93 protein-coding genes and 1 tRNA gene (2 of these 94 cut by a window edge) are annotated in these 115,343 nt (G+C 63.4%); 58 read left to right on the forward strand and 36 right to left on the reverse strand.

Going from position 1 to position 115,343, the window contains the following annotated elements:
* Both HNQ40_RS05175 and HNQ40_RS05180 read left to right on the forward strand, forming a co-directional pair.
* A protein-coding gene (locus HNQ40_RS05175; RefSeq protein ID WP_184676813.1) for a hypothetical protein crosses the window boundary here: on the forward strand, positions 1–38 show its 3' end. Its footprint begins 1,000 nt before the window's first position; the window shows 38 of its 1,038 coding nt (coding positions 1,001–1,038); the start codon falls outside the window, past its left edge; the stop codon is at positions 36–38.
* Positions 35–793, forward strand: a complete 759-nt coding sequence (locus tag HNQ40_RS05180; protein ID WP_184676814.1) for a hypothetical protein — start codon at positions 35–37, stop codon at positions 791–793. The genes HNQ40_RS05175 and HNQ40_RS05180 overlap by 4 nt, the downstream gene beginning before the upstream one ends.
* Here HNQ40_RS05180 and HNQ40_RS05185 read toward each other — a convergent pair.
* Positions 769–1,689, reverse strand: coding sequence for a DUF4886 domain-containing protein (locus tag HNQ40_RS05185; RefSeq protein WP_184676815.1), 921 nt, complete (start codon positions 1,687–1,689; stop codon positions 769–771). The two genes, HNQ40_RS05180 and HNQ40_RS05185, sit on opposite strands and share 25 nt — an antisense overlap.
* 78 nt (positions 1,690–1,767) lie before the next feature.
* Here HNQ40_RS05185 and HNQ40_RS05190 point away from each other — a divergent pair, with 78 nt between their 5' ends.
* The 5 genes from HNQ40_RS05190 to HNQ40_RS05210 are packed head-to-tail and all read left to right on the forward strand — an operon-like array spanning position 1,768 to position 5,705.
* Entirely contained in the window at positions 1,768–3,054 is a 1,287-nt protein-coding gene (locus HNQ40_RS05190) for an SGNH/GDSL hydrolase family protein (protein ID WP_184676816.1), read from the forward strand.
* On the forward strand, positions 3,054–3,515 hold the full coding sequence (locus HNQ40_RS05195; RefSeq protein ID WP_184676817.1) for a hypothetical protein: 462 nt from the start codon (positions 3,054–3,056) through the stop codon (positions 3,513–3,515). The genes HNQ40_RS05190 and HNQ40_RS05195 overlap by 1 nt, the downstream gene beginning before the upstream one ends.
* 2 nt (positions 3,516–3,517) lie before the next feature.
* Positions 3,518–4,162: a hypothetical protein gene (locus HNQ40_RS05200; RefSeq protein WP_184676818.1), complete on the forward strand. Its 645-nt coding sequence runs from the start codon at positions 3,518–3,520 to the stop codon at positions 4,160–4,162.
* Complete coding sequence (locus HNQ40_RS05205; protein WP_184676819.1) at positions 4,159–4,554, forward strand: hypothetical protein; 396 nt, start codon at positions 4,159–4,161, stop codon at positions 4,552–4,554. The genes HNQ40_RS05200 and HNQ40_RS05205 overlap by 4 nt, the downstream gene beginning before the upstream one ends.
* Positions 4,554–5,705, forward strand: coding sequence for a hypothetical protein (locus HNQ40_RS05210; RefSeq protein ID WP_184676820.1), 1,152 nt, complete (start codon positions 4,554–4,556; stop codon positions 5,703–5,705). Before HNQ40_RS05205 ends, HNQ40_RS05210 begins: the two co-directional genes overlap by 1 nt.
* Before the next feature lie 740 nt (positions 5,706–6,445).
* Here HNQ40_RS05210 and HNQ40_RS05215 read toward each other — a convergent pair.
* Positions 6,446–7,654 carry an AraC family transcriptional regulator gene (locus HNQ40_RS05215; protein ID WP_184676821.1) on the reverse strand — a complete coding sequence of 403 codons (1,209 nt, stop codon included), beginning with the start codon at positions 7,652–7,654 and terminating at the stop codon, positions 6,446–6,448.
* 232 nt (positions 7,655–7,886) lie between these two features.
* On the opposite strand from HNQ40_RS05215, the gene HNQ40_RS05220 reads away from it, so the two are divergent.
* Positions 7,887–8,909, forward strand: a complete 1,023-nt coding sequence (locus tag HNQ40_RS05220; protein ID WP_184676822.1) for a sigma-70 family RNA polymerase sigma factor — start codon at positions 7,887–7,889, stop codon at positions 8,907–8,909.
* Between the two features lie 110 nt (positions 8,910–9,019).
* On the opposite strand, the gene HNQ40_RS05225 is transcribed toward HNQ40_RS05220, so the two are convergent.
* On the reverse strand, positions 9,020–11,461 hold the full coding sequence (locus tag HNQ40_RS05225; RefSeq protein WP_184676823.1) for a glycoside hydrolase family 88 protein: 2,442 nt from the start codon (positions 11,459–11,461) through the stop codon (positions 9,020–9,022).
* Positions 11,462–11,781: 320 nt separating this feature from the next.
* Here HNQ40_RS05225 and HNQ40_RS05230 point away from each other — a divergent pair, with 320 nt between their 5' ends.
* Complete coding sequence (locus HNQ40_RS05230) at positions 11,782–12,267, forward strand: thermonuclease family protein (protein WP_184676824.1); 486 nt, start codon at positions 11,782–11,784, stop codon at positions 12,265–12,267.
* 10 nt (positions 12,268–12,277) lie between these two features.
* Here the strand turns inward: HNQ40_RS05230 and HNQ40_RS05235 are convergent, their stop codons facing one another.
* Complete coding sequence (locus HNQ40_RS05235) at positions 12,278–12,877, reverse strand: hypothetical protein (RefSeq protein WP_184676825.1); 600 nt, start codon at positions 12,875–12,877, stop codon at positions 12,278–12,280.
* A gap of 240 nt (positions 12,878–13,117) precedes the next feature.
* Between HNQ40_RS05235 and HNQ40_RS05240 the strand changes: the two genes are divergently transcribed.
* The 3 genes from HNQ40_RS05240 (at position 13,118) to HNQ40_RS05250 (ending at position 24,423) form a co-directional block, all read left to right on the forward strand.
* Complete coding sequence (locus HNQ40_RS05240; RefSeq protein ID WP_184676826.1) at positions 13,118–14,464, forward strand: excinuclease ABC subunit UvrC; 1,347 nt, start codon at positions 13,118–13,120, stop codon at positions 14,462–14,464.
* Between the two features lie 4 nt (positions 14,465–14,468).
* Complete coding sequence (locus HNQ40_RS05245; protein WP_184676827.1) at positions 14,469–15,446, forward strand: N-acetylmuramoyl-L-alanine amidase; 978 nt, start codon at positions 14,469–14,471, stop codon at positions 15,444–15,446.
* 433 nt (positions 15,447–15,879) lie between these two features.
* Positions 15,880–24,423 carry a Kelch repeat-containing protein gene (locus HNQ40_RS05250; RefSeq protein WP_184676828.1) on the forward strand — a complete coding sequence of 2,848 codons (8,544 nt, stop codon included), beginning with the start codon at positions 15,880–15,882 and terminating at the stop codon, positions 24,421–24,423.
* A gap of 76 nt (positions 24,424–24,499) precedes the next feature.
* Here the strand turns inward: HNQ40_RS05250 and HNQ40_RS05255 are convergent, their stop codons facing one another.
* The 5 genes from HNQ40_RS05255 to HNQ40_RS05275 form a co-directional block, all read right to left on the reverse strand.
* Positions 24,500–25,138 carry an inorganic pyrophosphatase gene (locus HNQ40_RS05255; protein WP_184676829.1) on the reverse strand — a complete coding sequence of 213 codons (639 nt, stop codon included), beginning with the start codon at positions 25,136–25,138 and terminating at the stop codon, positions 24,500–24,502.
* A 315-nt stretch (positions 25,139–25,453) separates the two neighbouring features.
* Positions 25,454–25,527 (reverse strand) — tRNA-Pro (locus tag HNQ40_RS05260).
* Between the two features lie 200 nt (positions 25,528–25,727).
* Positions 25,728–26,789 (reverse strand): M42 family metallopeptidase, encoded by a 1,062-nt coding sequence (locus HNQ40_RS05265; protein WP_184676830.1) that lies wholly within the window; start codon positions 26,787–26,789, stop codon positions 25,728–25,730.
* A gap of 29 nt (positions 26,790–26,818) precedes the next feature.
* Positions 26,819–27,103: a 4a-hydroxytetrahydrobiopterin dehydratase gene (locus HNQ40_RS05270; protein WP_184676831.1), complete on the reverse strand. Its 285-nt coding sequence runs from the start codon at positions 27,101–27,103 to the stop codon at positions 26,819–26,821.
* A 171-nt stretch (positions 27,104–27,274) separates the two neighbouring features.
* Positions 27,275–27,850 (reverse strand): NADPH-dependent FMN reductase, encoded by a 576-nt coding sequence (locus HNQ40_RS05275; protein ID WP_184676832.1) that lies wholly within the window; start codon positions 27,848–27,850, stop codon positions 27,275–27,277.
* Between the two features lie 110 nt (positions 27,851–27,960).
* Between HNQ40_RS05275 and HNQ40_RS05280 the strand changes: the two genes are divergently transcribed.
* The 16 genes from HNQ40_RS05280 to HNQ40_RS05355 all read left to right on the forward strand — a co-directional run bounded on the left by HNQ40_RS05280 (position 27,961) and on the right by HNQ40_RS05355 (position 42,506).
* On the forward strand, positions 27,961–29,043 hold the full coding sequence (locus tag HNQ40_RS05280; protein WP_184676833.1) for a Gfo/Idh/MocA family protein: 1,083 nt from the start codon (positions 27,961–27,963) through the stop codon (positions 29,041–29,043).
* Between the two features lie 147 nt (positions 29,044–29,190).
* Positions 29,191–30,684 (forward strand): PAS domain-containing sensor histidine kinase, encoded by a 1,494-nt coding sequence (locus HNQ40_RS05285; RefSeq protein WP_184676834.1) that lies wholly within the window; start codon positions 29,191–29,193, stop codon positions 30,682–30,684.
* 21 nt (positions 30,685–30,705) lie between these two features.
* Positions 30,706–31,041, forward strand: coding sequence for an STAS domain-containing protein (locus tag HNQ40_RS05290; RefSeq protein ID WP_184676835.1), 336 nt, complete (start codon positions 30,706–30,708; stop codon positions 31,039–31,041).
* Positions 31,038–32,852, forward strand: a complete 1,815-nt coding sequence (locus HNQ40_RS05295) for a GspE/PulE family protein (RefSeq protein WP_184676836.1) — start codon at positions 31,038–31,040, stop codon at positions 32,850–32,852. Before HNQ40_RS05290 ends, HNQ40_RS05295 begins: the two co-directional genes overlap by 4 nt.
* A 5-nt stretch (positions 32,853–32,857) precedes the next feature.
* On the forward strand, positions 32,858–33,994 hold the full coding sequence (locus HNQ40_RS05300; RefSeq protein ID WP_184676837.1) for a type II secretion system F family protein: 1,137 nt from the start codon (positions 32,858–32,860) through the stop codon (positions 33,992–33,994).
* Positions 33,991–35,013 (forward strand): pilus assembly protein PilM, encoded by a 1,023-nt coding sequence (pilM, locus tag HNQ40_RS05305; protein ID WP_184676838.1) that lies wholly within the window; start codon positions 33,991–33,993, stop codon positions 35,011–35,013. Before HNQ40_RS05300 ends, pilM begins: the two co-directional genes overlap by 4 nt.
* Positions 34,998–35,588 carry a PilN domain-containing protein gene (locus HNQ40_RS05310; protein ID WP_184676839.1) on the forward strand — a complete coding sequence of 197 codons (591 nt, stop codon included), beginning with the start codon at positions 34,998–35,000 and terminating at the stop codon, positions 35,586–35,588. The genes pilM and HNQ40_RS05310 overlap by 16 nt, the downstream gene beginning before the upstream one ends.
* On the forward strand, positions 35,588–36,178 hold the full coding sequence (locus tag HNQ40_RS05315; RefSeq protein ID WP_184676840.1) for a hypothetical protein: 591 nt from the start codon (positions 35,588–35,590) through the stop codon (positions 36,176–36,178). Before HNQ40_RS05310 ends, HNQ40_RS05315 begins: the two co-directional genes overlap by 1 nt.
* 68 nt (positions 36,179–36,246) lie before the next feature.
* Positions 36,247–36,807, forward strand: coding sequence for a hypothetical protein (locus HNQ40_RS05320; RefSeq protein ID WP_184676841.1), 561 nt, complete (start codon positions 36,247–36,249; stop codon positions 36,805–36,807).
* Positions 36,808–36,986: 179 nt separating this feature from the next.
* Entirely contained in the window at positions 36,987–37,454 is a 468-nt protein-coding gene (locus HNQ40_RS05325) for a prepilin-type N-terminal cleavage/methylation domain-containing protein (protein WP_184676842.1), read from the forward strand.
* Between the two features lie 113 nt (positions 37,455–37,567).
* Positions 37,568–38,056 (forward strand): GspH/FimT family pseudopilin, encoded by a 489-nt coding sequence (locus HNQ40_RS05330; protein ID WP_184676843.1) that lies wholly within the window; start codon positions 37,568–37,570, stop codon positions 38,054–38,056.
* Complete coding sequence (locus tag HNQ40_RS05335; protein WP_184676844.1) at positions 38,053–39,696, forward strand: prepilin-type N-terminal cleavage/methylation domain-containing protein; 1,644 nt, start codon at positions 38,053–38,055, stop codon at positions 39,694–39,696. The genes HNQ40_RS05330 and HNQ40_RS05335 overlap by 4 nt, the downstream gene beginning before the upstream one ends.
* Before the next feature lie 38 nt (positions 39,697–39,734).
* Positions 39,735–40,274, forward strand: coding sequence for a type IV pilus modification PilV family protein (locus tag HNQ40_RS05340; RefSeq protein WP_184676845.1), 540 nt, complete (start codon positions 39,735–39,737; stop codon positions 40,272–40,274).
* Positions 40,271–40,744, forward strand: a complete 474-nt coding sequence (locus HNQ40_RS05345) for a hypothetical protein (protein WP_184676846.1) — start codon at positions 40,271–40,273, stop codon at positions 40,742–40,744. The genes HNQ40_RS05340 and HNQ40_RS05345 overlap by 4 nt, the downstream gene beginning before the upstream one ends.
* 66 nt (positions 40,745–40,810) lie before the next feature.
* Positions 40,811–41,197, forward strand: a complete 387-nt coding sequence (locus tag HNQ40_RS05350) for a response regulator (RefSeq protein WP_184676847.1) — start codon at positions 40,811–40,813, stop codon at positions 41,195–41,197.
* A gap of 163 nt (positions 41,198–41,360) precedes the next feature.
* Positions 41,361–42,506, forward strand: a complete 1,146-nt coding sequence (locus tag HNQ40_RS05355) for an ABC transporter ATP-binding protein (protein ID WP_184676848.1) — start codon at positions 41,361–41,363, stop codon at positions 42,504–42,506.
* A gap of 63 nt (positions 42,507–42,569) precedes the next feature.
* On the opposite strand, the gene HNQ40_RS05360 is transcribed toward HNQ40_RS05355, so the two are convergent.
* Positions 42,570–44,027 (reverse strand): radical SAM/SPASM domain-containing protein, encoded by a 1,458-nt coding sequence (locus HNQ40_RS05360; protein ID WP_184676849.1) that lies wholly within the window; start codon positions 44,025–44,027, stop codon positions 42,570–42,572.
* A gap of 225 nt (positions 44,028–44,252) precedes the next feature.
* On the opposite strand from HNQ40_RS05360, the gene HNQ40_RS05365 reads away from it, so the two are divergent.
* Positions 44,253–45,158, forward strand: coding sequence for a family 16 glycosylhydrolase (locus HNQ40_RS05365; protein ID WP_184676850.1), 906 nt, complete (start codon positions 44,253–44,255; stop codon positions 45,156–45,158).
* Positions 45,159–45,200: 42 nt separating this feature from the next.
* On the opposite strand, the gene HNQ40_RS05370 is transcribed toward HNQ40_RS05365, so the two are convergent.
* Together HNQ40_RS05370 and lpdA are read right to left on the reverse strand one after the other, a co-directional pair.
* Complete coding sequence (locus HNQ40_RS05370) at positions 45,201–45,590, reverse strand: hypothetical protein (protein WP_184676851.1); 390 nt, start codon at positions 45,588–45,590, stop codon at positions 45,201–45,203.
* 18 nt (positions 45,591–45,608) lie between these two features.
* On the reverse strand, positions 45,609–47,006 hold the full coding sequence (gene lpdA / locus HNQ40_RS05375) for a dihydrolipoyl dehydrogenase (RefSeq protein WP_184676852.1): 1,398 nt from the start codon (positions 47,004–47,006) through the stop codon (positions 45,609–45,611).
* Positions 47,007–47,205: 199 nt separating this feature from the next.
* Between lpdA and HNQ40_RS05380 the strand changes: the two genes are divergently transcribed.
* Both HNQ40_RS05380 and HNQ40_RS05385 read left to right on the forward strand, forming a co-directional pair.
* Positions 47,206–48,129 carry a VPGUxxT family thioredoxin-like (seleno)protein, type 2 gene (locus tag HNQ40_RS05380; protein WP_184676853.1) on the forward strand — a complete coding sequence of 308 codons (924 nt, stop codon included), beginning with the start codon at positions 47,206–47,208 and terminating at the stop codon, positions 48,127–48,129.
* A gap of 288 nt (positions 48,130–48,417) precedes the next feature.
* Positions 48,418–48,969 (forward strand): hypothetical protein, encoded by a 552-nt coding sequence (locus tag HNQ40_RS05385; protein WP_184676854.1) that lies wholly within the window; start codon positions 48,418–48,420, stop codon positions 48,967–48,969.
* A gap of 9 nt (positions 48,970–48,978) precedes the next feature.
* Here the strand turns inward: HNQ40_RS05385 and odhB are convergent, their stop codons facing one another.
* Together odhB and HNQ40_RS05395 are read right to left on the reverse strand one after the other, a co-directional pair.
* Complete coding sequence (odhB, locus tag HNQ40_RS05390) at positions 48,979–50,244, reverse strand: 2-oxoglutarate dehydrogenase complex dihydrolipoyllysine-residue succinyltransferase (RefSeq protein ID WP_184676855.1); 1,266 nt, start codon at positions 50,242–50,244, stop codon at positions 48,979–48,981.
* A gap of 83 nt (positions 50,245–50,327) precedes the next feature.
* Positions 50,328–53,201 (reverse strand): 2-oxoglutarate dehydrogenase E1 component, encoded by a 2,874-nt coding sequence (locus HNQ40_RS05395; RefSeq protein ID WP_184676856.1) that lies wholly within the window; start codon positions 53,199–53,201, stop codon positions 50,328–50,330.
* 273 nt (positions 53,202–53,474) lie between these two features.
* Here HNQ40_RS05395 and HNQ40_RS05400 point away from each other — a divergent pair, with 273 nt between their 5' ends.
* Positions 53,475–54,326, forward strand: a complete 852-nt coding sequence (locus tag HNQ40_RS05400; protein ID WP_184676857.1) for a sulfite exporter TauE/SafE family protein — start codon at positions 53,475–53,477, stop codon at positions 54,324–54,326.
* Positions 54,327–54,379: 53 nt separating this feature from the next.
* On the opposite strand, the gene HNQ40_RS05405 is transcribed toward HNQ40_RS05400, so the two are convergent.
* The 6 genes from HNQ40_RS05405 to HNQ40_RS05430 form a co-directional block, all read right to left on the reverse strand.
* Entirely contained in the window at positions 54,380–55,855 is a 1,476-nt protein-coding gene (locus tag HNQ40_RS05405) for a Mur ligase family protein (RefSeq protein WP_184676858.1), read from the reverse strand.
* A 91-nt stretch (positions 55,856–55,946) separates the two neighbouring features.
* Positions 55,947–57,644 (reverse strand): CvpA family protein, encoded by a 1,698-nt coding sequence (locus HNQ40_RS05410; protein WP_184676859.1) that lies wholly within the window; start codon positions 57,642–57,644, stop codon positions 55,947–55,949.
* Between the two features lie 60 nt (positions 57,645–57,704).
* Entirely contained in the window at positions 57,705–59,291 is a 1,587-nt protein-coding gene (locus tag HNQ40_RS05415; RefSeq protein ID WP_184676860.1) for a GspE/PulE family protein, read from the reverse strand.
* Between the two features lie 157 nt (positions 59,292–59,448).
* Entirely contained in the window at positions 59,449–60,603 is a 1,155-nt protein-coding gene (locus HNQ40_RS05420) for a type IV pilus twitching motility protein PilT (RefSeq protein WP_184676861.1), read from the reverse strand.
* Between the two features lie 165 nt (positions 60,604–60,768).
* Positions 60,769–61,596 carry an imidazole glycerol phosphate synthase subunit HisF gene (gene hisF / locus HNQ40_RS05425; RefSeq protein ID WP_184676862.1) on the reverse strand — a complete coding sequence of 276 codons (828 nt, stop codon included), beginning with the start codon at positions 61,594–61,596 and terminating at the stop codon, positions 60,769–60,771.
* A 20-nt stretch (positions 61,597–61,616) separates the two neighbouring features.
* On the reverse strand, positions 61,617–62,327 hold the full coding sequence (locus HNQ40_RS05430) for a PEP-CTERM sorting domain-containing protein (RefSeq protein ID WP_184676863.1): 711 nt from the start codon (positions 62,325–62,327) through the stop codon (positions 61,617–61,619).
* A gap of 99 nt (positions 62,328–62,426) precedes the next feature.
* Here HNQ40_RS05430 and HNQ40_RS05435 point away from each other — a divergent pair, with 99 nt between their 5' ends.
* The 5 genes from HNQ40_RS05435 to HNQ40_RS05455 all read left to right on the forward strand — a co-directional run bounded on the left by HNQ40_RS05435 (position 62,427) and on the right by HNQ40_RS05455 (position 68,177).
* Positions 62,427–63,749 carry a beta-ketoacyl-[acyl-carrier-protein] synthase family protein gene (locus HNQ40_RS05435; protein WP_184676864.1) on the forward strand — a complete coding sequence of 441 codons (1,323 nt, stop codon included), beginning with the start codon at positions 62,427–62,429 and terminating at the stop codon, positions 63,747–63,749.
* Positions 63,750–63,765: 16 nt separating this feature from the next.
* On the forward strand, positions 63,766–65,076 hold the full coding sequence (locus HNQ40_RS05440; protein WP_184676865.1) for a beta-ketoacyl-[acyl-carrier-protein] synthase family protein: 1,311 nt from the start codon (positions 63,766–63,768) through the stop codon (positions 65,074–65,076).
* 134 nt (positions 65,077–65,210) lie between these two features.
* Complete coding sequence (locus tag HNQ40_RS05445) at positions 65,211–66,464, forward strand: hypothetical protein (RefSeq protein ID WP_184676866.1); 1,254 nt, start codon at positions 65,211–65,213, stop codon at positions 66,462–66,464.
* Positions 66,461–67,642 carry a hypothetical protein gene (locus HNQ40_RS05450; protein ID WP_184676867.1) on the forward strand — a complete coding sequence of 394 codons (1,182 nt, stop codon included), beginning with the start codon at positions 66,461–66,463 and terminating at the stop codon, positions 67,640–67,642. Before HNQ40_RS05445 ends, HNQ40_RS05450 begins: the two co-directional genes overlap by 4 nt.
* A 52-nt stretch (positions 67,643–67,694) precedes the next feature.
* Entirely contained in the window at positions 67,695–68,177 is a 483-nt protein-coding gene (locus HNQ40_RS05455; protein ID WP_184676868.1) for a hypothetical protein, read from the forward strand.
* Between the two features lie 199 nt (positions 68,178–68,376).
* Here the strand turns inward: HNQ40_RS05455 and HNQ40_RS05460 are convergent, their stop codons facing one another.
* From HNQ40_RS05460 to HNQ40_RS05495, 8 genes are all read right to left on the reverse strand, one after another.
* Entirely contained in the window at positions 68,377–69,225 is an 849-nt protein-coding gene (locus HNQ40_RS05460) for a fibro-slime domain-containing protein (RefSeq protein WP_184676869.1), read from the reverse strand.
* A 291-nt stretch (positions 69,226–69,516) separates the two neighbouring features.
* Positions 69,517–70,131, reverse strand: coding sequence for a PulJ/GspJ family protein (locus tag HNQ40_RS05465; RefSeq protein ID WP_184676870.1), 615 nt, complete (start codon positions 70,129–70,131; stop codon positions 69,517–69,519).
* 72 nt (positions 70,132–70,203) lie between these two features.
* Positions 70,204–72,783 (reverse strand): hypothetical protein, encoded by a 2,580-nt coding sequence (locus tag HNQ40_RS05470; RefSeq protein ID WP_184676871.1) that lies wholly within the window; start codon positions 72,781–72,783, stop codon positions 70,204–70,206.
* A gap of 85 nt (positions 72,784–72,868) precedes the next feature.
* Positions 72,869–73,480, reverse strand: a complete 612-nt coding sequence (locus HNQ40_RS05475; protein WP_184676872.1) for a type IV pilus modification PilV family protein — start codon at positions 73,478–73,480, stop codon at positions 72,869–72,871.
* Between the two features lie 109 nt (positions 73,481–73,589).
* The gene (locus HNQ40_RS05480) at positions 73,590–74,798 is read right to left on the reverse strand and encodes a type II secretion system F family protein (RefSeq protein ID WP_184676873.1); all 1,209 of its coding nucleotides are present in this window, start codon (positions 74,796–74,798) and stop codon (positions 73,590–73,592) included.
* Between the two features lie 117 nt (positions 74,799–74,915).
* The gene (locus HNQ40_RS05485; protein WP_184676874.1) at positions 74,916–75,971 is read right to left on the reverse strand and encodes a type IV pilus twitching motility protein PilT; all 1,056 of its coding nucleotides are present in this window, start codon (positions 75,969–75,971) and stop codon (positions 74,916–74,918) included.
* A gap of 299 nt (positions 75,972–76,270) precedes the next feature.
* Positions 76,271–76,798 (reverse strand): PilZ domain-containing protein, encoded by a 528-nt coding sequence (locus HNQ40_RS18240; RefSeq protein ID WP_184676875.1) that lies wholly within the window; start codon positions 76,796–76,798, stop codon positions 76,271–76,273.
* Positions 76,799–77,174: 376 nt separating this feature from the next.
* Positions 77,175–77,696 carry a hypothetical protein gene (locus tag HNQ40_RS05495; RefSeq protein WP_184676876.1) on the reverse strand — a complete coding sequence of 174 codons (522 nt, stop codon included), beginning with the start codon at positions 77,694–77,696 and terminating at the stop codon, positions 77,175–77,177.
* A gap of 135 nt (positions 77,697–77,831) precedes the next feature.
* On the opposite strand from HNQ40_RS05495, the gene HNQ40_RS05500 reads away from it, so the two are divergent.
* Together HNQ40_RS05500 and HNQ40_RS05505 are read left to right on the forward strand one after the other, a co-directional pair.
* Positions 77,832–78,152, forward strand: a complete 321-nt coding sequence (locus HNQ40_RS05500; protein ID WP_184676877.1) for a hypothetical protein — start codon at positions 77,832–77,834, stop codon at positions 78,150–78,152.
* A 9-nt stretch (positions 78,153–78,161) separates the two neighbouring features.
* A complete protein-coding gene (locus tag HNQ40_RS05505; protein WP_184676878.1) occupies positions 78,162–78,605 on the forward strand; it encodes a DUF2784 domain-containing protein in 444 nt (147 codons plus the stop codon).
* Here the strand turns inward: HNQ40_RS05505 and HNQ40_RS05510 are convergent.
* From HNQ40_RS05510 to HNQ40_RS05530, 5 genes are all read right to left on the reverse strand, one after another.
* Entirely contained in the window at positions 78,582–80,108 is a 1,527-nt protein-coding gene (locus tag HNQ40_RS05510; protein WP_184676879.1) for a PQQ-dependent sugar dehydrogenase, read from the reverse strand. The two genes, HNQ40_RS05505 and HNQ40_RS05510, sit on opposite strands and share 24 nt — an antisense overlap.
* A 136-nt stretch (positions 80,109–80,244) precedes the next feature.
* Entirely contained in the window at positions 80,245–81,618 is a 1,374-nt protein-coding gene (locus HNQ40_RS05515; RefSeq protein ID WP_184676880.1) for a PEP-CTERM sorting domain-containing protein, read from the reverse strand.
* A gap of 42 nt (positions 81,619–81,660) precedes the next feature.
* Complete coding sequence (locus HNQ40_RS05520) at positions 81,661–82,710, reverse strand: hypothetical protein (protein ID WP_184676881.1); 1,050 nt, start codon at positions 82,708–82,710, stop codon at positions 81,661–81,663.
* A gap of 249 nt (positions 82,711–82,959) precedes the next feature.
* Positions 82,960–83,937, reverse strand: coding sequence for a PEP-CTERM sorting domain-containing protein (locus tag HNQ40_RS05525; protein WP_184676882.1), 978 nt, complete (start codon positions 83,935–83,937; stop codon positions 82,960–82,962).
* A 98-nt stretch (positions 83,938–84,035) separates the two neighbouring features.
* Positions 84,036–85,136, reverse strand: coding sequence for an NAD(P)H-dependent glycerol-3-phosphate dehydrogenase (locus tag HNQ40_RS05530; RefSeq protein ID WP_184676883.1), 1,101 nt, complete (start codon positions 85,134–85,136; stop codon positions 84,036–84,038).
* Between the two features lie 477 nt (positions 85,137–85,613).
* On the opposite strand from HNQ40_RS05530, the gene HNQ40_RS05535 reads away from it, so the two are divergent.
* From HNQ40_RS05535 to HNQ40_RS05575, 9 genes are all read left to right on the forward strand, one after another.
* Positions 85,614–87,032, forward strand: a complete 1,419-nt coding sequence (locus tag HNQ40_RS05535) for a polysaccharide biosynthesis/export family protein (protein ID WP_184676884.1) — start codon at positions 85,614–85,616, stop codon at positions 87,030–87,032.
* A gap of 560 nt (positions 87,033–87,592) precedes the next feature.
* Complete coding sequence (locus HNQ40_RS05540; protein ID WP_184676885.1) at positions 87,593–89,653, forward strand: exosortase/archaeosortase family protein; 2,061 nt, start codon at positions 87,593–87,595, stop codon at positions 89,651–89,653.
* A 107-nt stretch (positions 89,654–89,760) separates the two neighbouring features.
* A complete protein-coding gene (locus tag HNQ40_RS05545; RefSeq protein WP_184676886.1) occupies positions 89,761–94,422 on the forward strand; it encodes a tetratricopeptide repeat protein in 4,662 nt (1,553 codons plus the stop codon).
* A 153-nt stretch (positions 94,423–94,575) separates the two neighbouring features.
* The gene (locus HNQ40_RS05550) at positions 94,576–96,897 is read left to right on the forward strand and encodes a polysaccharide biosynthesis tyrosine autokinase (protein WP_184676887.1); all 2,322 of its coding nucleotides are present in this window, start codon (positions 94,576–94,578) and stop codon (positions 96,895–96,897) included.
* Between the two features lie 170 nt (positions 96,898–97,067).
* Entirely contained in the window at positions 97,068–98,084 is a 1,017-nt protein-coding gene (locus tag HNQ40_RS05555) for an NAD-dependent epimerase/dehydratase family protein (RefSeq protein WP_184676888.1), read from the forward strand.
* A complete protein-coding gene (locus HNQ40_RS05560; protein WP_184676889.1) occupies positions 98,081–99,418 on the forward strand; it encodes a glycosyltransferase family 4 protein in 1,338 nt (445 codons plus the stop codon). Before HNQ40_RS05555 ends, HNQ40_RS05560 begins: the two co-directional genes overlap by 4 nt.
* 391 nt (positions 99,419–99,809) lie before the next feature.
* Positions 99,810–100,640, forward strand: a complete 831-nt coding sequence (gene rpsB / locus HNQ40_RS05565) for a 30S ribosomal protein S2 (protein WP_184676890.1) — start codon at positions 99,810–99,812, stop codon at positions 100,638–100,640.
* A gap of 171 nt (positions 100,641–100,811) precedes the next feature.
* Positions 100,812–101,618, forward strand: a complete 807-nt coding sequence (tsf, locus tag HNQ40_RS05570) for a translation elongation factor Ts (protein WP_184676891.1) — start codon at positions 100,812–100,814, stop codon at positions 101,616–101,618.
* 180 nt (positions 101,619–101,798) lie between these two features.
* Positions 101,799–103,160, forward strand: a complete 1,362-nt coding sequence (locus HNQ40_RS05575; RefSeq protein WP_184676892.1) for an HD domain-containing phosphohydrolase — start codon at positions 101,799–101,801, stop codon at positions 103,158–103,160.
* Positions 103,161–103,228: 68 nt separating this feature from the next.
* On the opposite strand, the gene HNQ40_RS05580 is transcribed toward HNQ40_RS05575, so the two are convergent.
* Both HNQ40_RS05580 and HNQ40_RS05585 read right to left on the reverse strand, forming a co-directional pair.
* Positions 103,229–103,933, reverse strand: coding sequence for a hypothetical protein (locus HNQ40_RS05580; RefSeq protein WP_184676893.1), 705 nt, complete (start codon positions 103,931–103,933; stop codon positions 103,229–103,231).
* Positions 103,934–104,035: 102 nt separating this feature from the next.
* Positions 104,036–105,205 carry a hypothetical protein gene (locus HNQ40_RS05585; protein ID WP_184676894.1) on the reverse strand — a complete coding sequence of 390 codons (1,170 nt, stop codon included), beginning with the start codon at positions 105,203–105,205 and terminating at the stop codon, positions 104,036–104,038.
* A 145-nt stretch (positions 105,206–105,350) separates the two neighbouring features.
* On the opposite strand from HNQ40_RS05585, the gene ilvE reads away from it, so the two are divergent.
* The 9 genes from ilvE to HNQ40_RS05630 all read left to right on the forward strand — a co-directional run bounded on the left by ilvE (position 105,351) and on the right by HNQ40_RS05630 (position 113,921).
* Entirely contained in the window at positions 105,351–106,316 is a 966-nt protein-coding gene (gene ilvE / locus HNQ40_RS05590) for a branched-chain-amino-acid transaminase (protein ID WP_315852762.1), read from the forward strand.
* 30 nt (positions 106,317–106,346) lie between these two features.
* The gene (truD, locus tag HNQ40_RS05595; protein ID WP_184676895.1) at positions 106,347–107,615 is read left to right on the forward strand and encodes a tRNA pseudouridine(13) synthase TruD; all 1,269 of its coding nucleotides are present in this window, start codon (positions 106,347–106,349) and stop codon (positions 107,613–107,615) included.
* Between the two features lie 180 nt (positions 107,616–107,795).
* Positions 107,796–108,356, forward strand: a complete 561-nt coding sequence (gene efp, locus HNQ40_RS05600) for an elongation factor P (RefSeq protein WP_184676896.1) — start codon at positions 107,796–107,798, stop codon at positions 108,354–108,356.
* A 15-nt stretch (positions 108,357–108,371) separates the two neighbouring features.
* The gene (locus HNQ40_RS05605) at positions 108,372–109,289 is read left to right on the forward strand and encodes an ADP-ribosylglycohydrolase family protein (protein ID WP_184676897.1); all 918 of its coding nucleotides are present in this window, start codon (positions 108,372–108,374) and stop codon (positions 109,287–109,289) included.
* Between the two features lie 72 nt (positions 109,290–109,361).
* Positions 109,362–110,405: an NAD(P)/FAD-dependent oxidoreductase gene (locus HNQ40_RS05610; RefSeq protein ID WP_184676898.1), complete on the forward strand. Its 1,044-nt coding sequence runs from the start codon at positions 109,362–109,364 to the stop codon at positions 110,403–110,405.
* 45 nt (positions 110,406–110,450) lie between these two features.
* Positions 110,451–111,227: a class I SAM-dependent methyltransferase gene (locus HNQ40_RS05615; RefSeq protein WP_184676899.1), complete on the forward strand. Its 777-nt coding sequence runs from the start codon at positions 110,451–110,453 to the stop codon at positions 111,225–111,227.
* Positions 111,228–111,610: 383 nt separating this feature from the next.
* Entirely contained in the window at positions 111,611–112,378 is a 768-nt protein-coding gene (locus tag HNQ40_RS05620; RefSeq protein WP_184676900.1) for a helix-turn-helix domain-containing protein, read from the forward strand.
* A gap of 132 nt (positions 112,379–112,510) precedes the next feature.
* Entirely contained in the window at positions 112,511–112,915 is a 405-nt protein-coding gene (locus HNQ40_RS05625; protein WP_184676901.1) for a MarR family winged helix-turn-helix transcriptional regulator, read from the forward strand.
* Between the two features lie 97 nt (positions 112,916–113,012).
* Positions 113,013–113,921 (forward strand): alpha/beta fold hydrolase, encoded by a 909-nt coding sequence (locus HNQ40_RS05630; protein ID WP_184676902.1) that lies wholly within the window; start codon positions 113,013–113,015, stop codon positions 113,919–113,921.
* 122 nt (positions 113,922–114,043) lie between these two features.
* On the opposite strand, the gene arsS is transcribed toward HNQ40_RS05630, so the two are convergent.
* Positions 114,044–115,054 carry an arsenosugar biosynthesis radical SAM (seleno)protein ArsS gene (gene arsS, locus HNQ40_RS05635; protein WP_184676903.1) on the reverse strand — a complete coding sequence of 337 codons (1,011 nt, stop codon included), beginning with the start codon at positions 115,052–115,054 and terminating at the stop codon, positions 114,044–114,046.
* A 172-nt stretch (positions 115,055–115,226) separates the two neighbouring features.
* On the opposite strand from arsS, the gene HNQ40_RS05640 reads away from it, so the two are divergent.
* A protein-coding gene (locus HNQ40_RS05640; protein ID WP_184676904.1) for a DUF547 domain-containing protein crosses the window boundary here: on the forward strand, positions 115,227–115,343 show its start. Its footprint extends 741 nt past the window's final position; only the first 117 of its 858 coding nucleotides appear in the window; its start codon is at positions 115,227–115,229; its stop codon lies beyond the right edge, outside the window.

Genomic DNA, 115,343 nt, shown 5'->3' on the forward strand with positions numbered 1-115,343 from the left:
CCGATCGCTGGCCCGCAGCAAGGGGGATGTTGGATTGATCGCCCCTACCCAAGCCTATCTCCTTCAGTGTGCCAGCCACGGCAGCGGCCCCGAAACGCTGTTCGCCTCGTGGAGCATCCACCATGGATGGCAGCGTCAGATCGATCGGATGCAAGCGATCGTCGATCAATACGGCCCGCGTGTGATCGATTGGCATCTCCCCTTCGGCCACACGGGCGACTGGCCCTATCTATTCTCGCAGGCTCGCTCTAACCGCTACACCAAGACTGCGCCCGAATCGATGAAACCCAAGGCCGTCGAGGCGGTCTTATCCTCGTGGCACAAACGCAACCCCGACTCGCCGATCCGCGTCTACATCGGCGATATGGAACACGACCCTGCCTTGCGCGACGCGAATAACCCCGACCAACGCAACACGGTGATCACCGACTCCCTCAAGCCGCTGTATGACAGCGGCGTGCGGATGATTGGTCTGGACCGATCAGCGACTTACGCGGCTGGCACATGGATGGCTGAGACGATCCAGGCCCAGGCTGCCAACGGGGCAAACATCTACCTTGAGGCCTGGCCCGAGCACGAGTGGCAGTCCGGTTACAACGTCATCGGTGCGGCCTCCACGCTGGCGCGGATGGACCCCTCTGTACATGCCGACTCAGCGGCATTGGGCCGATTGCAACCCGACAAACTGGGGGAGGTGGTCGCCTACTGTTTTGATACGAGGCACGTTGAGGCTGCGGTTACACGGGGCTGGATTCCATCGGCAAACATTTATGTTTGGCAGGGGGGTGCGTGATGTTGCTTGTTGCGACGAAGGGCAAGCAAACTGCAGCTGCCAAGGATAATTGCCGCCGAGGTGGGCTCTGGAACACCGTGCCTCGCCATATCGGCGTACAGGGTATCGAGCACAATTTCGTTGACTATCGCGGAGGTCGAGGCCCCGAGGGCTTCGGAGTAGACCCCGTCGAGGTCGTCACCGTACAGCGTGGCGAACGTCGTGACCGAAGCAGCGTATCGGCCGAGACCATAGCTGGCGTGGATGTGGTCGCGGAAAAGATCGGTGTGGGAGGTGTAGCCGGGAAGGTCACCGGCAGTGATCGCCAGCGCCAGCTCATACATGACCTCGCCGACGGGAATCACGAAGACCTCGGCGTCGGTGGAGGCTGCAACACGCTCGTAAACCAGTTGGGAGTGCCCGAGCCCGTAGCCAAACGCCGTGTCGTCATCGTCGACCACCGGGCTGTTCCAGTGGCTGAACACTTGGTACCGCAGACCCCATGCGGAGTAGATGTAGAACCGCGTGTCTGCGTTCGCGGAGTTCGACCTGGCGTCAGCGATCAGGCCCAAGGCGGCGTCGGCCTCACTGCCGAGCGTAGCGCCACCGGCCGCAAAGGGTTGGAGCGTAACCGCGTCCCATTCATGCCCGGACAAAGCGGAATCGTACTTGCCAAAGCTCGTCGGGCCGACGCAGGTTGTGATCGGGTCGGCCACGATCTGGCCCAGCGAAGAGTTGCATCGGATGTGATGGCCAAAATTGTGGTCGTAGCCCTGGCTGGTGGCGAGCGAATCGATGGATTCAGGCTGCGAGTCCCACGTCAGGCTGTTGCCGACATGGTAGACCGAGATGGCATGCGCGCTGGTCGCGCACAAGCACAACCCCAATATTCCGCCGAAGCGGGTGGAACGGTTCATGGTTTTTCTTCCCAGAAGGCCCGGAATTGGGGTACTTCTGAGATGAACCTACCTCACAAATTCACGGAAGGCAAGTAAATGGCAGCTCCACGCACCTACAAACTTGGGGACGCGGCCCGGCATATTGCCAGTGGCGAGCGATGTGATCTTCTGTGGTTGGGAGACAGCCAAAGCGCTCCGTCTAACTCGCCCCGCTGGGCGCAGGGGATCATGAAGCAGTGGGATGTGGACTGGCGTGAGCGCGTACTCGCCAGTGCTGCCCCCATCAGCGCTGGTGTAGAAGGCTGGCAGAGTTTTAAAACGCCGGGTATCGCTACATCTTCAGGGGACTTGTTGCCCGATGGCGTAACGGTATGCCCCCCTGGATTTAACGCAAACACGAGATGGGACACAGGAAGTCCTAGTGCCTTCACGCAGGTTGCTAGGTACGCGTCGTCATTCCTTGGCACTTACCTCAACGGAGACTGGACGGTCAACAACGCCATCAACTGGCGTTTTGCAATGACCAAGCTTTCGGGCAATAGCCCGTGTCGCTTTTTACGTCGCCGTGCGAACGGGAACTTGGCAACGACAGCGGTCGATTTTGAAACCACCCTCGTCCCGTCAAGCGATTGGCAGGCGGTGGATTTCTCTGGCGCTGCGAGCGGCGTAGTCGCATCGGGCGTTAACGGTGAGGAGTGGTTCCTCGATCTTAACTTCGGCGACAAGACCAACAAAGGTGTCTGCCTGGGCGGTTACGCAATATCGATTGACGGAAAGGCCGATGGCTTTGGCCTTCGCTTCAGTGCGGCGGGTGGCTGGACGGCTCTCGACCACCTTCCCGTATCCTTGGGTGGAACGAATACTCTCGTCGATCTAGATGATTTGCAAGCGAGAAACGGGGTCTTTGGCTGGCCAACCGCCATCTTCATCCAGCTTGGTCAGAACGATGCCGGACTCACCGATGGGACCACGCCGACAGGTATAGCAAACTACAAATCGCGCTTGCTGCAGCTCATCGATCACTACAACATCGCTTACGCCGCGTCGGCGCAGCCCACGCCGATGTTCGTCCTGGTGTGCAACTGGGAGACCTCGGGGCTCGGCGCTTACTGGCCCAGCATTGCGACTTCCCTTCAGGAGATTTGCGACGAGCGATCGAACTGCGGCCTTCTCAATCTGTATCAGATCGTCAATGAAGAGCACGGAAGCTTCGCATCTTGGCAAGGCACTTACCTTGCCGACGGAGTGCATCAGAATACGGCTGGGGCTAGCGAGTTTGCTCGTCTGGCGTGGAATGAATTACAAGTCGCAGCCGTTACGGGGATTGTGGTGTTGACTAATGGAATCGGATCATTTGGATACACCAAGAGCTGGGGATATTGATGATGTTGCAATTTCAACAGAACGACACCACGCAGCCGCACCGCTTCCGGCTTCTGGATACCAGCGGCGATGTGGTCACCGGCGCGACTCCAGCCGTGGAGATCATGAAACCCGGGCAAAGTGCCTACTCGGCTGCGTCTGGGGCGGTGACCGAGTTGAGCGAGGGCAACTACAGCTTTGCGGGTCACGCGGGCGACCGTGACACTCTGGGTGTGATGCTCGTTCGAATCACGGCCGCCGGTGCCGAAACGCTGGAGGGGCCGGTCACCATAGTTGGGCATGACCCACAGCAGGCTCTCGCTTTAGTGGCCGCGGTACTCACGGGCGTTCGCACCGTTACGGACAACGGAGATGCCACCAAGACTGTGCGATGTATGGCCTCGGATGGCGTCACACCCAAGGTAGACCTTACCCACAACGCCAATGGAGAGCTGACCGCCGTCGTGATTGACCCCACGTGATCATGCTGTTCTTTCCTCACCAGTTCTGGCCTGCTGGGTTGATGCCCCGCGGATTCTTCCCCGACGATGCGAGCCGGTACGAGGTCATGCGCCGGGTGTCCGGCGGCGACGATGTCGTTTCGGCGGTCTTGGAGCCCGGCACCATCCAGGCCAGTTTGACCGGCGTGGATAATTCGGACGAGGACTACTACGTCCGCGTCTACAACCGCTGCAACCTGCCAGACCAGGACCCGATCGAACTGGATCTCAAGCGAGTGGCGTTCGACAACGACGGGGATCTGATCCTGCCCGTTCCCCCGGCACCTACGGGCCTCAGCCTGGTCGCGGGTCCCGGCGGCCTGGTCACGGCCAAGTGGGTCAAGCTCAACCGCCGCGGGCGAACCAACGCCCAGAGCTTCAACGTCTACTTCGCAACAGGAGCGACCCCGATCGACTTCACCACCGTCTCGGCCACTTCTTCCGGGGGCGGCCGTCCGGTCAGCCAGGCCCTGGGCACGTTCGCCCACGGCACCACGGTCCGGGTGGTGGTCCGCGCCGTGTCGGCCGACGGGACCGAGGAAACCAACACGATCGAGGCCAGCGTAGTCGCCGATGCTCAGGCCCCTGATGCCGTCGCGTCGCTTAGCGTAGAGGTGACCGCGCAATGAACCGCCGCCCCGATCCATTTGGTGACTCGTTGATGCGTGAGGTCGAGAACCGCCGCCTGGTGGATAGCCAGGCACGCCACGAAGGCAGCGACCCACCCCCTCCGCCCGGCGTGGCCGTCGAGCTGTTCGAGGTCGTGAGCCAAACCGCGGGCGACAAGGTCGTGGGCAAGCAGATCATCGACGGCGAGGTGCCCGAGGGTGCGGCCGAGGTGGATCTGCTCGCTCCGTTCACGGCCTGGAAAGTCAACCAGGGCGACACGGTGGCGGCGTACTCGTTGGCGGACGGGACCTGGCGTTTGCTGAGCGAACCGCCCACCGGTGCCGCTGAGTACCAGGTGCCGATGGCGGATGCGGACGGGCTTTTGATCTTCAGCTACCCGAGGGCCCACTAATGCCGTGGAGCGGTTTCCCATTACAGGTCAATGATGAGTGGGCCTCGCTGGTCTACCTCGATCAGATCTCGGCCGCGTTCGCGGAGCGGGTCACCGCGATGGACCCGCCCGGTTTCACCGTGAGCCCGCTCGTCGCGTTTGCTGCCGGGGATGTACTGGCAGATCGACTGGCCGACTACCAGACCGGAGTCGAGGGGCTGGTCTTCTTCTACGGCCGATGGCTGGACCACATTGCTCACAGCGTCCAGGATGTCACCACCTACGTGGAAGCCATGACAGACCTGCCCGGCACGTTCCGGCGGTTCATGCCTCGGACCATCTCCGACGTGGGAGATTCGGGCACGTCGGGCGAGCGAGCCTACCTGGGCGTCTACAACTCGGAAGACAACGGGCGGGCGGATTCCGCATCGAGCGACATCTATGAACACGACGGCGTGAGCTGGACACTGTCGGCCGACCAGGTGTCGCCGGTCTCACAAACCGAGGCGGCGGGCAAGATCCAGGCGGGTGACCGCCTCGGCTATTGGCTGGTTAACGACCTCTACACGATGCTCAACCTGGTGCACACCTGCCGGATTCAGCTACGCCTGGCCACCGTCGAGCGGTACACCGGCCAGGCCAACGGCGAGGCGAGCGAAGCGGCGGCGATCGCAGCGGCCGAGGAGGATTACGCCCAGGTGATCGCCCCAACCTACGTCGGGACCGGTGGTGTGGACGCGCTCGCATTCGCCAGCCTCACCCGCTCGGGCTCGTCCTACGACGCTTTGATCTCCAGGGTCACGCGACTGGTTCGTGAGACTTTCGGCCCGAGCGTGATGCTCAACAGCTCGCTGAGCCACATCGTCGAGTTCTTTGGGGTCGCCGACGAAGCCAACAACGACCGCCAGGGGAGCACCGCGGGCCAGGTCCGGCTCGACGGTGAGGACATCTACACACCGCGCTGGCGGCCGAGCCTGCCCCTGGACATGACCAACGGCGAACCGGTGGGCGGCATCGCGGATACATCGAGCACGCCCCCCAACTGGCCGACCCTGCCCGCCAGTGGCAACGCCAGTGATATCCTGCAATGGACCGGAGGTGATGAGCTTGATGGGCTGATCACCTTTTCGTTTGAGTACAACGACGGCCTGCCGGGAGGCGGCCTGACATGACAGATTCATCCTGTGGAGATTGCCCGCCGTTAATGGAACGCGGCGGGTCTTCGAAGCAGGATGACCGGCCGTTCGACGGCTGTGTAAACGATCTTTGAAAACCAAATAAACCCACCTCAAACCTACGGCCAGGCCCCGAGTCTGGACCCTGCCAATCCCCGTCGGTAGTCCCCTCGATCCGAGGGGCGGGTGAGACGCTCCCCCTGGAGTCCTTACAAGCGTGGTGGCGGCCACGCTTATCTAGTGCGCATGGCGGCGTTGCCATTTAGTGTTGCAAATTGCCATTTCGATTGACCCTCTACAAGGGTGCCGAAAAATCTCCTCTCCATACAGGTGCGACAAGTCACCAGCGCGCGCACATACGCGACCCCGGAATCCCAAAACCCATGTAGGTGCAATGGATAGATCGCAAAAATTTTTTTGATCGGCGATGTTCGGGCGTGATCAGTCGTGCGCACCGAAGTGTCGTCGATGCCGGGTGGCGGGGAAGAGCAAAGTGATGCCCCGGCCAGCCATCGGAATTTATGCTCCACCTTTTCTGCCGCCGGTGAGCAATGTCGTGACAAAAGTTTGCCAAGCCACAACATCACCCGTTCAATATTTAGTCACTAATTGACTTCATCGTGATGCTTTTGAATTACGTCTTTGCGTGAAGCAATGCAATAAAAACCCGCGGAAGGCTTTGCCATCCGCGGGCTTTAGTTTGTAGTTCGATTTATTCCTACTCCCGACTCCCTGCCTCATACATCCCGCATGCGCTTGCGATACCCCGCGGGGGTTTCGTCGAGCATCTTGCGGAAGACCTGGCTGAGGTAGGCGTAGGAGTTGAGGCCCGACGCTTTGGCCACGTCTTCGAGGTCCATGTTGGTCTCGGCGAGCAGCTTCCGGGCCTGGTGCACACGGCGCCAACGGATTTCCTCGGCAGGGGTCTTGCCGAACGCGTCTTTGAAGTGACGCTCGAGCGTACGGCGAGACATCGGGACCTGTTCGAGCACATCTTCCATCTGGATCGGCTCGAAGGCGTTGCGCTCGATGAACTGCATCGCGGTGATCAGGTTCTTGTCCTTCACCGCGTAGGTGTTGGTCGACGGATTGCTGTGGATGTTCACGGGGGCCAAGACGGTTTTGCGCGCCTCGACTTCTTCGCCTTGCATCATCCGGCTCAGTACTTCGGCCGCCTCGTACCCGATGCGTTGGCTGGCGGTCACCACCGCAGACATCGGCGGGTCGCAGGCCTCGCAGAGCACGTCGTCGTAATCACCGCCGAGCACCGCGACCTCGTGGGGCACCACCACATCGGCCATCCGGCAGGCCTCGAGCAGATCGACGCCGCGCTGCGTACCAAACGAGAACACCGCGCAGGGCTTGGGCAGAGCCTTGACCCATTCGACCAGGTGCTGCATCAGCTCGGCGTAGTTGGCTGCGGGGTCGTGAGAGACGGGATCGGGATCGGTGATCACCTCGAAGCCGTGCTTGCGGACCTCGGCCTCGAAGTCTTCACGCTGGGCTTTGACGTAAGGAAGGTCGTCTTCGCCGGAGTAGGCGAAGTGGCTGAAGCCGCGCTCGAGGAAGTGCTGGGTAGCGATCTCGGCGATGGCTCGTTTGTCCGAGGTGATCATGGGGGCGCGTTTGTCGGACGCGATGCTGGAGACGTTGACGTAGGGGACGCCGAAGGACTTGACGTGCTCGACGATTTCCGGGGTCGCCAGCCGGGCGATGATGCCGTCGCCGGTCCAGCCCTCGGGGATGCGGACCTCGCCCTGAGGGTAGCGGGCCCGGACGTCGAGGTGCCAGCGGCCGTGGCGGTGGCCGTATTGAAAGACGCCTTGGATCAGCCGTCGGCCCCAACCCGTCGCGGTGTCGACCAGAACCGCCACCCGGGGGGCACCGGACGCGGTCGATAAGTCTTTCTTTGACTGCGAGTTGGAATCAGATTGCGGATCGGTCATGTCGAAATTGGGCCGGGAGCAGGCGAAAGGACAAGCAGTTTAGCGTATCGCGGTGGCCGCGCTCCCTCCGAGGGGCGGATTTAGAGGGTGAAATGGCTGGTGACGGGCCCGGGAGGAACTGAGTTCAAAAAATCTTTCTTGAAGTATTGACATGGGGCTGGACGATCTTATGATCGATATGAACGTTTTGAACGATTTGATCGTTTTTTGAATCCGAGAGAAGGATGACGCCATGACCATGATCGATACGCCGGAAATCCCCGATACCCCCTCATCCGCCGCGGAAACCGAGATCAAATGGCCCAAAGCCCTCAAACGGCACGAGCGTCGCGAGCTCGCCCCCCTTCTTCTCGACCCGATCGACTTCATTGACGATGAACGTTTTTACGAGCCCCAAGCCTGGCGGACGATCCTCGATCCCAAGGAAGACATCCCCCGGGCGAGCGTCGGCTGGTACACCCGCCTCGCCCACGAACGGGCCAACGACCCCCGCCTGAAGAACGCCAAGCTGCCCCTGCTGACCGCCGCTCAGGAGCGGGTGATCTTCCTGCGTTTCAACTACGCCCGCTTCCGGGCCGAGCAGGTCCGCGAATCGATCAACCCCAAACGCTTCGGCGTCACCAAGGCCCGCGAGCTGCTCAAGTGGCACCGCATGGCCATGCAGCTCCGCGAGCAGATCGCCGAGTACAACCTCGCCCTCGTCCTGGCGATGGCCAAGCGTCTGCCCCCCGGCAGCGTCGACTTCCCCGAAATGATCAGCGAGGGCAACATGGCCCTCTTGCGCGGCATCGACAAGTTCAACGTGTCGAAGGGCTTCAAGTTCTCTACCTACGCCTGCCGGGCGATCCTCAAGGCGTTCAGCCGGCTGGGCATGAAGACCACGCGTTACCGCTCGCTGTTCCCCGTGGGCTTCGAGCCGGACCTGGAGCGGTCCAACTACTCGGCCGAGAAGGCGGCGTTCGAAGAAGAAGGCTGCGTCGAACAGGTCAGCATGATCTTCCACGAGAACCGATCCAACCTGACCGACCTTGAGCTCGACATCATCAACAAGCGCTTCGCCTTCGATAACCCCGACGGCGGCAAGGGCATGACCCTCCAGGAAGTTGGCAAGCTCGTGGGCCTGACCAAAGAACGCGTCCGCCAGATCCAGATCCACGCGTTAGCGAAGATGCGAAGCACCCTGGAAACCTCGTACCTCAACGGCCCGTCGCTGGGCCAAGCGCTCGAAGACTCCGACGTCGCCGTCGGGGCCTGAGCTTCATCCTCCTGACCATTACCCCCTAGAGCCCGACCGGCATTCTGCTGGCCGGGTTCTTTTTTATATGCGTGTCACGGTCATGTCACGCCAACACCGGCGGCATTGCATCAGTATCCGAAGCTGGCCATCACCTTGCAGCGGTAATCGGCGTAGGTGGCGTACTCGCCCGCAAACCACACCAGCGTCTCCGGGCGGTCGCGGACCAGAACCGGACGGAGCTGGTGGTTGACCGGGTCGAAGGTGAGCTGCTCCCAATCCCAATCACCGTTTTCCGACTTGGTGCCTTTGAAGAGTTGATACACCCGGCCGGGCAGGGGCTCGTTGGTGGCGGGGTGCACGTCGGCGGACACCACGACCCGCTGATCGTCGTGCGGGTCCAGCGCGATCCCGCCGGCGTAGTGTTGTTCCTTGGGGTAGAGGTTGCTGCCGGCAAAGGCGATTTCTTCGGTCTGCCATTCGCCGTCGATCAGCCGAGCGGTCCAGTACCGCATGTCGGTGCCGATGTCGCCGCTGGGCGAAGAGATGAACGCCCCGTAGGGTTGGCCGGCCCGATCGTATTCCAGATCCCAGACCCATCCGCGTCCGCTGGCGCCGCTGCCGTCGAACACCAGCGTCCCTTCCTCGGCCGCCAGTGAATCCCCGGCCACGATCTGATCCATCGTGCGGATCACCGTGCCGTCGCTGCGGCGGAAGGCCCCGTCGAAGTAGTACAGGTGGTAGACGTTGTTGGCTTTGAGGTCGCGCGGGTGGCCGTCGGTGTAGAGCAGGTCGAAGCGGTCCTTGCCGTTGTGGACGTACTTCACGTAGGGCCGTTGGTTGCTGTTCTCCCCGGCCGAGACCAGCAGGTGCGGGTCGCTCCAGGTCTCACCCAGGTCGTCGGAGGTGACGAAGTTGGGGTTGAAGTTGTTGCCGCGGAAAAAGTTGTAGATGCGTCCGCCCTCGTCGGAGAGCGGGAAGAGGTTCTGATAGGTCAGGCCCCGCTTAGTCTTGGTGACCTCAAACGCGCGCTCGTCCGAGACCACGGGCGGGTTCCACCACTTGGGCGTGATATATCGCTGGTAGAACGATTTGCTGGTTCCGTGCTTGGCGTAGGTCGCCAGCAGCCGGCCGTCGGGCAGGGGCAGCAGCGAACCGTTGTTGTGGTCGTCTTTTTCGGTCCACGTACTCAGCAAGACCTCCCGCTTCGCGTTGGGGGCCGGAGGTTTCTCAATGTCGGTACTCACCGCAAAGGACGACAGCGCCGTCATGCCGTCCCGCTTGACGTAGTTGACATAGAGCAGGTTGCCCATCACCACCGCACGCTCGTCGTTGTACCAAGTGAACGCGCCGTCCTCGGCAACGACGCGGGGCAGGAACTCCCCGGGCGGCGGGTTGGTCGGCAAACCGTCCTCACGCCACCCGGCCACGGCCGCCGCCGCCAGCAACAACGCACCGGCGCCATAGTCCATCGTGTCCCACGGCCGGACCGCCGTGGGCGCATAACCCACCATCTGGGCGTGGGTCACCCGCCCCTCGGGGGTCACACAACTCAACAGCCCCGTCCAGCCGCGGAGGATCGCCGACTCGTAATACCCCTGCGGCAGCCAGCCCTCGCTCACGCCCTTCGCCAAGCCGTATACGAAAAACGCCGAACCCGTCGACTCCTTCGTCGGGTGTTGCGCGGGGTTGTTCATCCACGAACGCCACAACCCGTCGTCCTGCTGCAGCGACACGATCCGCATCGCCATGTCGCGGAACAGTTCGAGGTAACGCTGCCGCTGCGGGTCGTCTTCGGGCAGGTGTTCGAGTATCCGCACCAGCCCGGCGAACACCCATCCGTTGCCCCGGCTCCAGAAGACCTTCTCGGCCTGCTCATCGGTGCCGTCGCCCTTGGGCAGGTATCGGCCGTCGCGGTAGAACAGGTGCTCATTCGGGTCATACAGATAGTCGGCCGTGTCCCAGAACAGCTCGTGCATCGCTTCGTGATAGGCACGATCACCCGTCGCGGTGCCCAGCCGGGCGTACACCGGCGGGGCCATGTACAACGCATCGCACCACCACCACAGGTTCCGCCCGGTCCACGGCTTGGCCTCTTTCTGCCACGCATTCAATTCGCCCGGCTCAATCGTCTCGCGCTCCAACAACGGCTCCATCGCCTCGACCAGCGGCGTCAACATCGCCGGGTCTTCGTCGATGAAGTACAGCTCGAGATACGTCTGACCCGGGCACACGTCGTCGGCGTGGACCGGGTTGTTGATCCCCCAGCCCGACCGCTCGCCCCACGCGCGCGACTCTTCGAGATACCACGCGTCGCCCGTGGCGTGATACGCCTCGATCATCCCGGTGAAGAACGTGCCGACGAGCCAGTTCCGCGTGGGCGGCTCGGGGCCGTAGCGATCGAGTTGGTACTCGGCCACACGTCGCATCGTGTCTCGGACCGCTTCGGGCGACGCCGACTGCACCTGCAACTGACTCACCATACCGGGCTGAGCCTCGGCCGGGCGATCCGCCAAGCACACGACACCGCCCCACGTCGCGGCCAACAAAACCACAGCAGCAAACTTCGCCATCATTCAACCTCGTTTTGAACCTCGGAGCGGACCAGAATCCACCGAAGCATGAGTCAATCCACACGAAACAGGAGAATCACAAAAACAATCACAAACCAAAATGATCATAACCCCGAACAGTTATCTTTTCAGGACGAACCCCCAGCTCACAAATCAGACGTTTTAACTTTTATTTGTTTGATAATCACAGAATCTCGCCTGCCTGCCAGCCCGAACCGTCCCCAACCCCCCGGCCAAACACCATTTGACGTTAACGACCACACAACGAGTCCCACGGAATCCGGATGCAGCCCGACTGCCGCCCTATCCGATAGATGGGCATGTCGAAGCATTTCATCCTGACCGGATTGTTGATCGCCGCGCTCTTCCTGGGCGTGGCACTGGGCCGATGGACCGCCCCGCCAACCGCCGATGCGGTGGCTCCGGCACCGACCGCAGCGCCCGTCTTGACCGAAACCGAAGACACCCGCGTCATCACCGCACGCTCGTACGAAGTCGTCCGGGTGATCGATGGCGACACTTTCAAAGTGCTCTACGACGGCGACCTCACCTCGGTCCGCCTGCTGGACATCAACGCCCCCGAACGAGGCGACCCGAAGGCCGACGCCGCAACGAATGAACTACGCCGCATGATCGATGGGCAGACCGTTGAATTAGAATTTGCCGCTGCGCGCCGCCGGGACAACTTCGGCCGACTGCTCTGCCGGGTCACCGTGGATGGCGTAGACGTCGGGCAGCACCTGCTGGATGCAGGCCTGGTGAGCGTGTATCAGCCCGGGCCGCGACGCAGCAACGCTTCGCAGTGAGTGACTCGCTTTAGCCTTGGGGCTCAGAGTGTTTGCCGGGCCTTGCGGGATAAATCAGCGCCGCAACGACCGCGCCCAGGAGGGCCATCGCGATCAGGCGGTCGACGGCCATGGCGATGGCGTAGTCGGTGGGGATGCGCATCCAGTTCCAGCCCATGACGTCGGTGGCCAAGACGGTCACGACGCCCAGGCCCACCACGAACACCCAGCGTTTGAAGAAGCCCTTGAGTTTCGACATCGCGACGAGGAGGCAGGCGGCGAGCGCGATGGCGAGGTTGGTGACGCCGGCGATGGCCATCATGCTCGGGGGCATGGGTTCCTGGCCGGCGGGGGCGACGATGAGGTGGCCGATGGGCATCGAGGCGTGGCGTTCTTCGTAGGCGGCCATCGCCTCGGCGTCGCCCCAGTCCTCGGGCATCGCCGGCCAGTAGTACCAGCCCGAGTCTTTCAGGTCGGCCTTCTCGATGAGCGCCGCCAGCGCGTCTTCCGTTGCCGGGTCGCCCAGGTCGTTGAAGGTCGCGTCGTGCATCCCCAGCACCATCCACGACGCGAAGCCCCAGGCCTGCAGCACGACCCCGCCCAACACCACCGCGATCACCACACGCAACATGTCCAACCCTTTCGGAAAGATTCGAGATGCGTTCATTGTCCGCCGGTCCCGGCTGTGCGGCAAGCCCAGCGATACCCCTAGCTCGCGGATCAGCCTGGATTGGGTGCCGTGGTCAAACGATCGCAGCGAGTGCCGGCCACGCGGAGCCACAGTTATCGTGGCCGGCGCTTCGCTTGACCACGGCACCCGCGATGTATTTCACACGGATCGGGCACAGAGCGTGGCGTACAATCCGTTCTGATGCCCGAACGACGCGAGAAACTCGATGAGCTGCTGAAAAAAGCGCGGCAGCTCCCCAAAGTGCCGGGCGTCTATCTCATGAAAGATGCCGCGGGCGTTGTGGTGTACGTCGGCAAGGCGTCGAAGCTGCCCGACCGGGTGTCTTCGTACTTCGTGCCGTCTGCTGACCTCGGCCCCAAGAAGCAGCCCATGCTCGACATCGTCGACGACTTCGACACCATCGAGTGCGAAGGCGAGTGGGAAGCGTTGCTCACCGAGAACCGGCTGATCAAGGACATCCACCCCAAGTTCAACGCCCGGCTGATCGACGACAAGACGTTTCCGTATCTCGCGATCACCCTGAAGGACGACTTCCCGGGGGTGTTCATCACACGCAACCCGCAGGGCGAGGAGTTCAAAGGCGCGAAAATTTTTGGGCCGTTCACAAGCGTGTATGCGTTGCGGGAGTCGGTGCAGATCTTGCAGAAGGTGTTCAAGTTCCGGACGTGTCACCTGGACATCCGCGAGGACGATGATCAGCGGAAGCACTTTCGGCCGTGCCTGCTGTATCCGATCAAGCAGTGCACCGCGCCGTGCGGCGCGAAGATCGACCAGGCCGAGTACCGGGCGGACATCGACCGGTTTGTGCGGTTCCTCGGGTCGAAGCGATCGGTGATGCTGCGCGAACTCAAGCGCGACATGGAACGCGCCAGCGAAGACCAGCGCTACGAGCAGGCGGCGACGATCCGCGACCAGATCAAGGCCATCGAAAAGCTCGACGAGCGCGGCACGACCAAACAGAACTGGCAGCCCGAGAGCGAATCGTTCTACGTCGATCCAGAAAAGGGCTTGGAGTCGCTGCGTAAAACGCTGGGCCTGGAAGAACCGATCCGCTGCATCGAGTGCATCGATATCGCCCACCTCCAGGGAGGGGAGACCGTGGGCAGCAAGGTGTGTTTCGTCGACGGTCGGCCACTCAAGAACGAATACCGCCGATACAAGATCCAGACCGTGAAGGGTGGCAACGACGACTACGCCAGCATCCGCGAGGTCGTGTCGCGCCGGTATCGCGAGGCGGGTCAGGGCCACGAGCTGTACCCGGATGTGATCATCATCGACGGCGGGCTGGGTCAGTTGCACGCGGCGCAGGAGGTCTTTGAGGAATTGGATGTGAAGCCGCCGATGGTGATTTCGCTGGCGAAGAAGGAAGAATTGATCTATGTCCAGGCGAAGAAGGAGCCGATCCGGCTCAGCCGACAGAACCTGGGTTTAAAACTCTGCCAGGCGGCGCGGGACGAAGCGCACCGCTTTGCCCAGCACTACCACCACATCCTTCGTCGTAAGAAGGTGCTCGGCGAAAAGGGGTGAGGCGATGCAGGTCGGGTTGCTGCTGCTGGTTTTGGTTGTGTTGGTCACGGGTTGCCGGATGTCTCCGGGGACGCCGGTGGCGCGGCACTTCGACGAGATCGTGGTGGCCGGGGAGCGGTTCCGCACGGGCACGCCGGTGGTGCTGTGGACCGACCCGGGCGGGTACGACGCCTACCGCGTGGACAAACGCTTCGGCAGTTTTGATCACCGCGAACCCGAACACTGGCCCGCGCCCAAGGGTGATGCGCAGCGTTACGGCCTGCGCGACCACAACCTGACCGAGGAACAACTGCACGCGGTGCGCGGCGGCGGGTGGACGCTCGAGCAGCTCCAGCAAGTCGTCGACCAGTTCGTCATCCACTACGACGCCTGCGGCACCTCGCGGCGGTGCTTCGAGGTGTTGCACGACCACCGCCACCTCTCGGCCCACTTCCTGCTCGACCTGGACGGCACCATCTACCAGACGCTAGACGTGAAGGAACGCGCCTGGCATGCGGCCCACGCTAACTCGCGGTCGGTCGGGATCGAGATCGCCCACATCGGGGCGTACGCCCGGGATGAAGCCAATCCGTTTGACCGCTGGTACGCGACCGATGCGGATGGGCGGACGCGCATCACGATCCCCGACGCCACCGAGCGCCAGAGCATCCGCACGCCGGGTTTCGTGGGTCGGCCGAGCCGTGACGCGGTGGTGGTGGGCAACCTCCAGGGCCGGGACCTCGAACAGTACGACTTCACGGACGAGCAGTACGACGCGTTGATCAAGCTGACCGCGGCGCTCCACCGCGTGCTGCCGAAGATCGAGCTCGACGCCCCGCGAGGCGCCGACGGCGGGGTCGTCCCCCACCTGCTCACGCCTGACGCCCAGGACCAACACCAGGGCCTGATCGGGCACTACCACCTGTCCGAGGTCAAGGTCGACCCCGGCCCGGCGTTCGACTGGGGCCGGGTGATCCAAGGCGCACGGGACCTGGTGCCCTAGCCCTTCTCCCGCCCCATTTCTAGGGGTTTACGCGTGCCCATCCAAGTGCCTCCCCCGGGCTCCCCGGCGATCCCCGAGCCGTGGTGTGTGCAGAACACATAAATTCGCAAGTGAATGGCATTCTTGTCTTTACTCACGTTTGATCGGTGATATATTCCAGCGAGAGAGGGTGAGTGATCGCTTGGCCACGACGGCCGGGCATCCCTATGAAATTGAGGCGGCCCACTCCTCGTCGCAGCACGGAGGCTGGAATCGGTCAGCGACACCTGTCGTAAGTCGTTTGTCTGATTGAGATTGCCCGCAACCGACCGAGACTGCCTCGGCATTGTCGGGCGAGCGATCCCTGGTCCCGGCTGCGTTTCACCGGGACATGGCCATTTTTACCCAAAGCAGTCAGGGGGCGGGCGGAGTGCCGCAGCAGGAATCGAGAGATATGAGCGGAGAACGAGACACCCCCCGGCCGACCACGCCCGCGCCCCACGCGGCGCTGGACCCCGCGCTGGGCGGGCTGACCCGCCGGCGGATGCGGCGTGATCAGCGGCAAGCCAAACCCTCGCCCGCCTCGACCCTGCAGTCGCTCGAGCCCCGGCTGCTGTTGGCGGGTGATGTGGTGTACGCACTCAACGCCGGCGGGATCGCCTTCACCGACGCCAACGGCGTGGCCTGGGTCAACGACACGACCTTCACCAACGAGGCGGCCGCGGACAGCCAGCCGTACACCTCGACCGACACCATCAACCTCACCGACGCTTCGGTGCCGGCCAATACCGACGAGCAGATCTTCCAGAGCGAGCGGTGGGACAACGACGCCGGCGCGGAGATGCTCTACAGCCTCGCAGTGGACAACGGCGAGTACGAGATCGGGCTCTACTTCGCCGACATCTACTCGGGCACACAGGGCGTGGGGCAGCGCGTGTTCGACGTGCAGCTCGAAGGCAACACGGTCCTGGACGACTACGACATCTTTGCCGACGTCGGGGGATATACCGGCGTCGTGAAGACCTTCAATGTCGAGGTGCTCGACGGCACGCTCAACATCGAGTTTATCCACGAAGTCGAGAACCCCGCGGTCAAGGCGATCCTGGTCCGCACCGTGGGCGATCCCACACCCGACCCGATCGCGCCGGTGCTCGACCTGAACGGTGCGGAGGCCGGGACCGAGGCGTCCGCCACGTTCACGGGCGGGTTGCCGGTGAATGCCACCGCGGCCGACGCGCTGCTGACCGACGCCGACTCGGCCACGCTCACGTCGCTCACCGTTACGCTGGGCAACACGCCCGACGGCGGCGCGGAGTTTCTGCTGGCCAGCACGGTCGGCACGGGCCTGACCTCGACCTACGACTTCGGCAGCCGCACCCTGTCTATCGCCGGCTCGGGCAGCGTGGCCGACTACCAGACGGCGCTGCGCACCGTCGCCTACTTCAACACCGCGACCAACCCCGACACAACCCCGCGCACGCTCACGTTCGTCGCTAACGACGGCGCGGTGTCCAGCACTCCCGCGACGGCGACCATCGACTTCGACCTGCCCGCGCCCGACCCGGTAGCGCCCGAGCTCGACCTCAACGGCAGCGACTCGGGGGTCAACACCACGGCCACGTTTAGTGTGGGCCAGGGCCCGGTTTCGATCGTGCCCGCCGAGGCGACGCTGACCGACGCCGACTCGTCCACGCTTTCTTCGCTGACCGTCACCCTGGACAGCATCCCCGACGGCGCGGACGAATCGCTCGCCGCCGATACCACCGGGACCGCCCTTTCGGCGACGTACACGGCCGGCACCGGTGTGCTGAGCATCACGGGCACGGCGTCCGTGGCCGACTACCAGGCGGTATTGCGCACGGTCACCTACGACAACGCCGCAGCAGAGCCCAACCCGTTGACGCGGACGGCGGTGTTCGTCGCCAACGACGGCGTCATGACCAGCAGCTCCGCCAGCTCGATCGTCCTGATCCAGCCCCCCGACGGCGAGCCCGGCCAACTCGTCTACGCGATCAACGCCGGCGGCTCCGCCCTGACCGACCCGAACGGCATCGATTGGTCCACCGACCAAGGCTTCACCAACGACCTCGCCGCGATCAGCTACGGCTACATCACCGGCAGCAGCATCGACCTGTCCGACCCCTCGGTCCCCACCAACACCACCGATCAGATCTTCAAGTCCGAACGCTGGGACTTCATCGGCGGCGACGAGATGTCGTTCGACCTGAACGTCGACAACGGCAGCTACCAAGTCGACCTGTACTTCGCCGACATCTATTCCGGTACGCAGGGCGTGGGTCTGCGCGTGTTCGACGTGCAGCTTGAAGGCGTCACCGTACTCGACGACTACGACATCTTTGCCGACGTCGGCGGGTATGCCGGGGTGGTCAAGAGCTTCGACATCGCGGTGGTGGATGGCGTGATCGACATCGACTTCCTCCGCGGCGTGGAGAACCCCGCGATCAAGGGCATCGTGGTGCGGACGGCCGAGCCGATCGTGCCCGACCCGATCGCGCCGGTGCTCGATCTCGACGCGGTCGCGGGCGGCACGGGATATACCGCCGAGTTCCTCGCGGGTGACGGCCCGGTGAATATCGCGGCGGCCGATGCCACGCTGAGCGACGCCGACTCGGCGGTGATCGAATCAATCACGGTCGTCCTGGCCAGCACGCCCGATGGCGCTTCGGAACGCCTCGATGCCGACGTAACCGGCACGGGGATCAGCAAGGCGTTTGCGGGCGGCACGCTGAGCCTGACCGGCGTGGCGACCGTGGCCGAGTACCAGGCCGTGCTCCGCACCGTGACCTACGACAACCTCGCGTCCGAACCCGACCTGACGCCGCGGACGGTCAACTTCGTCGCCAACGACGGGCAGCTCGACAGCAATACCGCCAGCGCGACGGTCAACCTCACGCCCAACAACCAGCCCCAGCCCGGCACGCTGGTGTCGAACGTGATCAGCACGCTGGACTTCAACAACGCCCAGACCGGCGTGGTCGAACGCATCACCGTCACCCTCACCCACCCGGGCGATGCGATCGACGACCCCGTCGTCGTCACCGGCACCAACATCACCGGGATCAACGCCGCCGACTTCGGCGACCTGTTCGCCAGCACCTACGGCAGCTCGGTCACCATGAACCCCGGCGAGAGCATCGACCTGACCTTCTACGTCCTGCCCGGCAGCACGGGCGCGAAGTTCGCCAGCGTCGAGATCCTGCACTCGGGCACCAACACGCTGAGCTTCGGCCTCGAGGCCAACGCGGTTGATCCCGTCGCGGTCGGCTTCGGGACGACGACCGTGAACGGGCTCGACGCGACCTCGCCCACCACCCTGCAGTGGGGCCCGGACAACCGCCTCTACGTCGGCACGCTCGACGGGCTGATCCACGCCTACACCATCACCCGCAACGGCGCGAACGACTACGCCGTCACCGACAGCGAGACGATCACCCTCGTCCAAGAGATACCCAACCACGAAGACGACGGCACGCTCAACCCCAGCGTGGACACCCGCCTGATCACCGGCATCAAAGTCGTCGGCACCGCGAGCGACCCGGTGATCTACGTCACCTCCAGCGACCCGCGCCTGACCAACGGCACCAACTCCAGCATCGATACCAACTCCGGCATCGTCAGCAAACTCACGCAGAATCCGGATGACTCGTGGAGCAAGGTCGACCTGGTCCGCGGGCTGCCGCGCTCCACCGTGGACCACGCGCCCCACGGCCTGCAGCTGATCGAAGACTCCAACACGCTGCTCGTCGCCGTCGGCGGCCTGACCAATGCCGGCGCACCTGCGGAGTTCTTCGGCAACCTGCCCGAGTACGCCCTGTCCGCTGCGATCCTCAGCCTCGACCTCGACGCGATCGAAGCCCTGCCCACGCAGACCGACGCCAACGGCCAGCAGTTCAAACACAACCTGCCCACGCTCGACGACGAAGACCGCGCCACCAATAACGACGCGAACGACCCCTTCGGCGGCAACGCGGGCAAGAACCAGGCGATCCTCGAAGAGAACGGCCTGGTCGACATCTTCGCCTCGGGTCTGCGCAACCCCTACGACTTTGTGTTCACTCAGTTCGGACAGGTGTACGTCGCCGATAACGGGCCGAACTCTTCGATCGGCGACGTCCCGATTCTCGACCCCAACGGCCTGCCCACCAACCAGCCCAACCCCGGCGGCACCACCGCCATGGACGCGCTGCACCTGGTGACCGAGGGCTCGTACTCCGGCCACCCCAACCCGACCCGGGCCAACACCAACAACACCTTCAACCCCACCAACCCCCAGTCGCCGGTCTACAACGGCTACACCGAGGCCTTCGACTATCAGGAGAACGGCTCGGACGGCGCGCTGGCCCTCTTCGACACCTCGACCAACGGCATCGTCGAGTACACCGCCAGCGGCTTCGACGGCGCACTCAACGGCGACCTGCTCACCGTCTCCATCGACGGCAAGCTGACCCGACTCAAGCTCTCGCCCGACGGCACCACCGTGATCAGCAGCGAGGTGCTGTTCAACAGCGTGGGCAACTACCCCCTCGACGTGACCGCGGTGGGTGACGGCCACCCGTTTGCCGGAACCATCTGGGTCGCCGACCTCTTCGGCGGAACCCAGGAAACCATCCGCGTCTACGAACCCGACGCTGGCAGCGGCCAGGGCACCCCCGACGACCTCGACGGCGACGGCTACTCCAACGACGACGAGATCGACAACGGCACCAACCCCAACTCCGCCGGCGACACCCCGCCGGACAACGACACCGACTTCGTCTCCGACCTCAACGACCCCGACGACGACAACGACACCATCGACGACGTCAACGACCCGTTCCAGGTCGACGACACCAACGGCAACAACACCGACGCGCCCTACCTCCTGAGCTTCGACAACGACGACCTCAACCGCGGCGGCCTGCTCGACCTGGGCTTCACCGGCGTGATGGCCAACGGCTCGACCAGCTACCTCGACCAGTTCGACTTCGCCAACCTCACCGCAGGCTCGGCCGCGGGCGTGCTGACCATCGACGCCGTCGACGCCGGTACCGCCCTGGGCAACGCCAACACGCAGAACAACGCGTTCCAGTTCGGCATCAACCTCAACGCCGACTCGTCCCCCGTCACCATCCAGACCAACATCAACTCGGTCTTCGACAACGCCACGCCCGTTGCCGGTCAGCGCGCCGGGCTCTACTTCGGCACCGGCGATCAGGACAACTACATCGCGGTGTTCATCGAGGGCGACGGCACCATCAACACCGTCACCGAGGTCAACGGCGTCGCCACCCTCGGCACGCCCGTCAACGTCGGCAACAACTTCACCAACCTCAACCTGTACCTCACCGTCGACCCCGACACGCTGACCGTCCAGGCCGCGTACTCCTACGGCACCGGCGCGATCACCGACATCCCCGGCACGCTCGCCTTCCCCGCGAGTTGGCTGACCGCCACCACCGCCCCGGCCGTGGGCGTCATCGCGACCACCGGCGGAGCCGAGGCCTACTCGGTCACCTACGACTTCATCCGCGTCGACCCCGCCACGATCGACGACGGCCAGGCCCCGTTCAACAACACGCCCCACCTCGCCAACCAGCGTGTCGAGGCCGAGCACTTCGACCTCGGCGGCAACGGCATCGCCTACCTCGACCTCACCGCGTTCAACGAAGGTCCGGCAAACACCCGGCCCGGCGAGTTCGTGGATATCGAACCCACCACCGACACCGACGGCGGCGTGAACGTCGGCTGGATCGAAGCGGGCGAATGGCTCGAGTACACCTTCGACCTCGAAAACGCCGGCACCTACAGCGCCGACTTCCGCGTCGCCATGGAGAGCGGCACCGGCAGCACGTTCCACCTGGAGATCAACGGCCAGAACATCTCCGGCCCGATCGACCTGCCCGTCACCGGCGGCTGGCAGAACTGGCAGACCGTGACCGCCAACGACCTGCAGCTCGAAGCCGGCCCGATGGTCCTGCGGGTCGTGTTCGACACGCCCAGCCTCGGCCGATTCGTGGGCAACCTCAACTGGCTGCAACTGAACTACGAAGCTCCTTCGGAAGGCAACCCGCCGACGGTGAACGCCGGCGTCGATGCCGCTTTCGCCGGCCCCAGTGGCACCGCCGCCCTGGACGGCACCGTCACCGACGACAGCACCAACAACGTGCCGCTCCGCACCTACTGGAACCTGGTCACCGGGCCCGCGGCCGTCACCTTCGACGACCCCTACGCCGTGGACACCAACGCCAACTTCACCGCGCCGGGCGTGTACATCCTGCGCCTCTCGGCGGACAACGGCATCGGCGGCGTGATCAGCGACGACATTCGCGTCACGGTCAACCCGCAGAACAGCGGCATCGTCTACGAACTCGATGTGCTCAACGAAGCCGACAGCAGCACCCTCGGCACCCTCGCGACCAATCCGCTCGACCCCGGCGACATCGTGTGGAACACCATCCTCATCGACGAGTCGCAGATCAAGAACTTCATGGGCAACCCCGATGGCTCGACCGACAGCCCCGCCACCGGCAGCGCCACGTTCTCATACGACGCCTCGACCAACGAGCTGTCTTACGAGATCACCTATTCCGGCCTCACTGCCGACCTGACCAACATCCACATCCACGGCCCCGCCAACGCCGGCACCAGCAACATGGCCCACATCTTCGATGTGTTCTCCGGCGAGCAGGACGTGATCGACTCGGGTGTCGACCGACGCAACGCCACCGTCACCGGCGTGGTCAACCTCACCAGCCACACCCACGGCGGCAACAACCCCACGCCCACGCTGGCCGAGGCGCTCGAAGCGCTCACCACCGGCCAGGCCTACGTCAACGTCCACACCACCGCCTTCCCCATGGGCGAGATCCGCGGCAACGTGCCCGTGGCGGTGCCCGCCGAGGACCCGTTCTTCGATCTGGGTGTGATCAACGCCACGACGCTCCGCTTCTCGCCGACCACGACCAGCGGTGTGGACACGGTCCGCTACTTCCTCAACGGCGTCGAGCTCACCGACGGCAACGGGCCCGGCCGTGAGGTGACCTGGCAGGCCACCACCGGCGACCACACGCTGGTGGCCATCCCGAGCGACGGGCAGAACGACGGCCCGGCGATGACCTTCAAGTTCTCGGTCCGTGCCGACCCCGGCGAGACGCGTCTCGCCGAATGGCAACAACTCGCCAACTCGCCCTACGCCCAGTTTGAAGGCCAGGGCATCGACGCGGGTGGCAAGCTGTATCTCTTCGGCGGCTTCATCAATGGCGGGCTTCAGGTCACCGATCGTTTCGCGGTCTACGACCCCGCCACCGATACGTGGACCGACCTCGCCGACGTGCCGCTGCAGCTGACCCACGCCAACCACGTCGTGGACGGCGACAACATCTACGTGCTTGGCGGCTACGTCGGCACGCACCCGGGCGGCAGCACCGATGCGGTCTGGGTCTACAACATCCCGACCGACACCTGGTCCGCCGGGCCGTCGCTGCCCGAAGACCGCGCCGGCGCCGGCGCCGCCATCCTTGGCCGCACGCTCTACTACTTCGGCGGGGCCACCCGCACCCAGGGCAGCGTCGCCAGCACCGTCGACCACGGCGACGTCTGGACGCTCGACCTCGGCGCCACCGACAGCACCGGCGACGACGCGGCGAGCTGGACCACCGGCACCGTCGCCGACATGCCCGAGCCGCGCAACCACATGGCCGGCGTCTCGCTCAACGGCTTCCTCTACGCCATCGGCGGCCAGATCGGCGAAGACGAGTTCAACGGCAACTCCGAAAGCGTCCACCGCTACGACCCGAACACCGACACGTGGACCAGCGTGGCCGACCTTCCGATCAAGATCGGACACATCACCGCCTCGACCTTCACCGCCAACGGCCGCATCTTCGTGGTCACCGGCGTGACGCAGAACTCGGTGTCCACCGACACATTCTTCATGTACGACCCGACGACCGACACGTGGACCTCGCTGCCGCCCGCCCCGGTCGCCTCGCAGTCGCCGATCGTCGCGCACATCGACGGCAAGATCTACCTCACCGGCGGCGACGACTCGCCCGGCGGCATCTCCAACAAGACCTACGTCCTGGACCTCAACGAGTCCTGGTTCAACCTACCGTCCATGCCCGCCGCCATGGGTGAAGTCGCCGCTGGCATCATCGGCGACACGCTCTACATTGTCGGCGAAAGCAACAATTCCACGCTGGCCTACAACATCGCCACCGGCACATGGTCCGGGCTCAACGACCTGGCCCAGCGTCCGTTCATCGGCCACCACCACGCCGCCGAGGTGATCGACGGCAAGCTCTACCTCTTCGGCGGGCTCGGCGGCGGCAGCAACGGCAAGGTCCAGATCTACGACCCCGTCGCCGACTCATGGACCACCGGCACCGACATCCCGTTTGCCACCGGCTCGGCCTCGTCCGCGCTGATCGACGGCAAGGTCTACCTCGCCAGCGGCATCATCGGCAGCTCGACCACCCAGCAGGCCGCGGTCTACGACCCCGTGCTGGATTCGTGGACGTCGATCGCCAACATCCCCGACGACGCCAACCACGCCGCCGCCGCGACCGACGGCAGCAAGTTCTACGTCTTCGGCGGCCGCACCGGCGGCAACGTCGTGGGCGACGGCTTCAACACCGTCCAGGTCTACGACCCCAACACCAACACCTGGGAGTCCAGCAGCAACCCCGGCTCGTTCCTGACGCCGATGCCCGAAGCCCGCGGCGGCACGGGCAAGGCCGTGTTCCTCAACGGCGAGTTCTACGTCTTCGGCGGCGAGACCCTCACCAGCGCCGCTGCCGACGCCAACGGCGTCTACGACCGTGTGGATATCTACAACCCCGTCACCAACACCTGGCGCAGCGGCACGCCGATCCCCACCGCCCGCCACGGCATCTTCCCGCTCGAACACGCCGGGGTGATCTACCTCGCCGGCGGCGGCACCCAGGCGGGCTTCTCCGCCTCGAACCTGCTCGAGGCGTACTACGTAGACGTGCTCTGATCAGGGCCCGCCCTTCTGAATCGCCGCTTGCGGCTTAGCGTGGAGTACACAGCGCTAAGCCGCAAGCGGCAAACGTTTATTGACCGAACGCTTCCTGGTAATCGGCCAACGACGCCTCGATCACCTTCATCGCGTGTTCGTGGCCATAGGTCATCTCGACCGACATCTCCGACTCGCCGCCGGGCACCATCTTGTAGGTGCCGAAGTAGTGACGCAGCCGTTCGATGAGCACCGAAGGCAGGTCGTTGATGTCGTCCACGTCGGCGTACATGTTGTCGTTTTCGATGACCGCGACGATCTTGTCGTCCGCCTCGTCGCCATCGACACACTGCAGCCCGCCGATGACGTGGGTGTTCACGAGGATGTCGGCCCGGTTGATCGGGCGTTCGCTGATGACGCAGACGTCCAGCGGGTCGCCGTCGCCGACCTTGGCTTTGGGCGAGAGCGAGGTGACGCGGTCGCCGCAGTAGGTGCGCGGGATGAAGCCGTACAGCGCGGGCGGCTGGGAGCTGCTGCGCTGCGGGCGGTCGACGCGGAGGTAGCCGGTGGTCTTGCTGCTCTCGTACTTCACGAGGTCGAACGGCGTGATCTCGATGTAGGCCTGCATGTACTCGGGGGGGTTACGCCCGGGTTCGAGGCCGTGCCAGGGGTGGGGCCGCCAGCGGTAGAACGGCGGGGGGAAGGCGTTGGGGGGATGGTTGCCGCGGTGAGCCATGAGATCAATTTCGTTAGGAGGAATCTTGGCGGGGCCCCGCGGACGCGCTGCCCGCAGGGGCCGATAGGTTAATCGAATCCCTGGGCTCTGGTGTTTGAAGCGGGTAAAAACAAAACGCCCCGCGAGAGAGGATCGCGGGGCACGATTTTCAGATGAATGGGTAGCTTTTGCCTTTACCCCTCCCCCTTGAGGGGGAGGCCGGGTGGGGGTGCCCGCTGGTGACGAGCCTCGGGTCCTCGGCACCCTCCCCTAACCCCTCCCTCAAGGAAGGGGGATAAAGAAAAAACCCGCGGCGGTAAGTCGCGGGAGAATTAATCGGGGTGACAGGATTTGAACCTGCGGCCTTTCGGTCCCAAACCGAACGCTCTACCAAGCTGAGCTACACCCCGAGGTGTGCCGAGCGGGACAGTGTACCCGAAGTCGCCGATACGCAAAGGGATCATGCGCACCCGCTCCCCCGCCGGGGGAGCTGTCGCCGAAGGCGGCTGAGGGGGAATGCGAGTCCTCTGCCACAGGTTTATGGGCTTGTGCCCCCTGCGACCCGCTGCGCGGGCCACCTCCCCCGATGGGGGAGGGGTTTCGCAGACGATTACTTCACATCCGCCAGATACGCCGCCATCAGGTCCCGGCAGGCGTGCAGGTCGTCGATGTGGACCATCTCGACCACGGTGTGGATGTACCGCGTCGGGCAGGACAGCGTGAACGCCCGGGTGCCGCCCGCCGCCCGCTGGATGCCGGCCGTGTCCGTGCCGCCGCGGGACAGGATCGAGCGCTGGGTCTTGATCGACTTCTGCTCAGCGACCCGTTCCATGTCTTCGAGGATGCCCACGTCGCCGATGGATGCGCCGTCCATCACGGTGAGCGCTGCACCCTCGCCCTGCACGGTGCACCGCTGGTCTTCGGGGCTGCCGGGGGTATCGACGCAGAGGGTGACGTCGATGCCGATGCCGATGTCGGGCTGGACGGTGTAGGACGAGGTGATCGCGCCGCGGAGGCCGACCTCTTCCTGGACGGTGAAGACGCAGTGGATCTCGCAGGCGTGTTTGGTGTCGTCCGCGACGAGCTTGCGCATCGCCTCGATCGCGACCCAGCAGGCAACGCGGTTGTCCATGCATTGGCTGACGATCGTGTTGCCGACCATGGTGTAGGGCGACTTGAGCGTGACCATGTCGCCGATCTTCACGCGCTCTTTGACCTGTTCCTTGGGCAGGCCCAGGTCGATGAGCAGGTCGTGCACCTCGGGGATCTTTTTGCGTTCTTCGGGCGTGGCGGTGTGGACGGGTTTGCCGCCGGGGTTGAGCACGCCGGGCAGATCGCCGTCGGCCGTGGCGACCGTGACGAGTCGGGCGAAGAGGTTGCGGGTATCGAACCCGCCGACGTTTTGCACGCGCAGGAAACCGTCTTCGCCGACGTGGCGGACGAGGAAGCCGATCTGGTCCATGTGGGCCGCGAGCATGACGCGGGTCGGCACCCCGGAATCTGCTTCATCCGCCCCACTCGCCGTGGGCTTACGCACCGCGATAATCGAGCCCATCGGGTCGATGCTGATGTCGTCGAACAGCCCTTCGATCTCCGAAATAATCAAGTCACGCACCCGGCCCTCACGGCCCGGCACGCCCGGCGTCTGCGTCAGTTTTTCAAGGAGTTCCATGTGCGGATGATAGCGTCCAGGCGTCAAACTTACGCAAGCTGTTCAATCGCACCCGCAAGCTGTACATCCTTCTCCGTCACCCGGCCGTCGGCGTCGTGGGTGTTGAGCTTGATCTCCACGGTGTTGTACACGTTGAAGATCTCGGGGTGGTGGTTGGCCGACTCGGCCGCATCGCCGACGCGGTTGATGAACGCAAGCGCTGCTTTGAAGTCGGCGAAGCCGAAGCGTTTGCCGAGCTTGTCGTCGGCGTAGGACCAGCCGGGCAGGGTTTGGAGGGCGGTTTCGATGGCTTGCAAACTCAGGGGCTCGGACATGGGATATTTCCTCTTTGGTTGAACTTCGAAGCACTCGGGGCGATCGGTTATTCGTTTCTTACCCCTCCCCCTTGAGGGGGAGGCTGGGTGGGGGTGCCCGCCTGTCGCAGGCTTACAAATGCTCGGCACCCTCCCCTAACCCCTCCCTCAAGGGAGGGGGATCAAGCCAAATCAGCCGACGTGTTTGGCGAGGAACGCCGCGAGGCTGCTGCCCAGGTCGGCCACGCGGGCCGCGGTCTTCTCGTCCTTCAGCTTGCCCTCGTCGTCAAACGCCTCGAACGCTTTGGACAGCGCGAACTGCTGAGGCAAAACCGTCACTTGGATATTGCCCAGGATCGCCTTGAGGTGCACCAGGCCACGCAACCCACCGAGCGCACCCGGGGAGGCGGCCATCAGCACCGCGGCCTTGCCCGCAAACGCCGCGAGCATCGGCTCGCCCTCGGCCGGACGCGACGCCCAGTCGATCGCGTTCTTCAGCGCCGCCGACACCGACGAGTTGTACTCCGGCGAAGCGATCAGGAAGCCGTCCGCTTCCCGCATCAACGCCTTGAGCTTCGTGGCGTTCTCCGGCGTGCCCTCTTTCTCCAGGTCTTCATCAAACACCGGCAACGCGTAATCATCCAGGTTGATGATCGTCACCTTGGTCCCGGCAGCCTCAGCCGCGCTCGCGGCGCAGCGGACCAGCTTCTTGTTGAACGAACCCGCCCGGAGGCTGCCAGCGAACGCAAGGATGTGTGGTGTACTCATGTGCGTAATGTAGGTCTCGCCCGGGCGGGCTTCCACGTGAGTTTGCGGTGAATCGGGTATACTCCCCCACCCTCGGTTTACGTTTTCGCTCATCCTCAAGGATCCCCGCCATGGCCAGCAACGACGGCATGAACTACGCCCCCACCGGCAAACCCGACCCCGTGGTCGAGCCCGGCGAATTCTGTTTTGCCGTCACCGCCATGGATCACGGCCACATCATCGGCCAGGCCAACGGGCTCACCGAGGCCGGGGCGACGCTCAAATACGTCTTCGACCCCAACCACCCCGAAGCCGCACAATCGCTCGCCGAGCAGCACAACGCCACCGTCCCCGACAGCCTGCAAACCATCCTCGACGACCCCGAGGTCCAGCTCGTCGCCGCCGCCGCGATCCCCAACGAGCGCGCCCCGCTGGGCATCAAGTGCATGGACGCGGGCAAGCACTACTTCACCGACAAGACGCCGCTGGTCAGCCTCGAGCAGCTCGAACACGTCAAGGCCGCCGTCGCCCGCACCGGCAAAAAGTACATGGTGTATTTCTCCGAACGGCTGCACGTCGAGTGCGCCATGCACGCCACCACGCTCGTCGAGCAAGGCGCCATCGGCAAGGTCATCCAGGTCACCGGCTTCGGCCCCCACCGCCTCGGCCCGCCCGAGAACCGCCCCGACTGGTTCTACAAACACGAGCAGTACGGCGGCATCCTCTGCGACATCGGCTCACACCAGATCGAGCAGTTCCTCACCTACGCCGGCTGCAAAGACGCCACCATCCAGGCATCCAAGGTCGCCAACTACAACCACCCGGGTTATCCGGAACTCGAAGACTTCGGCGACTGCACTCTCATCGGGGACAACGGCGCGACCATGTACTTCCGCGTCGACTGGTTCACCCCCGACAAGCTCCGCACCTGGGGCGACGGCCGGACGTTTATTACCGGAACCGAGGGCACCATCGAGTTGCGCAAATACGTCGACGTCGCCCAGCCCGATCACATCAGCGACGTGCTCATCCTGGTCAACAGCGACGGCGAGCAACGCATGGAACTCTCCGGCAAGGTCGGCTTCAAGTTCTTCGGCCAGCTCATCCGCGACCTGCTGGACGGCACGGAAAACGCGATGACCCAGGAACACGCCCTCAAAGCCGCCGAGCTCTGCGTGCGGGCACAGATGCAGGCCCAGCACCTGACCGCCTGATCCGCTGCTCCTTGGAGCAACCCCAAACAAGCGACCGATAACCGCGCGTCTCGGCGGAATCCCCGCCACGCAGGCGGTGTTGCGCTTGAATCCGGCCTCTTTCCTGTCGATAGCCCCGATGAACAGGGAGAACTCGGAGGCCAATCCATGGGACCCAACACGTCCCCACCGACATCAAACCCCGGGCGACCGCCTAGGGCATCGCTGCGCCTGCTCGCCGGCGCCACGGCGGCCCTTGCGCTCGTCTCTTGTGGCGTCCTGGTCGCGGCCTGGCTGCCCGACGCGCTGAGCCACGGCTTCCTCCAGGACAAACACCTCTTCGCCGGCGGGTTGTGCGTGGTTCTGCTGGGCCTTCAGGGCCTCACGCTGCGGTCCATGCTCAAGCGCAGCCGCACCCTCGAACATGTCGGCGGTGCGCTGTCCGCCTGGTCGCACGGCGAGCCGGACCTGCACACCATGCGCATCACCGCCACGCCCGACGCGATCAGCCAGCAATGGAACCGGCTGATCGACGAACTCGAAGAAGCCCGCCAAGCCACGCGAGACGCCGAGGCGTTGCAAGAGCTGACCCTGTCGGCGACCGGCAGCCAGGACCACAGCGATACGTTCGACGCATTGCCCCACGGCGTGGTCCTGATCAACCCCGACGCCACGATCGCCGCCGCGAACGGCGCCGCGTCCCGTGTGCTCATGCGCAGCCGCGACCGACTCGTCGGCGCCCCGATGGACAAGGTCCTGCCCAAAGCCCAGCCGCTCATGGAGCGGGTGCAGCTCGTGCTGGATCAAACCGACAGTCGCGGCGGCTCGGTCGAGATTGAGGTCGCGGCCGACGAAGAAGAAACGACCATCATGCGCGCGACCATCCGCCCCGTCGGCAAGCCCGGCCAGCTGCGCAGCGCCCTGGTCTTCTTCGAAGACGTCACCCAGCAACGCACCGCCGACCAATCGCGCAACCTGTTCGTCGCACAGGCCACGCACGAGCTGCGGACCCCGCTGACCAACATCGGGCTGTACCTCGAACGCGCGATCGACCTCGACGACGACGAAACCGCCGACCGCGCCGAGTGCCTCAACGTCATCAACCAGGAAGTCCTCCGGCTCGGCCGGGTGGTCGAGGAAGTGCTGTCGGTCTCGGAGATCGAAGCCGGCTCGCTGAAGGTGCGCCACGACGACGTGCGTGTCGACCAGATCATGCAGAGCCTCGAACACGAATACCAGCCGCAGGCTAGGGAAAAAGACATCGACTTGCTGTTCGATCTGCCGCCGAAGCTTTCGGTGGTGCAGGGCGACCGCGAGAAGATCACCCTCGCACTGCACAACCTGCTGGGCAATGCGATCAAGTACACGCCCGCCGAGGGCAAGGTCCGCGTGCAGCTGCTGGAAGTCGACAACGACATCACCGTCAGCGTCACCGACACCGGCATCGGGATCAACGAAGACGAGCTCAGCAAGGTCTTCGAGAAGTTCTACCGCGCACAGGACGACCGCTTGCAAGGCATCGGCGGCAGCGGGCTCGGGCTCGCGCTGGCACGCGACGTCATCCGCCTGCACGGCGGGGACATCACCGTCGAATCCGAACTCAACAAAGGCAGCACCTTCACGCTGCGTCTGCCGATCAACGCCGCCGTCAGTTCGACCTAACCCCGAGGAAGCCGCCACGCGATGCGTATCGACACGCAAAAAGTCGGGGCCGTCACGGTGTTTGAACCCCACGGCCCGATCATCCAGGACGACGCCGAAGTCTTCGGCGGCCGCCTCGACCAGACCCTGCGCTCCAGCATGGGCCGGCTGGTCTTGGACGTCTCGGGCGTGCCGTACCTGGACAGCGCCGGCCTGGAGATCCTCGCCGACGCCGCCAAGTCGCTGCAGCAGACCGGCCAGTCGCTGCGTCTTTCGGGCGCTAACGAAACCCTCCGCACCGTGTTCGACCTCACCGAACTCGCGGGCATGTTCGACCACTACCAGGACGTCAACACGGCGGTGAGGAGCTTCCTGTGAGCACCCCACCGACCCCACCGAGTTCTGAAACCTCGCGTTCACCGCGAAACGCCGCGGCCCGTGCCCGCATCGGGGACCTGCTGCTGCGCGACGGTGCCGTGACGCAGGAACAGCTGCAGGAAGCGCTGGGCAAACAGAAATCCAGCGGCAAGCTGCTGGGCGAGGTGATGGTCGAGGCGGGCCTGATCAACTCCGGCCAGCTCGTGCACACCCTCGCCGAATCGCTCGGCGTCAAGGGCGTGCAACTCCGCCACGGCCTGATGGACCCGGCGCTGCTGAAAGTCATCGGGCAAGACGAAGCCGAGCGTCTGCGCGTGATGCCGCTGTTCAAGGTGCACGGCACGATGACGGTCGCGATGGCCGAGCCGCAGTCGCTGCCGACGATCGACCGCCTCCGTCAGCTCACGGGTTGCCGGGTGCGTCCGGTGCTCGCGCTCGAGGCCGAGATCCGCGACTTCATCAAGCGTTACGCCGGGGACGATGTGGACGTCGATGCGTTTCTGACTTCGTTGGCCGAGACGGACGTCGAGGTCGTCGAACGCGAACAGATCGACGAAGACCCCGACGCCAGCCTGGACCGCATGGTCGAGGGCAGCCCGATCGTGAACCTGGTCAACGTGGCGATGCTCACCGCGATCAAGGACGGCGCGAGCGACCTGCACATCGAGCCCGACAAGAAATCGACGCGCATCCGCTACCGCGTGGACGGCGTGCTGCGAGACCTGATGTCGCCCCCGCCGGGCATGCACAGCGCGATCGTCTCGCGGGTGAAGGTCATCGGGAAGATGGACATCGCCGAGAAACGCCTGCCGCAGGAAGGCCGGGTGCGCCTCGTCGCCGACGGGCAGGACATCGACCTGCGTGTGTCGAGCATGCCCACGCTGCTGGGCGAAAAGCTCGTCGTCCGCGTGCTGGACAAGCGCAACCTCCGCGTGCGCATGGAAGACCTGGGCTTCCGCACCGAAGCGCTCGAATCCTTCAAGACCATGCTGCACCAGCCGCACGGCCTGGTCCTGGTCACCGGTCCGACCGGCAGCGGCAAAACCACCACGCTCTACTCCGGCCTGGACCTGCTGCGTTCACCCGAACACAACATCGTCACCGTTGAAGACCCCGTGGAATATCAGCTCGACCTGATCAACCAGATCCAGGTCAACGAACAGGTCGGCCTCAGCTTCGCCAAGGCGCTGCGTTCGATCCTGCGCCAGGACCCCGACGTGATCATGATCGGCGAGATCCGCGACCACGAGACCGCCCGCGTCGCCGTGCAGGCTGCGCTCACCGGCCACCTCGTCCTCGCCACGCTGCACACCAACGACGCGCCGGGCGCGGTCGCCCGTCTCCTGGACATGGGCATCGAGCCCTACCTGCTCAGCGGCGCGCTCAACGGCGTCGTCGCCCAGCGGCTAGCGCGGACCGTCTGCCCGCACTGCAAGACCAAGTACTACCCGACGGAAGACGCGCTCGCCGACGCCGAGATCCCCGACATGAGCGGCAAGCCGTTCGCGCGCGGCACGGGCTGTGCCAAGTGCCACAACTCGGGCATGCTCGGGCGATGCGGCCTGTACGAAGTCATGGAAATCTCTCCCGCGCTGCGTCGCTTCGTGCACCGCGGCGCAGCGTCGCACGAGATCCGAGAAGCCTGGCAGAAAGAAGGCGGCCGAACGCTGCGGCAGGAAGGCGTGGAGATCGCGCAGCGTGGCGACTGCAGCCTCGAAGAAATCCTGCGTGTGACCCACAACGACGACCTGAGCGAGCCCGAGGAAGGCACGGACCCTCCGTCCGCTGAACAACGGAGGGCCGCGGGTTGAGCACGATGCCCACGACCATCTCGACCGCCCGCCGGGCCAAGCCGACGGCCAAGCCGAGTAAGGCCGACCGAGGCCCGCGCTTGTCGCTGAGCGCCCGCTACCACCGCCAGCGGAACCTGCTGTTCGTCGCCCGGCAGATGCAGGTGTTGCTCGCCTCAGGCACGCCGGTGGTGTCGGTGCTCGAAGGGATCGAACGTCAGACGAAGGACGAGCTGTGGCGGGACGCGATCGCGGGTGTGCGGCGCAGCGTGGAAGAAGGCGCAAACCTCTCAGCCGCGATGGCGCAGTACCCGCACCTGTTCGACCGCGTGTTCCGCAGCCTGATCGAAGCGGGCGAGACCGCCGGCAAGCTGCCGGAGATGCTCGATCGGCTCGTCAAGCTGACGCAGAAAGATATCCAGATGCGCAGCGGCATCCTCGGCGCGCTGCTCTACCCCGCGATCCTGCTGACGGTGGTGGTCGTGGTGTTGTGCATCACGCTGATCGTGGTGGTGCCACGCTTCACGCTGCTGTTTGAATCGCTGAGTGTGCCCATCCCCCCGACCACGCAGGCGACGGTGTTCGCCAGCGAGGTGTTGCGCGGCTACTGGTGGGCGGTGCTTACCGTCCTGATTGGCGGGGGCGTGGGTCTGTTCTTCTGGCTGCGGACCGACGGCGGCCAACAGGCGCTGCACACCTTGGCGATCCGCATGCCGATCATCGGCAAGCTGACCCAGAGCTTTGTCACCGCCCGCATCGTGCGCCTGCTGGGCGTGCTCATGAACAGCCACCTGCCGCTGCTGCAGACGCTGGAGCTGGTGAAAGCCTCGGCCGGCAACCGGCACTACGCCGCACTGATCACCCGCGCCGAGCAGGCCGTGGGCCAGGGCGAGCCGGTAAGCAGCGCGTTCAACAACCCCGAGCTGATCACCCCTTCGGTGTACGAAGCGTTCCGCAGCGGCGAAGCCAGCGGGCGGATCGCACCGTCGCTGATCACCGTGGCCGACTTCCTCGAAGAAGAGAACGACGTGATCGTGCGTTCGCTGACCAAGATCCTCGAGCCGTTGATCCTCATCGTGCTCGGCGGGATGGTCGGGCTGCTGGCGGTGAGTATGTTCATGCCGCTGTTCGACCTGACCGCGATGGCGGGAGGTGGCCAATGATCGGACGCACCCCCACCACCCCGATCGGCCTGGACCTGGGCGACACCGTGCTGCGCGCGGTGCAACTGGAACAGCGCAACTGCCGTTGGGAAGCGCGCGACGCGATCGAGATGTCGCGGCTATATCCCGGCCAACCGTTCAATGAAGACGAAGCGCGACGCCTCGCCGCGGTGTTGTCGCGCCGCTCGTTCGTAGGACAGTCGCTGGTGGTCTCGCTGCCCAACGGCGAGCTGATCCGCGGGCTGGTCGAAGTCAACGGCAAGACCGAAGACGGCCCGATGTTCGAAGCGGCTCTCGAGATCGAACGCACCCACGCGCTGGAACCCGGCACGTATGAACTCGCGGCGTGGCTGCCCCCCGCCTCGGGCAACCGCCGGCAGACCGCGGTGTGCGTCAACGGCTGCAAGCACGCCACCTCCACCGCGCTGCTCGACGCGTTTGAGTCGGCGGGGTTGACGGTCCTGGCGTTGGATAGCCGGGCGTGCGCGATCGGCCGGGTGCTCGAACCGCCGCGCCAAGGCCAACCGCAGCTGACCGCCGTGCTGGACATCGAGGCCGAGAACACCGAACTCACGCTAATCCACGACGGCAACGTGGTCTACCAACGCGCGCTGCTCGACTCCGGCTTGAATCAAGCCGCGAAACGCCTGGCAGACCACGGCCTTTCGGAAACGTCGGCCCGGTACAGCCTGTCCACGTTCGGGTTGGCCCACGTCGAACACGACTACGCCGAGCCGGTCCGCAAAGCTTTGGCTGGATTTGTCCGCGGGCTGGTGCAGGAAGCCGAGCCCGCGCTCGACTACGCTGCGCGGATCTACACCGATCTACCGATCGAACGGCTCGCCGTGGTTGGCTGCGGCGCCGCCGTGCCCGCGCTGGGGTATGAGCTGCAGCAACAGCTGCGCTTGGCCACGCCAGCCAAGCCGATCGAAGTGGCGTCGCTGGACCAGGCCGCGGCTTTCGCGGTCGCTTTGGGGATGGCTCTGCATCCCGAGGAGGTCGCATGGGCAGCGGCGTAAACCTCATCCCCGCACCGATCCTCGCCCGCCGCAAAGAACGGCGCCGCGTCGGCCATGGCCTGACCGCCACCGCGGTCTACCTGTCGCTGCTGTTCGTCGCGACCACGGGCTATCTCACGCTCAACCCGCCCCGCTCGACCGAGGCCGCCACGCAGACGCTGGCGGTCGACACCGAGCATGTCGCGGTCTTGCGCAAGCAGGTCGATACGCTCAAGCGTGACCTGGTCGAGGCCAACCACCAACTCGCGGGCAGTCGTGTGTTGTCCGAGCGTCCCGACTGGAGCACGCTGCTACGGCTGATCGCACAGGCCGCCGGGCCGGACGTGGTGCTGCATGATTTCTCGCTGGGCACCACCGGCCCCACGATCGAAGCGGGCGCGTGGGTCACCCTCGGCGGCATCGCCGCAGACCCGTGGACCGTCTCGTCGTTTGCCCTGCGTCTGGAAGACGCCAAGTTGTTTGACGTCGTGAAGATCGAATCGTCGCGGCGCGAGCCCTTCCGCGATCGCACCGCCACGGCGTTTGTCCTGCGTTGCGAACTGCACGAATCCGGCCAAGCCGAGGGGGGACCGTGATGCCGATTAGCCTGAAACAACAGCCCGCGTGGTTGATCTCGAGCGGCGGCGTGATCGCGGCCGTGGCGTTGACGTGGATGGCCTACGCCTGGGTCGTCGCGCCCAACCACGAGCGTGCCAGCGAAGCCCAAGCCATCAACGCCGCCGCGGAGAACGAGCGTCGGACCGCCGAGCAGCTCGAGGCCCAACTCAACGTGTTGGTGGAGAAGATGGCCCAGCGCCGCGAAGCCCTCGACTCGATGCCCGTGAAGCTCGGCGATCGGCGTCAGCTGAACCGACAGATCGCGTCGCTGATCGAGCTGGCGCAGGCCCAGGGCGTGGAAGTCTTGCAGCTCCAGCCGGGCGTGACCACGCCGGGCGAGAACTACGACCTGACCGCCCTGCGACTCGAAGCGCAGGCCGGGTTCCCCGCGTACCTGGCCTACCTCGATGCGCTGCACGAGTCGTTCCCCGACATCAGCGTGGTGGGTATGCGGCTCAAGAGCAACCCCCGCGATGCGAACCCGTTGCCGCGTGCGGATCTGAACCTGGTGTGGTTCACGGCGGTGGATGAAGCGATGCTGAGCCTCCAGGCGGCCGGGGACCGATAAAAGAATTTGCACCGCAGGGAGCGAAATCGACTTGCCTCGGGGTGAGCTGTATCGATTTCTTGGGTGTTATGGCACTCACCAAAGAGCGCAAAATCCTGATCACCGTCGCGGGCGTGGCCTGCGGCATCTTACTGCTGGACAGGGTCATGCTCGGCGGATCGATGGGCGGCCCCACCCCGGCCCAGGCCGCGGGCCCGAGCGTCGCGGTCGTTGCGCCGGCGGCTCCCGCAGCCGTGACGCCCGCCGCGACGGACGTGGTGGCCCTGGACCTCACCGGCTCGCCGCAGGACACCACCTCGCTGGCTCAGCGCCTCTCGCGTGCCGGCAAGCACCTGCCCGAGGCGACCCCCGATGCGTTCCGCCCGTCGGCCCGGTGGCACAACCCCGCCCCGGCTTCGCCCGGTGCTGCGCCGGCCCGGCCGGATTTTGACCCCCGCGCCTTTGCCGACCGCAACCCGCTCGACGCGGTGTACGCCAGCCCCCAAGGGGCCTACGCCATGATCGACGGCCAGGCCACCCGCCTGGGCGAGGTCCGCGACGGCATGACCCTCACCGACATCGGCGACCGCTGGGTCGTCTGGTCCGGCGGCGGGGTGAAGGTCAAAGTCCATCTCGATCCGGTTCGCTGAAGTTTTCCTATTTTTCGTAGCCGATTTTTCTATTCCGGCCTACGTCCGAATCCAAGTTATTGCGTGCAGTTCCGGTCAAGCAATAACAGGTTATCCCCGATGACTCTATCAGCACCTGGGGGTTGGACGACTTTCGATGAAGACGTCCGTTCAATGCTCAGCAACACTTGGAGAATGAAATGTACGCCAACCCGAACGCCCGTGGATTCAGCCTGGTCGAACTCGTGATCGTTGTGGTCATCGTGGGCCTGCTGGCCGCCATCGCCATCCCCCGCTTCAGCCGCGGCGCTGCGGGTGCCACCGACTCGGCCCTGAGCGGTGACCTGGCCGTCCTGCGTAACGCCATCGAGATGTACGGCGCCGAGCACAACGGCACCTACCCCCTCGCCGCGACGTTTGAAGCCCAACTGACTCAATACACCAAGCTCGACGGCTCGACCAGCGCCACCAAGGACGCCGACTTCCCATACGGCCCCTACCTCCACGCGGTCCCCGCGCTGAAGGTCGGCGCGGCTGCGGGCGGCACCGGCATCAAGGCCGTCACCGCTGCACCCACCCTCGAAGACGCAGACACCTCCGTCGGCTGGCTCTACAACCAGACAACGGGCCAGATCTACGCCAACGACACCACCAACATCGCACGATAACGCACCCGGGCCACTTCACGCCCGAGTCATCAGCCGTATCACGGCGACACGGCCCACCGCCGTGTCGCCGTTTTCGTTTCCCGCACCGCCGCGCGTTGGCCACGAGGAACCCCGTGCACACATCCGCGAAGCCTCCCATCCCGTGCCGCGTCGCCCGCCCCGGTTTCAGCCTGGTCGAGCTGGTACTCACGCTGATCATCATCGGCCTCGTCGCGGCGATGGCGGTACCCCGCTACGGCGAAGCGCAGGCCCGCTACCGCGCCGACGCCGCGGCCCAGCGTGTGGTCGCCAACCTGGAAAACGCCCAGACGCAGGCCGCCAGCTCGAGCGGCGACATCACCGTGTGGTTCCGCGTCTACCTGGACATCTTCGAGATCACCGCCAACGCCTCGGCCGACAACGCGGAGCTGATCTATCAGACCCACCTGTCAGAAGACCCCTACTTCTGCGACATCACCGAGGCCGACTTCGGCGGGAACCACTTCGTGGTCTTCGACGGGTTCGGCAAGCCCAACACCGGCGGCACCGCCACGCTGGAGGTCGGCGGGCTGACGCGGACCATCACGCTCGACCCCGACACCGGAAAGGCGACGATCCAATGAACGCGCTGCGTCCGGTTCAACCGCGGGGGTTCTCGCTGCTGGAGATGGTGATCAGCCTCGCGGTGATCGCGGTGCTGTTGGTGGGGATGTCCTCGGCGATCGTGCTGGCGTCTCGTGCGCTGCCGGGCCAGGGCACTGCGGCAGGGGCCACCGTCCAAACCACGCGTGCCCTGCACCAGCTCCGCGACGATCTGCACGCCGCCACCGAACTGCTCAACCGCACCGCGACCTCGGTCACCCTCAACCTGCCCGACCGCGACGGCGATGGCCGACCCGAGGTCATCACCTACGCCTGGGCGAACAGCTCCGGCCAGCCGCTGACCCGCACCGTGAACCAAGGCTCGGCGGTGACGCTCCTCGACAACGTCCACAGCTTCAACCTGGCCTACACCACGACCAGCCAGGACCAGGTGTACCCGGGCATCGTGACGCGCTCCGCGGAAGTCGAATTTTCGAGCTACGACAAAGACAGCGCCGACACCCGACAACTCAACGACAACAATCCGATCGGGTTCCGCTTCACCCCCACGCTCCCCGCCTCGACCGTGAACTGGTACGTCACGAGGGTGCTGATGCGGACTTCGGCCCACGGCAACGACAACGGCCAGGCCACCTTTACCCTGAGCGGATGGGATACCGGCGTTGGGCCCGACGGCAACATCCGCGAGGCGTTGGATATCCCCGAAACCCAGCTCGACCAATCCGGCAACTGGGCCCAGATCGAGTTTGCCGGCACCAACAGCTACACCCCCGGCGAAACCGCAGCGCTCACGTTGACCAACTCGGGCTCCGCCACCGCCGCCAACATCACCTGGGACAACATGGGCATCCCCGCCAACGCCCACCGGTCCAGCGACGGGGGATCGACCTGGGAGATCAGCCTCGTCACGGGGGCGGTCGAGCATTTTGTCTACGGCACCTACGACTCCGCCGGCGACGATTGGACCTACACCCGCAGCTTCGTCACCGATCTGCAGATCACACTGTCTCACGCGGATCACCCGACCACCTCACACGATTTGCATCTGCCCTTGCCCAATGCGCCCGAAGCCGTGGATGAGCTCTGGGAGGCCGACTTCAACGCCGACCCGACCACGCTCGATTTGGACGACGACGGCTCCGCGGACTGGCAAGGCAATCCCACCTTCGATACCGCCGGGCTAAGTGGCGGGGCGTGGACCGTGAGCGAGACGCTCAAGCTGGTCAACCAGCAGACACCCTCGGCACCCGTACGCCTTGAGGCCTGGCTGCAAGACACCACCGACAACAGCCTCGGTGGCGGACTCGAATTCCGACTTAGCGACGGGGTACGTGAAGCCGCGTTGATTGTCGGCATCTCACTGACCGGCAGCCAGCAGTTGGTTTCGCTCTACAGCAAAGACGCAGACAACCAACTAACCACCCTGGGCAAGCACACCCTTGCGTCCAGCGAACCCGCGAGAGTCCGGCTCACCACCAACCCCAACACGAATACCGTGGCCTTCGAGGTCGATGACCAAATCATCGGCAGCTACCTCTACGTCGCCGACGGGAACCTGACCCACAACATGCTCCAGCCGTACCTCGCTTCAGGCGAAACCGGCATCCGCTACCAGCACCTCCGCGTGAACATCGGCGGCAGCGCCACCTTGCCCAAGTAAACCCCGCCCTCGCCACCTTGTACCAGCCAAGCCGAAACATGAAACCGTATCGCACCCACTCCCAACAACCCGCGTTCTCGCTCGTCGAGACCGCCATCGCGACCCTTTTGGTCGGCGGGTTGTTTGTCGTGGCGATGAACATGGTCGGGGCTTCGCGGATCACCCAATCGCGATACGCCGATCGGGAACAAGCGATCATCCTCGCCGAGGACATGCTCAATGAAATCCTGGCGCTGCCGTACGAAGACCCCGAGGGCGGGATCGTGTTCGGCATCGAGCTGGGCGAGCTGCTTGGCCTGCGGTCGTCCCTCGACGACATCGACGACTACCACCAGTTTTCACAGTCCCCACCCGCCGACGCCCAGGGCAAAGCCATACCCGGGGCGGACCGGTTCACCCGCGAGGTATTGGTGTATTGGGTTGAGGCGGATTCACCCGCGGTGCCCCATCCTTCAGAAACCGGCGTGAAACGCGTGGTCGTGCAGGTCTCCATCGGCGAAAAGAAACTCGCACAACTCGCGGGCCTCGCCACCTCGGCCTGGCCCGAAGTCACCGCGATGACCGAGGGCACGCCATGAACCCAACACGCGCACAACATGCAACCGCAAATGCGCGGCAACGCGGCTCGGCCCTGGTCCTGGTCCTGGCGGTCAGCTCGATCGTGGGCGTGATCGGGTTGTCTGCGCTGATGGCGGTCCGGCTGCAGAACACGGACATCGAGACCCGTGCCGACGCGGTGCAGGCTCAGCAATTCGCCGACAGCATGCTCCGGGTGATCCACACCCGCCTCACCAACAACAGCAGCTGGCGTACGACGCACACCCACGACACCTGGACCTCCAACGAGGTGATCGCCCAGGGCGGCTTCATGCGGTACGTGATCCGGGACGAGGGCGACAGCGATCTCGCCGACGCCGACACCGACCCCGCTCGGCTGGTGGTCCGGGTGAAGTACGGCGACGCCGTGCGTCTGGCCAGCCTGCAGATCAGCGGGGTAACACCTACAGAAGTCATCCGCGGCAGCTACCGGCGAGAACTCGATCAATAATCCGGGTTTGTGCTGAATCCGTTGCCGCCCCTGGCCGATCTTGCATATCGGAGTGTGTATTTAATGATGAGCGATAAGCCCACCATCCTGATCGCCGACGACGAGACCCACATTGTCTACATCGTCGAGGCCAAGCTACTCAAAGCCGGCTACGACGTCGTCGTTGCACGCAACGGTGAAGAAGCACTTAAGCGTGCCCTTGAGCACCGCCCGGCGTTGGCGATTACCGATCTGAACATGCCGGTGATGGATGGCTTGCAGTTCAGCGTTGCGCTGCGTGCCGAGGCCAAAACCGCTGAAATCCCCGTGATTATGCTCACCGGCCGGGGCCACACCGTGCCAGAGCAAGACCTGGCACAGACCAACATCTGCCATCTCGAATCCAAGCCGTTCAGCGCCAAGCACCTGCTTTCACTGGTGCAAGACGTCCTGGCTCAGCGTCAGGCCGCCTGACCCCATTTCTCACTTTCGCCAACTTATCTTCTGCCGGTTATCCCCTGCGCATCCCTTGGCCCAGCCGAGCTCGCGTGGTAGACTTTTCTGCTCAATAACAGTTCCGATTTGTTCTTGAGTCGGCCGCTCACCGCCGACTTTTCCTCGACGCAGGACCCCTACCTTGGCTCAAGTCACGATCAAAGATGTCGTCAAGACCTACCCCGGCAACGTCACCGCCGTGAAGGGCATCAACCTCGAAATCGCCGACGGCGAATTCATGGTGCTCGTCGGCCCGTCGGGTTGCGGTAAGTCGACCACGCTCCGCATGACCGCGGGTCTCGAAGAGATCACCGGCGGCACCATCAGCATCGGCGACCGCGTCGTCAACGACGTGCCCCCCAAAGACCGCGACATCGCCATGGTCTTCCAGAACTACGCGCTCTACCCGCACATGACCGTGTACAAGAACATGGCCTTCGGCCTGAAGCTGCGCAAGTTCCCCAAGGCCGAGATCGACAAGCGCGTCCGCGAGGCCGCCGAGATCTTGGGCATCACCCAACTGCTCGACCGCAAACCCAAAGCGTTGTCGGGCGGTCAGCGTCAACGTGTCGCGCTCGGCCGGGCGATCGTCCGTGACCCCGCGGTGTTCCTCTTCGACGAGCCGCTGTCCAACCTCGACGCCAAGCTGCGTGTCGAGACGCGTGCGGAGATCAAACGCCTGCACAAGCGCCTGACCACCACCACAATCTACGTGACCCACGACCAGGAAGAGGCGATGACGCTGGGCGACCGCGTCTGCGTTATGTCCGAAGGTTTGATCCAGCAGTGCGACACGCCGATCACCGTGTACGACCGCCCGGTCAACCGCTTCGTCGCGGCGTTCCTCGGCACCCCGCCGATGAACTTCTTTGATGGCCAACTCGTCGCTGAGAACGGCGGCACCTGGTTCAAGTCCAACCACGGCGTTAGCGTCGAACTCACCGGCCACCACGCCGAATTGGCCGCGGGCAAGGTCGGCAGCGAAGTCGTCATGGGCGTCCGCCCCGAAGGCATGTTCCTCCGCCCCACCGAGTTCGCCAGCACCGAGTCGCAAACGGTCAACATGACCGTCGACGTCACCGAGCCGCTGGGCAACACCATGGACGTGTTCCTCTCCAACGCGACCAACGGCGAAGGCGACCGCGCCACCGCCCGCGTCAAGGCCGAGCCGCTCGAAGAAAACGCGTCGGTCAAGGTCTACCTCGACCAATCGAAGATCCACTACTTCGAGCCCGGTAAGTTCGGCGTCAACCTCACGCTGCCCGAACTGGCCGGCGTCGGGGCGTAAGCCTGGTTCCAACTGATCTCATCAAAGCCCGCGTTTCCCGACGCGGGCTTTTTCTTGCGCCGCTCACCGCCGTTTTTTGCGGGTTTTCACCCGCGGCTTGCGCGAATTCCGCGGCATGATCGACGAAGGCGCCTCGGCGGGCGGGATGTCGCCGCGCTGGATATATCCCGCGAGCCACTCCAGCCGCGGCATCGCGTGGGCGAAGAACATGCGGTACCCCGAGCAGAGCGCACTGGGCGCCGGCCGACTCCCGCGCACCGGGCGGTGCTTCGGGCATCCGCCGTTGCACACCCGGCGGAAATCGCACGAACGACACATCGCGCCGTGCTCCTGCTTCCGGCGGGCGAACGTCTCGAAACGCGGCGAATCCAGCCGACTCATCCAGTCGGTGTCGAGCGGCGCAGCGTCCCCGGGCTCAGACGGGTCGAGCTTTTGTCCGTTGCAGGTCAACGACACGGGCGGCGAGACCTGTCCGAGCCCCCAGTTGGGTTCCACGAAGTGGTCGCAGCCGTAGACGCTGCCGTCGTGTTCGAGGGTGACTTGGCCCGCACAGGTGTTGCCGAGGGTGCACTCGGTCGAGTACCCGCGGGCCAGGATGCTGAGCACCGCGTCGAACATGCGGACCGACACGCGGTGTCGGTGATGGGCGAACCAGTCGTCGAACACGTGGATGAGGAACCGGCCGTACGCCTCGCCGGGTGGGGAGAAGTCAGCGGTCTTCCAAGCGTGGTCTCCCGTGGCGTCGGGATCATGCACCCACTCGACCGCGGGGATGAACTGGATCCAATCGGTCCGCAGCGCCATGAGCTGACGCCAAACCTCGCGCGGCCGAGTGACGTTGCGGTCGTTGAGCACGACCAAGAGGTTGTGCTCCACCTTGTGCTTCTGCAGGATCGCCCGGCCGTCGAGCACACGCTGATACGTGCCGCGCTGCTGACGGTCTTTGCGGTAGTGGTCGTGGTCGCGCAAGAGCCCGTCGAGCGACAAGCCGACGAGGAACTGGTGCTGATGGAGGAACGCGCCCCAGTCGTCGTTGAGCCGCGTGCCGTTGGTCTGCAGCGCGTGGTTGACGGTTTGGCCGGGGCGTCGATGCTTCTCGACCAACTCGATCATCTTCTTGAACCACGGCAAACCCGCGAGCGTAGGCTCACCGCCCTGCCAGGCGATCGAGACCTCCGCCGCCGCCTCGGGCAGGTAGCCCGCCAACACACTCTCCAACACGTCGAGCGACATCCGCTTGGCCGGGGCCTCGTAGCCCTGGGCCACCGGCAGGTAGTAGCAGTAGTCACACGCCAGGTTGCACGTCGCCCCGACGGGCTTGAGCATGATCGTGGTCCGCCGAGGGGAGAGGCCCTGGGAGACCCCGGGCGTGGCGGAGAAGTTGAACGGCCCGCCCCCCAAGGCGTCTTCATCGAACCGTGCCCCGCGGTCACCGGGTGCGGCGTTCATCTCCATCCCGGAGAACCCGGGGGTTTCGGAGTCGGGCGTGAAAGTCACTTCGTCAGAAAAAGTCCAAGCCATTTCGTAAGCGTAACGCAGAAAAACAACGCAACAAGCGGTAGTTTTTTTGTGCGGTTTGCGGGGTCAGCCCGAATTGTCGCGGTTCAAGGACCGCAGTCGCGGTCGTCCCACAACCGTGAAAACCGCTGCTCCGAGCGATCAAAACGGCCCAAAGCGGCGTAGGATGCTGGAGAATCGACCAGAAAACCCTAGCTTGATCTTGCGCCAATTTGTATATTGTTGACAATGAAACGCCTGCCCCTCCTTACCGTTCTGGCCGTCCTGACTTTCCCCGCTACTGCCCAAGACTGGAAAGATGTGCCCATCCCCGTTGATCCGGGCGAAGGCATGGTCTGGGAGCTGCAGGAAAACGTCTCGGACGACTTCAACTACGACGCCCCGGCCGACAACAAGGGGCCGAAGTTCACCCAACGCTGGGACGACTGGTACCACAACCAGTGGACCGGCCCGGGCCTGACCCTGTGGCAGCGTGACCACGTCGAAGTGAAGGACGGCATGCTCACCTTCTCCGCCAGCCGGGCGAAAGACGGCAAGAGCGTGCACCTGGGCTGCGTGTCGTCCAACGAGCAGGTGATCTACCCGCTGTACATCGAAGGCCGGGCGCGGGTGCACGACTCCGTGCTCGCCTGTGCACTCTGGCTGCTGAGCGCCGACGACACCCGCGAGATCGACTTCATGGAAGCCTACGGTGCCGACACCGCATCCGGGGCCAAGAAAGACAAGAGGGACCAGACCTGGTTCTCCCACCGCATGCACGTCAGCCACCACATGTTCATCCGCCAGCCGTTCCAGGACTACCAGCCCAAGGACGCCGGCTCGTGGATCTACAAAGACACGCCGTGGCGCGAAGAGTTCCACACCTACGGCGTGTACTGGCGCGACCCCTGGCACCTCGAGTACTACATCGACGGCGAACTCGTCCGCACCGTCTCGGGCCCCGACATCATCGACCCCCACGGCTACACCAACGGCGGAGGCCTCAACCTTCCGATGGACATCATCATCGACAACGAAGACCACGACTGGCGCTCGAACAACGGCGTCACCCCCACCGACAAAGAACTCGCCAAGTACGACGATCACCCCTTCCAGGTCGATTGGATCCGGGCGTATAAGCCGGTGAAGAAATAAACTGACAGCAAGCCGATTATTTAAAACCTATAACACCGAAACCTATTTGGTTTCGGTGTTTTTACTTGTGCCGACAAAACCTTCGCAGAAAAACTCGTAACACGGACCATCATCAAAACAGGTGAGCAAGTGTTTCAGCTCAACCGACTGATTATGGGCGTTATGCCATTTGTCTGATCGCATTTGGATGGCTGTCAATTCTTCGGTCTTGCCAAGATCGACAATAGAGTCGTAAGCCAAGTGAACCATTTCTGCGGTTAAGGACGGCGTATAGAAACACCGGTACGCAACAACACCTTGAAATCGAAGTTTTGCGGATTGACCATCCTCACCCGTCAGGCTCAATTCGATTTCACGCCTTAGGAGCGTCCGAAATTGCGCACCCGATCCACTGCTTGAAGGAAAATCCAACTTAAACAGCTTCTCCGGCATGGCAGCTTCGCAAGGAAATTAAATGTGGATGGCCCGACCCGCGACACCGAGGGCGGCTTCTTTGACCGCTTCGTTTAGCGTCGGGTGGGCGTGACATGCTCTTGCGATGTCTTCGCTGCTCGCGCCGAAGGCCATGGCGGTGGCGCATTCGGCGATGAGGTCACCGGCCGATTGGCCGAGGATGTGGACGCCCAGGACGCGGTCGGTTTCCTTGTCGGCGAGGACCTTGACGAAGCCATTGACCTCTTCGATCGCGCGGGCCCGGCCGTTGGCCATGAAGGGGAACTTGCCCTTGTTGTAGGCGATGCCCTCGGCCTTAAGTTCTTCTTCGCTCTTGCCGACGCTGGCGATCTCGGGGTGGGTGTAGACCACGCCGGGGACGGTGTTGTAGTCGATGTGGCCGTGGCCGGTGGCGATGATCTCGACACAGGCGACGCCTTCTTCCTCGGCCTTGTGCGCGAGCATCGGGCCGGGCACGACATCGCCCACGGCATACACGCCGGGCACGCTGGTCTTGAAGGTGCCGGGCTCGATCTCGATCTGGCCGCGGGCGTTGGGCGTGATGCCGATGTTTTCCAGGCCCAGGCCTTCGGTGTTGGGCTTGCGACCCACGGCCACGAGCACGCGGTCGGCCTCGACCGGGTCGGCCCCGTCGCGCTCGATGACCACGCCCTTCTTGGTGGTCTTCACGCCGGTGACTTTGCTGCCCAGCTCAAACTTGAGGCCCTGTTTCTTGAAGATCTTCAGGGCTTCCTTGGCGAGCTCGTCGTCCATGCCGGGGAAGATGCGGTCGAGGTATTCGAGGACGACGACTTCGCTGCCCAGGCGGCGCCAGACGCTGCCGAGCTCGAGGCCGATGACACCCGCGCCGATGACCACGAGCTTCTTGGGCACCTTTTGGTAATCGATCGCATCGGTCGAGGTGTCGACGAGGTCTTGCGACAGGTCGATGCCCGGGAGCGAGGCGGGAACCGAACCCGTGGCGATGAGCACGTGCTCGGCGGTGATCGTGTCGTCGCCGACGGTCACGGTTTTGTCGGCGTTGAAGGACGCGCTGCCGTGGTAGGCTTTGACCTTGTTTTTCTTGAACAGGGCGCTGATCCCGCCGGTGAGGGCTTTGACGACGCCGTCTTTGCGTTCGAGCATTTTTTCGAGGTCGAGTTTGACCGAGCCGACCTCGATGCCGTGGTCGGCGAAGTGGTGCATGGCGTCTTCGTACTTCTCGGAGGACTCGAGCAGCGCCTTGGACGGGATGCACCCAACACGGAGGCAGGTCCCGCCCATCGCGGCCTTGCCCGCCACCTGGCCCTTGTCGACGCAGGCGACGTCGAGCCCGAGTTGAGCGGCACGGATCGCGGCGACGTAGCCCGCGGGCCCGGCACCGATGACAAGAAGATCGTGGGTATGTTCAGCCATGCCCGGAGTATATCCCCGGGCCCGTCGGGGTGGGCCCGTCAACGGGATGAAGTTATTTATCGGCCGCGGGAAGATTTCGCCTCCGCCGGGGGTTGTGTCTCCATCACCCCGATTCATGCAGGGACCGTCGCTCAGCCGGGCGGCGCGCCCCTTTCTTGTTGCGGTCTGTCCCCTTGGTCATTTTCGAAAGCGAACTCAGATGAGCCGATTGCTTGTGTTGTGCGGTTTGGGTGTGGCGGTGGTTGCGTTGGTGGTGTCGAGCAACCGGGCCCGAGCGGGCGGGGAAGCCACGGGGGCCGGTGTCGTCAATCCCATCGAGATCGGCACCGTGGCGTGGGGTCGAGACTTCGACGAAGCCTTGAAGCAGAGCGGCGAGACCGGAAAGCCCGTCCTCGTGCTGTTTCAGGAAGTGCCCGGCTGCCAGGGCTGTCAGGACTTCGGCAAGACGGTGCTGACCCAGCCGTTGCTGGTCGAGGCCATCGAAGACGAGTTCGTCCCCGTAGTGGTCTATAACAACCAAGGCGGGCAGGACCGCGAGATCCTGGAGCGCTATCAGGAACCGGCGTGGAACTACCAGGTGATCCGCTACCTCGACGCCCAGGGCAAAGACATCATCCCGCGTGAAGACCGCATCTGGACCGTGGGCGGCACAGCCGAGCGGATGATCGAGGCGTTGACCGCCGCCGAGCGTCCGGTGCCGAAATACCTCCAGGCCGTGGCCGCCGAGGGTCAGAGCCACCAGCACGCCGACAGCGCGTTTGCGATGTTCTGCTACTGGACCGGCGAGACAGAAATCGGCAAGCTCGACGGCGTGGTCGCCACCGAGGCCGGCTGGCTCGACGGCCACGAGGTCACCCGTGTGAAGTACGACCCCGACCAGATCAGCCTGCTCGCCTTGTCCGAGTACGCCCGAGACGCACGTTTCCACGCGACCAAAGTCTACGCTCCGGACGGCGAGGCCAATACGCTCGAGGGCTTCCGCACCGGCCAACTCGACCACACCTACCGCAAGGCCCGTGCATCCGACCAAAACAAACAGATGACCGGCTTCAAAACCATCATGGGCCTACCGAACCTGAACGAGATGCAAAAGACCAAGCTCAACGCGTTCATCCGCAGCTAGCCCGAGAAGGCGCTAGCGTGGTTGAGCCCGCGGCAACTACAGGCTCTAGCACCTCAAGTCGATTCCAGCCAATGATGAATCCTTAGAGCCAAAAAGTGATGAGATGGAATTAGCAATAGATCGGATCGATCACACTAGCTTTGGCGTTTGGCAATTGTCTCGCGCTAATTGATCAACCCTAGCAATTTGAGCCGACATTAATTGCTTGCGCTGCGTATGTTGCCCCGAAGTGATCAAACTTGGCATCCCAAACTCTACCTTTGGGGTGGCACAAGATAAGCTAATGCCATGAAAGCATTAGCTCTCCTCATTTCATTCATGGTTTGTGTCTCGGCACACGCCGCCGAATCACGTGTCTTTAATTGGAGCCACCCCGACTACGGCATCGAGCTGACCCTGGAGGGCCCTTACCTCATTGTCCTCGACAACGTTGTGACCGAATCAGATATGGGCGGCTTGATGTTCGTGCGGGAAACCAAGGACAAAAGCGGAACAGCCCAATTCACCCGCATCGACGAGAACACCACGCCTCACCATGAGTTTGGCATCGAAGACTTCCCGCTATTTGAAACCCTGCCCGAAGCTAAAATTTTTCAAACCGAAGCGATCAAGGTCGGCGATACTCCAGCGACATTGCATCACTTTTCGTACCGAGAAAACGACCGCCATCAATCTCCGGGCACAGGCTACATGCTTGTCAGCGACCTCAATGGTTTCCAATACATCGTCATTGCCATGAAACTTGGCGTGGGCGATGCCACCCGGGACGCCGAATTCGAGGCGATGCTGAAAACCCTGCGGATTTTTCCCGTCGAGGACGAGTCCAAAGCTGAGGACTAAGCGCTCGGATCAAACCTCCATCAACATCCGCGCGGGGTCTTCGATGGTTTCTTTGATGCGTTTGAGGCAGGTCACGGCTTCGCGGCCGTCGACGATGCGGTGGTCGTAGGTGAGGGCGATGTACATCATCGGGCGGACTTCGACGCGCTCTTTCGGCGTGCCGGGGTCGACGGCGATGGGGCGGCGGACGATGCCGTGCATGCCCAGGACGCCGGACTGGGGCGGGTTGACGATGGGGGTGGACAGGAGGCTGCCGTAGATGCCGCCGTTGGTGATGGTGAAGGTGCCGCCGGTGAGGTCGCTGATGGCGAGCTTGTTGGCCTTGGCTTTCACGGCGTAGTCGCCGATGGCTTTCTCGATGCCGGCGAAGGACATGCGTTCGGCGTTGCGGAGGATGGGGACCACGAGGCCCTTGCCGCCGCCGATGGCGATGCCGATGTCGTAGTAGTTCTTGTAGACGATGTCGGTGCCGCGGACCTCGGCGTTGATCGCGGGGCACTGCTTGAGGGCGTCGATCGAGGCGCGGACGAAGAAGGACATGAAGCCGAGCTTCACGTCGTGGGACTTGAGGAACTGGTCTTTGTATTGGCTGCGTAGGGCCATGACGTTGGTCATGTCGACCTCGTTGAAGGTCGTGAGCAGCGCGGCGGTCTGCTGGGCGTCGACGAGGTTGGCGGCGATGCGCTTACGCAGCGAAGTCATGGGGACGACTTCTTCGGAGCGGTCGCCTTGGGGCGTTGCGGGGGTAGGGGTATCCGGGGCTTTGTCGCTGCGCTCCGCAGCCGCCGGCTTGGGTGGGCTCTTGAGGAAGTTTTGGACGTCTTCCTTGAGGAGGCGGCCGCCGGGACCGGTGGCAGGGATGGCGGCGGCGTCGAGCTTGTTCTCGTCGATGAGGCGCTGGGCGGCGGGCATGATGACCGACGCGCCGGGCGTGCCGTTGGAGGCGGCAGGTGCAGGCGGCGTGGCGGCTTCGAGTTTCTCGGCCATCTGCGGCGCGGTTTCGGTCGGGGCCGCAGGAGCGGGTGCGCTGCCCGCGGCGCCTTCTTCGAAGGTGCCGATGACGTCGCCGACGTTGGCGGGGGTGCCCTGGGGGTGGGTGATCTTGACGATCGCGCCGTCGGCAGGGGCGGGGAGTTCGAGGGTGACCTTGTCGGTCTCGATCTCAACGAGCGGGTCGTCTTTGGAGACGGCGTCGCCCTCGGCTTTGAGCCATTGGCCGATCTCAACTTCGGTGATGGATTCGCCGACTTCGGGGACGATCAATTCGGTGGGCATGGTGGAGTCGCTTGCGTGGGGGGAGGGTGGATATCGGGGTGGGCATGCGGGCTGAAGCCCGCACGCCGGGCAGGTTGGTTGGGTTAGAGTTTGAACGCCTCTTGGAGGATTTCTTCCTGTTCGACGGCGTGGGCGGCTTTGCTGCCGGTGGCGGGGCTGGCGGACGGCGGGCGGGTAATGCGTTCCATGTGCCAGCGGTGCAGCAGCTCGTGGCCGTAGCCGCCCTTGAGGAACTGCCAGGCGCCCATGTTGCGGGGCTCTTCCTGGACCCAGTGCACGACCATGTCGTCGCCGTAGGGTTCGAGCGCCGCGGTGAGTTCGGTCACGGGGAACGGGTAGTACTGTTCGAGGCGGAGGATGGCCACGTCGTCACGCTCGAGCTTCTCGCGGCGGGCGATCAGGTCGTAGTAGATCTTGCCGGAGCAGAGCAGGAGCTTCTTGGCCTTGTCGGGGCCGACGTCGGGGTCGCCGATGACGCGTTGGTAGACGTTGGGCTTGTCGTCGGTGCCGGGGGCGAGGTCTTCCCAGGCCGAGACGCAGCGCGGGTTACGCAGCAGGCTCTTGGGGGTCATCACGATCAGCGGCTTGCGCCACTTGCGGACGACCTGGCGACGCAGCAGGCGGAACATCTGGGCGGGCGTCGAGGGCTCGGCGACCTGGATGTTGTCCTCGGCACACTGGTTGAGGAAGCGTTCGAGGCGGGCCGAGGAGTGCTCGGGGCCTTGGCCTTCCATGCCGTGGGGCAGCAGCATGACGATGCCGCTGAGGCGTTTCCACTTGTCCTCGGCACTGGAGATGAACTGGTCGATGATGACCTGGGCGCAGTTGACGAAGTCGCCGAACTGAGCTTCCCAGATGGTCAGGCCGCAGGGGTAGTCGAGCGAGTAGCCGTAGTCGAACCCGAGCACGCCCGCCTCGGAGAGCGGGGAGTTGATGATGTCGATCGGGGCCTGGTCTTCGCTGAGGTGTTGCAGCGGCGTGTAGGTGGTGCCGTCGTCTTTCACGTCGTGCAGCACGGCGTGGCGGTGGCTGAAGGTGCCGCGCTGCGAGTCCTGGCCGGAGATGCGGACGCGGTGCCCTTGCACGCAGAGGCTGGCAAACGCCAGCGACTCCGCGGCGGCCCAGTCGAGCGGGCGCTTGCCGTCGACGATCTCGTTCTTGAGCCGCAGGAGCCGCTTGAGCTTGGGGTGGAGGTTGAAGTCTTCGGGGAGCTGGGTCTGCTTGTGCAGCATCTCCTTGAGCGACACCAAATCGACGCCGAGATCCGGGTCGTGGGCGTCTTTTTCCAGGCCGCCGGTGTAGCCCTGCCACAGACCTTTGGGCTTGGCGGTGGGCTGCTTGAAGTCGTCCGACCGGGCCGCGGTCAGCTCTTTCTCAAGCAGCTCGGTGCGTCGAGTGGCGATGCGTTTGGCGTCGTCGTCGCTGACGCCGCCGAGCTGTTTCAGGCGTTCGAGGTAGGCCAGGCGGACGGTCTGGCGTTGGTCGATCTGCTTGTACATCTTCGGCTGGGTGTAGCTGGGCTCGTCGCCTTCGTTGTGGCCCCGGCGGCGGTAGCAGTACATGTCGATGATGACATCGCGTTTGAATTCGAATCGGAACTCCATCGCGAGCTGGACCACCTGGGCCACGGCCTCGGGGTCTTCGCCGTTGACGTGGAAGATCGGGACCTGCAGCATCTTGCCGATGTCGGTGCAGTAGCGCATCGAGCGGGAGTCGCGTGGCGCGGTGGTGAAGCCGATCTGGTTGTTGACGATGACGTGGACGGTACCGCCGGTGTGGTAGCCCTCGAGCTGGGAGAGGTTGAGCGTTTCCTGGACCACGCCTTCGCCGGCAAACGCGGCGTCGCCATGGATGAGCAGGCCCAGGCCGACCTCGCCGCGGGTGGGGGCTTGGGCGCGGTCCTGCTTAGCGCGAAGCCGGCCGAGCGCGACCGGGCCGACGTATTCGAGGTGCGACGGGTTGAAGCACAGCGACAGGTGGATGTTCTTGCCGCCGCGGGTGCGCCAGTCGCCGGAATAGCCCATGTGGTACTTCACGTCCCCCCCGCCGATGTGCAGCATGGGGTCGGCGTCTTCGAACTCGCGGAAGATGCGCTGCGGACTCTTGCCCAGGATGTTGGCGAGCACATTCAGCCGGCCGCGGTGGGCCATGCCGATGACGATCTCTTTGGTGCCCTGTTCGCCGGCTTTCTCGAACGCGAGGTCGAGCAGCGGGATCAGCGATTCACCGCCCTCCAGTGAGAACGACTTGGCCCCGATGAACTTGCGCTGGATGAACTCCTCGAAGATCACCGCGTCGGTCAGGCGGGTGAGGATGCGGATCTGTTCTTTGCGGGTGAGCTTGACCGTGTTCTCGGTCGACTCCATGCGACGCTGCAGCCACTGGCGTACTTCGAGGTCATCGATGTGCATGAACTGGGCCGCGACGCTGCCACAGTAGGTGTGGGTCATCTGATCGATGATGTCGCGGAGGGTGCGGACCTTGTCGCCGGGCACGGTGCTGGTGAACGAGAACGGGCGGTCGTAGTCGGCCTCGGTGAAGCCGTAGTAGCCGGGCTGGAGTTCGTCGGGGACCTCGGTGCTGGCGGCCAGCGGGTTGAGGTGGGCGGCGATGTGGCCGCGGACGCGGTAGTTGCGGACGAGCATGTCCACGCGGTGCTGCAGGGACGAGGCGTCGCCCGCGGCGGGGTGTTGAGACGGGGTCGGGGCCTTGCCGTTGGTGTGGGCATGGCCGTTGGTGGTCGCGTGGCCGTTGGTGGCCGGGGCCCCGCCGACGTCGAAGAGGCCGCGGGGTTTGAGCGAGGTGCCGACGCGTCGGCCGGTGTTCATGCCCCACTGCGAGAAGAGCTGGTGCCACGACGCGTCGACACTGGTCGGGTCGTCGAGGTAGTCGTTGTACATCGCCTCGACGTAGGCGAGGTTGGCGCTATCGGGAAAAGAGTGATCGGGCTCTACCATGATTGCCTTTCGCCCCTGAATTTGCGTGCCGGGGCAAGTGGGGGCACGGCCGTGGACGGCAACACATCTCAACAACAACCAGAACTGCAGGCCTACTCGTAGCATATCACCAAGCCCGAGCTACACCCACCGGATGATACGTCCTGAGCAAGGAAAAAATCGATCCACGAGTTATCGGTATCCTTGACCCCGTCGCTTCGCATGGCCGGACCCGGATTCGACCGTGATTTGGCCACGTCTTTGCCCCGCCTCTCCCCGAAACCCCCTACGCACATGTTCGATGCTTACAGCCTTTACGAACTCGTCCTGGTCGCCCTCCTGGGCCTGGGCGCGGGGACCCTGGGCGGGATGCTCGGCGTGGGCGGCAGCGTCGTTATGATCCCCGGGCTGGTCTTCATCCTCGGCCGGGCCACGGGCACCGAGCAGCACCTCTATCAGGCCAGCGCGATGATCGCCAATGTTGCGGTGTCGGTCCCCGCGGCGCTGCGTCACCGCCGGGCCGGGGCGATGGACCGGCGGGTGCTGCGGTGGATGCTGCCCGCGGCGCTGGTCTGCATCGTCATCGGCGTCACCCTGAGCAACCTCCCGGTGTTCCACGGACAGGAAGGCGGCATCTGGCTGGGCCGTGTGCTCGCTCTGTTTCTGCTGTACGTGATCTATGTGAACGTCCGGAAGCTCATGACCCCGAAAGCGTCCGCCACGCCGCAGGACGAAAGCGCCACCGATGAACACGTGACCCCGGGGCGGAGCACGCTGGTCGGGACGATCATGGGCACGACCGCCGGGCTCATGGGCGTGGGCGGCGGCGGGCTGGCGGTGCCGTTGCAGCAGACGCTGATGAAGCTGCCGCTGCGGACGTGCATCGCCAACAGCTCGGCGGTGATCTGCTTCAGCGCGACCCTCGGGGCGATCTGCAAAAACGCCACCCTCGCCGAGCACGCCACGGCGGGCAACACCTCGCTGTCCTGGCAGACCGGCCTGACCCTCGGCCTCCTGCTCGCCCCCACCGCCTGGCTCGGCGGCCGCCTCGGCGCCACGCTCACCCACCGCCTGCCGCTCCGCACGATCCGCATCGCGTTCATCGCGCTGATGGTGGTGGCGTGCTGGAAGATGGCGGCGATCTAAGCCCCAAACCGCATCTCTGTATCTAAAGCCCGGGGGGGGGGCGCCCCCGGACTTTACCCCGCGCCGTACTGCTTCACCAACTCAATAAACCGTTCCCCTCGCTCCTCGTAATTCGCAAACTGATCCCACGACGCACACCCCGGCGAGAGCACCACCACCTGTCCTTGCACCGCTCGGGACACAGCTTCGCGAACTGCACTTTCGATGCTTCTACAACTGCGTGCTATCGATACATGCTCTGCTTCAAATACCGAAGAGTTCGTAGTGGCAATAGGCAATTTATGCTTTTGGCCATCCCAGCTGGCGGCCTCGATTGCTCCATGGAAAATCACATCACCCGTGTCCCCAATGGTATAGATGCAAGCACATTGGGTAGATGCATGCTGTGCAAGCTGAGAGAGATCACTCCCTTTGTCATAGCCGCCAAGAATGATATGAACCGTACCCGTCTCGAAGGAATCAATGGCCAGCATCGAAGCTTCAGGAGTTGTAGATTTAGAATCGTTGTAGAAACGAACACCTTTAGATTCCGCAACATATTCCAGACGATGAGGCAGTCCAGGAAAATCGCCGAGGTCCAACAAAGCTGTTTTGGCGGTAGAAACAACCTTTGCTTCCCGCACCGCGTAAGCAGCCTGCCAGCCATTTCGAACGTTATGACGACCAGGAAGCAATAAGCGTGTATTCGGAGGAAGAGTATCTTCGACGACTGTTACGGTGTTTCCAGGCCTATCCTCTAGTGAGTCCCCTGCCACCAAACAATCACCAGTCTCTTGGTATTGAAATATTGCCTGCTTCGCCGAGACGTAGCTCTCCATCGACCCGTGCCAATCGAGGTGATTGGGGCTGATGTTGGTAATCACCGCGACATGGGGCGACCACTCGTCTTCGCGCAAGCCTTCGAGCATAAAACTCGACAACTCCAACACGACCCAATCGTCATCACGGATCGACTCGACGAACGGCAACAGCGACCCGCCGATGTTCCCGCCCATCCACACGCCGGGGCTTTCCAAGCTTCTGCTTGGCGTCTTGGCGTCTTGGCGTTTTGGCGTTAAATCGCCCCAGTCCCCGCAAGGCGTCTCGCCGTCCTGCCCCAGCACCTTCCGCAGGATGTGGGCGGTCATCGCGGTGGTCGTGGACTTGCCCGCACTACCCGTCACGCCGATGGTGCGCAGGCGATTCGGTAAGTGCTTGACCAGCAGCCGGATCTCGCTGGTGATGGGAGCACCCGCCGCCCGGGCGGCACTTACAAACCGGTTGTCCGGCTTCACCGCCGGGTTCACCACGAGCAGGTCACACGCCGTGAAGTCGCTCTCGTCGTGCTCGCCCAGCCGATACCGCACCGCCCCGCTCGCTTCGAGGTCGGCCAGCTGCGCGACCGAGTCTTTCAACTCGTCCGCGGGCAACATGTCGGTGATCAGTACATCCGCGCCGCGCTCGGCGAGGAAGCGTGTCACGCCCACCCCGCCGCCGAAACGGCCCAGGCCCATAACGGTGATCTGTTTGCCCTGATACTCGGTGATCATGCCCCGCATGATACTTCGACAAGCACCGCCGCCACGGCGATCAGCGATCGCCCGCTAAACGGCCCAGCGGATGGGGAAATCAATGCAGAGGTTAGGGTGCGGTGTAATCGATCGACTGGATGGCGTTGCCGATCTGGTACGACTCGATGGTGACCCCGCGTTCGAGACGCCAGTAGACGTACAACTCGTCGCCGTCCTTCATTTCGTTGAGCGGCAGATCGGTGTTGCTGGTCAGGGCGTCGGTTTTCTCCACGCGGATGCGTTGCCGACCATCGGACATCTTCAGGACGTAAGCGAAGGGGAAATACTCGTCGCCACTGACCGTGACCAAGCGGATAGGCTGGACGGTACTCTGCGCGGCGCCAATGCTCGTAGGCGTGAATTTGGTGATCTGGGCCCGCAAGGCGCTAAGGCTTTCGTTCACCGCTACGCGATCAACGGAGTTCCCCCTGCCGCCTGCACCGCTACCGACAACGGTGTTTCCACCAAGCACCTCGGCGTCGCCATCTTCTTTGGAATAGGTCAGGCCTTGGGCTTTATTCTTAGAGACTTTCGCGGGCAACGCGGAGGTGGATTCGATGGCCACGATTTTGTGGGTCGCGTAGCCGACAGGATCGGTGGTGATCGCGGTGCTGCCCTTGGGGGCAGGTGTGGCTGCACCGACGTTGACGCTGGAGGGGTCGGCCAGGGCGCCAACCAGCGGTCCGAAATCGCCGCCATCGAGCAGCTTGGCTTCGGGCAGTTCGAAGCGTGTGTTTCGGAGCATGGCATACGCGGGCTTATCGCGGTCACCGAGGCTGAAGACCCAGTTGATATCCAGCGACGGCTTACCCGCCGCGGAGGCAAAGATGCTACTGTTGTTGATGGCGTAGAACTGCATGACGCCGTTGGGGTCGGGGCGGGAGAAGCCGATCGGGGCGACCGATTCCCAGGGCCCCTGGCCGCTGTCGACCAACAAGCGGACCTGCGTAGGGGGAACGCGGAGGATGCTGTCGCTGTCGTAGGTCGCGGCGCCGTCGCCCTTGGTCCAGGTTGTTTGGATCATGACCAGCTTGTCTCCGGCCGCGACGTTGCGTCGGCCTTCGAGATAGGCGTTGGCTTCCGTGCCGATGCCTGGCACACGGTCGTCGGTGAACAGGGCTAAGCCCTCTTCTTTGATCGAGACGGTATCGGGCGAGATGACCAGTGATTGGTTGGGGTCGTACCACTTGGCCAGGCGGTGGACGACCGCGGCCTTGGCGATATCCGGCTGGTAGTAGGCCAACGGCGTTGAGGTGCCGAACGCGCCAACCGAGAGACGGTTGTAGAAGTTAGCCGTCATCGAGTCCACCTTGAGCCAGAGCTTGCCGCCCTCGGCGGTCGGCACGACCTCGCCGACGGTGTTGACTTCGAAGGGCGCCCATCCCGCGATGTTGCTGGGCAGCGGCAGGAAGCTGATGCCGATCAGGGTGATGCCCGCGGTGAGGATGCCGCTGCAAGCGCCGACCGCTGCGCCGACGATCTGGTTCACCAACCGAGGGAACTGCATGTTCCCCCCGATCAGATTGTCCAGCGCCTGACGAAGCACGATCAGGAACACCGCGAACGGCAACACCAGCCCCACGCCCCACGCGTATGCGGGCAGGAACCCGATGAACACATTGCTCACGAAGATCTCCCAGAACGCAAAGGCCAACGCGCCTGAGGCGATGACCACCAAGAGGTGGAGCAACGCGGAGAACAGCCCGTAGGTCGACCACATGACGGCCATGGCGATCACGAAGACGATGATGATGAGGTTGATGATCATATTTGGTGCTGGATTGAGGGGATGCGTGTAGGAATCGTCTCGCCGGACGAGCCGTGATGTTTACTTCCCGGCCATGACGCGGGTGACTTCCTTGATGTCGGTGGTGCCGTCGACGACTTTGGTGAGCGCGGCTTCTTGCAGGTAGAGCATCTTCTGCTTGCGGAGGTGCAGGCGGAGGCTGTCGAGCTCGTTGGCGGCGATGTAGCGGGCTGCCTGATCGTCGATGAGCATGACTTCGAAGATGCCGATCCGACCACGGTAACCCAGGCCGTGGCAGTCGGGGCAGAGGATCTCTTTGTCCTTGACCATGACCTTGCCCGAGCTGCGGAACAGCTCGGTGACCTTGTCGGCCGGGAGGTTGAGTTTCTTGAGCGCCTCGGGATCGGGGTTGTAGGGCACACGGCAGGTGTGGCACAGCCGACGCATGAGGCGTTGAGCAACGATTGCCCCGAGATTCTCGCCTACGAGACGTGGGTCGCCGACCTGCTTGATCCAGGACCGCAGAGCCCGGAGCGTGTCGGGCTGATCCATCGGGATGTAGCAGCGGCTGTCTTCGGCGCTGGTGGCGAGCATCTTGGCGCTCTGCTCGTCGGCCAGCTTGGAGACCATCATCACGCTCGGGTCGCTGCGGAGCAGGACGCCGAGCTTCTCGTTGAACTCACTGACCGCCTTGCCGGCGGGGATGATGTTGTGGTCCACGCCTTCGAGCTCGTAGAGGCTTTCCTCTTCCAGCGTCACAACCATCGAGGTGTACGGGTCGTGTTCCTGAAGCAGGCTGTACATCGTGGTGCTTGTGCCTGACTTTGGCGCGCCCGTCACGAGGATGGCCTTGCCGGGCTTGGCGATCAGTTCCTTGACCGCGGCGTACTGGTTCGGGGCGAAGCCCAGGTGTTCGAGCGGGATGTTGCTGGTGCGCTCGCCGTCGATGTTGATCTGCATCTGCAGGCCACGGGTCGAGCCAGCGGAGATGATCTCGAGCTGGTGGCTGCCCGAACCCTCCACACGGATGGCCATCTTGGCTTCCTGCTTGCGTCGGCGGTCTTCGGTGTCCATGCCCGACACCGCCTTGATGTAGTCGATGAGCTTGACCGCCTCGGCCGGCTCGGGCGCTTCCTGCGGGTAGCGGACGCCATCGATGTGGACGCGGTACTTGGCCTGCTCGGTATCGACCACCAGATCGACCTGATTGGCGTTGCGTGGTAAGGCAAAAGCCATGAGCTCGTCCAGCACCATGTAGGGGCCCAGGTCCGGCTCGCCCGGGCCGGGGATGGGCACAGCCTTGCCGTCGCCATCGGTCATGGTCAGCGTGGCCCGGCTCTGCATCTTGGCTTCGGCCTTCGCGGCACGCTTCTGACGGAACGAATCGAGGTCGGCGGTCCACTTCTCGTTCTCGGGCACCTGGCCGTTGCGGTAGACCACGTAGCCCGCGACGCCGCCCGCCAGCAGGATCAGACCCAGCGGGAAGCCCAGCCAGAAAATCGGGATCAGCAGCATCGCCCCAAACCCCAACACGCCCGCAGCGAGCTGGATGAGGTTGAATTCGTTGCGTTTGAGGTAGTAGAAGCCTGCGTCTTTATCGAGTTGTGACACGACCCATGCCCACCCGCCAACGGCGATGAGGAAGAGCACCGGCTTGATGAAACTCATCAGGAAAACGCTTTGAGCAAGGGTTTCGGTCATAGCTAATGGCGAATGGTGGATTGCAAATGGATGAATCAATCGGAGGGGTCAGACAGTCGGAAGATACACGGCGGCGGAATGAACGAGTCGATATCCGCCACCACCCATCCGCCATCGCGAGGCATCAGCCCGTGCTGATCCCGCGGAGCCGCATCTTGATCTCTTCGGGCGACGGGGCGTTGGCCTGGGCAACCTTGGGGTGGATGTAGTTGGTCTCGACCAGTTCGACGAGGCTGTCCACGTAGGTCCGCATACCTTCCTCCCGGCCGTCTTTGATCACCTTCTCCAACTCGTCTTCGCGACCCTCAAGGATGAGCTTCCGGGTCGGCGGGCTCTGCAGGAGCACCTCGACGGCGGGCACACGGGGCAGTTCTTCGCGGATCGTTGGCAGCAGCTTCTGGTACACAAACGCCTGCATCTGGTACGCCAGGATGTTGCGGATGGGGTCACGCTCTTCGGGTTCGAACAGGTCGTAGATCCGGTTGAACGCCTGGGAGGCGGACGACGCGTGGATCGTGCCGAACACCAGGTGGCCGGTCTCCGACGCCTGGAGGGCCGCTTCGAAGGTTTCCTTGTCCCGCATCTCGCCGATGAGCACGACGTCGGGGTTTTCGCGGACCATGCCCCGCAGCGCGGTGGGGAAGTCGGGCACGTCCAGCCCGATCTCGCGCTGGTTGATCATCGCCTTCTTGTCTTCGAACAAGTATTCGATGGGGTCTTCGATGGTCAGGATGTGGCAGGCGCGGGTCTGGTTGATGTAGTCCAGCATCGCCGCGATGGTGGTCGACTTACCCGAACCGGTGACGCCGCAGAGCAAGACCAGACCTTGGCGGACCTGGACGATATTGTTCATCACCTCGGGCAGGTGCAGCTGGCTGAAGTCCAGGATCTCGTTGCTCACCCGGCGGGCGGCGATGGCGCTGCGGCCGCGGGTCAGGAAGATGTTGACCCGGAAGCGATGCGACTCGCCGTCGACGTTGAAGTCGCAGCCGATGTCCAGCGAGCCGTGGTCGGCGTACTGCTGGATCTGCTCCTCGGTCAGCCCGTCGTGGATCCACTTATTGAACTCTTCGATCGTCGGCGGGGTGGTGTCGAGTGCCTTCAACTCACCACGCAGGCGGAGCTTAGGGGCTTGGCCGCCCCGCATAATCAGGTCGGACGACTCAAACTTGACCGCGGCTTTGAAATACTTGGCCAACGGCGTGTCGGCGAGGGTTTCGTGAAGGACCAACGGGTCACCGGCGACCACCGAATCATGGGGGCTGACATGCTTACTCAAGACGGGCCTCACACGGGATAGGGAACGAACAAATCGGGAAACCGTATGCTCTCCCGAACCTAGTTCGCCGTCAAGCTTAACCCCTCCCCCAAACAACAGATAACCAGTTTTTTAGCTGAAACGCCGTTCCACTTGCCGCCCTAACCCAAAGCACACCGGGCACTCTCAATGGACCGGGGCAATCTGACGCACCGGCAGGCCCGCGTCGGCCAAGGCTTGCTTCGTCTCGGCGATCGTGTACTCGCCGTAGTGGAAAATGCTCGCCGCCAATGCCGCGTCCGCCCGGGTCTGGGTGAGCACATCGATCATGTGCTGCGGGCTCCCGCACCCGCCCGACGCCACGATCGGCACGTCCACCGCGTCGGCGATCGCTTTCGTGATCTCGATGTCGTAACCGGTCTTCATCCCGTCGGCGTCCATGCTCGTCAGCACGATCTCGCCCGCGCCGAGTTCGACGACCTTCACCGCATAACCCAACGCCTCGAGCCCGGTGGGCGTGCGTCCGCCGTGGGTGTGGACCTCGAAGACCTTGCCGTCCGGGCTGACGTGCTGCGGAGTCTGGCCGGTGCGCTGCTCGAAGTCGGCGGCGTCCACCCGCTTGGGGTCGATGTTCACCACGGTGGCACACCGCCCGAACCGCCCCGCCGTCTGGGCGACGATCTCGGGGTTCAGCACCGCCGCGGTGTTGATGCTCACCTTCTCCGCCCCGGCCTGGACCAGCGCGGTCACATCGTCAATCGTCCGGATCCCCCCGCCCACCGTAAACGGCATGAAGCACTGCTCCGCCACCCGACGAACCATGTCATAGGTGATGTCGCGGTTCTCGTGGCTGGCGGTGATGTCCAAAAACACCAACTCATCCGCCCCGGCCTCGTCGTACTGCCGGGCGATCTCCACCGGGTCCCCCGCATCGCGGAGCTCGACAAAGTTCACGCCCTTGACCACTCGGCCGGCCTTGACATCCAAACACGGGATAATGCGGTGCGTCAGCATGCCCGGACTATACCGCTGGATCAGAACGATCGCATCCGGCGACGCGCAAGCGCCAGCAACCCGATCGCGACAACCAAGCCGGTTCCGGGCTCGGGGACGGTTTCCAGGCCAATGAGGTAGGTCGTGGTGCTTTGGGCTGAGCCGTTGCCGCCGGCGGCGGATTCGAAGAGGGCGTTGAGGGTGTAGGTAACGCCGGGGTTCAGGGTGAACTCGACGAGCTGGGTCACGGCGCCGCCCTGGTTGCTGTTGTTGAAGCTAAACAGCGGGGTCGACGGGCTGTCGCTTCCGGTGAGCTGGGCGGTGATGCTTTCGCCGGGGTCGTTGTCTTTGGTGAAGGAGAAGGCGTAGAGCTCGGATTCGTCGACGGTGAAGACCACGTTGAGGGCCATGCTGCCCTGGGTTTCGAAGCCCGAGAGGTTGTCGGCCGAGTCGCTGCTGCCCGAGGCGGTGAAGCTGGCGGTGTCGGCGGAAAAGGTCTGCTGAATGATGGTCTGTTCGTCTTCGGTGCCCTCGGGGCTGGTGACCGTGAGGGTGCGGGGGCCGGGGTTGTCGAAGCCGAGGCCGGTGGTGCCCTGGTTGTCTTCGTCGCCGTCACCGGCGGGGTTGCTGACCGAGGCGGTGGCGGACATGCTGCCCGAAACCGTCAGCAGGCTGGCTTGCGCAGGGACGGCGGAAATCGCGGCGGCGAGGGCCCCGGCGATCAGAAAAGTGGTGGTGTGTGGCTTGGGCATGGCTTCTCCCCATGACCAGATCGGCCGGAGGCCGCAGAAGGCTCCAATATTCTCGGCCGCGTCGCGTGGCGGGGCGACCGTGGCTAAACTGTTTGCCCTATGAGCAGACGTGTCTATCTAACCGGCGTGGGCCCCGTCAGCGGACTGGGCCTGGGCATCGAACCCAACTGGACGGGCCTGACCGAGGGCGGATCGGCGATCGGGCCGGTCAAGGCCTTCGACGCCTCGGCGATGGGCTGCCCCATCGCGGCCGAGGTGCCCGAGGACTTCAAGGTCCGCAACTTCGTCCCCAAGACCTACCGCAAGGCCACGAAAGTCATGGCCCGTGACATCGAGCTGGCCGTCGCCGCGGCCGACTTGGCAGCACGCGATGCGGGACTGGTCACCAAGGGCACCGACCCCGACAGCGACCCGTCCTACGCCCCGGACCGCATGGGCTGCCACATCGGTGCGGGCCTGATCGCCGCCGATCTAGACGAGCTGACCGCGGCGCTGGTGACCTCGGCGGGTGAATCCGGCAAGGACTTCGACATCCACCACTGGGGCCAGGAGGGTATGGAAAAGCTCACGCCGCTCTGGCTGCTGAAATACCTGCCGAACATGCTGGCCTGCCACGTCACAATCATCCACGACACCCACGGCCCGAGCAACACCATCACCTGCGGCGAAGCGTCGGGCGGCCTGAGCGTCGGCGAGTCGCTGCGCGTCATCCAACGCGGGCAGGCGGACCTGTGCTTCTGTGGCGGGGCCGAGAGCAAGCTCAACCCGATGGCGTACCTGCGTCAGGTGATGACCGGCCGACTCGTCAACGACGCCGACTCGACCGACCCCACCAATGCGGTGCGTCCGTTCGACCAGAACGCCAAGGGCGGCGTGCTCGGCGAAGGCGGGGGCATCGTCACACTCGAGTGTGTGGATGCCTTTGAAGAACGCGGCGGCGACCCCGCCAACATCTACGCCGAGGTGCTGGGCTTCGGTGCGTCGCAAACGGTGAACCCCGCGACGCGCAACCGCACCCCGGACGCCGAAGGACGCGGCATCGTCAGCGCCGCCCGCGCGGCGCTGCGTGAAGCGGGCCTCGACACCGACGCGGTGGACGTGGTGATCCCCTTCGGTCTGGGCCACGCCGAGTGGGACGGCCCCGAGGCTGCGGCCCTGCGTACTCTGCTGGGCGATCGCCTGCCTTCGGTGCCCGTTCTCGCGCCCAAGGCCAGCGTCGGCAACCTCGGCGCCGGCTCGGGCGGCTTCGACCTGTGCGTCGCCGCCAAGGTGCTGAAAGAACAACAACTCCCCGCCACCCTCAACCGCGACCACCCGATCGACGGCCTGGGCGCCACCTCAGCCGACAAACTCGATGTCGCCCTGGTCTTCGCCACCGGCCTCGGCGGGCAGAACACGGCGATCGTCCTCAAGAAAGTCTGACCACGAAAAACTCACCATGAGCAAACCCAAGATTGTGATTACTGGTATGGGCTGGGTCACGCCCCTCGGCCAAGACCTCGAGACCGTCTGGAACGCGCTGCTGACCGGGCAGTCCGGCGTGGACCGCACCAGCCACTTCGATGCCAGCACGTTTCCCACGACCTTCTCCGCTGAGGTGAAGGACTACGACTGGACGACTTACGTCAAAGACCCCTCGCTTCACGAAGGCATCGGGCTCAACACCAGCTTCGCGCTCGGTGCGGCGGCGCAGGCTTGGAAGCAGTCGGGGTTGGCGGAGTATGCCGACCTGGACCCCACGCGACTGGGCCTTTACCTCGGGGCCGGCGAAGGATCGCTGGACTTTGAGAACTACGCCGCGTCGAACCTGGCGGGCTGGGACGCCGAGGCCCGCGCAATCGACGGCAAGGCCTGGGCCCAGACCGCGACGCAGATCATGGACGCCACCCGCGAGATCGAGCAGGAGCCCAACATGCCGCTCGCGCACCTCGCCCTCGAGTTCAACGCCCAGGGCCCGGCCTACAACTGCCTGACCGCCTGCGCCGCTTCGACCCAGGCCATCGGCGAAGCCGCCCACGTCCTGCAACGCGGTGACGCCGATGTCATGCTCACCGGCGGCTGCCACACCATGATCCACCCGCTGGGCGTCACCGGCTTTAACCGCCTCACCGCCCTGTCCAACCGCAACGACGACCCCACCACCGCGTCCCGCCCCTTCAGCGTGGACCGCGACGGTTTCGTCATGGGCGAAGGCGGCGGCATCATCGTGCTTGAAACCGAAGAGCACGCCAAGGCGCGCGGCGCGACCATCCTCGCCGAGGTCGCCGGCTACGGCAGCACCGCCGACGCCTACCGCATCACCGACATTCACCCCGACGGACGTGGCGGTGCCGCGGCCATGCAGCAAGCCTTGGACAACGCCGACGTGTCGATCGATCAGGTCGACTGGATCGCCGCCCACGGCACCTCGACCAAAGAAAACGACTCCATCGAAACCCGCGCCATCAAGGCGGTCTTCCAGCAGAACGACGACCCCGCCACAGTGCCACCCGTGTCGTCGATCAAGTCCATGATGGGCCACCTCATCGCCGCCGCGGGCGTCGTACAGGCCATCGCCGCGGTGCTCGCCATCCGTGACGGAAAGCTCCCCCCCACCGCCCACCTGGAAACCCCCGCCCCCGAGCTCGACCTCGACTACATCCCCAAAGAGGCACGCGACCTCACCGGCGACGGCGGCGTGAACGTCTGCCTCTCCAACAGCTTCGGCTTCGGCGGGCAGAACGACACAATCGTGATCCGTCGGGCATAAGACTTCAATGACACCAAGCCTTTTTCATCTTTTCGCCGGCCCATTGATTACGGGCCGGTTTTTTCTATTGTAAATCCGCCCCGCATAGGTATGATATTGGCATAACAGCAATATGCTTCCAGGGGCCGGGGCTCATGAAAAACACGTCATCCAATGGGATCAACCTTCTCGACCGATCCATCAACCGCGCCTTGGCGTCAAGTTATTCTGCGGTCGCGATGACCCTCGCGGCACTAATCGCGGTGGTTGTTTTGTATGTGGTCATCCATGTGGTCAAAGAGCGCCCGGAGGAACAACCATGGGACGACGCCATTCAAATCGTGGGCTTCTTTGAGATTCGTCCTGATGACGCCGTACTGACGCGTTTTTTTGCCGACAAGGATTTAAGGGAATTTCTTGATGGCCTGCGTCAACGCGCCGAAAAAGACCGAAAAACCCAACTGGCTAGCCGACATTATTTACTGCGCGATATCACCGGATTCTGCCAGAAAAATTACAGTAACACTCGCCCTGTCCCACAAGTCCCCAACACACGTATCACGCCCCGACACTCCTTGCCTGAGCCCATTAATGGCCCGGGGCTGATCGGCCAAGCCATAAGCCACGCGCGTGGCGATGGCACCTCTGCATTTGTCATCACGGACGAAATGGCGATGCGATCAGACCTTGGCAAACTGGCAGCCTGGTTGCAAGCCCGCCCCGAAAGCGACCACACAAGCGCTGGACAATCCGGCCTCGATCCAAAAAGTTACGCCCAGTGCCTTCTCGATCAAATCGCCTTGGAGAAAGAACTGACTGAGAACCTGACTAGCCAAGTCAGCATGCTCGAGCCACCGATCGACTTCGGTTGGCTCTATCACGAAGGGGCCGGGTGGGCTTTCGAGGTCTTTGTGTGGTCACTCATCGGAGTGATGATCAACTCCGTCGTCGGAGCGATCGCTGCAGCGCGCGCAGGCGTCTACAAAGCCGGCGAATTCATCCGTGTCGTGCCAAAGATAGTGATCGCCCCCATCCTGGCCTTCATCACCGTTGCCATCCTATCGTCGGGCTTGGTGACCAACGGCATCTATAGCTACAACCTACCCTACTTCCTCGCCTTGTCGTTTTTCCTGGGCTTCGCCAGCGAACGCGTGGCGGCGTTAATCCGCAACCTCGCCAACACCGTACTGGGAGGTATCGCGTTCGAGCCTCAGAAGCTGGCCGATGCCGCCGCCCGCCGCGAATACCGCATGCGGTTTGATTACCCCCCCGCCGCCGCCAGCGACCCTCCTCAAACTTTTTCAGCATTCCGCGACATGCTCAGCAATGAAGTCAAACGCGTTGCAGAAGCAGAAATCGTCCGAAAAGTCGAGTCCGGTCAAATCAATCCGGAAAACATGAAGGGATGAACATGACGATCACACCTTTTTCTACAACACGCGCTCGACTTGAGAGCCCTACAACGAGCAAGCGGGTATGGCTGTTGATCGCCCTGATCATCTCCCCCTTGTGTCTTGGCGGATGTATCGGGCGGCAGGAACTCATGGGGCTGTCGCAACAACTCTACACGACCTCGCCGGTCGCAAAGCAGCACGTCGAGGCCATGGCGGAGCGCGACCGCGCCGCAGTTAAATCGCATGAGCAAGCTCAGGCCACCTTCGAGCAGGCGGTTGAAGATCTGGTCGGTCGGCTTGCGGAAACAGCCAAAGCTCAGGCCAAGGCCGAGCTCGAAGTCGCTTCCCTCACCGCACGCAAGCAGGTCCGTGACGACGCACAAAACCTGGCGACCAAGGCAGCTGAGCAGCGTACGGACACACGGCAACAATTGCTGGAATCTCTCAGTGAGCAAATGAAACCTCTCACCGATGAAGAAACCAAACTCCTTGCCACCTTCCGGGACGCAGAAGAACAGGCTCTGGCCTCCCCGCAGAACCGGGAGCTACACGCCAAGGCACAAGACGCCGCATTGCAGTACACCTCCCTCGCTCTTCTCAACCGTAACGATTTTTATAGAGCACTAACCGCAGGCGAAGAACAGATTGATCAAGCCCACGCCGCACACCTCATGGCGATTCAGCAGGCCCTGCAAACACACCAAGAACAGATTCAAGCTGCATACAACGACGCGCTGAACGTCATTGAAAATACCGTCTTCATCAAACTGCCGAAGAAAGATCAAGCCCAGGCAAAAAAGGCCAGCGAAGCCGATACTGCACCCGCCGCCGACGCCTACAAGGGGCTGGAGGACTACCTGACCGCGGTCGAAGCCGCCGGCCGAGCCATCGAAAACGCGGCCCGCGCCAATTCTTTCGGCCCGGGATCTCTGGGCTCGGAATACTTCAAAGGCTTGGCCAACGGCCTTACCTCGCCGCAGGGCTGGCAGGCCAACGAACTCAAATGGGATGGAGTCGAAGACGCATCCAAAGCCCTATTTGCACCGATCCTTGAAGACTTCAAAAAAGAAGCCAAGCTCGCCGAAGACCAAGCCAAACGCGAGTTCAAGCAACTCGGCGACGGCCTCGCCAAGGCCGCCCTGGACAAAGCCGAAGATACGATTTCTTCGTTGCTGGACAAAGCCCTTAACTAACCCCAAGCCCGCTTTCCTACGGCCGTGAAAAGCCGCCAACCGGAGCACCAACATGTCGCGCTACCCCGGCCCCGCCCTGCCCCGTGAATCACTCAAACGCAACCTCTCACCAGAAACTGCATCATTGGTAGATTCGATCGCCCCGAATCTGGACAACGCGGTATCTGAAGTGGTCGATACATTTCGCAAGCAGTTGGAATCACAGGCAGAGGACTTCGCCCAGACTCACTACGTCGAACGGTTCCAACATCAAATCTCCGAAATCCAAACACGCTTTCAGGCAAACCTGGATGCGGCGGACCAAGAGGTTCGACGGCTCCGTGAAACAATCAACACCCTCACCGATACGACAAAAAAGGACCACACCGTATCAGACCTCAACAATGCCATCGAGAGCCTGAATCGCAGCGCCACGGCCCTCGACAACAAGATCAATGAAGCCAGGCAACGTGCCGAAACGCTGGGTAATGAAACGGGGAAAGTCGCCGCCACCGCTATCAAGCTCGGTATCCGCACCCTCGGCGTTCCCATCTGATGAAGGTGTAGCCACAGGCATCTTCGAGTGCCTGTCGGCTTTTTTGCCTCCTGATTTTCATTCGCGCGCTACACAAGGGAATCAATCCACAACTCTTGGTCTACGAGAGAACAGGACTTCGCCAATCTCATGTTAAAACGCCGGCCCACGAAGTAACGTAGGCCGGCGTATAACTGGGTTTCGATTAAGTTGGAAACAATCAATCGTAGAGCGGCTCGGTCTCGGTCGAGAGTTGCAGCGTCGTCTCGATACGGAAGTTCGATTCGGTAACGTGACGCTCGGCGAAGAAGAGCACCAGCTCATAGATGCCGTTGGGCTCAAGCCCGAGGCTCTCGGCCGCGTCGTCGAGGTTGATCTCGCCCGTAGCTTGGCCGTGCACGCCGCCGATGTCCACGGCGAGCTGGCCGTTGATGAAGACCCAGACGTCGTCGTCACCGACGAACTTGAAGGCTAGGTCCTGCGAGGGGTCGTCACGCTTGCTCCGCGGGGTGAAGGTGAAGAGCGTACGCAGTTCGTAGGTGAAAAAGAAGTTGTGGGTGCCGGTGCTTTCAGTCCGGAAATCGTTCCACGACTCTTCGCCGTCGGTCACTTCATCCATGGGGAAGAAGTATTTTTCATCTGCGTTAGAGCTCTGCTTCTCACGAGCGAAGTAGAACACGCCGGGGCTTCCCGAGAGCGGCTCGAGGGTGATCGAGTAGCTGCTGGTCTTGTTGACGCCTTCGACATCACGGAACCACTGGTTGAAGGAATCTTCGCCTGTGATCATGCCGCGGGCCGAGTTGCCGCTGGCGAGCACGGGCTTGCCGACACCCACCGGGCCGTCGAGGTAGTACTCGACCAGGCCGGTCTTGACCCCGAAGCTCTTGTCGGGGTTCTGCATGTCGGGATGGCTTTCCTTGAAGTCACGTAGGGTGCCTTCGAGGACGATGGTGTCGGGCGTGGAGTCTTCGGCCGGCGTCAGAGATTCCGAGGCGACCGCCGATCCCGCAAACAGCATCGAACCCGCGAGTGCCGCGGTCAACAGGTTGAATGTGGTGGGCGTTTTCATGAGACGATCTTTCTGCGAGGGTTGAAGGTCAAACCACGGATTCGCGTGGCCCGGCCAACAATGCGATTGGCCGACGTGTGGTGTGTGAACTAACCAAAGAGAACGATTCAATAGCGCTATTGCCAAATCGCTTCACCCGGATAACGCCGTTGGACCAAAACCCCGGCCGGTTTGTAATGGATGTGCGGATTGATACGGGATGCGAGCGAATCTAACCAACCCGGTAAAATAACCGTTTTGGCGCGGCGGTACGCACCGCCTCGATGGCAGGATCGACCTTGTTGTGGCTGATCAATTCAATCGGCGGGGCTTGGTCGAAGCGATCACGCGCACCGGAGGGATGTCGCCGACCTCCAAGTCCAGGCTGGCGTCGTCGTCGGCCTCAACCGTGAAGTCGATGCTCCCCCGCTCGAGCACCAGTACACCGTCGTTGGTCAACCGGCGGGCGAGTTGGAAGGTGCACTCGGTAACCCCACCGATGATCGGCTGGGTCGTCGGCGTCGCGCCGCTGTAGGGCTCGCGGGTCAGCATCAACAGGTCGTTGACCTCGTCGTAGCTGATGGTCAGTGTGTCGCGGTTCCCATCGATGAGCTGGAGGTAGCTGCTCGTGACGATGTCGCCGCTCACGGTCACGGTCTCGCCGGTCAGCGCATCCGACACCCGCAGCGGGCCGTGCGCCTCGTTGGTGCGGACCAACGTCAACACCCGGTTGATGACCATCCGCGTAGAGGTCTGGGTCGAAGCCGATTCCGCCGCGATAGCGTACGACTTGAACGACGCGTCGATCGCGACCATCGTCGCGGTCAGCAGCATCGCGCTGATGGCCAGCGCCACCAGCATCTCGACCAGCGATAGGCCGCGGGCGCGGGCTGACTTGGGATTTCGGATTTGGGATTTCGGATTCATCATGTCAATCCTCTATGCGGATCGGGTTCGGAGAGGATTCGGTTTCCCTAGACCCATCCGATCTCCACGTACTTACTGACCGCTTTCGTGGTAGGTCTGAATCAGCGGACGCAGTTCCAGCGGGCCGTCGATGCCGTCGGGTAACGCCAGCGTCGGGTCGTAGATCAATTTGATTTTGCCCAGGCCGCCGCTGGGCAGGTCGGCCTCGAGGTCGCCCTGGCCCTGCGAGAAGTAGCCCAGGGTCGTGTTGAATTGCGGCGCGGTGCCGCCCTTCACCGGGGCCACGCCGCTGATGGGTTCAAACGTCGTGATCAATGTGCCACGCACCTCGATCTGACCACGCATGTCGATCAGACCCGCAACCACCGCACCGGAAAGTTCCAGCGTTTCTTCGCTGCTGTCGCCTTCCTGGAACGAGCCCATCTCCACCGAGACGTGCGGCAGCAAGAGCGAGCTGCGCTTGTACAGCCGGACTTCGTCATCCGATGGGGCCTTGTCGAAATCGAACGCGGTGTTGCCCGTGAAGGTGACCTTGTTGCGGACGTGCGTGAACTGGGCCGGCTGCGAACCGTCGGGCGCGCCGCTGACGATCGGGCCCTCAAAGGTGCAGTCGTCGAAACGGATGTTGTTGCCGTAGGGCTTCGTATCATCCACGGTCGTGCCGCCGACGCTGGCGCTGTAGTCGGGGTGCTTGGGGATGCCGCTGGACTCTTGCATGCCGACGTAGTTGAAGTTCTCGTCGTCGTTGTCCGGGCTAACCTCGATGAAGGTCACGCCGACGAACCGGCAGTTCTTGAACAGCGCGTTGGTGCCCAGCGGGATACGGGTGTTCTGAAACACCATGTTTTCGTAGACCGGGCGGTCGTAGTAGTCGTACGGATAGGCCGCGCCGTAGGGCACTTCCTCGAACGTGGTGCTCTCCGAAGCGGTAAAGGCTCCGTTGTCCACGCCCTTCTGCGATTCCACGGTCACCGTGGCCAGGTCGGCAAAGCTCTTGGTGTCGAAGCTGTGTTGGTCGAAGCTGTGAACATCCAGCGCGGCATCCGCCGTGGTCAGCGGGGCTTCGCCGTAGTCAGGCTTGATCGCGCCCTGGAGGAAGTCTTTGTACTCGGGCGTGGTGCTGCCGCCCGTGTCGCCCCAGGAGCTCAACCCGTCGTTCCAGTCGGACGCGGTCGCCTTGAGCGAGACCTGGCCGCGGATCTTGGAGTAGAGGTCATCGCCGTCGATGAAGCCGTCGTTGTAGCCGTAGCGGAATTCGTCACCGCTGGTGTCCATCATCTCGAAGAGCTGAGCGGCGGTGTTCGCGCTGGACGAGTCGACCCCGCCGGTGAATTCCCCGGCAGTCACGCGTCCATCAATGGTGTCGGTATCGAACTCGGCCAGGAAGAAGTCGAAATCGGTGAGATATCCGTCGCCGTCTTTATCCGCGAGGATCGCGGCGGCCTCGCCGCCGGGCCAGTCCTGGATCTCCAGGGCGTTGCGGGTGTCCAAGCGGTTGTCGCCGTTGATATCGTTCACCACCAGTTCGTTGTGGAACGTGCCACCCGAGGGGTAGGCCGAGTTCGGCGGGCTGAGGATCGAATCGAGGTTGTCGGTCAGGCCGATGAAGTCCGACTGCACCTGGATGGGGTGGCCGTTGAGCTTGTCGGTCTCGGTGAAACGCGAGCCAACGTTGCCCTTGATCTGCACGTTGCGGCCGATCATGATCCGGCTGCGCGACAGCACGGCGTAGGGAACCGTCTTGTCCAGACGGAAGTCCATCGAGATCGAGCGGTAGACCCGGCGGCGCGATTGCAGCTCGGCGTCGGTGATCTGGTTGTTCAGGTCACCGTCGAACGCCGTCACCTTCACCCGGATAAACCGGGCGTCCAGCGGCTTGGTGTCCAACTCGAAGAAGCTGTCGTAACCGACGGTTTCCGACACGATGAAGTCGATGCCGGCCTCGTCCTTGATCGCCATGTCGCGGCGGTAATCGGCCTGTTCCTCGGCGGTCCCGTTGGGGTTGCCGCCGGGCGGGCCGTAAGGCAGCCGGTCGTAGAACGGGTCGTCGTAACCCAGCGTCGAGGGCTGGAGGCCCAACGGGAGTTCGTGCGGGGTCATCGTGGCGGAGAACGACGGTGCGCCCGGCCCGATCTGCACAGCGGGCACCACCAGCTGATGGATCGGCCGGTTAAACGCGTCCACGCCGAGCGACGTGGTGTCCACGTACGGGTTGCCCGAAGACGCAAAGTTCAATTCACCCGCCAGGGCGTCGGCCAGCCGCTCAGCGATACCGGGGCTGCTGTCGGCGAGAGGGCCCGCCCACATGTCGTAGGCGTTGCCGTTCACGTCATAGAAGTTGCCCGCGTGGATCAGGCCCTCGGTGGTGTACACCCCGGGGAAGGTCAGCAGGTCGTCGGGGTCGCCCTGGGTGACCTGGTCGAGCCGGTAGACCATCAGGTCCATGCCGGTCTCGGCGGCGGCCATCGAGCGGTTGATCTTGAGGTGGCTGTCGGCGGTGCGGAGGTTGCCCTGCGAAACGATCGCCATCGCCGCAGCGAGGCTGCCGAAGATCATGAGAAACAGCATCGCCAGAACCGCCGTGACGCCGCGTTCACGCGGGTTGGGCAATTGAGCGATGTAGCGATTTCGTGATTTGGTGATTCCAGTCATCGTTGATCTCGTAAGTGGCCGCCTCCACCTATGTTTCAATTCAATCGCGATATCGCCCAAAGACGAAATCGCCAAATACTCCCATTCACTGCGCGACGATCCAGGTCATGGTGGTGATGGTCTCGGTGGGCGCCGTGGAGTCTTGCTGATAGTTGATCGTGACGTTCACCCGCATCATGGCGGTCGAACCGAGCGGCTGGATGTCGGTGGGCCCGGCCACCAGGTTGTCTGGGAAGACGTTCTCGACGGTGACCACCTGCGACCACTGGTCCAGGCCATCGACCGGGAGCCGCAGCCCGTTGATCGGCGGGTTAAAGGTGACGCCGCTGCCATAACCTGCGCCGGTCACGGTGCCGGCGAAGTCATCCAGGTCGTCGTAGTTGGCCACGTCGTTCTGCGGATTGGGCGTGCTGCTTTCTTCGTTCGATTCGGGGCCGAGGTTGGCGGCGCCGGTGATCGGGTCGTGGTGCGGCAGGGTCAGCGTGAGCTCGCGGATCTCGTTGGCGAGCATCTGCGCGGTGCCGGTGCGTTGGGCCCAGTCGTTCTTGATGTGGTAAGCCTGCTGGGCCGACACCATCGCGAGCACGCCCACACCGACGATGACCATCGTCAGCGCCGCTTCGATCAGCGTGAAGCCGGCCGCCGCGCAGCGGCGGATTGGGCGAGTTTGCGATTTGGTGATCTGGTGATTCTTCATAGCGCTATTGTTTCAATCAACCAATCCGTACCGGGGCCAGGCAAATCCAGTCGCACGAAGCGTCGGCCCTACAACCCGTCCAAACCTCACGACCGCTTCGATCGCCCGATCACTTCACGAGCGTCGAGAGCTTGAAGATCGGCAGGATGATCGCCATGGCGATGAAGCCGACGACCGAACCCATGATGATGATCATGATGGGCTCGATCATGCTGGTGACGGTCTTGATGGTTTCCTTGAGCCGCCGGGCGTAGAACTCCGAGACCTCGTCGAGCACTTCGCCGAGTTTGCCGGACTCTTCACCCGCCGCGATCATCTGGATCACGGCCTTGGGCAGCAGCTTGCCCTTGTACAGGGGCTGCGCGATTTTCTTACCTTGCTTCACCGAGCTGTAGACGTTGCGCCACATCCGGCGGAACATGCGGTTGCCGCTGATCTCGCCGGTGATCGCAAGCGTGTCCAGCATCGGGACACCCGCGTTGATCAGCTCGCCCATGGTGTGCAGCGAGCGGCTGATGTACAGCGCGTTGAACATCTTTTCGAAGATGGGGAACTTGAGCTTGAGCTGGTCGAACCACCAGCCGCCGGGCTCGGTCTTGCTGATGAAGAAGCCGATCAACACCAGCACGATCAGTGCCAGCAGGACCGCCCACCACCAGACCACCATGAATTCCGACAACGCCATGAGGAAGATCGTCGGGCCGGGCATCGCCGACTCCTTGCCTTCAAACACCGCGGCGAAGCGGGGCAGCACGAAGGTCAGCAGGAACACGGTGACGGCGATCGCCATGCCGCCGATCACCGCCGGGTAGATCATCGCGCCGATGACCATCGAGCGGGTCTCGATCTGCTGGGCGAGGTACGCGGCGATCCGGTCGAGCATCTGGCTGAACGAGCCGGACATTTCCGAGGCGCGGACCATGTTGACGTACAGCGGGCCGAACAGCTTGGGGTGCTTGGCCAGCGATTCGGAGAACGGCTTGCCGGACTCCACATCCTGCTTGATCTGGTACAGGATCTGTTTGAACTTGGCGTTTTCGGTTTGCTCGGCGATGCCTTCGAGGGCGGCGCGGAGCGAGATGCCGGCCCGGATCATGACCGCGAGCTGGCTGGTGAAGTTCAGCACGTCCTTGGCGGACGGGCCGGACGAGTAGTTCAGCGCCTTAAGCGTTTCTTTCCAGTCCCGGCTGCTGCCGCCGCTGTTCACGGGCGTGAGCTGCAGAACGGTGTTGCCCTGGCTCCGCAGCATCTGAGCCGCGGCCATGGCGTTCTCGGCCGCGAGAGTGCCGACGGTGGTCTCGCCACCACTGGTTCGCATTTGGTATCGGTAGTTGGGCATATTCCTTCGTCCCTTTAGCTCCGGGCTTTGTCCGGAGGCCTCTCTCTTGCATCACCGTCCCCGGGCGAAGCCCAGGGCTCACGGAAAACTCCTCGATCACGCCACCAGGGCACGTTCCAGCTTCTCGGGGTACGCCGCCTGAGCGATGGCGTCTTCGCGGCTGATCATGCCGTTGAAGAACAGCTCGGCGATCGCGTTGTCCAGGCTGTTCATGCCCAGCTGACGGTTGGTTTCGATGACGTTGGGAATCTCGAACGCGCGGTTCTCGCGGATGAGGTTGCGCACCGCGGGGGTACACAGCATCGTCTCGACCGCGGGGACCATGCCCTTCTTGTCGATCCGGCGGAACAGCGTCTGCGAGACCACGGCCTGCAGCGTGTTGGCCAGCATCGAACGGATCTGGTTCTGCTGGTCGGCGGGATACATATCGATGATCCGCTCAACGGTGTGCGAAGCGTTGACGGTGTGCAGGGTCGAGAAGACCAAGTGGCCGGTTTCCGCAGCGGTGATCGCGGCGGCGGTGGTTTCCAGGTCACGCATCTCACCGACGAGGATGATGTCGGGGTCTTGACGCAGGACGTGACGCAGACCCGAAGCGAACGACGGCGTGTCCATCCCGAGCTCACGCTGCTCGATGCAGCACTTGTCGGAGATCATGGCGTATTCGACGGGGTCTTCGAGCGTGATGATGTGCTTGTGGTAACGCTTGTTCATCGCGTCGATCATCGCGGCGAGCGTGGTCGACTTACCCGAACCGGTGTCGCCGGTGACGAGCACCAGGCCGCGGGGCAGGTAGGTCAGACGGCTGATCACGTCGGGCAGGTTCAGGTCGGCCAGCGGGGGGATCTCGGTCTTGATCGCACGCAGGGCGATACCCACGCTGCCGCGTTGGCTGTGGGCGTTCACCCGGAAACGGCCGAGGCCGGGGATTTCGTAAGAGAAGTCCGAGTCTTTGATCTTGTCGAAGACGCGCATCTGGTCTTCGGTGCACATGCTCTTGAGCATCCGCATCGCGCCCTCGGGGGTGATGACGGGGTAGTCGAGCGGCGTCATGGTGGTGTGGACGCGGGCCATGGGCGGGTGGCCGGACACCAGGTGGATGTCGGACGAACCCAAATCAAGTGCCGTTTTCAAGATCGTGTCGAGTTCCATGCGTCGTCGCCTCGGGGTTGATAGTCAAAGGGCCAAACATCAGCGGACTGCGCTGCGTGTGGTGGGGCGCATACCCCGCGCAGGTAATCCGTACTTCGGATGTATCGACCGGTTAACGAGGCGAGATAAGCTGGGTATCCCCCCTTCTTCACAACGCATCACAACCCCCACCACCCGCGTAATCCCACCGGCCCGCCGCGGGCCGACCGCCGATAAGAATCGCTGCTACCGGATGCGGGTGAACAGAACAGCACGCGGCGTCGCGCCGCGTGATGGGTCAAACTGGACTAAGTCTTGAATCAGGCCGCGGGGACGAAGGGGCTGATATCGATCGGGCGGTCGAACTGAACGCCGATGTCGTAGGTCGTGAGGTCTTCGAGTTCACGCGGGATCGCGCGACACCACGCGACGCGGGCCGGCACGATCATGCCCTTGCCCTGCATGGGCTGCAGAGCCACGGTGCAGCGGGTGCCGGTATGCAGTTCCTGGTCGTGGACGAACCCCATGCCCCCCGTGGAGATGTTTCGGCTGTGCACGACGTAGGTGCCGTGGTCCGCATCCGGGTTATCCGGCGGAGCCAGTCGGATCATGCAACGGAAACTCACCGCGTGGCGGGCGTGCTCGCGGTGGCTGGAGGCATCGCTTTCGCCGCCAGCGTAGTCCGGGGTGTAGGGCCCGTCGGCCTCCTCGGTCCCGCGTTCCACCCGTTCGAGGATGGTCATCCACTGCTGATCCGACACCCACAGCCGTGCGGTGTCGAATTCACCACCGGGCAGGCCTTCGTCGAAGTCGTCTTGGTTGGCGGGATGCGGAAATGCGAGAGTCACGGTTTTCTCCTGATCACATCCGACTTATCGGTGTTGACCGGGTACGGGTTTAACCCAAGTACATTGGCGAAGCACTCGATACTCCCCCACTCGTCCACCGTTCATCCCCAACTCAACGGGGCGAGGCGTTGTGGATTAACAGAGCTCTCACGTCAAAGCCATCGGCCGGTCACATTATTGGACTACCTTCCCCGCCGGAGAGATGGGGGGAGAACCCGGGGAGATTGAGGAAAGGGAGAGCAGGATGTCGGCCCCTCTCGGGCCGTGGTGCCTGGAGGAGTGCATCACGGCCCGACCGGCATTCTTTGCCTCTCACGCGAACCGCCGTCGCGAAAAATTCGCCAGAGACCGCCAAAAACCACTAATAATAAAAGACTTAGCGAGAAACGAACGCCTGCCGTTGGATCTCGTACGGCCGAACCCGAAGCGATCGACGTTCCTCGGGGTAGCCGTCGTAATACCAGCGGGTCTCGACCATCCGGATGAATCCGCCGGTGGTTGGGCCGTAGAAGACGTAACTCGTGGTGCCCGCTGAGTTTTCCCGTGTGTAGGTCACATCGACCTGGTCGCCGCGATTCAGCGTCGCCGCGGTCGTCCAGGGCCCCTGATTCACGCTGAACCACGCCCCGCGGACCCGGTGGGTCTGCTCGTCGATCTCGATGTAGGTCAGCCCCTGATCCAGACGTCGCACGATGGAGAAAGGCTCGAGCACCGCCAGCGTCTCGGCGATGCCGATCGGCAGCACCTCTTCCATGGGCTCGGCGACCTCATCGGGCAGCAGCGATGACAGCCGCCCCGCCGTCGTGCACCCCGAACCCGCCCAAGACAGCCCCAACGCCGCCATCAGCAGCAGGGAAGCAGCCCCTCGGGTTCGCGGATGTCGTTCAGCGGTCGCCATGTGGTTATATGTCGGCCAGCACCGCGATGCCGGGCCAATCTCGATGCCTCGCGCCTGACGAATGACCATCGATCACTCTGCCCATGCCCCACCGGAAACCCGCAACAAATCCCACCCCGTCACGTAAAATCGGGCATGGCCCACTCTCTGACTTCCCTCCGACGCCCCCTCGTCGCCACGATCCTGGCCTTGCTGCTTCTGGCGTTTGCCCCTTCCAGTGGTTTGGCCAGTCCGTCCTGGGTGCTTTCGACGACCCTGACGTCCAAGACCGAACCCGCAGACGACCGCAAAGACGAGGACGATGATGACGACGACGATGACAGCACCTTCTGCATCATCAGCTCGATGTCGCTGATCTTCACGCTGGGCGTCAGCCTCTATCTCACCACCCGACGTCGGCCCCATCCCGAGCTGCCCTTGGATTCAAAACGACACGTCGATCGCGACGCGGGATAATCGAGAACGATGGACTCCGCTGCATGGGCTCGACTGGCCGCTGACGCGATGTTGCTGCTGCACATCGCGGTGGTGCTCTTTGTCATCCTCGGGCTGCTGCTCTCACTGCTGGGCGGGGCGTTGAAATGGCAATGGGTCCGCAACCGCTGGTTCCGCGGCATCCATCTGCTCACCATCGCCGTGATCGTCGGCCAGGCCTGGCTGGGCATCATCTGCCCCCTGACCACGTGGGAGATGCAGCTCCGCCGCGCAGCGGGACAACAGACCTACGACGAAACCTTCGTCGCCTACTGGCTGGGCAATCTCCTGTTCATCGATGCCGACCCCTGGGTCTTTATCCTCGCCTACTCGCTCTTCGGCGGGTTGGTGTTGCTGAGCCTGTGGTGCGTGCCGGTCCGTTGGCGGAAGCGAAACAGAACTCAGCCGCACTCAAACGCCTCGGCGTTGACTTGAGATCAGCACACCCAGCCCCACCACAACCCAAGCCAACGACGCGGGCTCGGGGATGATCGTCAACGACGAGCCCCCGACCGGCAGCGTGTTGCCGAAGTTGTCCTGCCACACCGTGTAGTCGGCCGCGTCAATCACCCCATTGCCGTTGCCGTCCGCCTCAAGATCGAAGGTGGAGCCGAAGCTGTCCTGCCAGACGGTGTAGTCGGCGGCGTCGACGATGCCGTTGCCGTTGTAATCACCGGCCAGCGTGATGGGGATGTCGGTGTCGATGCGGAAGATGTCGCCGTCGAGGTCGAGCATGTAGAGGTTGCCTTCGCGGTCTTCGCCGAAGGAGACGAGGGTGCCCAGCGCGTTGAGATCTGTGCCGAAGAGGCTTTCGATGTTTTGGACGGTGCCGTCGGGGTCGGCGGGGTCGAAGGTCCAGATTTGTCGGGGGAAGGAGTCGCCGAAGAAGTAGAGGCCCTGGAGGTCGGGGTCGGGTCCGCGGTAGACGTAGCCGCCGACGGTCGAGTTACCGCCGAAGTCTCCGACGCCGTTGGAGGGGTAGTCGTAGGCGGGGCCGACGTGGTCCGGGGGTTCGGGTCCGCCCACGCCGCCGGTGGGCGTGGCGATGTCGCCTTCGCGGAGCCGCCAGCCGAAGTTGGCGCCGCCCTGGCCGTCGCGTTGGACGTTGATTTCTTCGCGGGCTTCTTGTCCGACGTCGCCGATCCAGAGGTCGCCGGTTGCTCGGTCGAAGCTGTCGCGCCAGGGGTTGCGAAGGCCGTAGGCCCAGATCTCGTCGCGGGCGTTGCTGTCGCCGACAAAGGGGTTGTCTTGGGGGATGGCGTAGTTGGCGATGCTGTCGGTGGCGAAATCATCGCCGGACGGGTCGATGCGGAGCATCTTGCCGAGCAGGGTGTTGAGGCTTTGGGCGCGGTTGTTGGGGTCGTTGCCCGAGCCGCCGTCGCCGCTGGCGATGTAGAGGTAGTTGTCGGTGGGGCTGAAGCCGATCCATCCGCCGTTGTGGTTGCGGAAGTCTTGCTCGAACTCGAGGACGGGCGAGCGGGTGGCGGCATCGACGGTCAGGTCGACGCCTGGGTTGGTGACCTGGAAGCGATCGATGCGGGTGCGGTCCAGGCCGGGGCCGGGGTCGTAGGTGTAGTTCACATAGAAGTAGCCGTTGTTATGGAAGTTGGGGTCGAAGGCGAGCCCGAGCAGGCCCTGCTCGGGCGCGGTGTCGTCGATGAGGGTGCGGATGTCGAGGAACGGCGTCGCGCCGAAGCTGCCGAGGTTCAGGTCCAGGGTTTCGATCCGCCCGCGTTGATCGACCACGAACATGCGGTCCACATACCCGGAGGCGTGGGTCGCAAACACCGCCGAGGCGTCCTGCGCGGGCAGGCTCGCGACGAGCGATAAGCCCTGGATCTCCGCCGCCGCCGGACGGGCCAAGCCGCCCGCCAGCAGCAGCGCTCCCAGCGAAAACCAATACCGCGAACGTCCAGCCGATACCCAGCCATTCAGCATCACAAGGCCCTTCCAAAAGAACCGATTTGAACCAAGCTGTGCCTGATATGAAGTGCGCTTGAGGATCAAGCCACGCGAAAACCGAGTCTAAATGTAGCCCACCCCGGGATCAAGATTTTTCCGCATCCAGCAGCACTCATCTACGCCGACGCCGCAGCCCGATCAGCCCCACCCCGAGCAACGCCAAAGAAGAGGGCTCGGGGATGATGGACAGCGTGTTAATGCCGAGGTTGGTGTTGCCGAAGTTGTCTTGCCAGACCGTGTAGTCCGCCGCGTCCACCACGCCGTTGCCGTTGCCATCGGCGGCCAGGTCGGTGGTCGAGCCGAAGCTGTCTTGCCAGACCGTGTAGTCCGCGGCATCCACCACGCCGTTGCCGTTGTAGTCGCCTGCGAGCAACTCCAGCGTAAACGTGGGGGAGAGCAGCAGCAGTTCGTTCGCATCGGCCAACGCGATGTACGGGTTGCCCGCTTGATCAAACCCCAAGCCGGCCCGCTCGCCAGTGAAGCCCAGCGAGGTGCTGGTCCAGTCGTCGGTTCCCTGGCGCTCGGCAAAAACCAGCTGATCGTTGTCGAGATAGGCCAGCGCCAACGCGCCCGTAACAGGATTGAGCGCAAGGCTACCGGGCATCACCGCTCGCGGACCGCTGCCCTGGGAATGCACCGTTTCGTAGCTCAACAGGCCGCCTTCAAACAAGCCCACCCACACCACACCGTCGTCGGGTTCGAAGGCGAACGCCACGCCGTCTTCGCCGAACGCGCTGAGCGATGGCCCCACGCTCCGCCCGCCGAGGGCGTTGGTTGCGATGCGGAAGTAACTCGCATCAGGCTGTTCGATCAATAGCTCAAAATTGCTGGACTGCGTCGAGCCGTTGACGGAAGCCAGCGCCAAGCGGTCGTCACGCGTGTAGATCGCCTCGGTGGTGATATCCGCGGAGAGCGGTTGGCCAAACCCGCTGGCCACCGTGGTGGTCACCCATTCGGTCCGGGGCACATCGAACCGGGTCAGGATGTAGTTCTCCGCGTTGGATGCCGGACGCCCGACAACCAACGGGATCCCCCGGCGATCCAAGACGACGGTCGATAGACGCGACCCGAGGTCGGGCTGGCTGTTGGGCAGGAAGTCGAATTCGATGCCCGCGGCAGTCGACTCGGTGGCGAAGATCGGAAAAGGCGATCCGCTCGGCCCGGACGTCGCCGCCGCGAAGTTCCCAAACGGGTCCGCGGCAAACGTGGTGTAGCCCACGATATTGGCCGGGTAGACGCTGGTGGTGTTGGTCCCACCCGCAGCGGGATCCACGTAGGTAATCCGGGGCCCACCGCTTTCGACATAGCCCACCGCGGGGTCGTCGATCGGCGAGATCAACACCTCGATCGGCGACGCAAACGAACCGGCGTCCAGCGTCGAGCTCACCACTCGGCTGCCCCACACCTGTGCCGACACCGCCGGGCCGAACAGACCCAGCAGCCCAACGACTCCGGCAGCGATCCCAAGATTTCGGCTACGCAACAACAAACTGCGTTCTCCCGCGCATGGTCGTCTTCAACCCGCGATTCAATTCATCGAAGCCACACGACGACGCAGCAGCAAACCACTCATCAAGCCGCATACCACCGCCACCGACGGCTCGGGCACCGCGATGGGGTCGTAGGCCACGACCACGTTGCCGGAGTTCAGATCCACGTAGGAGATGACCGGCAGGTCTTCGTAATCGAAATCCAAACCGATCTGAAAACCCTGGTCCGCGTTGAGTGCGACCAGCGTCGACTGCCAGCCCGCCGAGGCGGTCCAGTAGGCGTAGATCAGTTCCGAGTTGTTGTTCACGTAGGCGGTGCCCACGGTGCCGGTCGAGTCGGCGGCAATCGGCAGCCGCGAGTTGGTGTTGCCGACGGTGCCCAGGCTTGTCGCCGACCAACCGCCCGCGTTGGTCTCGAAGCTGAAGGCGTTGCCCTCGCGGTCCACGACGTGGGGCCGCCCCTGCGCGTCGAAGACCAGAGAGCCCAACCCGGTGTAGGTGGTTCCGGTCGCAAACGTCAGGCTGATCGCATCGTTGGTCAGCGTCGAGTAGAACTCCCCGTTGCGCAGAACCCCCCCGTCGCCGAACGGCGAAACCGCGATGTCTTGGATGCCGAACTGCCCGTCGTAGACAAACCCGTTGACCGAGTTTTCGGTTGCGGTGACCAATACCCCGCTGGCCGTGTAGTCGACCGCCACGATGCCGCTGCTGAGGGTGGTGCTGGTCCCCGTCGGCCCGACGATATAACCGCCGTTGTTATTCCCGAAAAAGTTCACGCCAGCGACCGAACCGTTCGAGGAAGACGCCGTGCGGATCGGACCAAACCCGAGCGGTGCCGCTACATCGCTCCAGAAGCCGCCAAACGTTCCGCCGCTGGTCGGCCGCAAGGTAAAGGTATCCGAGGTGCCAAACACCACCGGCCAAGCCTTGCCCCGCGACATCGCCAACCCGGTACCCTGCGCGGCATACCCGGTGTCGGAGAACAACCAGACAAACGACGACGGATCGCGGTCCACCGCCTTCGCTGGCGCGACCCAAGCCGACACACACATCACCGCAACACCCATCCCAGCCCAGATCCGTTTCATCACATCTCCAATCTCAAATATCTATTTCCGGGCGGAGCGGCCAAGCCACCCCCGCCGATTATCACAACCTCGACCCCATTCATCCCCGGCCAATCATTTCGTTTCCGGAAACCACAAACAACATAACGCTCCCGGTATCACATCATCCAGTCCCAGTATGCGTATCCCACCCCGGACGTGTCAACGCCCAAACTGCGTTAATAATCGGGCAATCCTCGCATGACGCTGGGGCAAGCAACCTCGCGTGACTCACATCGGCCGTCGTCGCCGCCAACCCACAAGCCCTGCCGCCATCACCGTCATGGCCAGCGAAGCCGGCTCAGGGATCACCGTGATCGGGGCAGGGCCCCCTCCCGTCGTCGCGCCGAAGCGGTCCTGCCAGACCGTATAGTCGGCCGCGTCCACGACGCTGTTGCCGTTGCCGTCCGCGTCGAGCTGGGTGGTTGAGCCGAAGCTGTCTTGCCACACCGTGTAGTCCGCTGCGTCCACCACCCCGTTGCCGTTGTAGTCGCCGAGAAGCGAGAGCGTGTTGGTGAGATAGACCTTTTCGAGTGAAAAAGACCTCGCTGCCGAAAGCCCCTGGAACCCGAGAAGGATGGCATCGACGATGGTCGGATCAAAATCGGGGTTGGTGGTTTCCGCTTGCTCCAAAACCTCTGGAAGCGAGAAGTATCGGGTCCCACGCCCCGCGGGCAGGGTCGATTCGATTTGGATTTGCTCAAGCGGGTTCTCATTGACATCCGAGTTGTACAACACCGGGAAGAGTCGCAGGTCTCCCGAGCTGTCGACGTAGTCCACCGCAAGGTATTCATATTGCGTCATGTCCAGCGCGATGCTGGCCATTGTGGAATCAAACCAAACCACACCGCCGAGCGGCGTAACCTCTTCCGTTGAGGACACGATCAGGCGGCCTTGGCTGGGGTCGATATCCAAACTGACCTGTCCCTGATTTCCGGTGCTAATTAGTGCAGACACCGTGGTCGTACGGTGCCCAGCGATGGTTGACGACAGCCCGTCTTCACCCAGGATTCCTGCGGGGTTTGCAACAAACGAAACCAGTGGTAAGGCGGCGGGGTCTTCGACATCCGAAAAGTCATCGAGAATCAAGTCGGGAAGTGCAGAGACGGTGCTGAAGGCTGACTCTGCATTCGCTTCAGGCCCCGCGACGAACACGGGAACCGCAAACACAGCGATAGCAACGCCCAAAACAAAGAACTTCTGATTCATCACTCACCTCCAGAATCAAATACAACACACCCACATGCTGCGGGAAGCAGCAATTCGATTATATAGAAAGACCATTCCGTCCCAACCGTATTTTGAGGTTATCCCACCCGCTCGGTCTTCGGTTCGCGTGACATCAGGTTGCTGATGGCGTCCAGCGGGTCGAGGTTTTCGAACAACACTTGGTTCACCGCTTGGGTGATCGGCATCTCGACATTGTGTTTCTGGGCGAGGTCGACCACGGCCTTGGTGGTGGGCACGCCTTCGACAACGCCGGGGATGTCTTCGAGGATCTGGTCGAGTTTTTTGCCCTTGCCCAGGAGTTCGCCGGCGGTGCGGTTTCGGCCGGTGGGGCTGAAGCAGGTGGTGGCGAGATCGCCGACGCCGGTGAGGCCGAAGAAGGTCTCGGGGGTCGCGCCCATAGCCACGCCCAGGCGGGTGATCTCTGCGAGGCCGCGCGAGAGCAGGGCCGACTTGGCGTTGTTGCCGGCTTGGAGGCCGTCGAGGATGCCCGCGGCCAGGGCGATGACGTTTTTCAGAGCCCCGGCCAGCTCGACGCCGACGAGGTCGGGGTTGGTGTAGACGCGGAACCACTGGGTGGTGAAGGTGGTCTGCAGCCGGGCGGCGAACTCGGTGTCTTCCGAGGCGGCGGCGACGGTGGCGGGCAGGCATTTGGCGAGTTCGTCGGCGACCGACGGGCCCGATAGCGAGGCGAGACTGGGGACTTGGGGGCTTGGGGGCTTAGGGGCTTGGGAAGAGGAGTCGGCACTTTCACTAGTCCCCTCGGCCCCTTGTCCCCTTGAAACCTTCTCAATCACGTCCCCGATGATCTGGGTCGGGCGGAGGATGGTGCCTTTTTCGATGCCCTTGGCCACGGAGACGACGGGTACCGACTCGCCCTCGGGCAGGTGCGGGGCGAGGCGTTCCCAGACGCTGCGGACGTATTGGGTGGGGATGGCCGAGACGATCAGGTCCGCGTTTCGGAAGCAGGAGGAGTCGCTGGCGGTGAGCCGGATCGAGTCGGGGAGGCGGTGTCCGGGAAGATACCGGCGGTTTTCCCTAGTTTGAATCACCTCGGCGACGTTCTCGGCGGTGGGCCCCCAGACGGTGACGTTCAGCCCCCGGGATTCCAGGAGCAGGGCCAGGACGGTGGCCATGGCGCCGTCGCCGACGAAAGTCACGTTTTGGAAGGAATCGGGCATGGTCGGGTTCCGAAGCGGTGGGCCGGGGGTGTTGGGAGCAAGGGAGCGGGTGTGGACCGGGCAGGCTGACGCGGGGTTTGGGTCCGAGAACCGATACGAAGCCCGGGCCCGGCAGGTTTTGCGGTCTGGGTTGGCCCCGGCGGATGGGGCTGTCCGATGTTGACCTCGCGGCGTAGCCGCCCGGCACATGCCGCAAGCTGTGCTGAGGATAGCGATTGTAACGGCGGCCCGATGCCGAGATGCCCCTAAAGGGCATCCCCGAGTGGTCCGAAGGGACGCGGTGAGGCATCCCTAAAGGTGCGTCGGCCCCGCTGCGTCCCGAGGGGTGCGGTAAGTTGGGTAATGGGATAGTATGCCCGTCATTGAATTGAGGCTGGCACCGCCCGCCTCGGGGTAAGAAAACAACTGGCTCAAGTCACGGCAACGTGCCGGCTGGGCCCAAGCAACCAGGAGCCGAAGACGGTGAGGCAAATCAAGATGATGATGAAGACTGGGCGATTGGCGCTGTGCGGCGTGTTGGCGTCGTTGGGCTTGGGACTGGTCGGTTGCGAAAGCGACAGCTACCTGGACCCGAGTATTGTCGGCCGGTGGGAACGCACCCCGGTGTCGATGCCCATCCTCGAAACGCTGGACCTGGCCAACACGCTCAGCGACACCCCCGTCCAGATCTCCCCGGTCCGCCCCGACGACCTGGTGCCCGACGCCCAGGAATACGTTATCGGCCCCGGCGACTTCATCACCGTCTCCATCTTCGAACTCATCAGCGTTGGCGTCACCGACGTGCAAAACCGTGCGATCGATGAGACCGGCAACATCCGCCTGCCCATCGTCGGCAAGGTCAAGGCCTCGGGTCTCAGCCCCAGCCAACTCGAAGAAGAGATCATCGAGATCCTCGAAAACAAAGGCATCATGCAGGACGCGACCGTCAGCGTCGTTGTCCAGCAGTCGCGCCAAAACCTCTACACCATCATCGGTGCTCCCGAAGAAGGCAGCACCCGGTTCGGCCCCTACCTGATCCCGCAGCCCGACTTCCGTCTGCTGCAAGCGATCGCCCAGGCCGGCGGTGTGAGCAACCGCATCAAGCGGATCCTGATCTTCCGTCAAGCCCCGCTGACCCCGGCCAGCGCAGGCGAAACCAACCGCGAATCCGCCCCGGTGGAACCCGCTCCCGCCGACGCCGGCGATCTGATCGAAGACCTGCTGGATGAAGGCAACGCCGTTGCTGATCTGAACGACGCGGCCGCCCCCGAAGACCGCCCCGCCCCGCCCTCGGGTGTGGAGTCGGGCCTGGAAAGCGGCGGCAGCTCGCCCCGCTGGGTCTACGTCGACGGCAAGTTCGTCCGCGTTGAAGGCCAAGCCGGCACCGGCAACAGCGCCTTCGGCACCCCGGGCAGCGACGCCCTGAGCAGCATGGTCGCCCAGCGCATCATCGAGGTGCCCTACGACAAGCTGATCAACGGCGACATGCGTTACAACGTCGTCATCCGTGCTGGCGACGTCATCCGCATCCCCAACCAGGAAGCCGGCTTCGTCTACATCATGGGTCAGTCCAACCGCCCCGGTGCCTACACCGTCCCCGGCGAGCAAGACCTGACGCTCAAGCAACTGATCGCTTCGTCCGGCGGCCTGGGTGGCCTGGCCAACCCCGAGCGTGTCGACCTGATCCGCCGCACGGCCAACAACCAGGAAGTCACCATCCGCCTCGACCTCGCGGCGATCTTCCACGGCAACGAGCCCGACATCTTCCTGAAGCCCGACGACCTGATCAACATCGGTTCGTCCGGTGTCGCCACCCCGCTGGCAGTCATCCGCAACGGCTTCCGGTTCACCTACGGCTTCGGCTTCGTGCTCGACCGCAACTTCGGCAACGACGTGTTCGGTGACAACCGGAACTAAAACTCTTGATTCCACACCGCACGGCCTGGCCTAAACGCCAGGCCGTGCCTTCACCCGAGGGCGTGCCCTGGGTTAAAAATTGATGTTTCCGACCTGCCGGGCCCATTCGTGGCCGGCCCGTCCACCCGGCCGATATCATGCCGGGGCGATCAGGACACGTCGCATGTTTCGCGAGGCACCAACGGACGGGTGCCCCTACACAACCTCTTTGATCTCTTGGCCGATAGAGGCCGAGTGTATTTTCGACCCCGCGTCTCCGGCATGGACCGCCACGACGTCTCTCCCGACGGTTTTCTGCCCAGCGGACCATGAGCGACTCTCAGCCCCCCCTTCACCAGCCCGATTCGGCCAGCCACGCCAACCCCGGTCAAACCACGGGACACGTGTCGCGTCAGGGGGCCAAGGCGTCGCTCGCCCTCAACGCCGAGCAGGCAAAGGTTCTTTCAAATCACGAACCCGCCCCGGCTGCCCCGCGTAACACCAATCTGGGACAGGCGCCCGACGCCTCATCCACCACTTCGATCTCGACACCAACCCGTGGAGGCGGGCCACCGAGAGACATGACCAGTACCCCGATGACCAAACTCGCTCCTGCGGGGCAGCCCCAGCCACTGATCACCCCGATCGGCTGGGCTTGGATCGCTGTATGCCTTGCGTTCTTCGGCTGGATGCACTGGAACTTCCTGTTCCAAACCTACCTCTGGTCGAAAGACCCCGACTGGTCACACGTCCTGATCATCCCCGGTATCTCGATCTACTACATCTACCTCAACAAGACCCGCCTGCAGGCCGCCCCCAAGCAGCTGTGCTGGTGGGCGTTGCCGCTCATCTTCATTGGGCTCTACAGCTACGTCTTCTGGATCTTCCCGGGGCGTAACGACATGTTCCGCGGCTACAGCATGGTGCTGACGATCTTCGCCACCGCGCTGTTTTTGTTTGGACCCGCCGCGATGCGGGTGCTGTGGTTCCCGATCGCTTACCTGGTCTTGGCCGTGAAGGTGTCGGACGCGATCTGGAGCCGGATCGCTGAACGGCTTCAAGACATCGCTGCCGCGGGCGCGACGGTGATGCTGCAACTGTTTTCAGAGTTCATGGACTTCACCGTGGACAACGCCGGCAACACCATCACGATGGGCTTCTGGCGCGACGGGCTCTGGGTCGAAGAAGGCATGAACGTGGCCGAGGCCTGTGCGGGTCTACGTATGCTCATGGCGTTTATCGCGCTGGGCGTAGCGATGGCGTTCCTGTTCGACCGGGCGTGGTGGCAACGCCTGATCATGATTGGTCTTGCCGTGCCGATTGCGGTGCTGGTCAACATCGGCCGGGTGACGGCGTTGGGTCTGATCTACACGGTCGACAAGGAATACGCCCAAGGCGACTTCCACCTGTTCGTGGGCATGCTGATGCTCATACCGGCTGCGGGTCTGTTCTTGCTGGTCGGCTGGGTCTTGGAAAAGGTCATCATCCGCGACCCCGAGGCGGAGTCGAAAGCCCACGAAAAACTGGTGGAGCAGGCCGCAGCCCAAGCCGCGCTCTCGAAAGAAGAACCGAAGAAGGTTGCCCCCGGACTCGTCGCAAAGGGGCTGGTGCTCGGTGCCGCCCTGGCGCTGGTGACCGGCATCGTCTATGCGATGTTGTTCAACGGATTCTCCGCCCGGCCCGTGCCCGGATTGGAATGGATGCCCAAGGCGTTGTCGCTCATCGGCGTCGCCGTCGGGCTGGTGATCCTGGTCGGTCTGGCGCTGTTTGCCCGCAAGTCCGCACCGGGCCGTCGTGGCCTCGCCACGTGGTGCTTCGCCGCCGCGATGATCTGCGGCCTGTTTGGCGTCGCGGCCACCGGCAAGCAATCCATCCTCTCGTGGCAGAAGATCGTGCTCCATAAGGAAGCGGTTGAGCTCCGCCACAACCTGAACGACCTGCCCCTCGACAAAGGGCCTTACAGCTTCATCGAGGATCAGATCCTCCCGCCCGAGATCATCGACGAGCTGGGAACCGAGCACTACCTCAGTCGGTGGTACCGAAACACCAGCATCGATGAGGGCCAACCGGGCAGCCTCGTCCGTCTGCACATCGCTTACTACACCGGCATCAACGACACCGTTCCCCACGTGCCCGACCGCTGCTTCATCGCGGCCGGCGTGAAGCACAAAGGCCTGAGCGATCAGACCATCGCGATCGATCCCGAAGTCGCCACCCCGCGCGACGGCCTCCCCGGGTACCAGGCCACCGCCCTTCTCCCGCTGCCCGGCGAACCCGAGTACGCCCCCGGCACCGTTGTCACCCTGCCCGAACGCGAGATCAACACTGTCCGCTTCACCTACGGCCCCCCCGACAACGTCAAAGAAGATCAGCACGTGATCTACTTCTTCGCCGCCAACGGCAAGTACCTCGCTTCACCTAACGCGGTCCGGGCCCAGGGCTTCGATATCCGCGACGCCCACAGCTACTACTGCAAGATCGAAATCCAGGTCTTGGGTGAAAACGACCCCGACGCGGTCACCCGACACACCACCGATCTGCTGAACGTTTTCCTGCCCGACATCATGGCCTGTCTGCCCGACTGGGACGACGTCAAGGCCGGGCGTTGGCCGATCCAGCCCGGAGAGCCTTCGGCGCCCTAACCCAAATGATTTGAACCCGATCAGGGGGCACGATCCGTTGCCCCTCATCAACCCCAAAGTTAGAACCACCGTCAGAGTTAGATTTTCAGATACAGGAGCACGGTTTCATGGCCGGCAAAGTCAACACCAAGTTCGTTTTCATCCTCGCTGCCGTTTTGGTCGTCCTTTTGGCCGGCGGGCTGTTCGTCGTTTCAACCGTTCTCAAGAAGAGCAGCTCCGAGCTCGAAGCCGAGGGCGACAACTATCTGGTCCGCGCCCAGAACGCCCAGATCGATGTAACCGCCGACCCCGAAGATTTGGCGCAGGCTCAACAGCAACGGGGCCAGGACTACCGCCTGGCGGCCCAGAGCTACGGCAAGGCCTGGAACCGCGACCCGCAGAACGTTGACCTGCTGATCAAGTACATCGAAGCCCGCAGCAACATGACAGTGCGCGACCAGTTCGAAGCCAAGCGCGTCCTCGGTGAGATCATGCAGCTCACCCGTCAAACCACCGAGCTCCGCCCCGACGACGAGCAGATGCTCGAAGACTACTACCAGCTCCTGTATCGCTGGGCCCGTGAATTCAACATCGGAAGCTTCTACAACGACCTCTACTCTCTGGCCTCCACCCGCCTCGAAACCAAGCCCGACAACATCCCTGCGCTGAAATTCCGGGGCATCTCCCAAGCCGTCCAGATTTCCGACGCCATGGACCGGACGCGTCAACAAGAGATCCGTCAGGACCTCGAGACTGTTCTGCAGGCCCGTCCGGGCGACACCGACGTTTTGTACTACCTCGCCCGCTGGCACCTCTACGACGCCAACCGGACCGAGCGCTCCGCTCCCGATTCGGACCACGCCAAGGATGCCCGCGCCCAAACCGCCGAGCTCGCCGAGCGTGCGTTAGCGGCCGACCCCGACAACCCTTCGGTGAAGATCGAGTACTTCAATGTCATGCTGGCGCTGCTTGAAGCACACCGGCAACGTATCCGCAAATCAAGCAACGACGAAGAACGCGCCGAAGCGGCCCAGAGCTACCGCGATGGTTTTGCCAAGATCGAGCCGGTGCTGAACAACCTCGAGGCGGCGCTCCTCCAGAACCCCGAGCCGCCCCTGGTTGTTCAACAGGTCGCCGAGATCCTTCCCCGGGTTGATAAGCAGCTCGCCGTGATGGACCTCCTGATCGCAGGCGAATCCGTCGAATCCGCCCCGAAAAACACCCCCAATCACCTGGACCGGACCGAGCGTCTGCTGCGTAGCGCGTCCGCCGCCCGGCCGGACATGCTGCTCTACAAGCTCATGCTCGCCAACGTCCTCAAGCTGCAACTCCAGCTCGACGACGCCCACGAGATCTATCTCCTGGCACGCGACTACCCGATCGCCGGCAACTTCGAAGCATCGCTGCGGGACCAGGTCCTGCGTCAACAAGCCGTCTACGAGGTGGCCAATATCGAACTCATCCGGGCTGAGGCCGCGACCGATCCCGAGCGCCGCACGCAGCTTCTCGCCGACGCCGACAAGGCGGTCGACGAGCTCGAAGCGGTCACCGACAAAGACGCCCGGGTGCTGATGCTGCGGGGCAAGCTCGCGCTGCTGCGGAATGAAACCACCCACGCCATGGTCTTCATCGACCAGGCCAGCACGCTGTATCAGGACCGCGACATCGAAGCGCTGCTCCTCTCGGCCCGTGCCCGTCAGGCCGAGCAGCAATGGGGTGCAGCCGTCGAGCGTCTTGAGCGTGTCCTCGAACTCGTCCAAGGCGGTTCCCGTGAAGACATCCAGATGAACATCCGGCTGCAACTGGCCGAGATGCTTCTCCGAAGCCGCAAGCTCCCCGAAGCCCGTGAACAGATCAGCATCGTCCTCGAGTCCGAGCCGAACAATACCGTGGCGATCCGCCTGCTGGCGCAGTGGTACACCATCGATAAGCAGTACGACAAAGCCATCGCGCTGCTCGAACCCCTCAAGGACACCGACCCCGCCGTCGCCACCACACTCGCACAGCTGTACGGCTCGACCGGCCAAGCCGATCGCAGCCGCGAGATGCTACGGGCAGAGTTTGAAAAGAACCCCACCGACCTGAACCTGCTCCAACGCACCCTGCAGTCGACCGAATCGACGGACGAGAAATTCGCCCTCCTCGACGAGGCCGAAGCGAGCGGTGCCCTGTCCTCGGCCATCACCATGCTCCGGAGCCAACTCCAGAGCCAAGTCGATCAGACCCCGATGACGCTGGACGAGATGGTCGCCCACATCGACAAGACCGACGCCAGCGAACTCGACCGTTCGATCCGCAAAGCCCAGATCTATCTCCAGAACAACGAAATCGAAAAATCCCGCGAGGCCTTCAAGGTCGCGCAGAAGATCGAACCCGACAACGACAAAGTGCTGATCCTGGCCTTCGACCTGGCGGTTCGGGACAAGGAATTCGATCAGGCCCGACGTCTGGCCGCCACCGCGGGCAAGCGCAACCTGGACCTGGCCGAGGGGCACTTCCTCCGCGGGCAGTTGGCCGCCGCCGAAGGCAAGCTCCAACAAGCGCTGTCTTCGTACGACCTCGCGCTAAAACAACGCCCAGTGTTCGATGAAGGTTGGCGTCAATACGCCGACCTGCTGCTGCGAGCTGAGGACCCCTCCGAAGCGATCGAAGCCTACGGCACATCGCTGGAGCAAAAGCCCGACAACATTAATGCCTTGGCCGGGTTGGCTCGGGCCTACAACAGCATGGGCCGGCACTCCCAAGCGCTCGACACGTTGCGCGACGCCGTCTCCTACCGGCCCAACGACCAAGTGTTGCTCGGGCAATACCTCACCTATGAGCAGCGGTTCGGCGACCCGGCCACAGTCCGGCGTGTCCGCATGGAGATGGTCGAATCTCAGCCCGAGAACATCCAGAACCTCTTGAGCCTGGCAATCCTCCACGCGGAAGCCGGCGAAACCGAAGAAGCGTTGGCCCTGATCGATCAGGCCGAAAAAGTCCAAGGGGTCCAACTCAACACCGTCGCCGCCCGCGCCGGCACCCTGCGGCTAAGCGAACGCGTGGACGAGGGCAAAAAAGTTATTTCGGACTATATCGCTCAACGTGGTGATGAAGTAACCACCGAAGACTACCTGCTGCTGGCCCGATACCACCTGACGTCTCGCGAGTTCAACGAAGCCCTGACGGTTTACAATCAGGCCGTTGCGATCGAAGACCCCGCTGCCCAGCCCGCCAGCCGTGAACTGGCCGACGTCTTGTTCAATGCCGGACGTCTTGACGAATCGGTCAATATCTACCAAAGCCTCTTCGACGGCAGCGCGGAAGATCAGAAAACTGTGCTCGGCTCACGCCTGGCCGAGTCGCTGCTGCGTTTGAACCGGGTCGATGAGGCTGTTGCGGTGTTGGACCAGCTCCAGCCCACCGCGACCACCGACGCTCTCCGAGCCATGGCCGCCAACCAGAACGGCGACCGACAGAAGGCCCTCGATTACGTGAACGCTTCGCTGGGCAAGAACAGCCGTAACCCGCTGACCTATGTGCAACGGGCCTCGCTTCTGGCTATCAACCCCGAGACCCAGGCGAACGCGCTGGATGACGTTCAGCAGGCGCTGCAAATCAACCCGGATATGGTCAACGCGTTGGCGTTGCAGGCCCAGATCCAGGCCGCGCTTGGACAGGACAACGAAGCGGCCTACTCGCTTCGGCTGCTGCTTGATAAAGCCCCCGGCAACAATGTGGCCCGGCGCCGACTGGCTCAGCTTTATCTCAACCAACAACGCATCGACGAGGCCGAGCAGCTGATCCGCGAAGGACTCGAGCTTGAGCCGGGCAACCCGACCTGGTTGGAATTGAGTGCCGGCGTCTCGGCGTCACGAGGCAACATCCCGCAGGCGATCGCAAGCCTCGAGCAGCTTGTGGCTGCCAACCCCACGTCCCAATCCCTGAGCCAGCTCAGCCTTCTGTACCTCCAAGCCAATCGAGCGGGCGATGCCCAAGCTCTGCTGGAACAGCACCCCGAAGCGATCAGCACTTCGCCGGAACTGCAAGGCGTCCGCGGCAGTGTGCTCGTTGCGTTGGGTCAGACCGAGCCGGCCCAGCGTGTCTTCGCTCTGGCCCTGCAACGCAGCTCGTCGATCGGCGAGGTCAGCACGGTTCTTCGGCAAATGATCTCTAGCCTGGGTCAAGCCCAGGCGACGGCACTGGCCGAGAGCGTCACGGATATGAAGGATCCCAGCTGGATCGGGCTGACGCTCGCCAACCAGTCCCTGGCTGAGCAAGACTACAGCGGCGCGCTGCAGAGATTGGATACGCTCCGCCAGCAGGTCCCCGCTTCCAACTCCTCCACCCACATCCTGATCGAGCGGATGGCGGGCTTGGCGATGCTCCAAAACCGCGACTTCGAGGGGGCAAAAGAGGCCTATCTCCGGCTTCTAGACATAGACCCCGACAACATCGAGGTCCTTAACAACCTGGCCTACATCCTCTCCCACCACCTGGATAAGCCCGATGAAGCCCTGCCCATGGCCCAGCGGGCCGCCGAGCAAGCCCCCACCAACGCGGAAATCCTGGACACCCTAGGGTGGATCCAATACCAGCTCGGCAACACCGAAAACGCCCGAGCCACACTCGAACGCAGCGTGCAAGCCCGACCTATCCCCGCTAATACACTGCACTTAGGTCGCGTTTACCTCGAAACCGGCAACTCGCGTCGGGCCCGCCCCCTCTTCGAACAATGCATCGAATTGGCAGAACAGGCAGGCGATGCCGAAACTGCGGACCGCGCACGATCGTTTATGAAACAACTTTAGGCAAAACAAAGAACTTATTTGAATATCACGTTCCATCGGTCAAACTAATCGAACCGACCAGGGAATATCCGGCAGATGATCACCTCGGGGAGGAGCCTTGCTATGACTGCTAACCCATTATCGACTATCCCACCCATCGGGCCCGCTACGGGGATGACCCCGCCGCCACCGGTGGGCCGTCTCAAGCCAGTCGATCCCGTACGGCTGCTTCGCCAGCACTACAAGCTCATGCTTGTCGCCGGGACCATCGGCCTGATGATTGGTGTCGGCCTGTACGTCGGTCTCCGCAAGACCTCGCCACAGTACACCTCCGAGGCTCAGCTCCTGGTCGAGACCCGCACCGTCACCGACCCGTTCGCCCCGACCGTTGGCGACAGTGCGAGTGCGCGCAATACCGATGTGGCCAGCTACATGGCCAACGAATCCAACTTCATCCTCTCCGATGAAATCATCCGCGACACGCTCGTCCGTCCCCGGGCGCAATCCACCGCCTGGCTGCAGAGCTTCAAGGGCGACAGCAACCGCGCCCGTGAAGAGATGCAGGAATCGATGCTGCAGGTCAACCCGCTGCGCGGCACCACGCTGATCAACCTCGCCATGACCGCGCCCAACCCCGGCGACGCCCAAGTCCTCCTCGACGAGGTCATGGCCACCTACCTCAACCGTAAGAAACTCATCAACGACCAGGCCGGTTCGGCGCTGCGTAACCTGTTCCTCGGCGAAACCAATCGTTACGAAGACGACATCCGTTCGATCCGAAACCAGATGGCCCGCTTCATCCGTGACAACGAGATCGAAACCCTTGGCCTCGCGGCCTCCGAAGAGCAGATGGGCTACAACCTGCTGCTCCAAGAGCAGTTTGAAATGGCCGCCCAGCTCACCGCCACCCAGGGCAGCTACGAAAGCCTGAAGGCCAGCGCCTCCAACCCGGAGATGACCGACGAAGAAAACGCTTATCTCCAAACCATTCCCCAGATCGCCAGCCGTGAAGAAGAAATCCGCACCCTCGACGAGTCGCGGCGTCAGCTGATCGCTTCGGGCCTCAAGGACAACCACCCGCAGATCAAGCAGCTCGACAACCGTCGTGATTCGGTCGAGTACGAACTCAAGCGTGAGACCGAAAAGCAGCTCGGCGAGCTCCGTGCGCTTCAGATCCAAACCACCGCCAAGGCGGTCGAAGGATTGATGGTGCAACTCACCGCGCTCGAGCCGCAACTGTCCGAGACCAAGACCCGCCTTCAGGAGCTGACCCAGAAGCTCAACGAGTACGCCGCCCTAGAGATCGATCTTCAGATCGTGATCGAGAAAAAGCAACGGGCCGACGCAGCGCTCGACACGCTTCGTACGATCAGCAACCGCGACGACTACGTCCGCGTGAAAACCCAGGTGAGCCCCAGTGAGCCGGAACTCACGTTCCCCAAGCTCATCATTGTTCCCGCGGTGACGATGCTGGCTGTGGGTCTGATCGGCGGCCTGATGGTCCTCCGCGAGATGCTTGACCAGCGTGTCCGCAGCCCCCAAGACCTCAAGCTGCTGCCCATCGAGAGCAACTTGCTGGGCCTGATCCCCCACTCCAACGAAGACCCCTCGGGTGGTGGTTCCGCCGAGCGAACGGTCGAGCGATCGCCCACCGGCCTGCTCACCGAGTCGTACCGTCAGGTCCGGACTGCGGTCCTGTCCAAGATGGACCGGCGTGGCTACAAGACCCTGGTCTGCGTCGCCGCCCAGCCCGGCTCGGGCACCTCGACGGTCATCCAGAACCTCGCCGCCAGCCTCGCCTACAACGGCCGCGACGTGCTGATCATCGACGCCAACTTCCGTCGCCCCTCGCAGCACAAGCTCATGGACTGCGGCAACAGCCGTGGCCTGGTGGATGTGCTCAAAGACGATGTCGATGTCGCCGACGTGATCGTGCAGCACCCCGACATGTCGATGTCGGTCCTGCCCACCGGGCGTGCCTCCGACTCGCCGCCGGAACTGCTCGAAGGCGCCGCGTTCCGTGGCCTGCTGGGCCAGCTCGAGACCGAGTACGACGTCGTCCTGATCGACACCCCGCCCGCCCTGCTGACTTCCGACAGCCAGATGCTGTCGAAGCACGTGGATGCGATCGCGGTGATCGTCAACGCCGGCTCCGACAAACGCGGCATGCTTGGCCGGATGCTCAACCAACTCGACGGCCAACGCGCCGACGTCCTGGGCATCGTGCTCAACGGCGTCAAGTCCTCGGCCGGTGGCTACTTCCGCAAGTCGTACGAAGACTTCTACCGTTACCGCCAGTCGGAGTCGAGCACCTCGACCAACGGCAAGCCCAAGAAGGAGAAGGCAGCCAAGGCCAAGAAGGGCCGGAAGCTGGACAAGGACGGTTCGGTCGACCGCAACCCGATAGTCGAAGAGCAGGAAGCCCCGACGGCCGTCGCCGAGATCGACGAACTCGACATCGACCTGGACTTCCCGGATGACGACCTGAAGGCGTAAAGCCCGGACCCACAGACCTCGCCGATCTCGCCGGGCGGCTCACCCCGCCCGGCGTCTCTCGGTTACGCCTCGATGATCGAAGGTGTTAAGCTCCATCCCCCCCGCGAACCCGGCAGCGATGCCAGGGCTCGATCCATCGTCCCATCCTTCCGGCGTAGAGGACCGACCCATTGGAAAAGACCAAGACGATCATCACCGGAGGCGCCGGCTTCATCGGCTCTCACCTCGCCGAACGCCTGCTGGCTGCGGGGCACGACTTGATCCTGGTCGACAACTTCTCCACGGGCCGACACTCGAATATCGAAAAACTTGTGGGCGATCGCTGCCGAGTGGTCGAATCCACCGCCGCCGAGGCGTTGTCGGACCCCAGCCTCCTCGAAGGGGTGTCCCGCGTGTTTCACCTCGCCGCCGCGGTCGGCGTCAAGTTGGTGGTAGATGACCCCGCCGCGATGATCCGCAACAACATCGACGAGACCGACGTCGTCCTCCGCGCCGCCGCTCGGGCGGGCGCGTCGGTGCTGATCACCTCGTCCAGCGAGGTCTACGGCAAGTGCCCGGTGCTCCCGCTGCAAGAGGACATGGAGCTGGTCTACGGCCCGACCACCGCGTCACGCTGGAGCTACGGCCTGTCCAAAGCCATCGACGAACACCTCGCGATCGACCTGGCGCGTCGCATCGGGCTCCGCAGCGTCGTCGTGCGGCTGTTCAACACGGTCGGGCCCCGGCAGGTCGGCCGCTACGGCATGGTGGTCCCCCGCTTCGTGTCGCAAGCGGTCGCAGGCAAAGACCTCACGCTTTACGGCAATGGACAGCAGACCCGTGCGTTCTGCGATGTGCGTGACGTGGTGGATGCACTCGCTCAGCTGATGGACCTGGAAGACGCGTACGGCCGGGTGTTCAACGTCGGCTCGACCCAGCAGATCACCATCGAACAGCTCGCCGACCAGGTCATCGAACAGGTGGCCGAGGCGGGCGGCCCCAAGGTCGACAAGACCTATGTGTCCTACGAAGCGGTTTACGGCGAGGGCTTCGAAGACCCGCCCCACCGCCTCCCGGACATGACCCGGCTGCAGGAAGCGATCGGCTTCTCCCCCAAGGTCCCGCTCCGGCAAACTTTGAGTGAGCTCATCGCCTCTGAACAAGATCGCACTAGACTCGTCGGCCAATCGGAAGAAGAGAAGGGATGAATACCACGATTCCAGACCAGATTCTCCGGGCCCCGGTAACGCTCGCTGATTTCAGCGGGATGGTGCAGGAGCTCGGCCCCTTCATGGGCGTGTTCTTCGTCGCGTTTTTCGTGGCGATCATCCTGACGCCGACCATGAAGCACCTGGCGATCAAGAACGGGATCGTGGACTGGCCCGACCTCAAGCGGAAAAACCACGCCATGCCCGTGGCATACCTGGGCGGGGTCGCCATCTTCATCGGCTGGGTCTGCGGGGTGTTTTCCAGCTATGTCGTCACCCCGGAGATGTCGATCTCCCCCGACGGCAGCGATCGCCTCCTGCTGCAGAGCTTCCCGATTTCGATCCTGATCGGTGCGGGCGTTATCACGCTGACCGGCCTGTTCGACGACGTCTACGGGATCCGCGCCCGGGTGAAGATCGGCGGCCAGCTGTTCGCCGCCGCCGCGCTGACCTGGGACCGCATCGGCATCGACCTCACCGAAACCCTGTTCAACCTCGTCGGTTTGTCGCCGTCCAGCACCGTGGTGTATTTCACGGCAACCTTCCTGGTGGCGATCTTCGTCCTGGGGGCCTGCAACGCGGTCAATCTCATCGACGGGCTCGACGGCCTCTCCTCGGGGGTGGTGGCGATCTCCATGATCGGCTTCCTGCTGATCGCGCTGCTGGTCAGCCAGAACCCCGACGCCACCGTCGCGGCGCTGGACAACCCCAAGCGGATCGTGCTCTGCCTCGCGGCGATCGGGGCGATCCTGGGATTCCTGCCCTACAACTTCAACCCCGCCAGCATCTTCATGGGTGACGCGGGCTCCCTGCTGCTGGGCTTCCTCGCGGTCACCGCCATCCTGCTCTTCGGCGACGCGGGCGGGTGGTCGCTGAAGCTGGTCACGGCCTCACTGATCGTCTTTGCCGTGCCCATGACCGACACCTCCCTGGCGATCATCCGCCGGAAGATGCGGGGACAGCCGATTTTCAGCCCGGACAACCAGCACCTGCACCACCTGCTGCGTCGGTCGGGCCTTTCGGTCAAGAAATCGGTCTTCGTGATGTACGGCGCGGCGATCGTCTTCGCCGTGATCGGCGTGGCGATGATCGGGCTCGACCTGCAGTGGCGCTACACCCTGGCGATCTTCTTCGTGATCTACGGCTTCATCATGGTCACGGCGTTCAAGTACGGGGCCTACTGCATCGCCCAGGACAAGCTGCTCCAGAGCCAATCCGAGCCCGACATCCCGGACGCCGCCCCGATCAACCGCCCGATGCCCACCCACAGCGGCCCCAACGGGGACAGCGCCATGGAGCTTTCGCCCCCGATCGACCCCGCTTCGCGGAATTAAACCCGGCCGCTCGGCTTGCAGGCCCCCGGGATCGGATTACAATGTGGTACGCGGCGGAGTTGCCGCGAACGTCAGAAGTTGGTCTAGACCGTGTTTTTGCCCTTCGCAGGGAGAAAACAGCTCGGTTTAGACCTGTTTTGTATTCAGTTGCCCTCGGTCACGGCGGGACAGCAGGCAGGACGCTGGCTTCCCCTCCCCACCGCTCCGGCTTTTTGCCCAAGCGGAAGGGATATCGCCCCCCTCTCCTGGAACGCCCAGGAGCCGACCCGGCAGCATCAACCCGTGTCGCTCACCGCCTCGCCACGTTGGCGAACCCCGTGTGACCGGCCACATTTTTTCCCCAAGGGACGGCTCGATTTGGTAAGCCCTCCCACCGTCAGGAGTTTCGCACATGGCCTCGCTCGTTAACGACCTTATTGAAGCCGGCATCCACTTCGGCCACCGGTCCACGCACTGGAACCCGAAGATGGAACCGTACATCTTCGGTAAGCGCAACCGCATCCACATCATCGACGTCAAGCAGACGATCAAGGGCCTCCTGCTCGCCCGCAAGTTCGTCACCAAGACCGTCGCCGGCGGCAAAGACGTCCTCTTCGTGGGCACCAAGCGTCAAGCCCGCAACATCATCGAGAAGCACGTCAAAGAGTGCGGCATGCACTACTGCACCGAGCGTTGGCTCGGCGGCACGCTGACCAACTTCTCCACCATCCGCCAACGCCTCAAGCGTCTCGAAGAGCTCGAGCGCATCGAAGAGTCCGGCGAGATGAAGAGCTACTCCAAGAAGATGGAGTCGCAGCTCAACCGTGAAAAAACCAAGATCCTGCGGAACCTCGAAGGCATCCGCAACATGAACAAGCTGCCCGGCCTGATGGTCATCGTCGACGTGAACAACGAGATGAACGCCGTCAAAGAAGCCCGCAAGCTCGGCATCCCCACCGTCTGCCTGATCGACACCGACAGCGACCCGGACTTCGCCGACATTCCGATCCCCGGCAACGACGACGCGATGCGTTCGATCGAGATCGTGATCGATCAGCTCTGCCGTGCGGTGCAGGAAGGCAAGCAGTCGCGCACCGTCGCCGCTGAAGGCAAAGACGCCCCGGCCGAAGACAAGCCCCGCCGCCGCAGCAGCCGGGCCCAGTTCTCCGCCGACGCCCCGGCGCCGACCGCGGAAGACACCCCCGCGGACGCCCCGGCCCCCGAGGCTCAGCCCGCCAGCTAATCTCAAAACTCCACCCGCTGCCCCGCACCCGCGGGGCAGCGGCTTAGCCTAAAACTCACGCGAAACCCCGGCGTTTCGCATGCTATCGTCTCTCTCCTCGTGGCCGCCTCGGCGGCTCGAAACCGAGACACCGACCTCCCGTATTAACCCCGTAATCCCGGAGAAATCCCAATGGCGATCACCGCCAAAGACGTAAACGCCCTCCGCCAAAAGACCGGCATGGGCATGATGGAATGCAAGAAGGCCCTGACCGACGCCGACGGCGACGTCGAAAAGGCCATCGAACTGCTGCGTGAACGCGCCGGCGGCAAGATGGACACCCGTGAAGCCGAGGCCGGCGAAGGTGCCATCGCGGTTGCCGAAGCCGACGGCGCGATCGCCATCGTCAAGGTCATGACCGAGACCGACTTCTCGGCCCGCAACGAAGACTTCCTGGCCAAGATCCAGCAGGTCGCCGAGGAAGCCGTGAAGCTCGACGCCACCGGCAAGATCGAACCCAACGAAGCCATGGCCGCCCTGATCGAAGACCTGCGTCTGACCATCAAGGAAAACATCGCGTTCGGCGAAGGCGTCCGCCTGACCGGCTCCAACGTCGCCAGCTACGTGCACACCAACCGCAAGACCGGCGCGATCATCACCGTCGACGGCGACATCGACAACGACCTGCTGCGTGGCCTGTGCATGCACGTCACCGCCGCCGCCCCGCCGATGTGCCCCACCCCCCTGGCCATCGACGAATCTGGCCTGCCCGCAGAAGCCAAGGACGAAGCCAAGAAGGCCTTCGTCGAGGAAGCCGCCGCCACCGGCAAGCCCGCCGAGATCGCCGAGAAGATCGCCGGCGGCAAGATGAACAAGTGGGTCAGCGACCACACCCTGCTGGGCCAGATCTACATCAAAGAGATGGACGCCAAGAAGCCCATCAAGGACTACATCCCCGCCGGCACCACCATCACCAACTTCACCCGCTTCGCGGTGTGATCCCCAACACAACCAGAATCACAACGCCCGCCGAGGACTTCCTCGGCGGGCGTTTTTCATTCATCGATTCCGGATGCCGCGGAATTATTCGCGTCCCATAAGGGTTTGTTTTCTATCGCGGCCCCATCCCCCACCGACGTCGATCACGTCGCGCCCCAAAGCGGGCGATAACTCCACCAGATGAAGCTCCATGTTTCCAGTCGATGGCGTGACCGCCTGCTCATCAGCGGGGTGGTGGCGGTGCAGGCCTTGCTGCTGATCGTCGGCTGGGTCCTGACGTTTGAATACCTCCACGAACGTGTCTCTCGCGGCGTCGAGGACCTGATCGTCCGCTCCAACGCCGACTTCGCGGAGAGCGTGTCGCTCGCCATCAGAGAAGTCTCCAGCGGCCTCGAGGTCGGGGACGCCGAGTGGGAAGGCGTCCAATCCATCATCGAGTCCATCGAACTCCCCGGCGCGGGCTTCGCCTGTGTGCTCAACGAGGACGGCTACATCATCGCCCACCCCGAGTACCGCAGCAGCCCGGCCATCGGCGAGATCACACTGGCCGACCACCCCTTCCTCAAGACGCACGACGGCGAAGAACTCGCGCTCTTCCAGGTCGACGCGCCGCAACCCGTCGCGGGCACCATGACGTTTTTCGGCGACGGCGTGCACTACGTATCGACCCACGAACTCAACGACGCGGGCTACCGCCTCATGGTACACCAGCCCGTCGGCGGCCTCACCGCGGCCCGCTCCCTGGTCACCGGCGTCCTGCTGCTCACCTCGCTGATCGTTGGCCTGCTGGTCATCATCCCCACCGGGCTGCTGTCGTGGATCGGCATCAAGCGGCACCACAACGCCCTGATGAAGTGGAACCACGAGCTCGAAGACGAAGTCGATCGGCGGGTCCGGCAGTTCGGCAAATCCCGCGACGCCTTGGTGATGGGCCTGGCCAAGCTCGCCGACTTCCGCGACAACGAAACCGGCAAGCACCTCGAACGCATCTGCCAGTATTCGGTGCTCCTGGCGGAAGAACTGGCGGATTCGGGGACGCACGACATCGACAGCGCCTGGATCGACCGCCTCCGCATGGCCGCCTCGATGCACGACATCGGCAAGGTCGGCGTGCCCGACGAAGTCCTGCTCAAGCCCGGCCGGCTGACCGACGACGAGTACGACACCATCAAGCAACACCCCACCATGGGAGCCGACACCCTGATGGCGATCCGCAAGCAGTTTGATGACGATCCGCTGGTGGACATGAGTGTCGAAGTCACCCTCAGCCACCACGAAAGGTGGGACGGCGGAGGCTACCCCTTCGGCATCGAGGGCGATGCGATCCCGTTGTCCGCACGGATCGTTTCGGTCGCGGACGTCTACGACGCACTGACCGTCGCCCGGGTGTACAAGCCCGCGATGCCCCACGAAAAAGCGGCGTCGATCATCGAAGAAGGCCGGGGGTCGCAGTTCGATCCCGATGTGGTCGACGCGTTTCTGCGTGTGCAGGACAAACTCCGCGAGATCTCTGAAGCGCTACGCGATCACGCCCACGCATAGCGAGCAGCTCGAAGGAACACCATGTTGTTTCGGTGAGTGGTCCGACACCGAACATATCCCACGGCGTTTCACTCGGGCTCCGGCGCTTCGGTAACCGGCGGCTCGCCGATCGAAACCATCTCGATCGTCACCGTGCCGGGGGAGTCTTTGCCCCGGCCCTGGGACTGAACAAACAACGCGGTGGTGGAGGTGATCGACACATCGTCTGCGGTCAACATCGAAAGCCCGCCGACGATCGAGGTCACGTCGAAGGTCCCGTCGTTGTTCTTCACGATCTCGACGCGGAAGTCGAACGTCTGGCCGACATCGATGCCCGTGTCCACCGGGGCGATGGGATCGTAGGCCTGCTGGTCGAGCAGCACATCGCCCGCCTGGTTTAGCCGTAACTGACCGCCGAGCTTGACCCCCGATTTACCGACATCGATGGAGTCGGTTAATCCGAACACGAAAGTCGGGAGGTTGGCCGCGGGTCGGTCGATCGTGACCCCCGTCGCAACGAGCACCAATGTCTCACCTGCCGCCAGGTTGGAAACATCCGCCTCTGCTCGGCCGGAGAACAGGAGCGCTCGCTGAAAGCCCACCGCACCGATCTCGAGTTGCCCCGACCCGCTCGCGTCGATCTGCACGTTGGCCTGCGACAAGATCCCCTGCTGGTTGTTCGCCGGGCCAGTGGAATAGCCTTCCTGAGACGAGAAGCCGATCGAGTCAGCGATTGAAGGGAAAACAAGACCCGCCGATACGATCAGCCCCAACATGGCCGTTCTGTTCTGCATCTGAGAGCACTCCGAGAAACCGAGGAGATGAATGGGTGTAGTAGTTTACCCCGCCGCTATTATCGGCCAGCCCTGCGCTGGAGTTAAAAGCCGGGCCCGACGCTAAAAACTGCGTATCAGGCCGAACCACGCCATCCCCAGGCTGCCCGCCACCGCCGGCCCCCAGACCCACCACTTGCTGAAGGTCAGCCAGCCCCGGAACGGATAGAGCAACGCCGGGAGGTAGGGCACGATGAACCTCGGGAACTCGTGAAACCCCCAGCGGTCACCGGTGCACAGCACAAACAGCACCCCGCTCACCGCCCACACCGCCATCGCGACGGGCCACACGCCCGCCCCGCGCTCGTCTTGCGCCTGACCTGTTCGGCGTGCCCTCCATACGTGAGCGATCAGCCACGCACACGCCAGCAAGGCAAAGACCACGTGCAGCCAGACAAAGCCCAGCTTCCAGGCGGCCACCGGCTCACGCAACGGCGTCATCACCAGCGACGCAAACGGCCACGCCAACAGCCCGCCCTGATACGCCTCCTCCGACTCCACATACCCCTCGACCGTCACCAAACCGCCGAACCGCCAAGCCAACAGCGCGATGCCCAAGCCGACCACGCCCATCGCTGTGCCCCCGCAGACCAACGCCTCTCGCCACCGGCCACGGACGCACCAGGCCGCCATCCCCGCCAACGTACCGAAGCAGCCCATCGGCCGAGCCAAGCCCGACAGCCCGAACAACACACCCGCCAGGATGGCCGCCCGCCAACGACTCGATGTCGATGCCGATTCGATGTTTGCCGCTTCGTCGCCAACCGCACGCAGCACCACCCACAACCCCGCCAGCACCAGCGCGAGGTTCATCGACTCGGTCGCGGGGATCGTCGAAGCCATCAGCCACGTCGGCGTCACCGCCACCATGAACCAGCCCACCCCCGCCGACCGACACACCCACGCCGCCAACGCGCAGGCCGCCCCCGCCCCGAGCCAGGAAACCAGTAGAAAGCTCCACGGCAACGGCACGCCCACTTGGTGGATCAGCCCCGCCACGAACGGTACGAACGGGAACAGCCGCAGCGTATAGGTGTCCGCCGAGGGGTCGGCCGAGAACAGATTCTGGGCGTACGCCATGAACTGCTCGCCGTCGCGTGCCCCGGCAAAGGACTCGACACTTCCCCCCGAAACCAGCAGAAAACCGACCATCAGCCCCGCCCGGACCGCCACCGCGGCCGCGGCGATCAGGCACAGGTGTCTGGCCGTGACTCTGGTTGATGCTTCTGCCATGCTTCGCCCCAAACCGGCCCCCAAAGAAAAATCTCACCCGGGCTTGCCCTTGCTGTAGGGCCTTATCCTAAAGTCTCTTCCATTCAACTGCAGCTTGATCCGATAGAATGGCTCGGACCCGCTGAAAGGAAACGCTGTGCCCCCCGTGAACACCCCGCCCACCCCCGTGCAGACCACCGCCGATGACCCGCTCGCCGCCTACGAAGGCCGGCAGGTCTGGATCGACGGCCAACTCAAGCCCGCGGCCGAGGCCTCGGTCTCGGTCTTCGACCACGGCGTGCTCTACGGCGACGGCATCTTCGAGGGCATCCGCATCTACCACGGCAAGGTCCTCAAGCTCGCCACCCACCTCAACCGCCTCTACGAGTCGGCCAAGGCGATCAAGCTGAACATGCCCTACTCCCCCGACGAGATGTTCGACGCGGTGAAGGAAACCGTCGCCGCCAACGGCATGGACAACGGCTACATCCGCCTCGTCGCCACCCGCGGCCCCGGCACCCTCGGTATCGACCCGGTGCCCTGCCCCCGGCCGTGCGTGTACATCATCGTGGCGCCCATCAAGCTGTACCCGCAGGAGTTCTACGACAACGGTCTCGAGCTGATCAGCTCGTCGTACATCCGCGTGAGTGCGCAGGCCTTCTCGCCGCGCATCAAGAGCCTGAACTACCTCAACAACATCCTCGCCAAGACCGAAGCGCTCGAAGCGGGCGTGTTCGAAGCGGTGATGTACAACGACCAGGGCCACGTCGCCGAGGCCACGGCCGACAACCTGTTCACCATCAAGAACATCAACAGCCAACCCGTCGTAACCACCCCCCCGCTCACCGCGGGCTGCCTCGAAGGCGTGACCCGTGGCCTCGTGATGGACCTCGCCCGCGCCGCGGGCCTGGAGGTGCGCGAAGCCAACATCACCCGCCACGACCTCTACACCGCCGACGAGATGTTCCTCACCGGCACCGGTGCCGAGGTGATCCCCGTGGTCAAACTCGACAAACGCCTCATCGGCCCCATCGCCCCCGGCAGCAGCCACGCCGAAGGCGAAGTCGGCCCGGTGACCAAGCAACTCATCACCGCGTTCCGGGAGTTGGTGAAGGATGCGCCGGAAGACTAATTACTCGGCATGAATTAACGCCAAGACGCCATGCCAGAGATCGACGAACTCACCTACCTGACTGCCGACCTCCCCGGCACCGGCGGGACGCTCAAGCAGCGGCCCGAGGATTTTCTCGTCGATGAGCAGCCACTTTACGAGCCCTGCGGCGAAGGGGAACACCTCTACCTTTTCATCGAGAAGAAGCAGGCGACGACGCAGGACCTGATCCGACGCGTCGCCAAGGCTTTCCGCGTGAAGCGGTCGGATGTGGGCTATGCCGGGCAGAAGGACAAGCACGCGGTGACCCGGCAGCACCTGTCGATCTACCGCCCGGGGACCTCGGCCGAGGAAGACCACGAGTGTTTGGAGCGGTTCAAGGAGTACCCCTACGCCCAGGTCATCTGGGCCGACCGCCACACCAACAAGCTCCGGCGGGGTCACCACGGCGGGAACCGTTTTGTCATCAAACTCCGCGAAGTCGATCCCACCGCGGTGATCAAGGCCAAGCCGATTCTCGAACGCCTCGCCGCGGAGGGCTTCCCGAACTACCTCGGCGAGCAACGCTTCGGCTACCGGAATAACTCGCACCTCCTGGGCAAGCACCTGCTGCGCGGCGAGTGGCAGGCCTTCCTCGACGAGATGCTCGGCAAGCCGTTGCCCACCGAAAGCGACGCCGTCCAACAGGCGCGCACCGCGTACGAAGCGGGCGACTACGACCTCGCGCTCGAGCACATGCCCAAGTCGCTGCGCGGCGACCGGCAGGCCCTCGATGCACTGCGTCAACACAAGACGCCCGAGAAGGCGGTCAACATGATCGACCGCACACAGCGTGACTTCCTGGTGACCGCCGCGCAGTCGGCCATCTTCAACGCGGTCATCGACCGACGGCTCCGCGACGGCACCCTGTCGAAACTCCTCCCCGGCGACCTGGCGTGGAAACACGACAACCGGTCCTGCTTCACGGTGGATGCCGAGACCGCCGAATTGGAGAACGGCCCCGACGGCCGAGTCGCCAGCCTCGAAGTCTCGCCCTCCGGCCCGTTCTGGGGACCGGGCATGACCCAAACAACAGGCGACGTCCTCGCCGCCGAACGCGCCGCCCTGGAAGACATGGGCATGGCTGAAGACGACTTCGCCAACCAACGCCACCTCTCCACCGACGGCACCCGCCGCCCCCTCCGCGAACGCCTACTCGACCCGGAATACTCCAGCGGTGTCGACGAGCACGGGCCGTACCTGCGCCTGGCCTTCACCCTGGGGCGTGGGGCATTCGCCACCATGGTGGTGCGTGAGATCACGAAGGGGGTAGGGAGGTAGAGAGGTAGGAAATCGTATTTCCGTCGAATCAACCCGCGCTAAGCCGCAAGCGGCTTATCACTATCGCTTGCGTCCCCCCTACTCCCTACTGCCTACCTCCCTACTGCCTTCCCCCGCGCCGCTCGACAATCAAGCGTTCCTCCGGCACAATGTTCCGCCCGACACCCCCGGAGTCCCCCCATGAAAGCCAACGAAATCCGCCCCGGACAGGTCCTCAACATCGACGGCACCGCCTACCTCGTCACCAAGACCGAAAACGTCAAGCCCGGCAAGGGCGGCGCCTTCGTCCAGACCAAGCTCAAGTCCATCAAGCACGGCAACGTCACCGAGAAACGCTTCCGCACCGCCGACGACGTCGACGGCACCACCCTCGACCGCCGCGACGTCGAATACCTCTACTCCGACGGCAGCGGCGCGATCTTCATGGACTCGGAAACCTACGACCAGTTCACCATCCCCGAAGACATCCTCGGCGACACCCTGCTGTTCATCAAACCCAACGAATCCATCAAGGGCTTGTTCCTCGAAGGCAACTGCATCACCGTCGAGCTACCCCTGGCGGTCGAGCTGGAGATCACCGAAACCGAGCCGGGCATCAAGAACGCCACTGCAACTAACGTCATGAAGGAAGCCGTGTGCGAGACCGGCCTGAAGGTCCGCGTCCCCCCCTTCATCAAAGAAGGCGAAGTCGTCCGCATCAACACCGAAACCCGCGAGTACCTCAACCGCGTCTCGGGCTAAGAGAAGGGCCGGGCCATGACCGAAGACCGATACCTGGGTTGTCTCGTTGGCCATGCGGTCGGCGATGCCACAGGTGCCCCGGTCGAAGGCTTGGATGCGCGGCTGATTTATTCGCAGTTTGGGCGCGCCATCGAGTACGTCGCCAACCCACCGGTTGAAACGCTCTGCTACACCGATGACACCCAGATGTCGATCGGCGTGGCAGAAGTCTTAGTGGAATTTGGCCACATCGACGAAGACGCACTCGCCACCACGTTCGGAAACAACTACGACCCCGATCGAGGCTATGGCCAAGGCGCTCGCCGATTGCTTCATGCCATCCGAGACGGAGAAGATTGGCGCGAATTTGCTCGCACGCTGTTCCCGGGCGGGTCCTACGGCAACGGTGCCGCCATGCGAGTCGCCCCGGTGGCCTTGAGATTCGCCGATGATCCAGAACGCATGATGCAAGAGGCCTCCGCCTCGGCACGAGCCACGCACACCCACGAAATAGCAATCGACAGTGCCAGGTTAATGGCCGCTGCGGTGAGGTACGCCCTCCGGGCAACCTCGCTCGATCCACAGGCGTTTCTGGAGCACCTTCGAGACCTTGCAACGACCGACGAGTTCCAGTGGCAGCTCAATACGGCTTGCAAGCTTCCATTAGAAGATTCCTACGTCATGTTCGGTACCGGCCTCGAAGCGCATCGCTCGGTCACCACCGCCCTGATGTGTTTCGCGATGAATCCTGAATCCTATCCCGACACTATCGCCACGGCGATCGGGCGCGGAGGTGATACCGATACCATCGCGGCCATGGCCGGGGGGATCAGCGGGGCGTACTTAGGTCTCGACGCGGTGCCGCAAGAACTCCGGCATCGCTTTGAGCGTCAAGCCAAGGACCTCGAATACATCAGCACTCTAGCTCGTAAGTTGTATTCAGCCTCGCAGTAAACCATTCGCAAAACCAATCCGCACAGTTTGGGTTTCGATTGAATCGCCCCGCAGCGCGGGTATGCTCAGGATATGAGTAACGCCTTACCCACCCTGATCGTCGGCGCGGGGATCGCCGGGATGACCGCTGCCCACAAGCTCGCCGAGTCGGGGCAAAAAGTGACCGTGTTGGACAAGGGCCGACGGCCCGGCGGACGGATGTCCACCCGCGTCTCACGCAGCGGACCCGTGTTTGATCAGGGCGCGCAGTATCTCACCGCACGCAGCGTCACCTTCGAGCAGGAGGTCGCCCGCTGGATCGAATTAGGCGTCGCCGCGGAATGGGACGGCCGATTCGTGGACCTCCAGGAAGGCGAAGCGCCCACCGACACCAAACGCGTCGCCAAGCGCTACGTCGGCACGCCGGGCATGGCCTCGATCGTCGGCCACCTTTGCGAAAACGCCGCCGATGTCGACGCCATCGACGGCCCGCACTTCGGCGTCCGGGTCACCCAACTCCAGAAGACCGACACCGGCTGGAACGCCACCGACGAAGACGGCAAGACCCAAGGCCCATTCGGAAAAGTCGTCCTCACCCTTCCCGCGCCGCAGGCACGCGAACTGCTGACCGAACCCGCCCCCGAGTTGGCCGACACGCTGGGCGACGCGACTGTCTCCGCGACGTGGACGCTTATGCTCGCCTTCGGGAAGCCCCTCGAGCTCTGGCAGCCGTTCGACGCGGCGTTCGTCGAAGACCCCAACAACGAGCTGTCCATCTTCGCCAACGTCTCGACCAAGCCCGGCCGGCCCAGCGTAGAAGAGGCGGGCGAATGCTGGGTTGCCCACGGCCGATCCGACTGGTCCGAAGCCCACCTCGAAGATTCCCCCGAATCCGTCGCCGTCGCGCTCACCGCGGCCTTCGGCCGAGCGATCGGGCGCACCCTGCCCACCCCCACCTACGCCGCGGTCCACCGCTGGCGCTACGCCAACGTCGTCGAACCGCTAGGCGATCGCTGGCTCCTCGACGAAAAGCTCGGCCTGGGCGTGTGCGGCGACGCCTGCACCGCGGGCAGCCACACCAACATCGAACGGGCGTGGCTCAGCGCGTTGGGTTTGGCTGAGCACCTGGTGGGATAAACCGTCTCGCTGACGGGATCGGATGGCACGTGATAGAGTTCGGCCATGGCCGAATCGAATCCTTCTGCTACGCCCCGCCTCTACGACGACCTCGCCTGGCTGTGGCCGCACCTCTCGCCGCCGGAGCACTACGTGACCGAAGCGGCTCGGCTCAACGAGCTGATCGCAAAGCGTTTGGGGCCGGGGCCGAAGCGTATCCTCGAACTCGGCGCGGGCGGCGGGCACACACTGGTGCACCTCGCTCAACAAGCCGGCGGTCAACACGACTGTGCCGCGGTGGATCTGTCCGAGCCGATGCTCGATAACTGTCGGGCGCTGATCCCCGGGATCGAAGCGGTGGCGGGCGATATGCGGGACGTTCGGCTAGGCCGAACGTTTGATGTGGTGCTCATCCACGACGCGATCGACTACCTGCTCACGCCGGGCGATGTGATGAAGACGCTGGCGACGGTGAATGAACACCTTGTGGCGGGCGGGTTGGCGGTGATCGCACCGACCTACACCCACGAGACGTTTGTCGATGGCGAGGTCGCAGACGACGGCACGACCACCGACTCGGCCGAGTTGACGTATTTCACGTATGTCCACGACCCCGACCCGGCGGACGACACGTTCGAGATGATCCTGTTGTATCTCATCCGCGATCAAACAACCCGGCAGGTCGAAACCGTCGAAGACCGCCACGCGATGGGGCTGTTCCAACACGGGGTCTGGCTGCAGATGATCGAAGACGCGGGGTTGCGGGCCGAGTACGTCGAGCAGGGCGAAGAAGACGCCGAGGACGAGGCGGCCTGGGCACTGTTTGTCGGCACCAAGCCGTAGCCGCCCTTCCCAGGCGAGAGCTGAGCCGCAGCGTCTCCGGGCGATCCCCAAAGAAAAACGCCGATCGGAAGAGCTTCCGTGCTCTTGCGATCGGCGGACCCGGACATCCTTGTCTCCGGGGCGAAAATTCCACGATGCCTGATGCCCGTCCGTGAGCGGCGACGTGGAGAGAGCGAATCCTTTCGCTCACATGGCCCATAACTTACGCTTCATTTGAGAAGAGTCAAGGCTAATATCAATTTTTTATCGAATTTTATGTTCCGTTAATCTAAATCGAGCTCAAAACTCGAATTTATCGGAAATTAATTCGATCCAATGCGGATGGATTTTGATATTGCCGATGATAACGCCTCGAATTGGTAATATCTATCGAGGAATATTCGATGATCGAAGCAACCGCCCAACCCGACCAACTCCGCGTTTCCCGTGGCGAAGCCCTCCGCAAAGCCCGGAAGGCCGCGGCGCTATCTGCGGAACGGCTGGCGGAGTTCGTCAACGAACGAACCTCGGGCAGCGCGATCACCAAGCACGCGATCTACTCCTATGAACAGGGCAAGGTCCTGCTCTCTCGCGAGGTCGGCCACCGCATCGCACAAGCCCTGCAGCTCCACCCCGGGCAGCTCCTGCTCGGCGACCCGGACTACCGAAGCACGGCCGAGGGGAACATCCAAACGATTGAATCCGATTCAGCGGTGGACCACGCCGCGGCCGTGGAACCCGGCGTTGCGGTCGAGCTGCGTGTTGAGCTGGTCGTGGGGGCTCAGCAAGCCCTGCCCGCCTCCCAGGTGCTCGCCCGCTTGCTCGGGGCGGCCAAGCTCGGCCGGGTCGATATCGCCGGCCACCTCGATGTCTTCCACCTCCTGCTCGAAGACACCGCCCCGCTGCTAGACTCCCCCGCCGCCCTCGCGGTCCGCGACTTCGGCGACCAAGCGGGTAACGAGCACCCCTTCGCCCTGCTTCAAGTAATCGAGCAGCTTCAGGACGTCGTCGCCAAAACGCTCGAACAACTCATCGACCCCCACGCCGACACCGCCCTCTCGCGTCACCGCCTGTGTATGGAACAGTCGCGGACGCTCGGCCAACTCGCCCAGACCCTGGCTGGCGAAATCGACGCCTGCAACAAGCGCCTCCCCGGTGTGAGCCTGGACTAGCAGCCCATCAAGCCCCGGTCCGCATCGCCCCCCATCTCTCAGGGCCGGGCTCAAACAAAAAATCTGAGATTCTTTTCCCACGCGGAAATAAAAGCACTACAATGTTTGTATGTACATACATAAGGAGCTTTGATGTTTGACCGCTGCGTGTATTTCAACCTCACCACCCTCACCCGCAAGATCACACGGATCTGGCAGGATGAGTTTGGCCGGCTGGGCCTTTCGCCGTCTCACGGCTACCTGCTCAAAGCCCTCAGCGACACCCCAGGAGCCACCCAAAAAGACCTCAGTGCCGCCATGGAGCTCGATGCGTCCACCATCACCCGCTTCATCGATGCGCTGTCCCGGCAGGGCCTGATCGAAAAATCCCGGGCCGGCAAAGGCGCTCAAACCCGGATCACCCCTGCCGGGCGCGACGCGGTCGAGCGTGTCGAACAGCTGATGGACAACCTCTACCTGCAGATGCAGGGCACCTTCGGCAAAGCCGAACTCGAATCCTTCGTGGGCGGCCTCAGGCAAGCCCGGAACAATTTCTAGCCGCCCCATTCCTTAACCCCGGAGCCTTCACATGGACACCAATAACTATCGCCACCCGTTCTCAAAATATTTTTTGTTATCTCTATTTATCATTATTATGCAAACAACTTCAATCACTCCCGCTTCGGCCGACCACCACACCGTTCGTTACGCCACCGAAAAGGTCAACGGGCTCGACATCTTCTACCGCGAGGCCGGAGATCCTTCGAAGCAAGCCGTCGTCCTGCTCCACGGCTTCCCCCACTCCTCGCACCAATACCGCGAAGTCCTCGCCGCGCTCGGCGACGAGTTCTACCTCATCGCCCCCGACTACCCCGGCTTCGGCGACAGCAGCTTCCCCGCTCCCCGGACGGAGTTCGACTACACCTTCGACAACCTCGCCGACGTTATTGATCAATTCCTCATCCAAAGAGGCGTCACGGATTATGTCCTGATGATCCAGGACTACGGCGCTCCCGTCGGCTTCCGCATCGCCACCCGCCACCCCGAAAAAGTGAAGGGCTTCGTCGTGATGAACGGCAACGCCTACGAAGAGGGCATCTCGCCCGAGGGCTGGGCCCCGATCATGAAGTACTGGGAAAACCCCGGCGATCCCGAAATCGAAGCACAGATCATCGCCAACGTCTTCAGCGACGAAGGCCTGAGGTGGCAGTACACCCACGGCACCCGCAACCCCGACGGAATCAACCCCGACAACTGGAACCTCGACATCGCCAAGTTCGCCCGCCCCGGCCAACACCGCGCCCAGCTCGACCTGTTCTTCGACTACCAGAACAACATCAAGCTCTACCCACAGTGGCAGCAGTACCTCCGCGACAACCAGCCGCCCGTGTTGCTGGTCTGGGGCAAAAACGACGCGTTCTTCCCCGTCCCCGGGGCCGAGGGCTATAAGCGGGATGTGAAGAATATCGACTACCACATCCTGGACACCGGCCACTTCGCCCTGGAAGAGGAAGCCGAATTCATCACCAACAAGATGCGGTCGTTTCTGCGTGGACTGGACTAAGAAGACAGTCTCCAGCCGCCCGAACGAAACTCGCTTAACGAAAAACCCCGCCGAGGTCGGCGGGGTTTTTCTTTGTTCAGCTAAGCATCAGACGCTTGTGGTGGGATCGGCGGGTCACCCGATCAGGCCAACGAGCCGGTGCAGCTCGAGCCCGAGCCGGCGGTGCAGCCGTAGCAGTGGTCTGCCGTGGCGATGACACGGTCGGCGAGCTCCTCGGCGGTGGTGTCCCAGAGGAACTTGTCATCGTAGCCGGGGGTGTCCATGTCGAGGGCGCGGTTGAAGTCGCAGTCGCTGAGTCGGCCCTGCGAGTCGATGTGGATCTGGTGCCGACACATCAGGCCTTCGATGGTGTCGGCGTTGTACGCGCCGACGAGCAGGTCCATATAGCTCTCGAGCTTGCCGGCTTTTTCGAGGTCGCGCCGCCAACGCTTGATGGGCATGTTGGTGATCGTCCACAGCTGGGTGAACTCGATGCCGAAGCGTTCGCGGAGTTCGCGTTTGTAGTCGCCTTCGAGGGCTTCCTGGGGCGGGGGCAGGCCCGGGCCGCCGGGGTTGTAGACGAGGTTGAGCGGGAGCTCGGGGTCTTTGCCGTAGCCCACGTCGTTGAGCAGCAAGAGGCCCTCGACGCTGGCGTCGTAGCTGCCCCGGCCGCGCTGCTTGTCGACGTTGTCCTGCAGGTAGCAAGGCAGCGACGCGGTCACGATGACCTTGTGCTCCGCCAGGAAGCCGGGCACCCAGCGATAGGTCGCACTTTCGTACTTGCGAGTGTCGGTGTAGGTCAGGATGGTCGGGTTGCAGCGGTCGATGACGTCCATGCCCAGGCTGCGGGCGTGGCGGACGATGTCTTTAAAGTTCGGGTTCATCTCCGGCGAGCCGCCGGTGATGTCCACGGTCTGGATGGTGAGGTTGTCGCTGAGCCACTGCATGACACGCTCCGCGGTCGCGGCGGTCATGTTCTCGGTCTCAGCGATCCGAGCGGGCGAGGAATCGACGTGGCAGTGGTTGCACGCGAGGTTGCAGCGCAGGCCGATGTTGATCTGGAGCGTGGTGATCTTCGCCGCGGCCCGCAGCTCGGTCTCGAAATGGCGATGAAACGCCTGCTCTTCAACGACGGGGAGCGAGAGGCTAGTCATTCGTCATTCACACCTTTGCGTCTTTGCCCAAACAAAACAGATCGGTCCAGTGTACAAAACCCTGTGCGTGGGCCGAAATATTCCAACTTTCGGCCCCATTCGTGAAAATAATAGGCGTGCCCCGCGGGTTCACCCCGCGTCACGGTCCCCGCCGCCCCTCCCCGGAAACACCATGCCCAAGCCCACCGCGATCGTCGCCCTGCTCACCGTCGTTGCCACCCTGCTGAGCGTGGGCTGCGGCTCGGCCCCGAGCGTGCCGAAGGAAGTCGCCCTCGAGACCTACGACGAC

The organism is Algisphaera agarilytica (genome assembly GCF_014207595.1).
Taxonomy (GTDB): domain Bacteria; phylum Planctomycetota; class Phycisphaerae; order Phycisphaerales; family Phycisphaeraceae; genus Algisphaera; species Algisphaera agarilytica.

What these genes read in the sequence shown, in the direction of transcription:
- HNQ40_RS05185 (WP_184676815.1), bottom strand. Translation starts at nt 1,689, where the DNA reads ATGAACCGTTCCACCCGCTTCGGCGGAATATTGGGGTTGTGCTTGTGC.
- HNQ40_RS05190 (WP_184676816.1), top strand. Translation starts at nt 1,768, where the DNA reads ATGGCAGCTCCACGCACCTACAAACTTGGGGACGCGGCCCGGCATATT.
- HNQ40_RS05195 (WP_184676817.1), top strand. Translation starts at nt 3,054, where the DNA reads ATGATGTTGCAATTTCAACAGAACGACACCACGCAGCCGCACCGCTTC.
- HNQ40_RS05200 (WP_184676818.1), top strand. Translation starts at nt 3,518, where the DNA reads ATGCTGTTCTTTCCTCACCAGTTCTGGCCTGCTGGGTTGATGCCCCGC.
- HNQ40_RS05205 (WP_184676819.1), top strand. Translation starts at nt 4,159, where the DNA reads ATGAACCGCCGCCCCGATCCATTTGGTGACTCGTTGATGCGTGAGGTC.
- HNQ40_RS05210 (WP_184676820.1), top strand. Translation starts at nt 4,554, where the DNA reads ATGCCGTGGAGCGGTTTCCCATTACAGGTCAATGATGAGTGGGCCTCG.
- HNQ40_RS05215 (WP_184676821.1), bottom strand. Translation starts at nt 7,654, where the DNA reads ATGACCGATCCGCAATCTGATTCCAACTCGCAGTCAAAGAAAGACTTA.
- HNQ40_RS05220 (WP_184676822.1), top strand. Translation starts at nt 7,887, where the DNA reads ATGACCATGATCGATACGCCGGAAATCCCCGATACCCCCTCATCCGCC.
- HNQ40_RS05225 (WP_184676823.1), bottom strand. Translation starts at nt 11,461, where the DNA reads ATGGCGAAGTTTGCTGCTGTGGTTTTGTTGGCCGCGACGTGGGGCGGT.
- HNQ40_RS05230 (WP_184676824.1), top strand. Translation starts at nt 11,782, where the DNA reads ATGTCGAAGCATTTCATCCTGACCGGATTGTTGATCGCCGCGCTCTTC.
- HNQ40_RS05235 (WP_184676825.1), bottom strand. Translation starts at nt 12,877, where the DNA reads ATGTTGCGTGTGGTGATCGCGGTGGTGTTGGGCGGGGTCGTGCTGCAG.
- HNQ40_RS05240 (WP_184676826.1), top strand. Translation starts at nt 13,118, where the DNA reads ATGCCCGAACGACGCGAGAAACTCGATGAGCTGCTGAAAAAAGCGCGG.
- HNQ40_RS05245 (WP_184676827.1), top strand. Translation starts at nt 14,469, where the DNA reads ATGCAGGTCGGGTTGCTGCTGCTGGTTTTGGTTGTGTTGGTCACGGGT.
- HNQ40_RS05250 (WP_184676828.1), top strand. Translation starts at nt 15,880, where the DNA reads ATGAGCGGAGAACGAGACACCCCCCGGCCGACCACGCCCGCGCCCCAC.
- HNQ40_RS05255 (WP_184676829.1), bottom strand. Translation starts at nt 25,138, where the DNA reads ATGGCTCACCGCGGCAACCATCCCCCCAACGCCTTCCCCCCGCCGTTC.
- HNQ40_RS05265 (WP_184676830.1), bottom strand. Translation starts at nt 26,789, where the DNA reads ATGGAACTCCTTGAAAAACTGACGCAGACGCCGGGCGTGCCGGGCCGT.
- HNQ40_RS05270 (WP_184676831.1), bottom strand. Translation starts at nt 27,103, where the DNA reads ATGTCCGAGCCCCTGAGTTTGCAAGCCATCGAAACCGCCCTCCAAACC.
- HNQ40_RS05275 (WP_184676832.1), bottom strand. Translation starts at nt 27,850, where the DNA reads ATGAGTACACCACACATCCTTGCGTTCGCTGGCAGCCTCCGGGCGGGT.
- HNQ40_RS05280 (WP_184676833.1), top strand. Translation starts at nt 27,961, where the DNA reads ATGGCCAGCAACGACGGCATGAACTACGCCCCCACCGGCAAACCCGAC.
- HNQ40_RS05285 (WP_184676834.1), top strand. Translation starts at nt 29,191, where the DNA reads ATGGGACCCAACACGTCCCCACCGACATCAAACCCCGGGCGACCGCCT.
- HNQ40_RS05290 (WP_184676835.1), top strand. Translation starts at nt 30,706, where the DNA reads ATGCGTATCGACACGCAAAAAGTCGGGGCCGTCACGGTGTTTGAACCC.
- HNQ40_RS05300 (WP_184676837.1), top strand. Translation starts at nt 32,858, where the DNA reads ATGCCCACGACCATCTCGACCGCCCGCCGGGCCAAGCCGACGGCCAAG.
- pilM (WP_184676838.1), top strand. Translation starts at nt 33,991, where the DNA reads ATGATCGGACGCACCCCCACCACCCCGATCGGCCTGGACCTGGGCGAC.
- HNQ40_RS05310 (WP_184676839.1), top strand. Translation starts at nt 34,998, where the DNA reads ATGGGCAGCGGCGTAAACCTCATCCCCGCACCGATCCTCGCCCGCCGC.
- HNQ40_RS05315 (WP_184676840.1), top strand. Translation starts at nt 35,588, where the DNA reads ATGCCGATTAGCCTGAAACAACAGCCCGCGTGGTTGATCTCGAGCGGC.
- HNQ40_RS05320 (WP_184676841.1), top strand. Translation starts at nt 36,247, where the DNA reads ATGGCACTCACCAAAGAGCGCAAAATCCTGATCACCGTCGCGGGCGTG.
- HNQ40_RS05325 (WP_184676842.1), top strand. Translation starts at nt 36,987, where the DNA reads ATGTACGCCAACCCGAACGCCCGTGGATTCAGCCTGGTCGAACTCGTG.
- HNQ40_RS05335 (WP_184676844.1), top strand. Translation starts at nt 38,053, where the DNA reads ATGAACGCGCTGCGTCCGGTTCAACCGCGGGGGTTCTCGCTGCTGGAG.
- HNQ40_RS05340 (WP_184676845.1), top strand. Translation starts at nt 39,735, where the DNA reads ATGAAACCGTATCGCACCCACTCCCAACAACCCGCGTTCTCGCTCGTC.
- HNQ40_RS05345 (WP_184676846.1), top strand. Translation starts at nt 40,271, where the DNA reads ATGAACCCAACACGCGCACAACATGCAACCGCAAATGCGCGGCAACGC.
- HNQ40_RS05350 (WP_184676847.1), top strand. Translation starts at nt 40,811, where the DNA reads ATGAGCGATAAGCCCACCATCCTGATCGCCGACGACGAGACCCACATT.
- HNQ40_RS05360 (WP_184676849.1), bottom strand. Translation starts at nt 44,027, where the DNA reads ATGGCTTGGACTTTTTCTGACGAAGTGACTTTCACGCCCGACTCCGAA.
- HNQ40_RS05365 (WP_184676850.1), top strand. Translation starts at nt 44,253, where the DNA reads ATGAAACGCCTGCCCCTCCTTACCGTTCTGGCCGTCCTGACTTTCCCC.
- HNQ40_RS05370 (WP_184676851.1), bottom strand. Translation starts at nt 45,590, where the DNA reads ATGCCGGAGAAGCTGTTTAAGTTGGATTTTCCTTCAAGCAGTGGATCG.
- lpdA (WP_184676852.1), bottom strand. Translation starts at nt 47,006, where the DNA reads ATGGCTGAACATACCCACGATCTTCTTGTCATCGGTGCCGGGCCCGCG.
- HNQ40_RS05380 (WP_184676853.1), top strand. Translation starts at nt 47,206, where the DNA reads ATGAGCCGATTGCTTGTGTTGTGCGGTTTGGGTGTGGCGGTGGTTGCG.
- HNQ40_RS05385 (WP_184676854.1), top strand. Translation starts at nt 48,418, where the DNA reads ATGAAAGCATTAGCTCTCCTCATTTCATTCATGGTTTGTGTCTCGGCA.
- odhB (WP_184676855.1), bottom strand. Translation starts at nt 50,244, where the DNA reads ATGCCCACCGAATTGATCGTCCCCGAAGTCGGCGAATCCATCACCGAA.
- HNQ40_RS05395 (WP_184676856.1), bottom strand. Translation starts at nt 53,201, where the DNA reads ATGGTAGAGCCCGATCACTCTTTTCCCGATAGCGCCAACCTCGCCTAC.
- HNQ40_RS05400 (WP_184676857.1), top strand. Translation starts at nt 53,475, where the DNA reads ATGTTCGATGCTTACAGCCTTTACGAACTCGTCCTGGTCGCCCTCCTG.
- HNQ40_RS05405 (WP_184676858.1), bottom strand. Translation starts at nt 55,855, where the DNA reads ATGATCACCGAGTATCAGGGCAAACAGATCACCGTTATGGGCCTGGGC.
- HNQ40_RS05410 (WP_184676859.1), bottom strand. Translation starts at nt 57,644, where the DNA reads ATGATCATCAACCTCATCATCATCGTCTTCGTGATCGCCATGGCCGTC.
- HNQ40_RS05415 (WP_184676860.1), bottom strand. Translation starts at nt 59,291, where the DNA reads ATGAGTTTCATCAAGCCGGTGCTCTTCCTCATCGCCGTTGGCGGGTGG.
- hisF (WP_184676862.1), bottom strand. Translation starts at nt 61,596, where the DNA reads ATGCTGACGCACCGCATTATCCCGTGTTTGGATGTCAAGGCCGGCCGA.
- HNQ40_RS05430 (WP_184676863.1), bottom strand. Translation starts at nt 62,327, where the DNA reads ATGCCCAAGCCACACACCACCACTTTTCTGATCGCCGGGGCCCTCGCC.
- HNQ40_RS05435 (WP_184676864.1), top strand. Translation starts at nt 62,427, where the DNA reads ATGAGCAGACGTGTCTATCTAACCGGCGTGGGCCCCGTCAGCGGACTG.
- HNQ40_RS05440 (WP_184676865.1), top strand. Translation starts at nt 63,766, where the DNA reads ATGAGCAAACCCAAGATTGTGATTACTGGTATGGGCTGGGTCACGCCC.
- HNQ40_RS05445 (WP_184676866.1), top strand. Translation starts at nt 65,211, where the DNA reads ATGAAAAACACGTCATCCAATGGGATCAACCTTCTCGACCGATCCATC.
- HNQ40_RS05450 (WP_184676867.1), top strand. Translation starts at nt 66,461, where the DNA reads ATGAACATGACGATCACACCTTTTTCTACAACACGCGCTCGACTTGAG.
- HNQ40_RS05455 (WP_184676868.1), top strand. Translation starts at nt 67,695, where the DNA reads ATGTCGCGCTACCCCGGCCCCGCCCTGCCCCGTGAATCACTCAAACGC.
- HNQ40_RS05460 (WP_184676869.1), bottom strand. Translation starts at nt 69,225, where the DNA reads ATGAAAACGCCCACCACATTCAACCTGTTGACCGCGGCACTCGCGGGT.
- HNQ40_RS05465 (WP_184676870.1), bottom strand. Translation starts at nt 70,131, where the DNA reads ATGAATCCGAAATCCCAAATCCGAAATCCCAAGTCAGCCCGCGCCCGC.
- HNQ40_RS05470 (WP_184676871.1), bottom strand. Translation starts at nt 72,783, where the DNA reads ATGACTGGAATCACCAAATCACGAAATCGCTACATCGCTCAATTGCCC.
- HNQ40_RS05475 (WP_184676872.1), bottom strand. Translation starts at nt 73,480, where the DNA reads ATGAAGAATCACCAGATCACCAAATCGCAAACTCGCCCAATCCGCCGC.
- HNQ40_RS05480 (WP_184676873.1), bottom strand. Translation starts at nt 74,798, where the DNA reads ATGCGAACCAGTGGTGGCGAGACCACCGTCGGCACTCTCGCGGCCGAG.
- HNQ40_RS05485 (WP_184676874.1), bottom strand. Translation starts at nt 75,971, where the DNA reads ATGGAACTCGACACGATCTTGAAAACGGCACTTGATTTGGGTTCGTCC.
- HNQ40_RS05495 (WP_184676876.1), bottom strand. Translation starts at nt 77,696, where the DNA reads ATGGCGACCGCTGAACGACATCCGCGAACCCGAGGGGCTGCTTCCCTG.
- HNQ40_RS05500 (WP_184676877.1), top strand. Translation starts at nt 77,832, where the DNA reads ATGGCCCACTCTCTGACTTCCCTCCGACGCCCCCTCGTCGCCACGATC.
- HNQ40_RS05505 (WP_184676878.1), top strand. Translation starts at nt 78,162, where the DNA reads ATGGACTCCGCTGCATGGGCTCGACTGGCCGCTGACGCGATGTTGCTG.
- HNQ40_RS05510 (WP_184676879.1), bottom strand. Translation starts at nt 80,108, where the DNA reads ATGCTGAATGGCTGGGTATCGGCTGGACGTTCGCGGTATTGGTTTTCG.
- HNQ40_RS05520 (WP_184676881.1), bottom strand. Translation starts at nt 82,710, where the DNA reads ATGAAACGGATCTGGGCTGGGATGGGTGTTGCGGTGATGTGTGTGTCG.
- HNQ40_RS05525 (WP_184676882.1), bottom strand. Translation starts at nt 83,937, where the DNA reads ATGAATCAGAAGTTCTTTGTTTTGGGCGTTGCTATCGCTGTGTTTGCG.
- HNQ40_RS05530 (WP_184676883.1), bottom strand. Translation starts at nt 85,136, where the DNA reads ATGCCCGATTCCTTCCAAAACGTGACTTTCGTCGGCGACGGCGCCATG.
- HNQ40_RS05535 (WP_184676884.1), top strand. Translation starts at nt 85,614, where the DNA reads ATGATGATGAAGACTGGGCGATTGGCGCTGTGCGGCGTGTTGGCGTCG.
- HNQ40_RS05540 (WP_184676885.1), top strand. Translation starts at nt 87,593, where the DNA reads ATGACCAGTACCCCGATGACCAAACTCGCTCCTGCGGGGCAGCCCCAG.
- HNQ40_RS05545 (WP_184676886.1), top strand. Translation starts at nt 89,761, where the DNA reads ATGGCCGGCAAAGTCAACACCAAGTTCGTTTTCATCCTCGCTGCCGTT.
- HNQ40_RS05550 (WP_184676887.1), top strand. Translation starts at nt 94,576, where the DNA reads ATGACCCCGCCGCCACCGGTGGGCCGTCTCAAGCCAGTCGATCCCGTA.
- HNQ40_RS05560 (WP_184676889.1), top strand. Translation starts at nt 98,081, where the DNA reads ATGAATACCACGATTCCAGACCAGATTCTCCGGGCCCCGGTAACGCTC.
- rpsB (WP_184676890.1), top strand. Translation starts at nt 99,810, where the DNA reads ATGGCCTCGCTCGTTAACGACCTTATTGAAGCCGGCATCCACTTCGGC.
- tsf (WP_184676891.1), top strand. Translation starts at nt 100,812, where the DNA reads ATGGCGATCACCGCCAAAGACGTAAACGCCCTCCGCCAAAAGACCGGC.
- HNQ40_RS05575 (WP_184676892.1), top strand. Translation starts at nt 101,799, where the DNA reads ATGAAGCTCCATGTTTCCAGTCGATGGCGTGACCGCCTGCTCATCAGC.
- HNQ40_RS05580 (WP_184676893.1), bottom strand. Translation starts at nt 103,933, where the DNA reads ATGCAGAACAGAACGGCCATGTTGGGGCTGATCGTATCGGCGGGTCTT.
- HNQ40_RS05585 (WP_184676894.1), bottom strand. Translation starts at nt 105,205, where the DNA reads ATGGCAGAAGCATCAACCAGAGTCACGGCCAGACACCTGTGCCTGATC.
- truD (WP_184676895.1), top strand. Translation starts at nt 106,347, where the DNA reads ATGCCAGAGATCGACGAACTCACCTACCTGACTGCCGACCTCCCCGGC.
- efp (WP_184676896.1), top strand. Translation starts at nt 107,796, where the DNA reads ATGAAAGCCAACGAAATCCGCCCCGGACAGGTCCTCAACATCGACGGC.
- HNQ40_RS05605 (WP_184676897.1), top strand. Translation starts at nt 108,372, where the DNA reads ATGACCGAAGACCGATACCTGGGTTGTCTCGTTGGCCATGCGGTCGGC.
- HNQ40_RS05610 (WP_184676898.1), top strand. Translation starts at nt 109,362, where the DNA reads ATGAGTAACGCCTTACCCACCCTGATCGTCGGCGCGGGGATCGCCGGG.
- HNQ40_RS05615 (WP_184676899.1), top strand. Translation starts at nt 110,451, where the DNA reads ATGGCCGAATCGAATCCTTCTGCTACGCCCCGCCTCTACGACGACCTC.
- HNQ40_RS05620 (WP_184676900.1), top strand. Translation starts at nt 111,611, where the DNA reads ATGATCGAAGCAACCGCCCAACCCGACCAACTCCGCGTTTCCCGTGGC.
- HNQ40_RS05625 (WP_184676901.1), top strand. Translation starts at nt 112,511, where the DNA reads ATGTTTGACCGCTGCGTGTATTTCAACCTCACCACCCTCACCCGCAAG.
- HNQ40_RS05630 (WP_184676902.1), top strand. Translation starts at nt 113,013, where the DNA reads ATGCAAACAACTTCAATCACTCCCGCTTCGGCCGACCACCACACCGTT.
- arsS (WP_184676903.1), bottom strand. Translation starts at nt 115,054, where the DNA reads ATGACTAGCCTCTCGCTCCCCGTCGTTGAAGAGCAGGCGTTTCATCGC.